The sequence below is a fragment of the Nonomuraea sp. NPDC049714 genome, assembly GCF_044465295.1.
In the GTDB taxonomy this organism is placed as follows: Bacteria; Actinomycetota; Actinomycetes; order Streptosporangiales; family Streptosporangiaceae; genus Nonomuraea.
In genome coordinates this window covers 166,654-281,996 of record NZ_JBITLM010000011.1, presented here as the reverse complement: position 1 = coordinate 281,996, position 115,343 = coordinate 166,654, and the positions used below count along the sequence as shown (strand labels likewise).

The following is a 115,343-nucleotide window of genomic DNA, read 5'->3' as shown; positions in this document are numbered from 1 at the left end:
CGTCGGCGGCGGGACCGCCGGGTGGATGACCGCGACCTATCTCAAGGCCGCTTTCGGCGATCGCCTCGACGTGACGCTCGTGGAGTCGGCGCGCGTGGCCACGATCGGCGTCGGCGAGGCGACCTTCAGCACCGTACGTCACTTCTTCGACTACCTCGGGCTCGACGAGCGGGACTGGATGCCGCCCTGCTCAGGTTCGTACAAGCTGGGCATCAGGTTCCAGGACTGGCGGGCGCCCGGCCACCACTTCTACCACCCGTTCGAGCGCATGCGGGTGGCCGACGGGTTCAACCTGGCCGAGTGGTGGCTCAAGGAGGGCGACCACAGCCGGACGTTCGACCTCGGCTGCTTCGTCACCCCCTACCTGTGCGAGGCGCGCCGCTCGCCCAGGACCATGGACGGGTCACTGTTCGCGGCCTCCCTCGACGACTCGCTCGGCCGCTCCACCCTGGATGAGCAGCGGGCGCAGTTCCCGTACGCCTATCACTTCGACGCCGCCCTGCTGGCTTCCTTCCTGACCGAGTACGGCGTGGCCCGCGGCGTCAAGCACGTCGTGGACGACGTGGTCGACGTCGGCCAGGACGAGCGGGGCTGGATCAGCCACGTCACCACGCAGGGGCAGGGCAGGGTGGCGGGCGACCTGTTCGTGGACTGCACCGGGTTCCGCGGGCTGCTGATCAACAAGACGCTGGGGGAGCCGTTCGACTCCTTCGAGGACGTGCTGCCCAACAACCGGGCCGTCGCGTTGCGCGTGCCACGCGATCCCGCGCGGAACGAGATCGCCCCGTACACGACCGCGCACGCGATGGACGCGGGCTGGATCTGGACCATCCCCCTGTACGGCCGCAACGGCAACGGCTACGTGTACTCCGACGCCTACTGCACGCCGGAGCAGGCCGAGCGCACGCTCAGGCAGCACGTGGCGCCCGGCATGGACGATCTGGAGGCCAACCACATCCGGATGCGGATCGGCCGCAACCGCCGCTCCTGGGTGAACAACTGCGTGGCCGTCGGCCTGTCCAGCGCGTTCGTCGAGCCGCTGGAGTCCACCGGGATCTTCTTCATCCAGCAGGCGATCGAGCAGCTCGTCAAGTACTTCCCGGACGCCAGGTGGGACCCGGCGCTCGCCGAAAGCTACAACCGGCGCGTCGCGCATGTCGTGGACGGGGTCAAGGAGTTCCTGGTCCTGCATTATCGGGCGGCGGCGCGGAACGACACCCTCTACTGGCAGGACGCCAAGACCCGCGCGCTGCCCGAGGGGCTCGCCGAGCGACTGCGGCTGGCCTCCTCGGTGCTGCCGGACGACCACGGCATCTACCCGCACTACCACGGGTTCGAGACGTACTCGTGGATCACGATGCTGCTCGGGCTCGGCCGGCAGCCGGCGCGGCCCAGGCCCGCGCTGGAGCATCTGGACCCGGCCAGAGCCCGCGCCGAGCTGGCGATGGTGCAGAGCGACGCCCGGCAGCTCGTCGCCGGGCTGCCCTCAGCCCGGGAGTACTTGGTGTCGATCAACGAGAAGGGCCGGTGACATGGGAATCGCCGGCACCCGGCCGGTGACGGGGGCCGAGTACCGAGCGCTGATGAGCGCGTTCCCGACCGGAGTGGCGGTGATCACCGCCGTGGACGCGGGCGGCCGGCCCCACGGCATGACCTGTACCTCGCTGACCAGCGTGACCGTGTCCCCACCCGTCCTGCTGACCTGCCTGGACGTGCGGAGCGGCACGCTGGGCGCAGTGCTCGACGGCGGCGCGTTCGCGGTGAACCTGCTGCGCGCCGGCAGCCGCCACACGGCCGAGTTGTTCGCCTCGGTCGCCTCCGACCGGTTCGACCGGGCGGCGTGGCGGCCGTCGCGGCTGCTCGGTGTGCCGTGGCTGCATGCCGACTCCTTCGCCAGGGCCGAGTGCGCCGTGAAGGAGACGGTGGTCGTGGGCGACCATGTGATCGTGCTGGGCGACGTCGTGAGCGTCGACCAGGAGCGGGACGTGCCGCTGCTGTACGGGCTGCGCGGGTTCGCGCACTGGCCGGGAGAGATGGCTCCCTAGCGTGGCCAGGCGAGTCCGGCCCGCCTGGCCACAGCGTGTCCTCGTCGATACCGGGATCCTGCGCGACGCGCCTACCGGTCTCCCCGGCGGTCCGTGCGGACACGCCCGCTGAGCGGAGGCCGCGCCTGGCCGGTCGGCGCCGTCATGGACTGACCTCCAAAGCGGCGCCGACCGCGGTCGCGACCGCCGTGCGGTTGTCGTGGAGGAAGAAGTGGCCGCCGTCGAACAGGCGCACCTCGACCTCCGCGACGGAGTGGGACCGCCAGCCGTACAGCTGGGCCTGCGGAGTGACGGAATCGCTTCGCCCGCCGAACACCGAGATCGGGCAGTCCAGGGGCGCACCGGCGACGAAGCGATAACCCTCCGCCGCGTCGATGTCGGCGCGCAGGGCGGGCAGCACCATGGCGAGCAGGTCCGGGGAGTCAAGGACCTCCTGCGGCATGCCTCCGTACCGGATGACCTTGTCGAGGAAATCCCTGTCGGACAGATCTCGGATCGGCGGAGTGCCGACGTCCGCGTCGGGCGCCCGGTGGGCTGATACGAACAGGCGGCGAGGGGCGGGCAGCTCTCGGGCGCGCATCTCGCGGGCCAGCTCGAAGGCGACCAACGCCCCGAAACTGTGGCCGAAGAGCGCGTACGGCTGTCCGGTCGCCGCGGTGGCGGCCAGGTCGGCCGCGACCGCGGCGACCATCTGCCCGATATCGGCGAGCGGTGGCTCGCTGATCCGTGATTCTCGTCCCGGCAGCCGGATCGCGCTCATCGCCACGGTCGGTGGAAGGAGGGCGGGCCAGTGGCGGAAGACGGCTGCTCCGCCACCGGCGTACGGGACGCAGAATAGCCGCACGGTCGCCGACGACAGGGGGGAGAGCGGCCCTCCCCAGCTTTGCTCGGTGGTGCTCATGCCTGTGCGGGGCGGGCGTCCGCGGCGGCTGCCATGTTCAGCACCAGGCTCTTGGGCCGCATGTCGGTCCAGGTCTCCTCGATGTAGTCCAGGCAGTCCTGGCGGCTGCTGTTCTCGATCACCGCCGACCATCCGGCCGGGATCTCGGCGAAGGCCGGCCAGAGGGAGTACTGCTCTTCGGCGTTGATCAGCACGTGGTAGCGGGCGTCTTCGTCCTCGAACGGGTTCGACATCAGGTTCTCCTTCGGGATGGTGGACGGTCAGGGGTTGCTGAGAAGGCCTTCCAGTTCGCCGAACTCGTCCGGCTCCAGAGAGACCAGCGACCGGGCGCGGCCGGCCAGCGCGGTCAGGGTCCGTGACAGGGCGGCACCGATGGCGGCCACCTCGGCCCGGTCCAGCAGCGCCTGGGGCCAGTGCAGTGAGACGTGCAGCACGGCGCCGTCGGGGCCGTTCAGGACGAAGGCGAGGACGTCCAGGACATGCGATACCGCCATCTCCCCCTGCGGTCCGCTGCCCGGGACCGGCTCCTCCCATGAGGCGGACCATGGCTCCGCCCCTGGGAGGGGGAGCCGGCCGAGATAGTTGAACCGCACCTGCGCGGACGGCAGTCCGGCGAGGATCGGCGAGGTCTCGGGATTGAGATAGCGGAGCAGCCCGTAACCGATCCCATCGTCCGGCAGGGCCCGCAGGCCGCTCATGACAAGGGAAACCACCCCGTCGGCGTCCGCTCCGGCGGCGCCGCCGAGCGGCTCGAGGTCGATGCGGAGCGGGAAGGACGCGGTGAACCAGCCGACCGTGCGGGACAGATCCCCCGAAGCGATGCGATCGCTGCGGCCGTGCCCCTCGATCTCGATGGTCACCGTCGGCTCGCCTCCACCACCGCGCTCGGCTACGGCCAGGGCGAGAGCGGCCAGAAGGACCTCGTGCAGGCCCGCGCCGTACGTGGCGGACGCGGCAGCCGTCAGGTTCCTCGTCTCCTCGGCGGAGAGCCGGACCGTGAGCGAGCGCTGGCTCGCCACCGTGTCACGGGCCGGGTCCACCGGCCCGGCGCCGAGTGGCGGGCTCGGAAGGGACATGCGTTCCCAGAGCGCCAGCTCCGCGGCTCGCTCCGGCCGGGTGGCCTCGTGGAGCAGGCGGTCGGCCCAGGTCCGGAACGAGGTCGGGACCGGTTCGAGGACGGGCGGCCGGTCGGTCCCGGCGGCCTGCCAGGCCGCCTGCAGGTCCTCGATGAGGATCCGCAGGGACACCGCGTCCACCACCAGGTGGTGCACCATCAGCAACAGCCGGCCGGGACGGCCGGGACCGGGGTCGAACCAGATGATCCGCACCATCCGTCCGGCTTCCGGCGCGAGCCGAGCCTTGGCGGCATGGGCGTGCGCTTCGACGCGCGCCGTGATCTCCTCCGGGGCCAGATCCGTCACGTCACAGCGCGTGATGGACGACGCCGCGCCGGCCGCTCCTGGCTCGTCGACCCACACGTGGTCGATGCGGCCGTCCGCGCCACGGACCGTGCGGGCACGCAGGAGATCGTGGTGATCGAGTACGGCCTGGACGGCCTGTCGCAGCCGGTCCTGGCCGAGGTCAGCGGGCACGTGGAGCAGTACTGCCTGGTCGTATCCGCCGGTCGGGCCGTGCTGCTCGTCGAGCCACCGCATGGCCGGCGTGGGTGTCACCCGGCCGCTACCGGAGTCGTGCTCGAAGGTGGACGCCCCCTCGGGCGGGACGGCCAGTGCGGCCAGTTCCGCGATGTCGCGGGCCTGGTAGACCTGCTGGGGGGAGAGCCGCAGTCCCGCCTTGCGGGCTCGGCTGACGAACTGGATGGAGGCGATGCTGTCGCCCCCGAGCCCGAAGAAGTTGTCGTCGACTCCCACCACCGAGAGGTCGAGGACTTCGGCGATGAGCTCGCAGAGCATCTCTTCGGTCTCGGTGCCGGGCGGGCGGCGTAGGACCGCGCTGTGCTCCTTGATCGCGGGCAGGGCCTTCCGATCCACCTTGCCGTCCCGTGTCAGCGGCATCCGGTCCAGGACCATCCAGAAGTTCGGCACCATGTGGTCGGGCAGCTGAGCCGTCATGTGGCCGCGCAGGCTCTCCGCGGCCGGTCGGGCGCCGTCGGCGCCCACCACGTACGCGGCCAGGTGCGTGCGGCCTGACGAGTCCCTCCGGGCGACGACCACTGCCTCGCTGACGTCGTGATGGAGCAGCAGCCGAGCCTCGATCTCACCGAGTTCGACCCGGTAGCCGCGGATCTTCACCTGGTGGTCGGTCCGGCCGAGGAAGTCGATGTCGCCGCCGGGCCGGAAGCGGGCCAGGTCGCCGGTGCGGTACATCCGGCTGCCTGGTGCGCCGAAGGGATCGGCGACGAACCGCTCGGCCGTCAGCGCGAACCGCCGCAGATAGCCGCGCGCGACCCCGCGGCCGGCGATGTAGAGCTCGCCGGCGACGCCGGGCGGCACCGGGTTCAGCCGCTCGTCGAGGACGTACATGCGGGTGTTGGCGATCGGCCGGCCGATGGAGACCGGCATCGACGGGTCGAGATCCGGCCCGATCGGGTGTACCGAACAGCCGACGACCGTTTCGGTCGGGCCGTATTCGTTGATGAGTCGGGCTTGTGGTGCGATGTGTCGCCAGGCGGTGGCGGTTTCGGCGCGGAGTTCGTCGGCTCCGATGACGTAGGTGCGTACGGAGGTGAGTGTGGTGTTGGTGGGGAGTAGTTCGCGGAGCATGTCGAGGTGGCCGGGGGTGATTTTGAGGAGGCTGTAGTCGGTGGGTTGGCGCAGGAGGTGGGCGAGGTGTTGGAGGTGGGGGTCGGGTGGGAGGAGGGTGATGTTCTTGCCGGTGATGAGGGGGAGGAAGAAGTTGGGGATGGAGAGGTCGACGGCGATGGAGCCGAGCATGGGGGCGCCGTGGTGGGCGTCGGTGTGGTAGCCGTCGGTGGCCCAGTGGAGGTAGTTGATGAGGGCGCGGTGGGTGATGAGGACGCCTTTGGGTTGTCCGGTGGAGCCGCTGGTGTAGATGGTGTAGACGAGGTTGTCGGGGCTGTGGGTGGGTGGTGGGTTGGTGTTGGGGTGGGTGGTGTTGGGGGGTTGGTTGTCGAGGGTGTGGATGGTGCCGGGGTAGTCGGTGGGGAGGCGGTGGGTGAGGGTGGTGTGGGTGAGCAGGGTGGTGGCGGTGGTGTCGTGGAGGACGTGGGCGAGTCGGTCTGCTGGGTGGTGGGGGTCGAGGGGGACGTAGGCGGCGCCGGCTTTGAGGATGGCGAGGAGGGCGACGAACGTGTGGGGGCTGTGTTCGAGGCATACGGCTACGAAGGTTTCGGTGGTGACGCCTGTGGCGCGTAGGTGCCAGGCGAGTTGGTTGGCTTGTTTGTTGAGGGTGTCGTAGGTGATCTCGGTGCCGTCGGTGTCGACGATGGCTACCGCGTCGGGTCGCTGGGCCACTTGTTCCTCGAACAGCTCGGACAGGGTCGTGTCCGGGATCTCCAGCTCCGTGGCGTTCCACTCCTGGAGGATCTGGTGCCGCTCCTCCTCGGACAGGAGGGCGATGTCGCCGACGGGTCGTGACGGGTCGGCCGCGATCTGTTCCAGCACGCGCCGGAACCATTCGGACAGGCGCTCCGCCATCGCACGATCGAACAGGTCGGTGGCGTATTCGAGCCCGAATTCCAGTCCGGCTGGAGCCCCGTCATGCGAGTACGTCTCGCGCAGCGTGAACGACAGGTCGACTTTCGCGGCCGCGTAGGTCAGCGGGTACGCCGCGGACCGGACGCCGGGCAGTTCCGGGGTGGGTTCGGCCCCGTGGTGGAGTTCGAGCATGACCTGGAACAGCGGGTTGTAGCTCGGTGAGCGTTGCGGGTTGAGCCATTCCACCAGACGTTCGAACGGCGTGTCCTGATGGGCGTAGGCAGCGAGGTCGGTGGTGCGGATCCGGGCCAGCAGGTCACTGACGGTGGGGTCGCCGGACATGTCGGTGCGGAGGACGAGGGTGTTGAGGAACACGCCGACCAGGTCGTCCAGCACGGGGTCCGGCCGCCCGCCGACCGAGGTGCCGATGGAGAGATCCGGGCCCGCCCCCGCGCGGGACAGGACGGTGGCCAGGGCCGCCTGCAGCACCATGAACAGGCTCACCCGGTGAGCCTTCGCCAGGCTCACCAGATCGGCGTGCAGCGCGGCCGGCAGCCACCCGTCGACCACGTCGCCCCTATGGCTGGCCACCGCCGGACGCGGACGCGCCATCGGGAGATTCTGCTGTTCCGGGAGGCCTTCCAGCGCCTGCTGCCAGAACGCGAGCCGTGCGGACAGCGGGCTGTCCGGATCGTCATCCTGGCCGAGCACCTCGCGTTGCCACAGGGCGTAGTCGCTGTACTGCACCGGTAGCGGTGCCCACCGCGGCTCGTCCCCGGCGAGGCGCGCGGTGTAGGCGGTCGCCAGGTCGCGCAGGAGCGGCTCGGCCGACAGCCCGTCCACGGCGATGTGGTGGATCACGATCGAGAGCACTGACTCCGTCGGCGTGAGCGTGAACAGAGCCACCCGCAGCGGCAACTCCTCGGTCAGGTCGAACTCCCGGCGCGCGTGCTCGGCCACCCGGTCGGCGAGCCGAGCCTCCGTGACCGGGACGATCGTCACCGGGGGGAGCCCGGCAGGGGCGTCGCGGACGACCTGCCGGGGCACGCCGTCCACCTCAGGGAACACGGTGCGCAGGCTTTCGTGCCGGACGGCCACATCGCCGACCGCCGCTGTCAGGGCACCGGTGTCGAGGGACCCGCTGAGCCGGAAAGCGAGCGGGACGTTGTAGACGCCGTGCTCGTCCCCGATCCGGTTGAGGAACCACAGACCCTGCTGTGCGAACGACAGGGGCAGCACCTCGGGGCGATCGCCGGCGATCATGGCGAGCGGCGGCGAGGCCCCGTTGGACAGGGCCGGAAGCAGGCCTGCCACGGTCGGCGCGTGGAAGACGTCGGCGACGGTGAGTTCGACCCCGAACGTGCTGCGGATCCGCGCGGCCAGCTTCAGCGCGAGCAGCGAGTGCCCGCCCCGGTCGAAGAAGTGGTCGTCGGGCCCGACCGTCCGCACGCCCAGGGCTTCGGCGAACAGGCCGGTCAGGATCTCTTCCTGGGCGCTCGGCCGGGGAAGGCGTGGCAGGGCGGCGGCACCGGGAGGCTCGCCGCGCCCGTTGTCCGCGGGCGTGCCGTTGGAGGCCTGAACCAGGGGGACGGGCAGGCCCGGGTTCGCGCCCAACCGGCTGATCGGCACGTCGGGTGACGAAATCGCGGCCGCGAGGAACTGGGCCACCTTGCCGCGGAGTTCCTCAGCCGTCTCGCGTTCGAACAGGTCGGTCCGGAACTCGACCGTGCCGTCGAGACCGCCTTCCGGCAATTCCCGGAACGTCACGGTCAGATCGAACTTCGCCGCGCCCGCCATGCCCAGCCGCTCCACGGTGACCTCGGCGCCTTCCAGGGCGAACACCGGGTCGGCGTTGTTCTGCAGCACCAGCATGACCTGGAACATCGGGTGTCGGCCTAGGGACCGCGGCGGGTTCACAACCTCGACCATCCGGTCGAAAGGGATGTCCTGGTTGGCGAATGCGGCGAGGTCGATCTCGCGGACCCGGCGCAGCACATCGCGGAACGTCGGATCGCCGGCGGTGCTGGTACGCAGTACCAGGGTGTTGACGAAGAACCCGACCAAGTCGTCCAGCGCGTCGTCGGCCCGGCCGGCCACCACCGTGCCCAGGGGAATGTCGGTGCCGGCGCCGAGGCCGGTGAGCGCGGCGGCCAGCGCCGCCTGGATCGTCATGAACAGCGTCGCCTGCTCGCCGCGGGCCAGCCGGACGAGAGCCGCGTGCTGGTCCGCCGGTACGGCCAGGCGAACGACATCGGCCTGAGCGCCGGGGACGGCCGGCCGGTCGATCCGGGTCGGCAGCCTCAGCTCCACCGGCAGATCGGCCAGAGTATGCCGCCAGAACTCCGATTGGCGGGCCAGCCGGGAACGCGGGTCGTCTTCGCGACCGATGATCCGGTCCTGCCAAAGCACGTAGTCGGCGTACTGCACGGACAGGGCGGCCGCCTCGGCCTGGCCCCGCCGGCGGGCCGCGTAGGCGGCGGACAGGTCGCGGGCCAGCGGCTCGGCCGACCATCCATCGCAGGCGATGTGATGCACGATCAGCACCAGGACGGCTTCGTCCGGGCCTTCGACCAGGAGCCGTGCGATCAGGGGCAGGTCCGTCGACAGGTCGAAACGGTGTGCCACCGCCTCGGCCAGCATCGCGTCAAGCTCGCCCGGCTCGATGCCGATCACATCCAGCGCGACATGAGCGCGCTCCGGCGCGTGGACGATCTGGTACGGCTCGCCGTCCACGTCGGAGAAGGTGGTGCGCAGCGGTTCGTGCCTGGCCAGCAGGTCACCGAGAGCGGCCTGGAGGGCGGCCCGGTCGAGCTCGCCGGTTATCCGCAACACGAACGGCACGTTGTATGTGGCGTTCGGACCCTCCACGCAGTGCAGGAACCAGAGCCGCTGCTGGGCGTAGGACAGGGGAAGGTGGGCCGGGCGGGTTTCACGGCCCAGCTCCGGCCGTGCGTCCGGGGCCTCGTCGAGCAGCATGACGAGCGCGGCCGGCGTGGTGGCCTCGAACAGCGTGCGGATCGACAGCTCGCGTTTGAACGCGGCGCGGATGCGGTTGACCAATCTGGTGGCGAGCAGCGAGTGGCCGCCGAGCTCGAAGAAGCCGTCATCGGGGCCGACCGTGCGCAGGCCGAGCACGTCGGCGAACAGGCCGCACAGGATCTCCTCCTGCAGGCTGCGCGGTTCGCGGTGCCTGGCAGCCGGGGCATAGTCAGGCGCTGGAAGGCCCTTGCGGTCGAGTTTTCCGCTCACTGTCAGGGGAAGCTCGTCCAGCACCACGACCGCGGCGGGCACCATGTAGTCGGGTACCGACCCGGCCATGGCGGCGCGGATCCGCGGTGGGTCCACGGTCATGCCGCGCTGGGCGACCACATAGGCGACGAGCCGCCGATCGCCGGGACGGTCCTCCCTGACCACGGCGAGCGCGGCGGCGACGCCTTCCTGGACGGCCAGCACCGCTTCGACCTCGGCCGGCTCGATGCGGAAGCCGCGCAGTTTCACCTGGGCGTCGGCTCGGCCGACGAACTCCACCTGCCCGTCCGCGCGCCGGCGCACGAGATCGCCGGTCCGGTACATCCGGGAGCCGTCCGCTGCGAAAGGGTCGGCGACGAACTTCTCGGCGGTCAGCCCGGGGCGCCGGAGGTAACCGCGGGCGAGGCCGGCGCCGGCGATGTACAGCTCGCCGGTCACGCCTGGCGGGACGGGCCGGAGAGCGGCGTCGAGGACATGGACCCGCGTGTCGTCGAGCGGACGGCCGATGGGGACGGTGGCGGGCAGGTGATCCCGGTCGACCGGCCCGTTCGTGGCGAAGGTGGTGGTCTCCGTGGGGCCGTAGCCGTTGACGATCTCGACGTCCGGGCAGGCGTCGAGGACTCGGCGCACCGCGGCGGCCGGCACGACGTCACCGCCCGTCCAGACCTGACGCACCCCGCGAAAGCACGGGGCCGCCTCTTCGGCCAGGACGGTGAACAGCCCGGCGGTGAGCCACAGACAGGTGATGCCCGCGCCGGCGATCAGGCGCTGGTATTCGAGCACGTCCAGGTGGCCGGGTGGGGCGACCACGAGCCGGCCGCCGTTCAGCAACGGCGCCCAGACTTCGTAGGTCGAGGCGTCGAACTCCTGGGGAGAGTGCACCAGGACTCCGGACTGCTCCTCGGCCCGGAAACACCGGTCGGTCGCCAGGTCGACGATATTGCGGTGGGTGACGACCACGCCTTTGGGGCGGCCGGTGGATCCCGAGGTGTACATGACGTAGGCCGCGCCGTCCGGGTGGACGGAGACCTTTCCCGGTGTCGGCGCGCTCGCGGCGGTATCGGCGAGGCAGGCGACGACGTCGGGATCGTCCACGATGACACGCTCGATGCCGACCGGCAGGGTCGCCGCCAGAGCTTTCACGGTGACGACGACCTCGGGCGCCACATCTCCGATCAGGAACGCCAGCCGTTCGGCCGGATGCCCCGGGTCGAGCGGCGCATAGGCGGCACCGGTCTTCAGCACTGCCAGTAAGGTCTCGACCAGGGCCAGCGAGCGCGGCACCATCAACCCGATCACCCGTTCGGGGCCGGCTCCATGCCGGGCGAGCAGCGCGGCCAGCCGGTCGGTCCGGGCGTCCAGCTCCGCGTAGGTCGCGGAACCGTCGTCGGCGGTCACCGCCACAGCGTCGGGGGTCAGCCGTGCCTGTGCCCGGAAGCGCTCGTGGACGAGGCCGGGCACACGATCGGTCCCGGTGTCGTTGTACGTCCTGAGAACGAGGTCCAGCTCCTGTCCGGACAGAGCCTCGACGCTGCCCACGTTCAGATCGGGCGTCTCGGCGAGGGCGGTCAGGACACGAGTGACACGGTCGGCCATGACCGAGGCCGCGTCGCGGTCGACCATGTCGACCCGGTGCAGCAGCGAGATCGCGATGCGCCGGCCGGGACGCACGTCCAGGGCCAGGGGATAGTGCGTGCTCTCACGTACGCGTAGGTCGGTGGCCGTGAAGTCGGCGGTGGACAGGTCGGCCGTACCGCCGGGCTGATTCTCGAAGGAGAGGACGGTGTCGAAGAGGGGCCCGGTGATGCCGGTGAGCCGCTGGATGGGGGACAACCCGAGGTGGCCGTACCGCACGGACTCCGACCAGCCGTCGCCCAGCTCACGCAGCATCTGCCGCAGGGAGATGTCCGGGGGCAGGGGCACTCGTACCGGAACCGTGTTGATCAGCAGGCCGATCATCCTGTCGGCGTTGGCGAGGTCGGCGGGCCGGCAGGAGACGGGGGTGCCGAACACCACGTCGTCGCTGCCCAGCGACCGCCCGAGGACGAGGGCCCAGGCGCCCTGGAAGACCGTGTTCAGTGTCACGCCCACCTCGCGCGCCCGGTTGACGAGCGCCTGGCTGAGATCCTCGGAAAGGTCCCAGCGCAGCTCTTCCGCCTCGGCCGATCCGGCGTTTCCGGCGTGTCCGCCGAGGGCGCCGGCGATCGAGGTCCCCTGCTCCAGACCGTCCAGGGCACGCCGCCACGCCGCCTCGGCCCGCTGCTGATCGGCCTGGTCCAGCCAGGCCAGGTAGTCGCGGTACGGGGCGATCGGCTCGGCCGCGTCGGTCGAGCCGTAGGCCGTGAAGATCTCGCCCAGCAGGAGTCTGCCGGACCACGCGTCCAGGATGGCGTGGTGCGCGGTCAGGACGAACCGGTGATGCCCCGCTCCGAGCCGGATCAGAGCGAAACGTAGCAGTGGCGGTTTTTCGATGGCGAACCCTAGAGACCAGTCGTCGTCCAGAAACCTCGCCAGGCGGGCGTCACGGGCGGCACCTTCGACGCCGCCGAGATCGGACAGGTCGAGGTCCTGCCACTCCAGGGAAAAACCCCGCGGAACCACCTGGACGGGTTCGCCCGAGCCTCGGTGGCGGAACCCCGCGCGCAGGTTCGGGTGCCGGCTGAGCACGGCGGCAGAGGCCGACCGCAGAGCCGTCGGGTCCACGTCCCCGTGAAGCTCCATCGACAGCTGCGCCACGTACAGACGCGTGGCTTCGCGTTCGTACAGCGAGTGGAACAGGAGTCCTTCCTGAAGCGGCGACAGAGGGAGAACGTCCTCGATCGCTGAACGTCGCACCTTGCCCATGACGATCACACCTCTCCGAGCAGGTCGGCTTCGAGTTCTTCGATCTCGCGCTGGCTCAGCGAGCTGAGAGACAGGTCCGAGGGCGTCAGGGCGGTGCTGCCGGGCTGCGCCGCGTGATCGATGATCGTCTCCAGCGCGGCGAACCACTCCTCGCACACCGCGGCGACCAGGCCGGGCTCGGCCGCGGCCGGCAGCCATCGCCAGGTGGCGCTGAACCGGGGACCGTCGGGCAGGTCCTGCGTGACCGCGTTGATCTCCACCGGGTGCACGACCGGCGCGGCCGGGTCGACGTGATCGTTGAAGGCGTCGCGGCCGGGGAGCAGCGCCCAGGCGCGCTCGTGGCCCGCGGCGAAGCGGCCCATGTAGTTGAAGCGGATCAGCGGTTTGGGGCGTTTCGCGAGGATGGGCGCGGTCTGCGGGTTCAGGTAGCGCAGCAGGCCGAAACCCAGGCCCTTCCCCGGGACCTGTCGCAGCTGCTCCTTGATCCGCTTGAGAGCGCGGCCGGGATCGGCTGTGCCGGGCACCAGGCGCACCGGGTAGGCGCTGGTGAACCAGCCCACGTTGCGGGACAGGTCGACGCCGTCGGCGATGGCCTCACGCCCGTGGCTCTCCAGCTCCAGCAGCACCGCCTTGTCCGAGCCGGCTTCCGAGCCGGCCTCCGGGTCGGGTGCGCGGCCTGCCAGAGCCAGGGCCAGGCCGGTCAGCAGGACGTCATTGAGTTCGCAGCCCAGTGCCTCCGGCACCGCGTACAACTTCTTCGTCAGCTCGGGAGGCAGGTCGAAGGTGGCCGACACCATCGCCCCCATGCGGTCTTTCGCCGGATCCGTGACGCCGCGCACGAAGCCGGCGGCGGGCTGGTCCAGCGTGTCGAGCCAGAAGGGCAGCTCGGCTCGGCGATCCGCGTGACCGGCCGTCGTCTGAAGCAGGTGGGCCCAGCGGCGGAACGAGGTGAAGGGGCCGATCAGCTTCGGTTCGCGGCCCTGCCGGATCGCCTGCCAGGCCGTGGCCAGATCGTCGGTCAGGATGTGCCAGGACAACGCGTCGGCGGCCAGATGCTGGACGACCAGGGCGAGCCGCCCGGTCGCCGACGGGCCGCGGTCGAACCACACCGCCTGCAGCAGGCGGCCCTGACGCGGGGCGAGGCGGCTCCTCGCCCTGGCCAGTTCATCGTCGATCGTCCTTGCCAGCTCGGTATCGGTCAACGTCCGGGCATCGACTCGCGTGAGGCACTCCGCCGCCGGCACGCTCCCGGCCGGGAGCACCTCCAGGGGGTGCTCCTGTTCTCCGTTGGTGGCGACCATCGACAGGCGTAGTCCGTCGTGGGTGTCCAGCAGGGCCTGCAAGACGCGCTCCAGCGCCTCAACGTGCAGGTCGGAGGGGGTTCGCAGCACCACCGACTGGCTGAAGTCGTCGATCGGCGCGCCCCACTCGACCGACCATCGCACGATCGGGGTGGCGGGAAGGGCGCCGACCTCGATGTCGTCGTCGGCCGGCTGATCGGTCTGTGCCGTTCGTGCCGCGGCTGCCAGCTTCGCTACCGTGCGCAGCCGCAGTACCTCGTCGGGCTCGATCAACAGGCCATTCTGGCGTGCCACGCCGCACACCCGGATCGCCGTGATGCTGTCGCCGCCGAGGGAGATGAACTGGTCGCTGACGCTCACCGACGCCAAGCCCAGCACCTCGGCGAACGCCTCGGCCAGGATCCGCTCCCGCGGCGAGCCCGGGGACCGGCCGGCTTCGCGCTCCTCCGATTCCGGCTCGGGCAGGGCGGACCGGTCGAGCTTGCCGTTGGGCGTGGTCGGCAGGCGATCGAGGAGCACGATGTCGGTCGGCACCATGTGCTTCGGCAGCGTGCGTACCGCCTGCGCGCGGATCTCGTGGATCAGGCCGGTACGGCGAGCGGGCGGCACCGGTTCGTTGGCCGGTACGGAGCGCGGGCGAGGGACCACGTCGATCGGGCCGATGGGGGCGAGCTTGTCGACCAGCACCACGTCGAAAGCGTCGGTGGCCTCCTCCGACCACGTCAGGTGGGTCTCGTAGCCGTGGCCGATCCCCAGTTTCTGTAGCGCCCGCGGATCGGTGCCGGTCCGGGGGCCGGCGATCGCTTGCCGAGCACCCGCGAGGTCACCGGCGTCGAGCGACCGGGCCGCGGCGACGTCCGCTGTGAGCCGTGCGTTGGGGATGCCGTGCAGCCGCACCGTGCTCGGTCGCCGCAGGCTCAGCTGCTGGTCCAGGGCGGTCAGGCTCGCCACGTCGTCGCCCCAGCGCAGGGCCGCCGGCGCGGGGGCCGGGTGTTCGGGCCCCTTCCGGATGATGACGTCGTAACGGTACCCGGTCAGTTCGTTGTGGCCGCCGTCCGGCTTCAGCAGGACCTGGACACTGGCGACGTCGGCCAGATGGTTCCTGACCGTGGCGAAGAACCCGGGGTCGATCAGCAGCTCCCGCTCGTTCGCCATCCCGCGCTCGACCAAGGCGGCCACCGTGGCCGGATCGGTGTCCGGCTGGGCCCGCCGCACCTGGATGCCGGTGTGCAGGGCCCGTGCCAGGCGTAGGTTACGCAGGTCGCCCAGGAACAGATGACCGCCGTCGGGCAGTAGGTTCCAGGCTCCTGCCAGGACTTGGATGACGTAATCGATGTTCGGGAAATACTGGACCACGGAGTTGAGGATCAGGGTGTCGAAGAAACCGTCCGGCAGGCCGGTGAAGTCATCGGCCGGCTGCGCCATGACCCGTACCTTGCCGGTCCATTCGGGCCGGGCGCTGATCGAGCGTCGCAGGTAGGCGATCGCCTGGGCCGACAGATCGGTGCCCCAGTAGCTCTCGCACACACTCGCGAGCTGGGAAAGGATCAATCCGTTGCCCACGCCGATGTCCAGGATGCGGCGTGGTTCCAAGGCGGTGATCCGGTCCACCGCCACCTGCCGCCACAGACGCATCTCGTCGACAGGGAGCGGCCTGCCGGTGTAGCTGCTGTTCCAGCCCTCGAAGTCGTCGCCGAGGGGGCGCTGTGAGCGCTGGCCGTACAGGGACTCGTTCACCTGCCGCCACGCGTCGACGACCTCCTTGTCAGCGCGGCCGCCGTCGGCGGCCGCGCTGGGCACGGCGTACGCGATCAACCGCTTGATGCCTGGACGGTCCTCGCGCACCACGACCGCGACGTGCCGCACCGCGGGGCACGCCGCGATCGCCGCCTCGACCTCGCCCGGTTCGATGCGGAAGCCGCGGATCTTCAGCTGCTCGTCGGCCCGGCCGAGAAAGTCCAGTTGGCCATCGGGGCGACGGGCGGCCAGGTCACCCGTGCGGTACATCCGCGATCCGGGGATGCCGGACGGATCGGCGACGAAGCGCTGCGCGGTCAGGCCGGGCCGGCGGAGATAGCCCCGTGCCAGCCCGATGCCGGCGATGTAGATCTCACCGGTCCGGCCAGGATCGACCGGGTTCAGGTTCTCGTCGAGCACGTGGACGGCGACGTCGGAGATGGGGCGCCCGATCGACGGCTTGACGCCGGCGGGCAGCGGGGCGGACATCGTGGCCATGACCGTGGTCTCGGCCGGGCCGTAGCTGTTGAACATCCGGCGGCCCGGCGCCCAGAGCGCGGTGAGCTCGGCTGAGCACGGCTCACCGCCGACGATCACCGTTCGCACGGTCGGCAGGTCCGACGGTGACATCGCGCCCAGGAGGGTGGGCGGGAGCGAGACGTGCGTAAGGTCCAGACTGGCCAGCTCGGCGGCGGAGACCAGCCCCCGGGTGCCCGCCACGACCAGGGTCGCGCCGCTCAGCAGCGCCAGGCACAACTCCCAGAACGCCGCGTCGAAGCTCGGGGAGGCACAGTGCAGGACCCGGCAGCCACGGCCGACGTCGAGCGTCCGCACCTGCTCGCGACTGAAGTTCGCGATACCGACGTGCGGAACGAGGACAGCCTTGGGCCGCCCGGTGGACCCTGAGGTGTAGATGACGTAGGCCGGGTGATCGACGGCCAGCGGGATGGTTCGTTCAGCGTCGGTGAGATCTTCCGCCGGCGCTTCCGCGCCGGCGAGGAAGGGCGGTGCGCCGACCTCCCAGACCGGGCAGGTGGTCTCGGGCAGTCGAGGCGCGGTCGCACGGTTCGTGAGCACTCCGGCGGGCTGGGCGTCCTGCAGCATGAAACCGATGCGGTCGGCGGGGTAGTCAGGGTCGACGGGCAGGTAGGCGGCGCCCGCTTTCAGCACGGCGATGACCGCGACGACATGCTCGGTTGAGCGCGGCAGCGCGAGCGCCACCACCTGCTCGGGCCCGATGCCGAGCTTGACCAGCACGCGCGCGAGCCGATTCGCGCGGGAATCGAGTTCCGCGTAGGTGAGCGTCTCGGTCCCTGAGATGACCGCGGGAGCGTCAGGGGCCTGGCGCACCTGACGTTCGAACAACGCCGGGAACGGCTCCGGGGGCACGGTGGGGTGCAGGACTGGCAAGGCGAGCTCGGCAGGACCTTCGCGAAGCTGCTGCACGCTGGGAAGCTGCTGCATGATAGGCAGACTGGCAAATCGGGCCGGGCCGGTTGAAGGTCTGACAGCGAACCTGCAGCGAACCTGCCGACGTCCTGCCTGTTCTCCATGCGCCTGGAAGGTCCTTCCTGGTTCGGGCACCCTGATCACATGATCGCGAAGAGGTGAGCCTGATCGGCCCTTGACAGCGGAACGTCGTGGATCTCCGCGCATGCGTGCCGAACGATGTTGAGCATCGAGATCAAGTAGTCGCCGTGCCGCTCGACGCGACGCAGCAGGCCACGGATGAACAGAACGTGCAGCGACCGCGTCAGCTCCGGCCGTGACAGGCCGGTCGCTCCGGCCGCCTCGTCGACCGTCCAGCAGCCGTCGATCTGCAGCAGCCGATCGAGCAGTCTCCGATGGGGCTGTGGCAGCGTCTCGACGCTGCTCATCACCGCGGCGTAGAGCATCGGCTCAGGATGATGGCAGATGAGGGCATGCAGATTACGCGGGTCGTCGACCAGCTGCCCGTACAGGTGGGGGAGCGGCTCCATGAGGCACTGGGAGGCTGCCAGGCCAAGAGCGGCCGGCAACCCGTCGAGCATCCGGCAGAGCCCCGCGATCATCGACGCGTTGGCCGGATTCAGGCGGAAGTCCGGCTGGACGGGAGCGAGCTGCCGCAGCAGCAGGCTGACCGCCGGGACCTGGATCAGGAAGTCGAGGTCCCGTTCCTGACCTGGTTCGGGTACCGCCAGCGGAGCCAGCGGGAGGACGCATTCTCCTCGGATGCCCAGGGGCACGCGGGCGGTGGTCACCACGGTCACATGCGGGCAGTCCGCCAGCAGGCGGAGCAGTGCCCGGGCGTGGACGGGGACGTCATCGAGGCCGTCCAGGAAGACGATCATCGGCGTGGTGCCGATGATCGCGGCGAGTTCGCCGCTCGTGTCCGCCTGGCCGGTGATGAGTTCGACCATGGCTTCCAGCAGGGGCGGCGTGCCCGCGTTCGGGATCCAGTCGTGGCGAGCCTCGGCGACGGGCACCCACAGCAGGGGAATGTCGAGCTCGGCGAGCACGCGCTGGCCGACCTCCAGAGCCAGCCGGGTCTTGCCGACACCGCTGATGCCGGTGATGGTCAGCAGCCGCTGGCGCGGCTCCGCTGCCAGCAGTCCTGTGATGGCGTCCAGCTCGTGGTCTCGCCCCACCAGACCGTCCGTGGTCCACACGGACGCATCGGATCGCATACTCTCCGTGACCATCTTGTCGAGATAGGAGCTCTCGACCTGGGCGGCCCGGCAGAAGGCGGTCCGGGCCTGCCCGGTCAAGCGCAGCGCCCCGGCCAGAAGGGCCACGGTCGCCCGGCGCGGGGAGGCGACACGGCCGCTCTCCATGTCGCGGATCGCCCGCACGCTGATCGTGGACAGGGCCGCCAGTTGTAACTGGGTCAGGCCGCAGCGAAGCCTTTGCTGGCGGAGGACCTGAGAAAAGCTGCCTTCCGAGCGTGCTCGTACCATGGCTCACCCCGGGATCATGACGAAGAGACTGTGATCATTCATGTGTCAGCACCGCGATACGCCAGGAGGGACTGAGGCGAGGTCAGCAACGGCAGATGGAGGTCGGTCGTCGGGCCGCAGACGCGGAAGACGAAGGACGCGCGGAGAAAGAGCGGCAGACAGCCCTGGAGCGTGTAGTAGCTGTCCAGCTCCACCTCGACCTGATAGGTGGCCGCTTCCAGGCCGGGGCCTTCGGCCAGCACCAGCCGGCCGTCACACCCCGTACGACCCGACGCCAGCTTGATCAAGCCGGTCGCCGTCTCACAGGCCAGGCCGACGTCGACCTCCGCGCAGGGCCGGCCGGTCACACCGTCGACGAGCTGAATGGAGATCTTCATGCGCCCACCCGGCCTTCCAGCCGGCGACAGGCGATACTCGCCAGATCCTCCCTGGTCTTTTCGAGATCTGACTCCGGTGAGCCACCGCCCAGGAGCGCGGCCAGCGCCGTGACGAGCACGTCGGCCCCGGCGACCAGAGCCCGCACGTCGGAGTCCTCACCGGGTGCGTGGCTGACTCCATCCTTACTGGGCACGAAGATCATGCCGACGGGGGCCAGGGCCGCGATGACCTGCGCGTCGTGGCCGGCGCCACTGGGCATGGCCTGCCAGGACAGGCCCAGGGACTCAGCCGCGTTCGCGATGACGCCGCGCAGCCCGGGGTCGGTGAGCACGGGAGCCGACCGGTCACAGACCCGCAGGTCGACATCGACGTGGGACACCTGGGCCACCTGTTCGGCCATCGAGGCCAGCAGCCGCTCGCTGCGCTGGATCCGGGTGGTATCCGTATCGCGGATCTCGGCATTGAGGCGAACGACGCCGGGAATGGTGTTGACGGTGTTCGGGGACACGTCCATGAATCCGACGGTCGCCGTCGAGCACGCACCGAGCGCGGTGGCGAGGCTTTCCACCTTGGCGACCAGGTGTGCGGCGCCCACCAGGGCGTCCCGGCGGTCACGCATGGGAGTGGTACCCGCATGCTGTTGTTCGCCGCTGACCTCGCACGCGAATATGGTGCGGCCGACGATGCCGTCCACCACGCCGATGTCCAGACCGAGTCGCTCCAGCACCGGCCCCTGCTCGATGTGCAGCTCGAGAAAGGCGGCGATGCGGCCGGCCGGCCAGGCGGCTTCGGCCAAGCGCTCCGGGTCGCCCCCCGCGGCGGGCAGGTAGTCCTTCGCCGGGCGGCCCGCCCGGTCGACGGCCTTCTCCGCGTCGGCGTCCAGCAAGCCGGCCATCGCACGCGATCCCCAGAAGGGATGCTGAACGAGCGCGCCTTCCTCGTTGGCGAATCCCACGGCCACAGGCTCGAATCCGTCGATCGTGACCCCGGTCTCGAGCAGCACCGTCAACGCCTCCAGAGCGGCGACCACGCCGTAGGCACCGTCGAGCCAGCCGCCCTGCCGGACGGTGTCGATGTGCGAACCGAACATCAGGACCGGCAGGCGCGGGTCGGCGTCCGCGCGCCGAATCAGCAGATTGCCGGCCGGGTCGATGTCAGTGGCCAGCCCGGCTTTCGCGGCCAGGTCTTCGAGGAATTCCCGCGCTCGGCTCTCCTCCGCGCTCAGCCCGAGCCGGGTGATTCCCCCCTGCGGATCGCATCCGATCTGGGCGAGGCCGCGCAGCGCGGTGAGGAAGCGGTCGGCATCGACGCGGAGTGGGCCGGCGGCGAAGGTCGGCGCGGCGGTGTGGGCGTCAAGAGATGCATCGGTCGGCCTCATCCGGATTCCCATCGAATTGGTTGCGAACCCTGTCAGCGGCCAGCCTGGGAAGTGCGCCTTTCAATCGGCTATCACCGGCGCATCAAAGGCGATGGTCTTCAGCGGACTCCGGCCCGGAAACTGATCGACAGCGGATGGCAGGCGGCGGAAAGCGATTCAACAGGTTGCCCTCCTACCCTCGGCTCAGTAAGTAAAGAAAAAGCGAAAATCGCCAGCCACCAGAAAGGACAGAGATGAGCGCGACCAAGGTGATCCGGCGCACCGCGAATACCGCTTGGGACTGACTACTCGACCTGCCCCGGACCGATCAGCGTCCACTCGCCAGACCGGCCAGCAGGCGCTCGATTTCCTTCCGGGCCTTCACCACGTGCTGTGGCCGTGTTCCCGACAGCAAGCGGGAGGCCATCCGCCAGGCCGTCTCCGCCGCCTTGGGCGCTTCGGCGGCGGCGAGCACCCGCCCCTTGACCATGAGGGCTCGTGCCTCGAACAACACCATGCCCAGTTCCGCGAAACCGGACACCGACTGATCGGCCCTGGCCAGCGCGGTGTCCAGATCGGCGCGGACCAGTGACCACTCCGCGAGAGCCAGCTCGACACGGTTCCTGACCACGCTGTCCCCGACCGTGTTCACCAGGGTCAGGGCCCGCTCCAGGAGGGGGCCGGCCTGCTGGTGCGCCCCTCTCCGAAGATCGGCCTCCGCCAGGCCCAGCAGGGCGTGGCACTCGCCGAGCCGATCCCCGGACCCGCGGGTGGTCGCCAGGACCGCCGTGAACAACTCCGCGGCCTCGACGAACTCGCCGCGCGTCAGGTGCAGCATTCCGAGACGGTGCTGCACCTGGGCGCCGACCCTGCGGTTGCCGATCTGGTCGGAGATGTGGGTGGCGCGGCCGAGCAGGCTCTGGGCCGCCTCGTCGTCGCCGAGGTCGATGTTCGCCTGCGCCATGTTGTGCAGCACGTAGGCCTCGGCGACACGATCGCCGACCTGCTGGAATGTGCGCAGCGCCGCCTCCCACTGAGACAACGCCGTCTCCAGGTCCCCGTTCTGACGATTGAGGAACGCCATGTAGCGCAGCACCAGGGCGGCGCCGTGCTCGTCATCGAGTTGCTCGTACAACGCCATGGCCTGCTCGAACTGCTGTGTCGCCGGGCCGGGTCGCCGTTGGATCATGTCCAAGGAGCCGAGCGAGTATCGCATGGCGGCCTCGCCGCGCTGGTTCCCGTGCCGGCAGGCCGCCTTGAGCGCCATGGCATGGCTTTCGCGCCAGTCGGAGAAATAGGACTGCGACTCCAACAGGGGGACGATGCTCAGCGCCAGGTTCCAGGAGTGCTCGACCAGCCCGGCGGCCGCAGCCTGCCGGACGCCGGCGAGGAGGAACTGCCGCTCTTGCTCGTACCAGGCCAAGGGCTCGGTGAGTACACGATCGAGGAACGAGGCAGGGAGCGCCCATCGGGAGGCGCGGCCGGCTGGGAGGAGGTAGTCACCGGAATACTCGCGACGGTATGCCTCGCCGGCCAAGAACAGCAGGCACCCGACAAGGCGTTCCAGCGCGGAACGTCGCTCTGCCGGGCTCTCCTCCTCCAGCAGCCGCTCGCGTGCGAATGACCGCATCATGGCGGGGAACCGATAACGGTCCGGGCCCGGACCGGATTCCACGTCGAAGAGATACGCCTCGGCCAGTTCCCCGATGGCGTCTTCGGCCTGGAGCAGGCCGGTCTCCAGCAGAGGCGCGCCCACCCAGGCGGGGAAGCTGCTCGCCTCGGAGAGCGCCAGAAGCCGGAAAAGCCTGCGGGCTTCGGGGGACAGGGAGTTGTAGGACAAGGAGATGCTGGCACGCACTCCCATTTTGCCGTGGTTCAGTTCGTCGAGCCGGCGGGTCTCGTCGGTGAGCCGTTCCACGAGACCCGCCACCTTCCAGTGCGGTCGCGCGGCGAGGCGGGCGGCCACGATGCGCAACGCGAGCGGCAGGCCGTCGCACAGATCGCACAGGTCTTCCACCGCTTCGGGTTCCGCCTGGGCTCGCTCGCCGCCGATGGCGTGGTCCAGCAAGGTCACGGCGCTGGACCGGCTCATCGTCGGGATCTCGATCCGCTCGGCCGGCAAGCCGGTCAGCCGGCGGCGGCTGGTGACCAGCACCGAGCACTGCCCGCTCCCCGGAAGCAGCGGCATGACCTGCTCCTCGGACTCCGCATCGTCGAGGACGATCAGCATGCGGCGTTTGCCGAGGAGATTCCGGTAGACCTCCCCGCGTTCCTCGACATCGTGCGGCAGCGAGGAGCCGCTGACACCGAGGGCGCGCAAGAACCGGCCGAGGACATCGGCGGGATCGGCCGCCCGGGAGTCGGCATGCAGGTGAGCGAACAGCTGGCCGTCTGGGAAGTCAGCCGCCATCAGGTGCGCCAGGTGGACCACGAATGCCGTCTTGCCCGCACCGCCTCGGCCGTGGAAGACCACGACGGGAAGTGCTCGGCCCGCCCTCGCGGTCCCGATGACGTCAGTCAGAACCGTATGGATCAGGTCGGTGCGCCCGGTGAAGTCCGAGATGGCCGGCGGCAGCAGCGTGGGGACGCCCGGGTGGACCGGTGGTGCGGAGATCGGCTCGGCCAGCCTTTTCTGTGCCGGATCGATGCTGTTGCCGAAGGGCACGGACCCCACCCGTAAGGGGGCCTGCCCGAAGATGTGTTCACCGGCCAGCATCTCCCGGTGCAGTGATCGAAGATCCGCGCTCGGCTCGATCCCCAGTTCAGCCGTGAGAACGCGGTGGATGTTCCGATAGACGTCCAGCGCTTCGGCCTGACGCCCGTGGCGGTACAGCGCCATCATGAACAGAGCATGGAACCGCTCACGTAAGGGGTGCTGCCGGGTGAGGGTCGCGAGCTCGGCCGCCAGATCCTGATCCAGTCCCGCGGCCAGCTCGATCTCGATGCTCTGCTCCAGGGCGCTCAGGCGGCGCTCCTCCAAGTGCACCACACAATGCTGGACCAACGGGGCTGATATGTCCGACAACGCCGCTCCCCGCCACAGCGCCAGCGCTCCCCGCATGCCGGCAACGAATCGGGCGGGATCGCCATTGCGCAGGGCGCGCTGGCCTTCGGCGACGCGGGCGTCGAACAACCGGGTGTCGAGGGTGCAGCCGTCCAACCGCAGCAGATAGCCAGGCTTTCGAGTTTCGATCAAGTGGGCGCCGTGCGCCCTGCCCATCGCTCGTCGTAGACGGGACACGCAGAAGTGGATCTGTTCGCGGGCCGTAGGCGGGGGATCATCGTCCCACACCGCCTCGATCAGCCGGTCTGTTGAGATGACTTTCTCTGGCTCCAGGAGCAGCATGGCGAGTACGATCTTCTGGCGCATCCCTTCGATATCCATGGGGCCGTTTTCTGATCCTGCTTCGAGTGGCCCCAGTACTGAGAAGTACATATGTGCTCCCGGATCACTGTTCGCCTGATGTTGTCCCACGGGAAAGCGGTTATAGTCGCCCATTGATGACGCACCCGAGAATAAGATCGGCGTTGTCCGGCGTCGGGCGGCAGGCGAAACGCGTTGAGTTCCGTGAAGCCGCTCCGCGTTTTTCGGTGGGTATGCGGTCACCGAGTCGGCCGGCGTCCGGGCGGTGATTGTGCATCGCGTTCCTTCCCGACTCGACGTCCCACGTCCTGGGACGCTACTCGAACACGATTTCAATTCGCTTTTGCCCGTACATAGCGGCCCGCGTGCGGGCATCGCCCGAGGGCGAGGCGGTGGTCAAAACTTCACCGACAGCCCGCATCCCTCCAGTGGGCGGGGGAACGCCACCGTGGCCACGCAGTGCAAGAGCGGGTCAACGCCCACCTGGCCGGTGGTTCCCGCCCGCATCGCTCGGTGCGGACGCGGCCGCATCGCTCTGCGCCTGCCCGCGAGAACGGGCCTGGTCGAGGAGCCGGACCCGTAGCCGATCAACCGAATTCACGCCGTGGATCCAGGCTGAGGGGTTCTCGCAAATCCTGCCCAAAGCCCTCGGGTGGCTTCGGCCGACGGTGAATGTCCTTTGACGGGGCGGTGAACGTGAGAGCCGGTCGTGACGGTCCCGGCCTCATTCCCGGCAGGGGTGATGGCTGGAGGCGGGCGAGACGTCGGCCGAAAGGAACGGGCGGATGGAGCTGCCGCGGCAATTCGTGAAGAGGGTGGCAGGAATGAGATCATTTTTGGCGACTTATACCATTTTCTGCGGCATTACAGCGCTGTCATGATTGACCCCGGCTGCGGCGCCCGGTGCCTTCCATCAAGGGCTGGTTCATGACCGGACGGCTGCTCCGGCGGCTACCGGAAGGCGATCATCGCGGACCGTGGAAACGGGATTCATGCTCAGACTCCGCCAAAATGGGAGGTATTGTGCGATGCGGCCTGTCCAGGGATGATCTTTTGCGGAGGAGGATCATGCGTTTCAGGATTCTCGGACCGCTGGAGGTCGAACGGGGCGGCGAACAGCTGCACCTCGGAGGCGGGCTCCAGCGCGTCGCCATGGCGATCATGCTACTCGACGCCAATCGAATTGTGCCCGTCAACAGAATGATCGAGGCCATTTGGGGTGAGGCGCCCCCGGAGACCGCCCGGAATCAGATCCAGATCCGGATCTCCCAGCTGCGCCGCCTGCTCGGCGATACCGCTCAGCCGCACCGTCTCCTCATCACCAAGCCTCCCGGCTACCGGCTGAGAGTCGAACGCGGGCAACTCGACCTCACCGATTTCGACGAGCTGACCGAGCAGGCCCGACTGGAGAATCCCGCCCAAGCGGCCAGGACCCTGCGCGCGGCACTGGCCTTATGGCGGGGCCCCATGCTGTCCAACGTCAGAAGCGACCTGGTCCAGAGGATCGTGCACGGCGTACAGGAACGCCGCCTGCTCGCTCACGAGCAGTGCATCGAACTCGAACTCGGCGAGGGCCGCCATCAGCAACTGGTCGCCGAGCTACGCGGCCTCGTCCGCGACAACCCGCTACGCGAGCGGTTACACGGCCTCCTCATGCTCGCGCTCTACCGTTCGGGACGACAGGCCGAAGCACTCGACGTCTTCCGCGCTTATCGGGTGATGCTGCAGGACACGCTCGGTCTGGTGCCGGGGGATGAACTACGCCGGCTTGAGCTCGCCATACTCAACCAGAACGCGGAGCTCGACAGCGGGCCGGCGATCGTGAGCCAGACGCCCGTCCCGAGGCAGCTCCCTCCGATGATCTCGCGGCTGTCCGGGCGCGAGGTCGAGATGCGTCGGATCAGCTCGCTGCTCGACGAAACAGGCGCGGGTACCGGGTTACCCATCGCCGCCATCGTCGGCAGGGCCGGGGTGGGCAAGACCGAGCTGGCACTCCAGACGGCGCACCGGTTGTCGCCCAGCTACCCGGACGGGCAGCTCTACATCGACCTGCGCGAAGGCGAGCTGCAGCCGACCAACGTGCTGAGCCAGTTCCTCCGCGCGCTGGGGGTCACGGTGATACCCCGGCTGCTGGAGGAGCGAGGCGCTCTGTTCCGCTCCACCGTGGCCGGCAGCCGCGTGCTTGTGCTCCTCGACAACGCGGGGTCGTTCGAACAGATCCGGCCCCTGCTTCCCGGCGGTTCTCCCAGCGCCGTCCTGATCACCGGCCGGCACCACCCGATCGGGCTGCCGGAGCACCGGGTGGTCCGCCTCGACGTTCTCGGCAACGAGGGCGCCGTCGAACTGCTCACCCACGACATCGGCGCCCATCGCGCCGCGCTGGAGCCCGACGCCGTCAGGACGCTGGCCGAGCAGTGCGGCGGCCTGCCGCTCGCGCTGCGCATCGCGGGCGCGCGGCTCGCCGTTCGCCCGCAGTGGACCGTCCGGACCCTGGTGGACCTGCTCAGCGACTCCCGCACCATGCTGGACGTTCTCAGTCATGGTGATCTTGAGATACGGGCCAGCCTCGACGTCAGCTACCAAGGGTTGTCACGCAAGGCCCAGAGGCTGTTCCGGCGGATCGGGCTGCTCGGCAGCCCGCAGATCGCCCACTGGCTCGGCGAGGCGCTGCTCGGCGACGACGCGGCCCAGGACGCGTTCGATGAGCTGGTCGACGCCTCGCTGCTGGTCCGCAGAGGCCAGAGATACGTCATGCACGACCTCGTGCGTGCGTACGCGGGCGAAAGCGCCCTCACCGGCGACGGCGAGGAGCAGCGCCGGACGGCGGTCGAGCGTGCCTGCAAGCGCTTCCTCTTTCTGGCCGACCGCGCGCACCAGCGTTCCTACGGCGGGCATTTCACCCTCCTGCGGGGCAAGGACACGGGTGATTCCCAGGACGACGGTCTGGCCGACGCGCTGTTCGGGAACGACCCTCTCGGGTGGCTGGAGGACGAGCGCACCACGCTCCTGGCGAGCGTACGGCAGGCGGCGGCGCACGACCTCGACGAGCTGTGCTGGAACATCGCGATGACCGCCATCACCCTCTTCGAGGTCCGGGCGTACTACGACGAGTGGCGCACCGTCGCCGAGATCGCGCTCGAGTCCTGCCGAAGGGCCGCCAACACGCGCGGAGAGGGGGCCATGCTGTACTCACTGAGCACACTGGCCATCTTCCAGCAGCGGTACAACGAGGCACAACCTCTGCTGGTCCAGGCGATCGACATCTTCGAGCTGATCGGAGAGGTGCACGGCATGGCGCTGGCCCTGCGTAACCTGGCGCTCTCGATGCGGGTCAGGGGCGAGGTCGACGTGGCGCTCGACAGATACAGGCAGGCACTGCCGCTGCTGGAGGCAGTGGGTGACCCGGCGGCCGAAGGCCACGTCCTGGTGAGCATCGCGGCCATCCATCTCGAAGAGGGCCGCCTGGGTGAGGCGGAGCCGCTGCTCGACCGCGCACTGGCGATCTTCAGGGACGAGGGTGTTCCCCGCGGCGAGGCCCAGGCGTTGAAGCGCATCGCCGACCTCGCCCTGCTGCGCGGCGACGCCCCGCGCGCGCTGGAGGAGTTCGAAGGAGCCCTGGCCATCGTCCGCAGCATCCGGGACCGGATCGGTGAGACGTACGTCCTGCACGGGACAGGCGAGGCGCAGGCCGCCCTCGGCCGGGTCGACCAGGCCGAACGTGTCCTGTCACATGCTCTGGCCATGGCCCAGGAGCTAGGAGAACGGCACATCGAGGGCCGAACGAGGCTGTCGCTCGGCCTGCTGCTCAGCCAGCAGGGAGACCCCGGCGGGGTGGCTCACCTGGAGAAGGCACACGCGCTGTTCACCGACATGGAGGCGGAACGCTGGCGGGCGAAGGCGGCGGAGGCCCTGGCCCGATCACGCTGAGCCAGGGGCGCAGTGGCGGGTTCCGAAACGGTGGCGGGGACGGCGTTCGCGCACTGGGAAGCGAGATCGGCAGCCGCCGCCAGGCTCAAGCCGATAGCGGCTTGCCCATGGTCTCCTCAGTCCAGGACATGTCACAGAGCCCGTCCATCTTGTAGTTCTTGCAGGCCAGGTCCCAATTCTCTGCTTCCGCTGTGGCGGTGGCGCCCGTCGCGACCGCCACGGTGATGCCCAGGCTGATCAGGATCTTCCGCACGTTGCCCCTCCCTTCAGGTCACGGAGGCGACTCTAGTGAAGGCGGCTTTTGTTTCGCTTTCGATCGCTTACCGTCACCCGCTTCGGGGGTACTGGGCGCGGCTTGGCCGGGGCAGATCTCTCCCTGCATGACCGTCCGGTAGTCCGGCACCGGGGTTCGCCAGGCCCTCGGCCGGATGGTAGTCCTGGGTATACCGTCGATTGTCGCGCCAGCACGTGTGTGCCTGGGCCGTGCCGTCGTTTCAATGGTCGGCATGACGATGACACGGACGATTCCCGGCCGTTGGGTCGAGGGTGCCGGGGCGGTGCTGGGGCCGCTGCTCCTCCTCGCCGGGGTGCTCACCCGGATCGGCGAGGATGACTTCTTCCCCGGCCAGCTCGCCGCCTATGCCACCGATCCAGGGCGGATGGCCGTGTCCTACGGGTTGTTCGCCGCCGGCGTCGTGCTGCTGTGGCCGGCGACCACCGCGCTGGCCCGGTCGATCAGCGTGACCCACCCGGGCTGGGCCCGGTGGGGCGTCACGCTGGTCGTGCTCGGGCTGTTCGGGCGGATCTTCCACGCGGGGGTGAGCCATCTGGCCTTCCAGTTGGTGGACGAGCTCGGGCTGAAAGAGGCGCAACGGGCGGTCACGGACACCTACGGCGCGTTCCACGCCTTCAAAGCCGTCAACATCTGCATCATGGCCGGCTGGATCGTGCTCGCCATCGGCGCCTACCGGTCCCGGGCGTTCGGCCCCCATGCGCTCGGCGTGGTCAGGTGCGTGGCACTGGCGCTGGGGCACGCGCTGCCGCTGGGCGTGCTGAAGGGCAGCAGCGACCCGATCTCACTGGTCGCCCTGGCCGGCCTCGCCGCCGCCCTGGTGCCCCTCGGCGTGGGGATGCTGAAGGACGGCCCGGCCCCCCGCTGGTGGGCCGCCGCCCTCACCATCGCGCTGATACCGGGCGCCTACGTCCTGGGGATGTACGGCTGAGCCCGCGCACGCGCGACGGGTCTCGGGCTTCCGCCAGAACGCAGAAACATGGTTACCTTCCGCAGCGATGCACAACTGAGAGCCATGAGGGGCCTGGGGCCTGAACCCTGCGGAGGGTGCACTGTGGGAGAGATGCCGCTTGCCGCGACCATCGCCGCGCTGCGCGAAGAACTGACCGAGGCGATGCGCGCCGCACGGGATGCCGACGTCCGGTTCGAGGTGGGGCAGGTGCAGGTCGAGTTCAACATCGGCGTCACGCGCGAGACCGGCGGCCAGGGCAAGGCCAAGTTCTGGGTCCTGGAGCTGGGCGGCGAGAGCTCGTACCAAAAGGAGGAGATCCAGCGGGTGACGCTGACGCTGGAGGCTCCGGTCGACCGGGCCGGGCGTCCCGTGCGCGTGACCCGCGAGTTCACCGAGAAGCCCTGACGCCGGTGGACATCACCGGACGCGCTGTCGAGGTGCTCTGGTGGCGTGAGGACGGCACCTGGACGGTCGGTTCGGGTTTCCTCGCCGCCGACCGGCGGGTCCTCACGGCCGCGCACAACGTGTGCGACGGCGGCGTCGTGGCCGGGGAGATCTCGGTACGGCTGCTGAACCACGCCGAGGTGCCCGCCGAGGTCCTCTACGCCGACGCCGGGCACGATCTCGCCCTGCTCGGGACGGCCGAGATCCCCGGACTGGCCGGTCTCACCCCGATCCGGTTCGCTCGCGTCGATCGTTCCCTGGCCCATGCCATCGAGGAGTGCTGGGCGATCGGATTCCCGCGCTGGAGAGAGACCGAGCAGCTGGGGCGAACCGTCCCGCTGCGCGACACCTCCCACATCGGCGGGGTGATCCCGACCGGCTCTCACCTGCGCAGCGAGCTGCTCGAACTGCGGAGCACCTCGACTCCGGAGCAGGTCAAGGGCCGGGGCGAATCGGCGTGGGAGGGCATGTCGGGCGCGGTGGTGTTCGGCAGGGACGTGCTCGGCGACCCGGTGGCCGTCGGGGTCGTCATCGAACACCGCCTGAGCGAGGGCTCCTCGACCTTGACCCTGTCACCGCTCACCCGCCTGGCCGACGTCGCGGGGGACGTCGGCCCGTGGTGGCACTCCGATCCGCAGACCTGGGCCGTTCTGCCGGGGCGGGCCGTTCCCCGTGCCGTCTCCAGGCATCAGGATCTGCGCCGTCCGCTCGCCGACTTCACCGGCCGCGAACGGCTCATCGCGGAGGCCGGTGAGCGGGTGACCCGCCGGCTCGCGGACACCGTGCCGGTGCTCGTGCTGTACGGCATGGCCGGGATCGGGAAGACCGAGTTGGCCATTCAGCTCGCACACCGGCTGGGGCCGGTGTTCCCGCACGCCCGCATCATGGTGGAACTCGGGCGGAGCGAGGCCTGGGAGGTCTCGGCGGACGCCGCGATGATCCGGATACTCCGCGGATTCGGGATGGACGTCGGCGATCTGCCCCCTGACCGCGAGGGACGGAAGAAGACTCTTCAGGAGTTCCTGCGCGACGGCCCCAGCCTTCTGGTTCTGGACAACGTGACGAACGAGAAGCAGATTCTCCCGCTGCTCCCTCAGTCCCCGGGCAGCGCGGCGATCCTGACCAGCAGGTCGGCGTTGTCGATCGACGGGGCGTCCCGGCTGGCGGTCGATCAACTGCCGGCCGCGACCGGGCTGCGGATGTTCGAGCAGATCGTCGGCGCCGGCCGGGTCGCCCGCGAATCCGACACGGCGCGGACCATTCTCTCCATGCTCGACGGCCTTCCGCTGGCCATCCGCATGGCGGGGGAGAAGGTGTCCTCTCCCGCGCTGGAGAAACGCCCCTTGTCCTCCTATGTCGCTCTCCTGGCCGACGAACGTACACGTATTTCCCAATTGGCCGGGAAGGATCGGGGGGTGCGCAACAGCTTCGCGGTCAGCTACAACGGTCTGCCGGAGGACACGCGGCGGCTGTTTCGCCTCCTCGGCCTGCTCCCCGGTGTCGGCTTCGGCGCCGAACTGGTGGCCAGGGCCGCCGGCCTGGACGTGGCCGACGCCGAGCGCCTGCTGGGCGAGCTGGTCGACCTGCAGTTGCTCCAGAGCGCCGGACGCGACGGCGACCGTTACCGGCTGCACGACCTGCTCAGGCTGTACGCCAGGGAGAACGCCGAGCAGACGGACTCCCCGGCCGACCGCCATGCCGTGCTGCGCCGTTCCGTCGAGTGGCACGCCGACCGGCTGCACGGCTGGATGTCGCTCCCCGGAGCCCATGAGCGCCCGCCCGACGAGGCGATCGCCTGGTTCGCCGAGGAGGACGCGAACGTGCACGCCGCCGTTCGCGCCGCGTACGACGCGGGGGACTGGGATCTGGTGCTGCGCGTCGCCGGGTCGCTCTACGGCCTGCTGTTCCACCGAAGTCACTGGGAGGGGATGGAGGAGGTGAAGGACATGGCGGTGACCGCCGCCCGGCAGGCGGAGGACGAGCGCGCCGAGCTCGGCTCGCTCGTCCACCTGGCCGAGGCCCGCCGCATCCTCGGTCGCGGCGCGGACACGCCGCGACTGTACGACCGCGCCCTGGAGATCGCCCGGGCGCTGGGCGACGACGGCGTGGCAGGCTGGGTCCTGACCCATTACGGGGACCTTCAGCTGGACCTCGGGCGACCCGAGGACGCCCTCGGCCGCTACGCCGAGGCCGGTGACATCTACCGGCGCCAGGGTGACGAGAGCGCCCTGATCTGGCTGTCGGCGCACGTCGCGGACGCTTATGTGCAGGCGGGGCGGCCCGCGGACGCGGTACGCGTGCTGGAGGAAGCGCTTGGGATGAGCAGGCGGCGGCATGATGACCGGGCCGGGGTGGTGTGGTGCGAGTGGCACCTGGCGCTGGCCTACGACCAGGCGGGCCGTCACCACGACGCCGAGGAGATCATGACCGGGCCGCTCGCGTTCCATCGTGAGGTCGGCGACCGGGCCGGGCTGGCGACCATGCTGACCATTCTCGGCGACATCCACGTCCACAGCGGCAGCCCGGCGGAGGCCCGCGAGGCGCTCACCGAGGCTCTGGACCTGGTCCGCGCGATCGGCATTCCCCGGCGGGAGGAGGAGATTCAGGCAGCCCTCGACCGGATCCCCTCCTGAGCCGCGCCCCGGTCCCTTGACGGTCACCGTCCAGGGGCCGGGCGTCGCGGCCGGCGCCCGCGACAACAGTGACACGCCCTACTTCCGGGGCCGGCCCGGCGTCTTCAAAGTGACGCGCCTCTCCAACGGCCGGCCCACCCCGCCCTGGACAATCCTCCGCTCGGCGTGATCACAATATGGCGCTGTTCGCTGTCTTCTTCGCATGAAAGGGTGTACGTGATCAAGCGAGGTATCACCGGATTGTCGGCGCTGGTCGTCCTGATCCTCGGCACCGGCGTGCCGAACGCGGCGGCGGACGACCGCTCCGCCGTCCCCACACACCCCGGGCCGGTCTACGCGACGGTCACCGACAAGAGCGGGAAACTGTCCCTCCAGACGTTCGGGCGTCCGGACGGGAAGGACATGGTGTTCCGGATCTCCGGATCGGTGTACGCGAACATCGAGGGCAACAGCCTGGACCCGGCGCTGCGGCACGGCCAGAAACTCTTCAACATCGAGGGTTACAACATCCGGCGGCTGTACCGGGTACCTGGCACGAACCAGCTCTATCAGCTCTCCCGGGAGATCGTCTTCTACACCGACCCGGCGGATCCGCAGCGCGTCGTGCGCGAGTGGAAGAACCCGATCGACGGCAAGACGTACCCGGTCGTCCCCATCAACAATGACACGGTCAACTTCGGCCCGTTCCCGATCACCTCGTCCTTCGCGGGTCCGCCGTTGCGCGAGCTGCACGACGAGACCGTCTGGACCAGCGACATCGGCGTACGCGCGGACTTCGGCGCCACGCTCGGCGAGCGGTTCGGCCTGACCGGCGGCGTGTACGCGGCGCAGGAGATGTTCGACTTCTCCGTCGACGAGCACGAGGTGGCGGCGCGCACCAGCGCCGGCGTCCCGTCCGGCGCGATGGAGACGAAGATCAGCTGGGCGCGGACCAGCCCGTGGGCGCCGTTCATGTGCCTGCCGGAGACCGACGTGCGCGGTCAGCTCACCTACCATGCCCGCAGCTGGTCGCTGGACTCCTACGGCGACATCGAGCCGTGGCTGCGAGCCGAGGTCGACCAGAACCATCCGCTGTTCAAGGCCGCCCCCGGCGAGCCGGGGCCGAGCGAGAACTCCTGGACGTCCTTCTACAACAAGCAGCTCGGCAAGGGCGCCACCACCTGGGCAGGCTGGTGCGCCGCCAACGGCCGCCCCTGATCGTCCGCGATCCTCCGCGATCGCCCGCGACCGCACGGCCAGGTCAGGCCACGGGGTGCGGTGTGCCACGGGACTGGGCGGCCATCAAATGGTCGACGAGCACCAGCAGCACATCGCGCCCTGCCGTCCGGTCGCGGGCGTCACAGAGCACCAGCGGCACCTCCGGATCGAGGTCGAGTGCGCGCCGGATCTCTTCCTGCGTCCGGTCAAGCACGCCGTGGAAGCAGTTGACGCCGACGACGAAGGGGATGCCGCGGCTCTCGAAGAAGTCGATCGACGCGAAGCTCACGTCCAGCCGGCGGGTGTCGACCAGGACGATCGCGCCCATCGCGCCGTTGACCAGGTCGTTCCACAGGAACCAGAAGCGTTCCTGTCCCGGCGTGCCGAACAGGTAGAGCACGAGCTCGCTGTTGAGGGTGATGCGGCCGAAGTCCAGCGCGACGGTGGTGGTGGACTTGCCGCCCACGCCGTTCAGATCGTCGACGCCGACGCCGGCATGGGTCAGGTACTCCTCCGTACGCAGCGGGGCGACCTCGCTGACCGCGCCGACCAGCGTGGTCTTCCCGACGCCGAAACCACCGGCGATCAGGACCTTCACCGCCAGAGGAGCAACGTCGCCGTGGTCAGAGTCTGCGTAACCCATCTCTCACCGCCTCAAGGATCGCCATCTCGGGAATGCCGCCTGCCTGTGTGAACGCCAGCGGTGGCCGGCTCAGTAGCTGACCCGACTCGATCAGATCGCCGATGAGGATCTTCGTCACGGACACCGGGAGATTCAGCGCGGCGGCGACTTCGGCCACCGCCAGGGGCCGCTCGCACAGAGCGAGGATGGCGCGGTGCTCCGGCTGCATCCTCTTCAGGCCGCGTCCACTCCCCGGCGAGACCGCAGGCATCGTCGCCACCAGAGTGATCAGCGTCAGGTCGTCCCGCTCGGGAGCGGTTCGCCCGCCGGTGATCGTGTAGGGACGGACAAGGGGCTCGTCGGCGTCATCGTCCTCGAAGCCCTCTGTCCAGTGCTTCATCCGTGTCTCTCCCCATCACTCGGGGTGCGCACGCCGGTCCCCAGCTTCTGGCCGACCTGCTGGATCAGGGTGTGCATCGCGACGCTCATCAGCTCGGCGTCGACCTCCTGGGACGCGACCACCGCCAGATGGGTTCCCCGGCCCGCGGCGGTGATGAACAACCACAGATCGGCCATCTCGATGATGACCTGGTGGACCGGCCCGCCGTTGAAGAGCTGGCCGACACCGCGCGCCAGACTCTGCTGGCCGGTGGCGATCGCGGCCAGGCGTTCGGCGTCCGCGCGTTCGATGGTCCGGGACCGGCTGACCACCAGGCCGTCGTCGGACAGCACGACGGCGTGCCGGGAGCCCGCGACCTGATCGACCAAGCCGTCCAGAAGCCAGTCCAGGTCCGTGTCGGTGGCGGTGGTGCGCTGCGTCATCATCGATCTTCCGTCGTAGGGGAACCGGGCTCGGGGGATCCGTTCGCCCGGGGCTGAGAGGCGTCGTCGCCGGTGCGGCGGAGGCGTGACTGCCTCTGGAAGGCACCGATCGCGGCACCGGATCGGCGGGGCTGGTCGGGTACGGTCCAGGACTCCTGCCCGGCCGGTTCGGCCCGGTCCGCCGGGACCTTGAGCTCGGCCGCCAGGCTGGCCTGGCGCACCCGCTGGGGCAGCGGCCGGCTGTCGGGTGACGCTGCGGCGTCGTCCTGGTCCGGCGATCCTTCCGGTGTCGTCACGGACGCCATCGCACGTCCTCGGGAGCGGGCCGGCAGCGGACCTTTCTCGTGGGGCGGGGTTTCCTCCCGAGGGCGGGGCGGTGCGCCGTTGGCGGCCCTGGGGGCCTTGCCGGGGAGCGTGGCCGGCCCGGGTGCCGTACGCGGGCGGTCCACCACCAGCGATTCGGGAAGCAGCACGATGGCCCGGCTGCCGCCGAAGGCCGACGGCCGCAGTTCCACCTGGAGGCCCAGGTTCGCGGAGAGCCGAGCGACCACGTACAGGCCGAGACGCACGTCGTCGGCGTGGGTGAGCACGTCGAGCCGCGGCGGCGACCGCAGCAGGGCGTTGGCGGCGGTGTACTGCTCGGGTTCCATGCCCAGGCCGCGGTCCTCGATCTCCACCACGACGCCCCGGCTGACCGGCGCGGCGCGCACCTCGACGGGGGTCAGCGGCTTGGAGAAGGTGGTGGCGTTCTCCATGAGCTCCGCCAGGACGTGGACCAGCGGCTGCACCGCGCGCTCCCCGATCCAGGGTTCGCCCTCGACGTCGATCGAGATCCGGCTGTAGTCCTGGACCTCGCCCTGCGCGGCGCGCAGGACATCGAGCAGGTGGACCGGCTTGCGCCAGCGGCGTTGCGGCTGCCCGCCGCCGAGGATCACCAGGTTCTCCTCGTAGCGGCGCAGCCGGGCGGCGAGGTGGTCCAGGTCGAACAGGCCCTCCAGCACCTCAGGGTCCTCGTGCTTGCGCTCCAGTTCGTCCAGCTTCTTCAGCTGCAGGCCGATGAGGATCTGGGTGCGGCGCGCGATGCGCTGCAGCATGCGCTGGAAGCCACGGTGCTGTTCGGCCTGCCGCACGGCGGTGAGGACGGCGCTGCGGCTGGCCAGGTTGAGGGCCTGCCCGAGCTCGCCGAGCTCGTCCGGGGTGGGCCGGAGCGTGCGTACTTCCGCGTCCACGTCGACGTCCTCACCCCGCTCCAACCGGGCGACCACGTCGGGCAGCCGCTCCTGGAGCTCCTGGGCGTCCTCGCGCAGGTGGAGGATGCGCCGGCGAAGAATGGCGGTGAGCCGCCAGCTCGTGTAGAACACCAGCCCCAGGGCGAGCAGGCCCACGGTGGAGATGCTGATGAAGATCATGAAGATCATGTCGGCGTGATCGTAGCCCATCCGGCCGACATTCTCGGATCGCAGGCTCAGGAGCTGCCGCAGTTGCACGCTGACCGCGTCCACCGCGGCACGCCATCTGGCGCCGTCGTCGCGGAGCGTCACCTCATCGCCCTCGGCGGCGCTCCCGGCGGCGATCAGCCGCCCTTCCAGGGCGGACATGGCCTCCCACGCCCTGCCGTCCGTCACCTTCGCGTACGGGGTCTCGTTGCCCGTGAGAGCCGGAAGCACCCGGGACCGCATGAGGTGCTTCCTGGCGCCGATGGCGTCGGTGACGAGGCCGTACTCGCTCCTCGTCAGGGTGCCCGTCTCCCAGCCGCCGGCCAGCAAGGCGTCTTCGCTGCCGAGCGTGTAGACGACCCAGAAGAGGTCGGTCAGCGTCTGCGCCTTGCTGTTCACCTGGCCCTCGCCGGTATTGCCGAGGGCGGTCAGCACGCTGAGGTCTGATTCGAGGACACTGCTGTAGTAGTCGAACGCGCGCTCCGTGCTGGACCGGCCGGCGTCGATCGCCCGGCGCTGCTGATCGAGGAGGGCGAGGCCGCGTTCGGTGCGGGTGACGGCGTCGGCGAGCCCTTCCTGCGCGTCGGAGTCGTCCAGGGCGGTCAGGGGACGGAACGCCCGCACGGCCCGGTCGGTCGCCGCACGCTGCTCGGCGAGCTTGCCGCGGGCGGCACCGCTCGGGCCGCCCAGCACCTCCGCGGTGAGCCGTCGCTCCTGATCAAGGCTGAAGAACAGGTCGGACGCGGGTCTGCCGGCGCCGGTGGTGGCCAGCTCCATCTGGGTCTGCTCCGCCTGCCACTGTGTGGCCAGCTGGTACATGCCCGAGGCCAGGAGCGGGGTGAAGGTCAGGCTCGGCACGAAGACGACGATGAGCAGTACGGTACGCAACGGCAGCCGGCGGACACCGGTCAGTCGCCGCGGACCGCCGCCGGCTGACCCCGCAGGCCCGGTCCCGTCGCCCATGGCGCCCGTCCGTCGTCGCCCGGCCCTGCCCAATTCAGCCACGTGCGGGACACTCTCCTCGCCGATCTGTAAGTCCATGACGAAAGTCGCCATGTAGGCGATTGGTGCCTGATAGTAGCTATACGGCAGGTTGGGCCGGAAGTCCCGGGTATCGCCGTCTCACGCGCGATCGGGCCCGGATCGCGTCGCCGGCTCGCCGAGCCCGACCGTACGGTGCCCTCGTTGTAGGACGTTCACCGGACACCGGCGCGCCCTCTGCCTTCCTAGAGTGGTGATCAGTCGTGGCGAGCCCGGGGGGATCCCTGCGACGCGGGGGCGGTGTCGATGACGACCGCGCCGCCTGGCGATGACGCCGTTCCAGGCGAGTCGTCCGCGCCGCCTGGCGATGACGCCGTTCCAGGCGAGTCGTCCGCGCTCTGGCCGTCCGCCCCCACGGGCAGGCCTCTCCGTCCGCTCGCGTCGGCTGTCCACGATGACAAGGAGAGCCTGATGGGACTGGAAATCAAGATCTTGGGGCCGTGGGAGACCACGGCGGACGATGAGCCGGTGCGACTGACCGGTGAGCGGCGAGTCGGGGTCCTGACCAGGCTGGCGCTGAGCGCCGGGCAGCCGGTCTCCGCGGACGAACTCCTCGCCCAGGTGTGGGGCCAGGGCACGGCGACGACGGCGGGCAAGCAACTGCACATCGTGGTCTCGAAGCTGCGCGGCCTGCTCTCGCCGTACCAGGACGACGACGTCATCGCGACCGTCTCCGGCGGCTACCAGCTGAACCTCGCGTGCGAGCGCGTCGACGCCCACCTGTTCTCGCTCCTGGGCCGTCAGGCCCGTGCCGCACGGGCGCACGGTGAGATCACCAAGGCCGACGTGCTGTTCCGACGGGCCTTGGCGTTGTGGCGAGGTGACGCGCTGGCCGGCCTGACCGCCTCATGGGCCCAGGTCGAGTCCGCCCGGCTGGAAGAGGAGCGCCTGGCCACGCTGGAGGACCACATCGACCTGCGCCTGGCAGCCGGCGATCACCACGCGGCGGTGCCGGTGCTCACCGCCCACGTCGAGGCCCACCCGCTGCGGGAGAGATCCCGCGCCCAGCTGATGCTGGCGCTGTATCGGGCCGCCCGGACGTCCGAAGCCCTCGCGGTGTACCAGGAGACGCGCCGGGTCATGGTCGATGAGCTGGGCATCGAACCGGGAGCGGCGTTGCGCCGGCTGCGGCAGGCGGTGCTCCGGCGCGATCCCGCGCTCGACCTCACCTCTCCCGCGCAGCGGGCCACGGTCGTCGAGCCTGCCGTTCCGGTCGAACTCCCCGCCGACACCCGGTTCTTCACCGCCCGTGCCACGGAATCCGCCTGGCTGCACCGGACGCTCACCGACATCGTGCCCGGCTCGCCGGCCGTCGCCGCGATCAACGGTCCCGGCGGGGTCGGCAAGTCCGCGCTGGCCGTTCACGCCGCGCACACCATCGCCGATCGCTTCGCCGACGGCGTGCTCCATGTCGACCTGCGCGCCGCCACCGCCGGGCTTCAGCCGTTGTCGCCGTACGAGGCCCTGAGCCGGTTGCTGCGCTCGCTCGGGCTTGACCGCGCCGCCCTGCCGGCCACCCTGGACGAGGCCGCCGCCCGCTACCGATCCCTTACCTCGACGCGCAAACTCCTCGTCATCCTCGACGACGCGCTCGACGCGAGCCAGGTCCGGCCGCTCATCCCCGCCGGGCCCTCGTGCGCGGTCATCGTCACCAGCCGCCAGATCCTGGCCTCGCTCGACAGCACGAGCCATCTGCGCCTGACCGGGCTCGACCCCGCCGACGCCGCCGCGCTGTTCGCCCGCATCGTGGATGCCGGCCGGGTCCGTGCCGAACCGGACGCGGCGCAGCGGATCGCCCGGCAGTGCGGCGGTCTTCCTCTCGCGCTGCGCATCGCGGCGGCGCGCCTGGCCGCGCAGCCCGACCGGACGCTGACCCAGCTGGCCGATCAGCTCGCCGACCCCAGCAGCCGCCTTGACGCGCTCGAACATGCCGACCTGGCGATCCGCGACAGTATCGCGGTCAGCCTGCAGCACCTTCCAGGGCGACCTGTGGGCCGCGACGCCGCCCACACGTTCCTCCTGCTCGGCTCGATGGAGACCGCCACTCACACGGTGCCTGCCACGTCCGCCCTCACCGACTGGCCGGAACATCGCGCCGAGACCGCACTCCATCACCTCCTGGACGCCCGCCTCCTCGAACCCGCCGGGCCCGGCCGCTATCGGATGCACGACCTGATCCGCCTCTATGCCCGCGAGCAGGCCGCTCTCCATCTGCCCGAACCCGTGCGCGTCACGGCCTCACCGCCGCGATTCGACCGAGCCTGAACGGCGGCCGCCTGATCTCAGCCGCGGCGGTAGGTGACGATCGACTCGGAGTCGCCGTCCACGATCGAGGTCGCCAGCCACAGCTGAGAGGTGCCCGGGATGCGCTCGATCACCGCCCGGGTCACCTCGCCGGGCGACGGCGAGCGCTCGCGCGTCCACGTCCGGCCGTCCCAGTGCAGCAGCACGACAGAGCGCGGAGTGGTTCCGATGCGCAGGCTCGCGATCCACACGTCGCGGGGGCCGAAGGCCGTCACGCTGGTCAGCCCGCCTCGCCAGTCCGGCGGCAGCTCGACCCGCTTCCAGGAGACGCCGTTCCACCGCAGGATGAGGGGGCTCTCCCCGGCATGTCCCACCGCCCACACATCGGACGGGCTGTTCTGCCAGACGGCGCCCAGCGTGCCGCCACCCGGCACCACGGGCATCTCGGCCTCCTCGAACCCGCGGGCCGAGCCGTGCCAGACCATCGGCTGCCCCCTGCGCTCTCCGGCGATCCAGGTGTGCCCCGCGCCCGCGCTCACCGCGCGCAGCTCGGCGGCCGGCCGGCTGACGACGAGCTTCCGGACGAAGCGGGCGCCGTTCCCCTGCACCGCCTGCGAGGACGAGATGAGGACGACGCGACCGCCGTCCACCGCGACGTCCCGCGCCTTCAACGGCGACCGATGGCGTCGCCAGGAGCGGCCGTCCCACTGCAGGGCGACGGGCTTGTCGTAGGCGCCGCCGCCCACCGCCCAGGCGTTGGCCGGCCCGTCGGCGTCGACCGCCGACAAGCTGCCGCTATGGCCCGCCGGCGATCGCCGCCAGCGGGCGCCGTCCCAGTGGCGCAGGGTCATCTCCACGCCGTCCTCCCAGCCCTGGTAGCCGGCGGCCCAGGCGCGGTCCGGGGAGGCGGCGCTCACGTCGTACAGGCCTCGCTCCCAGTTGTGGTCGTCGGGCAGGCCGGGGACGAGCTTCCACCGCGCCGACAGCGGGACCTTCTCGTCGGCCGGCGTCGGCGCGGACGCGAGCTCGGCGGCAGGCTCGGAGACGGAAGCGAGCGCGGAGGCGGAGGCGAGCGCGGAGGCGGGCGGCGGCTCGGATCTGGCCGCCGACGTGGGCCCGGCGGCGCAGCCCTGGACGACCAGGCAGGCCACGACGGCCAGTAACCGTGTTCTCATCGACGCCTCCGCGACGGACTGTACAGCGCGCCTGCGAGACCGATGCCCCCGCCGATGGCCCGCGACCTGTCCGGCCCGATCCTGGCGTACACCGTCACCGACCTGCGCATCCTCATCTGACCCCCTCAGGCCCGGGTGTAGGCGCCGTCCGTGACGGCACCTACAGCGCCGGTGCGAGTCTCGATGCGCGAGAGCCGCACCGGCGCGGAGCCGGCTGTGCTGATCAGCCCATGCAGTCCTGGTTCACGCGGATCAGGGCCAGCTCCACGATCTTGCCCTTCGCCGAGGCGCCGAAGAGGTAGCGGGCCTTGGGGTTGCCGGGCACCACGACGGACGACATTCCGCTCTCCGACGTCCGCATCGCCGGGTAGGCCTTCTTGGCCTGCCGCATCGTGGAGCCGAGGCCGATGCCCTTGGCAGTCTTGACCCCCTTCGCGGCGAAAATCGCGGCCACTCCGAGCTTCTTGGAGATGTACAGCCCCACGCTGTCACGGCCGGTGGGGTGGGCCTTGAGGTCCCAGCCGGAGCACGCGCCGTCACCGGCGCGGCTCTTGAGCACGACCGCGCCGGTCGCTGCGGCCTGCTTCGCGCTCATCCCGAGCCGGACCTTGCCATAGCCGTGCGGACCCAGCGTCGGTGCGGCGAGCGCAGGCGTCCCGGTGAGCACGAGCGCCCCAGCCGCGACGACCGCTACGAGAACTTTCTTCATGGCGACCTCCTTTAGTGAACCGTCCTCAGCTTGGACGCGCCCTCCCGGCCGGAAGTTCGCCGCTTCAGCGCGCGAATCAGGGGAAGTGCGCACAGCCGGATGCCGAGAATGCATTGAGCCGAAAGAGTCCACCCGCTTGTTCGACATATGATCTTTTATCTGATATCTGCCTGATTGTCGGAAAGGCCTCCATGACCCATCCCCTCAGTCGGCGGTCCGCCCTGCTGGGCGCCGCAGCCGTGGCCGGCCTAGCGCTACGGGACACACCGGCCGAGGCGGTCGGTACCGCCGCGTTCGACGCCGCGCGTGAGCGGTGGGTGAGCCTCCTGGCCGGTGGGTCGTACAACTCCGCCTACACCGCCAAGACGCAGGCGGTCGAGGGCTCGGCCAACGCGGTGCTGCGCAAGATGAAGCCCACCTCCGGCCGCCCGAGCCTGTGGCCGGACCTGCCGCTGGAGGACCCCCGGACGGGCAATTTCAACCGTGCCTACAACCGCATGCGCACACTGGCGTTGGGCTGGGCCACACCGGGCACCGCCATGCACCGGGACGGGCAGGTCGCCGAGACCGCGGTCAGGGCGCTGGACTTCCTGCACGAGCACGCCTACCACGAAAGGCTCGATCGGCGCGGCAGCAACTGGTACTGGTGGGAGATCGGCGTCCCCCGCGCGCTGACCGACACCTGCGCCCTGCTGTACGACGGCCTGCCGAAGGACCACCTCCAGCGCTGGCTGCGCCCGTTGCGCCGCTGGTGCCCCGACCCGGAGCGCCGCGTCAGCCACCCCGGCGTCGTCGAGACCGGCGCCAACCGGGCGGGCAAGGCCATGGCGGTGGCGATGCGCGGATTGCTCACCCACGACGCACGCCTGGTCAAGCGGGCCAGGGACGCGGTCTCCGACCTGCTGCGGCCGACCAGGGGCCCAGGCGACGGCTTCTACCGTGACGGCTCGTTCATCCAGCACGACGTTTACCCCTACACCGGCAGCTACGGCGTGGACTACCTGGAGAGCGTGGCCAAGCTGATCGCCATGCTCACGCGGTCACCGTGGGAGATCACCGGAATCGGGAACATCTACGACATCGTGGATCGCTCGTTCACGCCGTTCATCGTCGACGGGCTCATGATGGACTGCGTACGCGGCCGGCAGATCTCGGTGCAGGGCCACCGTGACTACCACTCGGGGCAGAAGGCGGTCGAGGCCATCCTCACGTTGCTGGAAGCGGCGCCCGAGCGCTATGCCCAGCGCTGGCGGCCGCTGGTGAAGGGCTGGCTCACGCGCAACCAGGCCATCCCCTACGACACGCTCGCGCCACTGGCGAGCATCGCACGGGCCAAGGTCCTGCTGGAGGACCCGTCGGTGCCGGTCGGCCCGCCCATGACGGGCACGTACGTCTTCGCAGACATGGACCGGGTCGTGCACCGCCGTCCCACCTGGGCGTACGCGATCGCGATGAGCTCGGAGCGCATCGGCGCGGCCGAGGCCATGAACCGGGAAAACCTACACGGTTGGTACACAGGCGACGGCATGACCTACCTCTACACCGGCGACCACACCCACTGGAACGACGACCTGTGGCCCACGATCGACCCGTACCGGCTGCCGGGCACGACCGTCGACACCCGCAGACGCGCCGATCTCCGGCACGGCAAGCGTCGCCTGCCGCCCACCCCGTGGGCGGGCGGCGTCGCACTCGACGGCGAGTACGGCGTGGCCGCCATGAAGCTGATCGCCGACGGCTCCTCGCTGCGGGCCAAGAAGGCGTGGTTCCTCCTCGACGACGCGGTGATCGCCCTCGGCACCGGCATCGGCGCCTCCGACGGCCGCCGCATCGAGACCATCGTGGAGAACCGCAACACCCACGACCGGCATCCGCCCATGGCCTGGGGCGACGGCTGGCTCCACCTGTCGGGTGTGGCCGGCTACGCGCTGCTCGACGGCGTCGACGCGAAGGTGATCCGCAAGAAGCGCACCGGCCGCTGGCAGGACATCGACAAGGGCGCCACCACCGGAGGCGACGACACCCCCGTCACCAGGTTCTACACGACGATCCTCATCGACCACGGCGTCGATCCGCGTAAGGAACGCTACGCCTACGCCGTACTGCCCGACGCCTCCATCGCGCAGACCGTGGCCTACGGGGGGAGGGTCGAGATTCTCGCCAACTCCGGAGCGGTGCAGGCCATCTCCCGCGACAACGTGCTCGCCGCCGTCTTCTGGCGCGCGGGAACCGTCGACACCGCGGACGGGCCGCTCGCCGCCGACGGCCCGTGCACGCTCATGATCCGCCGCGATGACAGGCGAGTACGGCTCGCGGTCTCCGACCCGTCCAGGGCCGCCGACGAGGTGAAGATCACGCTGCCCTGGCCGGTGAAATCGGTCAAGGAAAGCGACCGTAGCGTGCGTAAGGCCAAGAGCTCGGTCAAGGTGGAGGTCGGTGGCAGCCGCGGGCACGCGCACACCGCGCTGGTGTACGTCTGAGAACCCGCCGGCCCCGATCGCGATGTAGCCGCTCAGCAGGGAAGATGAGTCAGGCCCTGCCCGCGCTGCGGATCCGGGATCGGTCGGTGGTCCCGCTCACCCGCTGCCGATGAGTTCGGTGGTCGGCGGGATGCCTGCGGAGGTGGAAGAGGGGCCGCCACGACATCGCCGTGGCGGCCCCGTTCGACGAGGCGCTAGCCGGCGACCTGCACGCTGGTGAAGTCGTAGTCGCCGAGCACCGGCACCTGCCAGCCGGTCACGCCCTTGCGGAACGCGGCCACGTAGTTCATGTTGCAGATCGGGATCACCGGCGGGCCGTCCTTGATCACCGTGTTGAAGGCCTCCCGCATCGCGGCCCCGCGCTCGGTGTCGTCCGCGCTGGCCCGCACCTTCGCCAGCAGTTCCTTACCGCCCGGCAGCTCGTAGCCGCCGGAGTTGTACGACCCGCCCGGCAGGTAGAAGTCGGCGATGAACTGACTCGGGTCCGGGCGCCCGGCCTGGATCCCGGAGACGACGGAGGTGTACTTGCCGGTCCGGCGCGCGTTGATCATCTGCTGGAACTCGTAGACCTTGACCGACGCGTTGATCCCGACCTGCTTCACCTGGGCCTGCACCACCTGCGCCAACGTCTGGTAAGAGGTGGTGGTGCCGGACGCGATCTCCATGTCGAAGCCGTTGGGGTAGCCGGCCTCGGCCAGGAGCTGTTTGGCCTTCGCCACGTCGTAGTAGGGCTTGGTGTCCTTCAGGTCGGGCGTGGCCGCCCAGTGGCTCTGCGGGAACGGCTGCACCGTGGGGACGCAGGTGCCGCCTTCCAGGTTGGTGTTGATCGCCTCACGGTCGATCGCGTACAGCAGCGCTTCCCGGACCTTGGGGTTGGACAGGGCCTTGTCCTTGGTGTTCAGCAGGAGGCCCATGAACCGTGTGTTCGGTCCGCTGACGATCGAGAGACCGGCCGCCTCGGCCTCCTTGATCTGCTCGCCGGTGATGCTGCTGCCGTCGACCTGCCCCGACTTCACCGACCGCAGCCGGGTCGATTCGTCGTTGAAGACGAGCATCTCCATGCCGCCGATGCCGACCGCCTGGACGTTCCAGTAGCCGTCGAACTTCGTGAAGCTGACCTTGCCCTGCTGCAGGCCGGTGACCGTGAACGGGCCGGTGCCGACCGGCTTGGTGGCGAGGTCGGGGGCGTCCAGCGCCTTCGGCGAGACCGCGATGCCCGCCTCACCGGCCAGCGCGTTGAGCATGTACCCGGCGGGCTCCTTGAAGGTCAGCTTCAGCTCCAGCGGCCCGGTCACCTCGACCTTGTCCAGGATCGCCAACTGCCCGACCAGGGTGCCGCTCTTCTTGAACGCCTCGATGGACGTCTTGGCCGCCTCGGCGTCGTACGCCTCACCGTCGTGGAACTTCACCCCGTCGCGCAGGGTGAAGGTGAGCACCTTGTTGTCGTCGCTGAACTCCCACTTGGTGGCGAGGCCCGGGCCGAGTTCACCGGCCGGGGTCCGGTTGATCAGGCTCTCGTAGACCGCGTCCAGGAAGATCGGGTCCAGCGGCGCCGACTTGCGGGGGTCGAAGGAGGTGGGCATGCCCGGCACCGCCCAGGTGAAGACGGCGTCGCTCGCAGGCGCCGCCGAGCTTCGCGTGGACGTGCCTGTGCCGGCACCACAGCCGGCGAGGACGAGACCTGTGGCGAGAGCGAGGACCCCGACGGATTTGACCGATGCTCGTTTCACGGCGTTCTCTCCGTACTTCAGATGCGAATGGGCTCGATTGGTCGATGCGTCACGGCGTTGTCCGCGGACGGTGCCGCGTCCGCGCTCATCGGCACCACCGAACGGCTGTCGAACAGGGAGAGTCCTGTTGTGCGTTGGGAATCAAGCGCTGGTTGTCCAATTATCGGACAAAGCGTTTGATAGTTGTTGCACATGCTCTACTGCGGGTAACGTGGCGTCAAGGGCCACCCCGCGTAAATCCCGAGCCCTACGACGGCCGCGGTAGGCGGTCCGTGCGGGGATCTTCATGGTCCGGCTACCGGCGTCGACGGCACCCCCGGGGTGGTCGTGGCGTGCGCGAAACGGTCGTCGCCTCGTGGTGCGCCTCCCTGGACCAGCGCTTTTCTGGGCGCTGTGCGAGTTCGCCGCGGTCATCCATCGGCCGGTGGCTGCGACTCGGGGGTTCCGTCATAGCGGGTGTAGGTGGCGGCCATCGTTCCCGACGGATCCAGCCTGGCCAGGATGGCGTCGCTGATGGCGGCCAGCTGCTCGACCTGCTCGCCGGTGAGAGCGTCGATGACATGGTGGTGGACGGTCGCCACGTGACCCGGTGCGGTCCGCCGTACCTTTTCCCAGCCGTCGTCCGTGAGCCGGACATTGGTCGCGCGGCGGTTCTCCGGGCAGGAGAGGCGCTCCACCAGGCCCCGTCCCTGCAGGCGCGTCACCACGTGGGAGAGTCGAGGCAGCGTGGCGTTGGTCTGCCAGGACAGCTCGGTCATGCGCAGCGTCCGGCCGGGCGTCTCGGAGAGCGTCGCCATCACGTAGTACTCGAACTCCGTCATGTCGGCGTCGTGGCGCAGCTGGGCATCGAGCACGCCCGGGAGAAGCGCGAGCACCGCGCGGAGGCGGATCCAGGCGCGTAGCTGCGGCGGGTCGAGCCAGGGAGTATCCACGGTCACGTCCTCATCGGGAATGGTTGTCGCGACAAGTTTGCTGTGCACAGTATTACTTGTCGCGACAACCAATCTTCCCCTACGCAAGCAGCACCGCCGTCATGGCACACCGAAGCATCACCGGCACCAAGGAGCCAGCATGACCTCGCCTGACGCCTCGCCGACCGCCGTCGCCGACGCCCGCATCCCGGCCGCGCACCCCTTCGCCGCGCACCTGCGGCGGACCGCCGCTCTCGAGGTCGCCGACCCGCACCGGTCGTGGACGCCACAGGACGGGCCGCTGCCCAGCCTCTACCTGTCCCATGGCGGCGGCCCCCTGCCCTTCCAGAGCCCCGAATGGCTCACCCCGCTGCACGACTGGGCCCGCGCCCTGCCCAAGCCGAAGGCGATCCTGGTCGTCTCCGCGCACTGGGAGTCCGCGCCGCTGTCGGTGAGCGCCGATCGGCCCGACGAGCTGGTGTACGACTTCGGTGGCTTCGACCCGCTCTACCACACCTTCCGTTACGACACCCCTGACGCCGGTGAGCTGGCGCGGCAGGTGGTGGGGCTCATGCCGGACTCCGAGCACGTGCACCGGCACGCCGGCCGTGGCCTCGATCACGGCGCCTGGGTGCCCCTGAAGATCATGTACCCGGCGGCCGACGTTCCGGTGCTGCAGCTGAGCCTGCCCACCGAGGATCCCGACCGGCTGCTGGCCATCGGCGAGCGGTTGCGGCCGCTGCGGGCGGCCGGCGTGCTGGTGGTGGGGTCCGGTCACATGACCCACGGCCTGCCGTTCCTGACCAGGGAGATGTTCGAGGAGAACAAGGTGCCCGGCTGGTCGGCCGACTTCGACGCCTGGGCCGCCGACGCGCTGGCCCGCGGCGACGTGGCCGAGCTCGCCCGCTTCCGCACCGCCGCCCCGGGGATGCCCTACGCGCATCCGACCGTGGAACACTTCACCCCGCTGTTCGTGACGCTCGGCGCGGCCACCGACCCCACCGCGCCGGTGCTGACCACGCTCGACGGCTACGGCGTTGGTCTCTCCCGGCGTTCCTTCCAGGCGGCTTGAGCACGAACCCCGTCCGGCCGGACGGGGTTCGACACGAGGAGAGGTCGCCCGTACCGCTTCGTGATCAAGGAGATCCGGGAGCCGATGGCGTTTCTGGCGCGGTACGGGTGGACGCGGCGAGGTCGAGGGCGATGTCGGTGATCATGTCTTCCTGGCCGCCGACCATGCCGCGCCGGCCGACCTCGACGAGGATCGCGCGGGTGTCCAGGCCGTAGCGCGTCGCGGCGGCCTCGGCGTGACGGAGGAAGCTCGAGTAAACGCCCGCGTAGCCGAGGCTCAGGGTCTCGCGGTCGACCCGGACCTCGCGGTCCCGCAGCGGGCGCACGAGGTCGTCGGCGGCGTCCATCAGGGGGAACAACTCGCAGCCGTGGTCCCAGCCCATCAGGTCGGCCACGGCGATGAAGGCCTCAAGGGGGCAGTTGCCGGCTCCGGCACCCTGCCCGGCCAGGGAGGCGTCGACCCGGACCACGCCGTTCTCCACCGCGACCACGCTGTTGGCGACGCCCAGCCCGAGGTTGTGGTGGGCGTGGATGCCGATCTGGGTCTCCGGTCGCAGGACGTCCCGGTAGGCGCGGATCCGGTCACGAACGCCGTCCATGGTGAGCCGTCCGCCGGAGTCGGTCACGTAGACGCATCGGGCGCCGTAGGACTCCATGAGCTTGGCCTGTCCGGCGAGTTCGGCCGGCTCGGCCAGGTGGGACATCATCAGGAACCCGGCGACGTCCATGCCCAGCTCGCGTGCCGCGCCGATGTGCTGTGCGGAGATGTCGGCCTCGGTGCAGTGCGTGGCGACGCGGACCGAGCGGATGCCGAGCCGGTGCGCCTCCCGCAGATCGCGTAGCGTGCCGATGCCGGGCAGGAGCAGGGTGGTCGGGATGGCGCGCCGGGTGACGTCGCAGACCGCCTCGATCCACTCCCAGTCGGTGTGCGCGCCGACCCCGTAGTTGATGCTGGAGCCGGACAGCCCGTCTCCGTGGGCGATCTCGATCGCGGACACCCCTGCCTCGTCCAGCGCACCGGCGATCGACCGCGCTTGCTCGACGGTGTAGCGGTGCCGGATGGCGTGCATGCCGTCCCGCAGGGTGACGTCCTGGACGTACAGATCGGTCATCGGCCGGCCTCCTGGCGGTGGGCGGCGATGCGTTCGGCGGTCCGCAATGCCGCTGAGGTCATGATGTCGAGATTTCCGGCGTACGCGGGCAGGTAGTGGGCGGCCCCTTCGACCTCCAGGAACACCGACACCTTGACCGCGTCGCCGGGTGCGTCCGCCGGGATCAGCCCGTGCAGGGGGTCGTCGACGGCGACGGTTTCGTACTGCACCTTCTGCTTGAGCCGGTAGCCGGGGACATAGGCCTGCACGCGACCGACCATCGACTCGATCGAGTCGGTGATGGACTCGGTGTCGGCGCCGGACACGAGGCAGTGGACGGTGTCGCGCATGATCAGCGGGGGCTCGGCGGGATTGAGGACGATGATGGCCTTGCCGCGCGCGGCGCCGCCGACCTTCTCGATGGCGGATGCCGTGGTCTCGGTGAACTCGTCGATGTTGGCCCGGGTGCCCGGGCCCGCCGAGCGCGAGGAGATCGACGCGATGATCTCGCCGTAGTGCACCGGGGTCACCGCGCCCACCGCGGCCACGATCGGGATGGTGGCCTGCCCGCCGCAGGTGACCATGTTGACGTTGGGGGCGTCGAGGTGTTCATCGAGGTTGACCGGCGGAACGACGTACGGCCCGAGCGCAGCGGGCGTGAGATCGACGACCGTGCGGCCCTGGGCGCGCAGGACCTCGTCGTGACGCCGGTGCGCGCCCGCCGAGGTCGCGTCGAAGACATACTGGACGTCGGCGAACTCGTCCAGCCCCACGAGGCCGTCGACGCCCTCGTGCGTCGTGGCGACCTTGAGCCGACGGGCCCGGGCGAGCCCGTCGGAGCCGGGGTCGATGCCGGCCATGGCGGCGACTTCGAGCCGATCCGACAGGCGCAGAAGCTTGATCATCAGGTCGGTGCCGATGTTGCCCGAGCCGATGATCGCCACTCTGGTACGGCCGCTCATCACGTGTCCCCTTCTGGCGCGAAGCTGATCCGAACGGATCCCAGATCCGAGATCCGGGCGGAGAAGACGTCGCCGGGCGAGGCGGGAACCATCGGGCCCAGCGCCCCGGTCAGGACGATGTCGCCGGCGCGCAGCGGATCCCCCCGGCGCGCGAGCGTCGAGGCGAGCCAGGCCGCGGCGTTGAGCGGGTCGCCGAGGCAGTCGCGGCCGCTGCCTTCCGAGACGAGTTCGCCGCCCCGGTACAGCCGCATCCCGACGTCGGCGGGCTCGAGGTCGTCGATGGGCACCCGGGTGTCGCCGAGGACGAACAGGCCCGATGACGCGTTGTCGGCGACGGTGTCGACGATCGTGATGTCCCAATCGGCGATCCGGCTGTCCACGATCTCCAGGGCGGGGCACACGTACGCCGTCGCCGCGCGCACGTCCGCCGTGGTGCAGTCGGGACTGGTCAGGTCGGTGCCCAGAATGAGGGCGATCTCCGCTTCGACCTTCGGCTGCAGGAGCCGCCCGGCCGGCACCGTTTCCCCGTTGCCCAGGGCCATGTCGGAGAGCAGCGCCCCGAAGTCGGGCTGGTCGACGCCCAGTTGCCGCTGCACGGCTGCCGACGTCAGGCCGATCTTCCGCCCGATGAGGCGGCGCCCCGCGGCGAGCATTCGCTCGGTGTTGAGCCGTTGGACCTCGTAAGCGGCGTCGAGGTCGCCGTCGGCGAAGAGATCGCGGATCGGCGGGCACGGTGTGGCGGTGCCGGCGGCGGCCGCGAGCAGCTCCGCGGCCTTCTGGACGTCGGTGCTCATCGTGACTCCCCACGAAGGCGGATCGAGGGCATCTGTGGACCTCCGGAGCTGGGACTGTGGCCCCAGGTATAGGCGGGTAGTGCGAGGTATGCCAAAGTCTGTTCCGTGCAGCAGAACAGCCAGGGTGGGAACATGCTCGACAAAGTGGTGCTCATCCTCGATTCCTACCGGCCGGACGGCGGATCGTTCCGGCTGACGGAACTCGCGTCCAGAGCCGGACTGAGCAAGACCACGACCTTCCGGCTCGTCGGTGACCTCGTCCGCCTCGGCCTGCTGGAGCGCGAAGGGGACCGATACCGGCTGGGCGGCACCCTGTTCGAGCTGGGATCGCTGGTGCCCCGCCGCCAGGACCTGCGCGAGGCCGCCCTGCCCTTCCTGCAGGATCTGTTCGAAAGCACCCGTCACACGGTCCACCTCGGCATCCGCGACGATCGCGACGTCGTGTACCTGGAGCGCATCCATGGCCATGACGCCGTGCTCCTGCCGTCCCGGATCGGGGGCAGGCTGCCGCTCACCTGCACGGCGATCGGGAAGGCACTTCTCGCGTTCTCGGCGCCCGAGCTGGCGGACGAGATCCTCGCCGATCCGCTGCCGCGGCTCACCAGGTTCTCGATCACCGACCCGCTGCGCCTGCGAACGGCGCTGGAACAGGCTCAAGTATCCGGGCTCGCCTACGAAGAACAGGAAGCGGCGCTTGGCGCGAGCTGCATCGCCGCACCGGTGTTCGCCGGTGGGACCGCCGTCGCGGCGCTGTCCGTGGCGGTACCTCGCGAGCAGTTCCGGCCGGCTCATCTCGCCCCGGCCGTGCGAACGGCGGCGCTCGGCCTGTCACGGACGCTGCGTCAGCCCGCTGAGCCGAGACGCTGATCAGGCTCTCATCATGGGATAGAACGTTCGGTCTTGACAAGGGTACGGCCAAGGGCCACGATGGAGGTAGAACGTTCTGTCTAATTGAGCGCCACGAAAGGAAAACGCGTCATCATGAGCAAACCGCTTTATATCGGCATTGCCACCTCCACCGGCGACGGCAGGGCGGGAGGGCAGGCGCGAACCGACGACGGCGTGCTCGACATCTCCCTGGCGATCCCGAAAGAGATGGGTGGTCCCGGCGGTGCGACCAACCCGGAGCAGCTGTTCGCGGCGGGATGGGCGTCGTGCTTCCACTCGGCGCTCAAGGCCGTCGCGGCACAGCGGAAAACCCCGATCGCCGACTCCGCGGTCGTCGCCGAGGTGCAGGTGTACTCGACGCCGGAAGGCGGGTTCAGCCTCGGCGCCGCACTGCATGTCGAACTGTCCGGCGTGGAGCAGGCGGTGGCCGACGAGCTCGTCGAAGCGGCCCACGCGATCTGCCCGTACTCCAACGCCACCCGCGGCAACGTTCCGGTGACCGTTGACGCGACCGTCGCCTGATGCCGGTGATCGGGCTGATGTGAACCATCGGCCCGACCGCCGCGACAGGATCATGCGGCGCCGGGACTGACCTATCATGGCCGCATGGTGAGGGATTCCGGCTCCACGCCGACAGCTGCCGGCTTGACCAGCCGTGAGGTCATCCTGAACGTGGCTCGCACCCTCATCGGCGAAAAAGGGTACGACGGCATGGCCATCTCGGACCTGTGCACGCAGTCCGGGCTGCCGCCCAGCTCGATCTACTACCATTTCGGAAACAAGCTCGGCATCCTGGCGGCGCTCCTTGAGCGCACCTTCGAGGAGCTGCACGCCTTGTTCCCCAATCCGTCCTCGTTCGACGACCTGGCGCCGCTCGAGCGGCTTGAGGCGTGGTTCTCGGCGGCGTGCAGCGCCCTCGACCGGCGGCCCGACTATCTTCGCCTTCTGGTCGCCATCAGTGTCGGCCCGCAGAAGGATTCCGAGGCGGTCCGGCAGACCGTGCGTCGCATCCGCGACTACGCCCACGCGTCCTGGGTGGACGCGCTCACCCCGATCTTCGCGCCGGACGGCGGCGAGGACGACAAAGCTCTCGTCGAGCGGCTGGCCGTCCTCGGGCGAGCTTTGACCGACGGCCTTTCGGTGGCCGAGAGCTTCGACGACATGTCCTACAGCTCGCAGGTCCGCCCGTTCGTCTCCATGATCTGTGGCCTGGCGGAGCACCGCGGCATCGTGGGAGAGCCGAAACGCTGAAGGCGGGTCGCCGCTTCGCAGTCCGCATCTTGGCTGTAGCCAACACGTCTCGACATCTATAGAGTGAACGCTACATACAAAGCATGGAGCGCCCAGTACTCGGCGCGCGCCCCGCGCCGGTTCGGGGCTCTCTCGGGGGCCTGACCGATCGTCGCAACGAAGCGAGGTTTCCCTTGAATGTTCTCGAGCAGGTCAAGAACTCACCCATGAGTCGCGCCCAGATCAGGGCGGTCGCCCTGTGCCTTCTGATCAACCTGATCGACGGGTTCGACCTCCTGGTCACCTCGTTCGTCGGGCCGGCGATCACCCGCGAATGGAGCCTGTCCCCGTCCGGGGTGGGAGTGCTGCTCAGCGGCGGACTGGCCGGCATGGCCATCGGCGCGCTCTTCCTGGCTCCACTCGCCGACCGCGTCGGGCGCCGCCGGCTCAGTCTCGGCTGTCTCGCCCTGGCCGCGCTGGGCATGCTCGCCGCGGCCGTTTCGCAGGACTTCGGCCAGCTTCTCGCCTGCCGGCTGGTGACGGGCGCGGCGGTGGGGGCGATGGCGGCCAGCTTGCCGGTGCTCACCTCCGAGTACGCGAACAACCGGCGCCGGGGGCTCGTCGTCGCGCTGATCACCACCGGTTACGGCCTGGGCTCTGTCATCGCCGGCATCGCCTCCAGCCTCCTGCTGGGCTCGTTCGGCTGGCGGTCGGTCTTCGTGTTCGGCTGCATCGCCACGGCGATCCTGTTCGCCGTCGGACTGCGCTTCCTGCCCGAATCGATGGACTACCTCGTCGCCCGCCGCCCCCCTCAGGCGCTGGACAGGTTCAACCGGATTCTCGTCTCGATGGGCCGCGCCCCCGTCGAGGACCTGCCCGCGTCGGCGTCGACGTCGCGCAAGGTGGCATTCGATTCGATACTCCGCGGGAGCAACGCCGTCCGGACGGTGCTGGTCTGGGTGGCGTTCACCGCGGCGCAGCTGATGTTCTACTTCGCGAGTTCGTGGACGCCCAGCCTGCTGCTGCAGGCGGGCATGTCCAACCAGCAGGGCATCAGCGGTGGGGTTCTGCTGAGCCTCGGCGGTGTCACGGGCGCGGCCTTGCTGGGTGTCCTGGCGTCGCGGATCGAACCGCGGCGGCTGACCGCGGCCTATTTCTTCCTCGGCGCCCTCATGCTCATCCTCTTCTCCGTGTCGCTCGGCATGCTGGCCGGCGCACTGGTCGTGGCGGTGCTCGTCGGACTGTTCCTCAACGGCACGGTAGCCGGGATCAACGTCATCGTGCCGAGCATGTATCCGGCCGAAGCCCGCGCGACGGCTCTCGGCCTGGCTGTGGCCGTGAGCAGGCTCGGTGCCGTGCTGGCACCGCTGCTCGCCGGCTTCCTGCTGCAAGCCGGCTGGGCCCCGGGGTCGATGTTCCTGGTCTTCGCGATACCGGGCGTGATCGGCGGTGCCGCGTTGATCCTCCTCGTCCGGTTCGGGCGGGCGTCCCGGAGCTCTTCGACCGAGCCCAGAGCCGTCGAAGGCGCGGCGGCCGAAGCATGAAGCCCGCTCTCGTGCTGCTTCACGGTGGCGGGCCGGGCGTGGACGCCGCGAGCAACTGGGCGGCGGTGCGCTCCGGACTCGCGGCTGAGTTCCGCTGCCTCGCTCCTGACCTGCTCGGCTTCGGCACGCGGATCACCGGCGCGGGGACGGCCGGCCTCACGGGGCCGCTAGCCTGGGCGCACGCCCGTGCCCGGCAGATCCTCACCGTGCTCGATCGCCACGGCCTGGGACGCGCGCACCTCGTCGGAAACTCGGCCGCGGGCGGTGCCGCGGCGCTGGCGCTCCTGGCCATGGCACCTGACCGGATCGGGCGCGCCGTTCTCATGGGCGGCGCGGGCACCGGACCGCCGCCTGGTGCCGTTCCCTTCTACGACGAGCCGACGGAGGAGTCGATGCGCGCCACTCTGGGTCGTCTGGTCGCCGACGAGAGCGTCCACCGTGAGCTCCTCGACGACCTGGCCGGTGTCCGGCTGGAGCGGGCCCTGCGGCCCGGCGCCGAGGAGGCCTTCCGATCGATGTTCGCCCACGTCGTCGACGGGCCGCCCCCCGTCGATCCGACCGAGATCGTCAATCCGGTCCTCGCCCTGCACGGGGAGCGCGATCGGGTCTCACCGGTCGAGGTCTCCGAGCGGCTCGCCGAGGCCCTGCCCCACGGCCGCCTGCAGGTGGTGGCGGGGGCCGGGCACTGGATCCACGTCGATCGGCCGGACGAGTTCCGCCGCCTGGTAGGGGAGTTCCTGAACGCATGACACAGCAAACCAGCGAGGACCGAGTCGGCGTCCTGGTCGTCGGCGCCGGCCCCACCGGCCTGACCCTCGCCATCGACCTCGCCCGGCGGGGGGTGGCGTGCCATGTCGTGGAGGCGACCGAAGAGCGAGGCGTCAATCCCCGGTGCAACACCACCTCCGCCCGGTCGATGGAGATCTTCCGACGGCTCGGGCTCGCCGACGACATCCGGCGGGCCGGCCTGCCCGAGGACCACCCCACCTCGATCCAGTACCGGACGACCCTGCGGGGCGAGGAGATCTTCCGCATCGACCTGCCCTCGGCGGGCGACGTGCTGGCCGGTGTCGGCAGGGACGGCTGGCCCACGCCGGAGCCGCAGCACCGGATCTCGCAGCTGTTCCTGGAACCCATCCTGGAGCGGCACGCGAACAGGCTCCCCGGGCTGACCCTCGAACGCGGCACCCGGCTGGTGGAGTTGCGGCAGCACGAGGACCATGTCGAGGCGGTCGTGGAGACCGAGGGCGCCCGTCGCACCCTTCACTGCGCCTACGTCGTCGGTTGCGACGGGGCCCACAGCGCCGTCCGCCGGCAGCTGGGCATCCGCTACGAAGGCGTCGACGCGATCCAGCGGTTCGTGTCGACCTTCGTCCGCTCACCCGAGCTCGGGCGGCTGGCCGCACGGGACCGGGCCTGGACGTACTGGACCTACGGCCGCCGGCTCGCCTCGTTGATCGCCATCGACGGGGACTCGTTGTGGCTCAACCACGTCGCCTTCGCGCCCGGCCACGACACCGAGGGCGAGGATCCCGAACAGCTCCTGCGCGAAGCCGTGGGCGGCCCCGTCGAGCACGAGGTGCTCGGCGTGGTGCGCTGGACCGGCCGCCGGCTGGTCGCCCAGCGCTACCACGACGGCCGGGTGTTCCTGGCCGGAGACGCCGCCCACATCTGGATCCCCGTCGGGGGGTTCGGCATGAACGCCGGCATCCAGGACGCGGCGACGCTGGCCTGGATGCTCGCGGCGGTCTGCCACGGCTGGGCGCCACCGGACCTGCTGACCGCGTACGAACGGGAGCGCAAGCCGGTGGGGGAGCAGTTCGCCCAGGCGGTGGGATCGGCCGCGGGCAAGTCCCTCGCGGACGTCTCGCCGGACATCCACCTGTCCGGCCCGGCCGGTGAGCGGGCTCGCGCCGAGCTCGCCGGGCGGCTCGCGGTCACGGAGCCGCACCGGTACTCACCCGACGGCTTCAGCTTCGGCTACCACTACGCGGGCTCCCCCCTCGTCGTCGGCGGAGAGGACCAGGCCGCCATCACCATGGGCGGTTACCGGGACCGGGCGCAGGCCGGTTTCCGGCTGCCCCACGTCTGGCTGGCGGACGGCCGCTCGGTGTTCGACGTGCTCGGACCCGACTTCACCCTGGTGCGGACCGACCCGGACGTCAGCGTGACGCCCTGGGGCGTGGCGGCTCGTGAGCTCGGGATCCCCCTCGTCGTGGTCGACCTGCCGGCGAACCACACCGACCGCTATCCGGCGGCGCTCCTGCTCGTACGCCCGGACCAGCACGTCGCCTGGATGGGCGGATCGGACGCTCGCCCCCACGAGCTCCTGCACACAGTCACCGGGCGCGTCCCCGCCCGCCAGCGGTAAAGAACACCAGGAGAACCACATGCCATACGCACTGGGCATCGATGTGGGCGGCACGTTCACCGACGCCGTCGCCTCCGACGGGGCCGGCCGCATCGTGTCGGCCAAGACGCCGACGACCCCGCCGAACCGCGAGGTCGGCGTCATGCGCGCGATCGAGGAGCTCGCGGAGGCGCTGGGCATCGGCGTCGGCGAGCTGCTCTCGCAGACCGACTACATCGCTCACGGCACGACCGCGTCGATCAACGCCCTGGTCCAGGGGGAGGTGGCCGATGTCGGGCTGATCGCCACCAAGGGTCACCGGGACTCGATCTACATCATGAACGCCGAGGGCCGCACCCTCGGCCGGTCGGCCCACGAGATCCAGGACACGCTCCGGCAACGCAAGCCCGCGCCGCTGATCCCGAAGTACCGGGCGCTCGAAGTGACCGAGCGCGTCGACTACGCCGGGAAGGTTCTGGTCCCCCTGGACGAGGACGAGGTCCGCCGAGTCACGCGGTCCCTCGTGGAGCAGGGGGTCGAGGCCATCGCCGTCTGCCTGCTGTGGTCGTTCAAGAACGGGGCCCACGAGCGGCGCGTCCGCGAGCTCATCCACGAGATCGCGCCGGACATGTACGTCACGCTCTCCTCGGAGGTCAGCCCGCGCATCCGCGAGTTCGCCCGGACCTCCACGACGATCATGAACGCCCAGATAGGGCCGCGGCTGCGCACCTACCTGCTCCCGCTGCAGAAACAGCTGGAAGAGGGCGGGCTCAAGGGGCCCCTGCTGGTCATGCAGAGCGAGGGCGGCACCATCACGGCCGACCGGGCTCCGGAGCACGCCATCACCACGGTCGGGTCCGTCCTGTCCGGCGGCGTCATCGGCGGGATGCGCCTGGCCGAGCAGCTCGGGCACCGCAACGTCATCACCACCGACGTCGGCGGCACGACGTTCCTGGCGGGGCTGGTCGTCGACGGGGAGCCGGTCATGGCGGCGGGTTCCATCGTGAACCAGTTCCCGATCAACGCCGCGACGATCCGCGTGCACACCATCGGTTCCGGCGGTGGGGCTCTCGCGTCGGTGGACGCCGGCGGCAACCTGCGGCTCGGCCCGCAGAGCGCCGAGGCCGTCCCCGGCCCTGCCTGCTACGGCAACGGCGGCACGCGGCCCACGAACACCGACGCCAACCTGGTCCTCGGCATCCTGAGCGAGCGCGGACTGCTCGGCGGCCGCAAGCCGCTGCGCCTGGACCTGGCGAGGGAAGCCATCCGCGAGCACGTGGCCGAGCCGCTCGGCCTCACCGTCGAGGAAGCCGCGATCGCCATCCACGAGGTGCAGAACGCGCAGGCGGGAGACCTTCTCCGTCGCGCTGTCGTGCAGGCCGGCTACGACTCCCGCGACTTCGTCGCCTACGCGTTCGGCGGTGCCGGACCGGCCCACTGCGCCGGCTACTGCCAGGACCTGGGCGTGAGCGAGGTCGTCGTGCCGCTCGGTCCCGTCGCGTCCGCCTTCTCGGCCTACGGGCTCGCGGCTTCGGACGTCGTGCTGAGCGCGGAGCTCTCCGATCCGTCCGCGTTCCCGGTCGACCACACGGTGCTCGAGTCCCACTTCGCCCGGCTCGAAGCCGACCTGCAGCGTGCGCTCGACCGGCAGAAGGTGAAGTTCCACGACGTGACGCTGCAGCGCGAGGTGGACCTGCGCTATTCGATGCAGGTCACCGAGCTCGCGACGGCCGTGCCGGACGAGAAGTTCACCGAGCGCACCGGTGACGAGATCCTCGAACGCTTCGAGGAGCAGTACGAGCGCATCAACGGCAGCGGTGCCGGATACCGCGAGGCCGGCGTGCAGGCGATCACCTACCGGGTGCGGGTCAAGGCGGGCCTCGGCTTCCCGGTCGTGCTGCCGGACATCCCGAAGGCCGCCGGGTCGGACCCCGCGGCGGCCCTCCTCGGCGAACGCTCCGTCTGCCTCGACTCGCAGATCGGCTTCGTGCCGACCCCCGTCTACGACTACGCCCGGCTGCGCGCGGGCCACGAGCTCGCCGGACCGGCGATCGTCGAGGTGCCGACCACGGTCGTCGTGGTCCCCGCCGGGGTCACCGGCCGCGTCGACCGCCTCGGCAACCTCGTGCTGAGCTACCAGTGAGGACAGTTCCCATGACATCCAGGATTCCCGGGGCGGACGAGTTCACCAGCCGTCCCCTTCCCCGCGAGGAGCTGCTGCGGCAGATCTCGCCGGCCCTGCCGCTGCACCAGGTCGACGACGAGCAGGCGGAACAGGTCGACGCCCTGACCTACGAGGTCGTCCGGCACCGGCTCTGGGCGATCACCCAGGAGATGGGGGAGACGCTGCGGCGGATGTCGGGCTCGCACGTCGTCACCGAGTCCAACGACTTCAACTTCTCCATCTGCGACGAGCTCGGTGAGCAGGTCCAGGTCGGCACCTACAACGTGGGCCTCATCGGCTCGATGGACCTGGCCATCGTCTGGACGCTGCGCAACCGCAGCGACAATCCCGGCATCACCGAGGGCGACATGTTCCTGTGCAACGACCCGTGGATCGGCGGCGGGCTGCACCAGAACGACGCCGCGATCCTGGCGCCGATCTTCCACGAGGGCAAGCTGTTCGGCTGGACGACGGCCATCGCCCACCAGATCGACCTGGGCGGGCCGCGGCCGGGCTCCTTCAGCCCGTCGGCGCAGGACGTGTTCGGCGAGGCGGTCCCGACCCCGCCGATGAAGGTCGTTCGCGGGGGAGTCCTGCAGCGCGACGTCGCCGACGCCTGGGTCCGGCGCTCGCGGCTCCCGCACCTGGTGGGGCTCGACCTCCGGGCCAAGATCGCCGCCAACAAGAACGCGGCGGAGCAGATCCTCCGGCTCATCGCCAAGTACGGCGCCGACACCGTCAAGGTCGTGATGCGCCGGATGATGGACGACGCCGAACGCCGGCTGCGAGCCAAGCTCATGAACCTGCCCGACGGCACCTGGACCGCCGTCGGCTACCAGGAGCAGTCGCAGACCGGCGACCGCGGCCTGCACGCGATCAAGGTCGCGATGACCAAGGAGGCCGACCGGCTCGTCTTCGACTTCCGCGGGACCGCCGAGCAGACCGGCATCATCAACTGCCCCTACCCGGGGCTGCGGGCCGGGATCGTCTTCACGATGCTGCCCCTGCTGGCCGGGGATATCCCGTGGGCGGCGGGCGGGCTGATGCGCTGCTTCGAGATCATCACCGACGAGGACACCATCACCAACGCGTCGTTCCCGGCCGCGGTCGGCAAGGGACCGTTCGGGCCGGCGTGGGGATCGGGCAACCTGGTCGCCGAGGTGCTCGCCAAGATGCTGGACGCCGAACCCAGCCACCGCGGCGACGTGCAGTCGATCTGCAACGGCACCACCGACCTTTGCGTGGTGTCCGGTGTCGATGTGCGCGGCGGCGGCAGCAAGGGCTTCGTGTCACCGGTGTTCGACGTCATGGCCGGTGGCTACGGGGCTCAGGTGTACCACGACGGCGTCGACACCGGCGGCCGGCTCATCATCCCCTCCGCGCGGGCACCGGATGTCGAGATGACCGAGTACCTCTACCCTCTCGTCGCCCTGTGGCGCCGCGAGCAGATCGACTCCGGCGGGCCCGGCCGGCAGCGGGGCGGGATGAGCGGCTCGGTCTGCTACGTCCAGCACCCGGACCAGAAGGGAACGATGTCCCTGATCGTCTCCGGGACCGGCAAGGTCGCGAACCAGAACGTCGGACTGGCCGGCGGTCATCCGGGCAACTCCCAGCTCGACCTGGTGGTGCGCGGCGTCAACGATCCCCAGCTCGCCCAGGCGACCGCCATCCCCGGCGACCTGGGCGAACTCGGCGGGGACATCGAGGTCCTGCCCTGCGAGGGTGAGTCGGATCTCGGCCCCGGTGACGCCCTCTACCTGCACTGGCAGGCGGGCGGCGGGTACGGCGACCCCCTGCTGCGTACCGCCGGGAGCGTGCGCGAAGACGTCCGGCAGGCCCGCGTGTCGGCGGCGGCCGCGAGGGACGTCTACGGCGTCGTGCTCCGCGAGGACGGTGACGTGGACGCGACCGCGACCGGCGAGACCCGCGAGAAGCTGCGGCGCCGGCGCGCTGCCGGGGCCGGCCTGCCCGAGGCGTCGCTCAAGCCGATCGGCACGCTGGATCCCGACGCGCTGGATCTCGGCACGCTGGATCCCGACGCGCTGGATCCCGACGCGCTGGATCCCGACGCGCTGGATCTCGATGGGGCGCGCCGTCTCGACGACAACCTCGCCGTCCTGGAATCGCCGGATGGCGGGACCGTCGTGTGTCTTCATTGCGGCACCCGGATCGGGCCGCTCGCCGGCAGTGCGTTCGTCGCGGCGCTGGCGCGTCGCGACGGAGCCCCGACGGAAGCGGGACCGCACATCTGGCACGACCCGTCCGAGTACGTCGACGCGGAGATCGTCTTCCGGCAGCTGTACTGCCCCGGCTGCCTGACCGCGGTCCACTCCCGCGTCGTCCCCGTCGACCACCCTCTCCCTGCCGACGACTACCGGAGCTGACGCCGACGCGATAGGTAGAACGTTCTGTCTTGACGGTTCGGTTGAACGTTGCCATACTTGCTCAAGATAGAACGTTCGGTCTCGTCTGATCGAGGAAACCGACGTCCCGTACACCTCACTTCTGAGAGGATCATCGTGACCACCGTTGACTCACCCGCCGCCGGCGGGATCGCGCCGGCTCTGCGTCGGCTGTACTTCGTGCGGTTCGCGTTCGCCATCGTCTGGGCGGCCTTGCTGGTCGTCACCATGTCGCGGCTCGGGCCGCTCGGTATCGCCCTGGTCGTCCTTTACCCCTTGTTCGACGTCGCCGCGGCGGTCGTGGACGCTCGCTCGTCCCGTGCCACCGGATCGGCTCTCGGGCTGTATGTGAACATCGCGGTCAGTCTTCTCGCCGCCGTCGGCCTGGCCATCGCCGGCGCCTCCGGTGTGCCGGCGATCCTGCGGGTGTGGGGCGTATGGGCGGTCGTTTCCGGGATCGTCCAGCTGATCGTGGGTGTCGGCCGTCGCAAGATGGGCGGCCAGTGGCCGATGATCCTCAGTGGCGGCATCTCCGTGCTGGCCGGGGGGTCGTTCTTCCTGGGGGCCGCCGCGCCGAATCCCATGCTGACCAACATCGCCGGCTACGCCGTCCTCGGCGGCGTCTTCTTCCTCGTCTCGGCGCTGCGCCTCGGCCGCGCCGCCAAGGGGAACTGACATGGACACCACGACGTACGACGTCATCGTCATCGGCGCGGGCCCAGTCGGGGAGAATGTCGCCGACAGGGTGGTACAGGGCGGTTTGACCGCCGCCATCATCGAGCGGGAGCTGGTCGGAGGCGAGTGCTCCTACTGGGCCTGCATGCCGACCAAGGCGTTGCTGCGGAGCGCGGCGGCGCTCCGGGCGGCCCGCCAGGTGCCCGGCGCGCGTGAGGCCGTGACCGGCGACCTGGACGTGGCCGCCGTCCTCAGCCGTCGCGACTCCTTCGCCTCGCACTGGAAGGACGACGGGCAGGTCGCCTGGCTGGAGCAGGTGGGGATCCCGCTGTTCCGCGGACAAGGGCGGATCACGTCCGCCCGGACCGTCGAGGTGACCGGTGAGAACGCCGTCAGGACGTCGCTGACCGCGCGGCACGCGGTCGTCATCGCGACCGGAAGCGGCGCGCTGGTCCCGGACCTCCCCGGACTGCGCGAGGCGGCCCCGTGGACGAGCCGTGAGGCGGTCGCCGCGAACGTGGTTCCCCGCAGGCTCGCCATCATCGGCGGTGGCGTGGTGGCGTCGGAGATGGCCACCGCGTTCGCCGCTCTCGGCGCCTCGGTGACGATGCTGGCTCGTGACGGTGTGCTGCCACTCGCGGAGCCGTTCGCCGGCGAGCGGGTCATCGAGTCGTTACGCGACGCCGGTGTCTCCGTCCGTCTCGGCGCGGAGGCCGGATCGGTGAAGCGCGACGACGACGGAACCGTACACGTCACACTCACCGACGGCGGGCAGATCGAAGCCGACGAACTCCTCGTCGCGATCGGCCGCACACCCAACACCCAGGACATCGGCCTGGACCACGTCGGCTTGACGCCGGGCGCCTGGCTCACGGTCGACGACACGATGCGGGTCGTCGGGGAGGACGGCGCGCCGATCGGCGACGGGTGGCTCTATGCCGCCGGGGACGTGAACCGGCGCGTGCTGCTCACTCACCAGGGCAAGTACCAGGCTCGTGCCGTGGGGGACGTCATCGTGGCGCGCGCGAAGGGCGAAGCGGTCGAGGACGGCCGGTGGGGCCGGCACGCGGCGACGGCCGACGAGCGCGCGGTGCCACAGGTGGTCTTCACCGAGCCGGAGATCGCCTCGGTGGGACTGACCGCCGCGGCCGCCGAGGCCGCCGGACTGCGGATCCGGGTCGTCGACCACGACCTGGGCGCCATCGCCGGCGCCGTCCTGCATGCCGAGGGATACCGGGGCGACGCCCGGATGGTCGTCGACGAGGACCGGAAGGTGATCGTCGGCTTCACGCTGGCGGGCCCGGACGTCGCGGAGCTGCTGCACGCGGCGACGATCGCCGTGGTCGGCGAGATTCCGCTGGACCGGCTGTGGCACGCGGTCCCGGCTTATCCAACCGTCAGCGAGGTCTGGCTACGGCTGCTTGAAGCCTACGGCCGCTGACGCGTCCGGCGGGCGTCCGCGTTCGCGCCCCTGGCCTGATCCGAAGACCTTGATAACGCCGCCGACCACTGTATAGTGAGCGTTACATACACAGAATGGGGCGTCAGAGTGATGAGCACGTTGGATGTCGGGGACGGGCAGGTGGCCTACACCGACGTCGGTTCGGGCAGCCCGGTCGTGTGGCTGCACGGCTCGGGGCCGGGGGCCACGGGCATGAGCAACTTCGGCGGCAACCTGCCGGCCTTCGAGGACTACCGCAACATCGTGGTGGACCTCCCCGGCTGGGGAAGCTCCCCGCGGCCCGCGACGGACGAGCCGCTGATCTTCCACGCGGCGGAACGCGTGCGCCGCGCGATGACGGCTCTCGGGATCGAACGCGCCCACCTGGTGGGGAACTCCTACGGGGGCGCCGTCGCGATGCGCATGGCGATGCGTCATCCCGACCGCGTGGACCGGCTCGTTCTCATGGCCCCTGGTGGAGTCCTCCCGGCGGACGCGCCGCCGTGGCCGATCGGGCTTGACCGGCTCTTCGCCTATATGGCGGCTGAGAAGCCCTCGCGCGAGGCGATGGCCGAGTTCGTGCGGCTGATGGTGTACGACGAGACGCTGGCGACCGAGGCCCTCATCGACGAGCGGTACGAGTCGAGCCTCAGGGCCCACCCCGAACTGCCGATTCCGCCGAACTTCGGTGACCTGACCCCCGACCTGGCTCTCATCGCCGCCCCCACGCTGCTCGTCTGGGGGCGGGAGGACCAGACCGTGCCGCTGACCTGGGCGTCCAAGATCCTTGAGGGCATCCCCGACGCGGAGCTCCGCGTGCTGCCTCGCTGCCGGCACTGGGTGCAGTACGAGCGTGCACCTGAGTTCAACCACATTGTTCGCGAGTTTCTGCAGGGCGGAGCAGCCGCCGCATCGAAGGGATGACACCGTGGGTATCCGCAAGCTGGGTTACGTCGGACTCAACGTCACAGACGTCGATGCTTGGACAGACCTGCTCGAACGAACACTGGGAATCGGTGTCACCACGGCGAAATTCGGCACGGACGAAGTCGCCCTGGCCGCACTTGACGAGTATAAGTATCGCGTGGCCCTTTACCCGTCCACCCAGGACAGCCCGCACGAGCTGGGCTGGATCGTCGATTCACCGCACGAGCTCGACAGGCTCAGCCGGCGGCTGACGGACGCCGGATTCACCGTCGAGGACGGCACCCCGGAAGAGCTGGAACTGCGCGGCGCCACCCGGCTCCGCTGGTTCACCGACCCGGTCGGTTACCGCGTGGAGCTGGCGATCGGCGAAGCCAAGGCGCGCCCCGGTGACAGGCCTCCGCATGGTTCCCCTCACGGTGCCACCGGCCTCGGCCACTTCGTCCTGGCCGGCCCGAAGCTCGACGAACTCCGCGACCTGTACGAGTCCGTGCTGGAGTTCAAACTGACCGATTACCGTGCGCCCGGCCTGTTCTTCTTCCGCTGCAATGCGACCCACCACAGCATCGCGCTCGCGAAAGCGGAAACGCCGTCGATCCACCACCTTGAATTCGAGCACGGCTCGATCGACGACGTCGGGCGAGCCTACGACCGGGCCAAGTCCAACGGCGTGCCGATCTCGATCAGCCTCGGCCGGCACATGAACGACAAGGCGATCTCGTTCTACGTACGGAATCCCAGCGGGTTCCACCTGGAGATCGGCTGCGGGGGGATCGACGTGGGCGAGGACTGGACGCCGCACGACTTCGGCGTCTCGGACGTCTGGGGACACCACCACGCCGACGCCAATCCGTTCGCTTCGCCGACGTCATGACGACCACGCTCTCGGGCCCTGACCTCTCCGGCCGCCGCGCCGTCGTGACCGGCGCGGCGAGTGGCATCGGCGCGGCCGTGGCGACAAGGCTGGCGGGGCTGGGCGCTCATGTCGTGGTGTGCGACATCGATGCCGAGGGTGCGGCACGGACGGCTGAGCGGATCGGTGGTGAGCCTCTGGTGCTCGACCTGAGCCGGACCGCCGGCCTGGCTGACTTGACGCTGGAAGCGGACATCCTGGTGAACAATGCCGGTGTCCAGCACGTCGCACCCATCGACGAGTTCGATCCTGATCAGTTCGCGTTCATGCTGCGGCTGATGTTGGAGGCGCCGTTCCTGCTCAGTCGTGCCGTGCTTCCCCGCATGTACGAGCGCGGCTGGGGACGGATCGTCCACATCGCCAGCGTCCATGGTCTGCGGGCCAGCGCTTACAAGTCCGCGTACGTCAGTGCCAAGCATGGTCTTCTGGGACTCTCGAAGGTCATCGCGCTGGAGGGCGCGGCCAAGGGCGTCACCAGCAACTGCGTCTGCCCCGGGTATGTACGGACCCCGTTGGTCGAGAAGCAACTGGCGGACCAGGCGGTGGTTCACGGGCTGAGCGCCGACCGGGTGATCTCGGACGTACTGCTGGCGCGATCGGCGGTGAAACGCCTGATAGAGCCCGACGAGGTCGCCGGCGTGGTGGGCTTCCTGTGCTCGCCGGAGGCGATGTCCATCACCGGCACCGAGCTGACGGTCGACGGCGGATGGAGCGCTTCCTGACAGCAGCTCCGGTCAGGTCGTCCGACCTCTCAAAGAGGCGGTGCACACAGAGTGCACCGCCTCTTTGAGTTCGCGGAGCAAGCCCGCCGTCAACCGGTCGAGCTGAGTGGTGCGGAGATGTCGCCGTGGCTGCGTTACGCGCCGGGTGCGCGGTCCGGGGAGCGTCTGACATCGTTGGCGATACCAACCAATATGGAGATTGTTGGTATTGCAAATCATTCCGGCCGGAGCCGACTCCGCAGCGATGGTGATCATTGCGGCTGCGCGGTCGGTGCCGGTGGGTGAGCGACGGTCTCGTCAGGGATCCCGGGCCTGGTCGATCCCACGGTCGACCTGGGACGGCACACGCCCGGGCCCGAGCCGACCTGGTTCGACTCGATCTACTTCACCAGCACGGTGAAGGCGAACGGTCAGGAGTTCGGCCTTCAGGTCCACACGCGCATCCTCCCGGCCAGGGGCGAGGCCGCGTACCGCTCTGGACGTTCGCGGTGATCAACAAGACCACCGGGTGGTACAAGGACTACGACGCGATGGTCAAGCTGGCGGACTATTGGTGGAGTGAGGGCAAGCTCGACATCAAGGCGCCAGGGCTGACCTGGACGGGTGACCTCCCCCGCCAGTCGGTGCAGGTCGAGACGCCTTGGGGCGCCCTCGACGTCCGGCTGGCGCCCACCGGCCCGGCCATGAACTACGCGTCGACCGGCGTTTTCAACCTGGCCGACGGTGTGCCGAACTACGAGTTCGCGCTCCCGGAGATGCGGACGTCCGGAACACTCGTCGTCGACGTCTGCACTCCGACCTCGACGTGCGGGTCACCGGGGATCCGGACCAGGAGATCGGCACTCCCGACGGGAGCGGCTACCTGGAGGCCGCGGCGACCTTCACCGGTAAGCCGTTGGGGGGCGGCGGCCTCAGCCGGGGGAGTGCGTGACGGCGTGCAGCAGTTGGACGAGTCGGTCGCGGTCCTGCGGGTTGAGCCGATCCGTCGCGGGCGCGAGTGCGTGTCGGACCTCGACGTACACCTGCTCCGCCAGCTCCTGGCCGGCGCGGGTGAGGAACACGTCGACGACGCGGCGGTCTTGGGGGTCTTTGCCCCTGGCCACCAGCCCTCGGCGTTCGGCACGGTCGATGAGGCCCGACAGGGTTGATTTGTCCAGGCCGAGGAACGCGGCGAGCTCGGTCATGCGCGGGCGGCGGTCGCGGAGGATGCCGAGAACCCGCAGCTGGGTGAGTGAGAGGTCGCGCTGGGCTCCGATGCATGCTTTGTAGTACAAACAACTGGGTTCGGGAAGCCCGGCTCGCTCAGCGCGTCCCGCGTTCCTGCGCAGACCGCGCTGTTCGAGGTGGAGCGGTAGGAGCCAGGAGTCCGGCCCATGGTGCGGGCGAAGACGTCGACGAAGGCGCTGGTCGTGGCCCATCCGCAGAGGTGCGCTGTCTCGGTGACGGTGGCGCCCTCGGCGAGGCGGATCATCGCGTGGATGACGCGCACGTTCGTGCGCCACTGCGGGTAGGTGGTTCCGAATTCGGTGCGGAACAGGCGCGCCAGGGTGCGTTCGCCGGCGTTGACCTGCCGTGCCAGCCAGGCGATGGTCCGGGGCAGGCTGAGGTCGTCGGTGACGAGGCGGCAGGCGTGCGCGAGGCGCGGATCGCGTGCGGTCGGCAGGGTGAGGGCGCGGACGTCGGCCCGGCGCAACCGGTCGCCGAGCACGGCGCGAATGCGATGGGTCTCCCCAGCCGTGAGCTCCGGATCGGTGCAGGCGATGAGGAGCTCACGCAGCAGGGCCGAGACGGCGACGACGGTCGGCGAATCTCCGGCGAGCGGGGGGTTCTCGGCCGGGAACATCAGCGTGTGCACGATGGTGTCTCCGTAGGCCTGGTGCTCATGCCAGGCGGAGGCGGGGACCCATATCGCGCGATCCGCGCAAGCCACCCACGCCCCGTGTTCGGTCCGCACGGCGAGAACCCCGCGGGCGACGTAGATGAGCTGGTGGTCGTCATGCCGATGCCCGCGGATCACCTCCCCGGGCGCATGATGATGGCGGCTTTGCAACATATCTAGTCAGATTATCGAAAGCGCAGCTCTGCCCGCAGGCAAGAACGTCAATACATGAACCGTTTCCGGCGCCTTCGGCATGCGATCGTCGACACGCGCCCTCTGGCCTTCCCGGCTTACCGACGCACCTTCCTCGGGCAGGCGGCGGCCCTGGTCGGAACGACGGTGACGCGGGTCGCCGTCCCCGTCCAGGTCTATTCGATCTCGGGTTCGTCCCTGGACGTCGGCCTCGTGGGGTTGGCGACGCTCGTCCCGATGGTCGTCTTCGGTCTCTACGGCGGCGCTCTCGCCGACCTGGCCGACAGGCGGCTTCTCTACCTCGTCTCGTCCGTCCTGACCTGGGCCGGCACACTCGCCCTCCTGACGCAGGCCGCTCTCGGCGCGCGGTCCGTGGGTACGATCCTCGTGCTGGTCGCCGGCCAATCCGCCGGTTTCGCGGTCTCCGCGGCCGTTCGCGGCGCCATCATCCCCGCGCTCGTGCCCGTCGAGCTGATCCCGGCGGCCAACGCGCTCACCTACACCGCCGGCAACGTCGGGCAAATCCTCGGCCCGCTCGTCTCCGGTGCGCTGATCACGCTTCCGAACGGCTTCGTGTACGCCTACGGCATCGACGCGCTGCTGTTCACCGCAGCGCTCTACGCCGTCTTCCGGCTGCCACCGCTACCACCAGCCGCGCCCGCGGGGCGAGCCGGCATCCGCGCCGTCATGGACGGTCTGCGCTTCCTCGGCGGCAGGCCCGTCCTGCTGATGGCGTTGATGGCCGACGTCATCGCCATGCTGTTCGCCATGCCGGAGGCGCTCTTCCCCGAGGCAGCCGCCACGCGATTCCATGGCGGCGTCGGCCTCCTGTACGCGTCGATCGCCGCCGGCTCTGTACTCGCCGGGCTCGTCAGCGGATGGATCGGCCGAGTGCGCCGCCAGGGCGTCGCCCTCACCATCGCCGTGGCCATGTGGTCCGCCGCCATCGCCGTCGCCGGAATCAGCCACACCCTCTGGCTCACCGTCCCGCTGCTCGTCCTCGCCGGCGGAGCCGACCTCGTCAGTGCCGTCTACCGGCAGACCATCCTGCAGACGTACGTGCCCGACCACATGCGCGGGCGTATGCAGGGCGTCTACACCGTCGTCGTCGCGGGCGGCCCCGGCCTGGGCGACCTCCGAGCCGGGATCATGGCCACGACCATGGGCCTGACCATCGCATGGTCGGGAGCGGCGATCCTCGGCCTCGTGATCGTCCTCGTCTCGGCCATCGCCGTCCGGCCCTTCTGGCGCTACGAAGAAGCAGGCCGGCAAGGCACGATCTAGCCGTGGTTCGCCGCGCCGTAGCGCAACCCGTCATACAGGATCGTGGCGATCCGTACCGCATCGCCCTTCCAGCCTTTGGCGCGCATCCCGCAGATGCCGCCGAGGGCGCGCAGCACGACGCGCCCGCTGATGCCGCTGCGGACGAGGCCGGCCGCGGCACCTGCGGTGAGAAGCTCGTCGAGGGCGCGGGCCATCTCGTCGCGTGCGTCGTCGAAGACCGGCGAATCGGTCGCCATGATGCTCTCCAGGGCCTCACCCATCCCTCTGCCCACTGCCGCGTGCTCCACGAGCAGCAGCAGGAAGGTGCGCAGCGCCTCGTCCGGAGGATGTCGCGCGAGCAGCCGGGCGGGGGTCGCGCAGAGCTCGGCGACCTCCTGGCGGTACACCTCCGCGACGAGCGCCTCGCGCGTTTCGAAGTGGCGGTACAGCGTGCCGACGGCCACATCGGCTCGGCGGGCGATCTCCTCCACATGGGCGTGGTCGTCGGCGAGGAACGCCTCACGCGCCGCTCTCAGGAGAGCTTCGCGGTTGCGTCGGGCATCGGCGCGGAGCGGACGTGATGACGGCAACGGTCCTCCATAAGGTGAGTCCAATTCCGTTTGTGTGTACAGTTTCCGGAGTCGGGTTCACTTTACTGGAGGAGTACACCCATGACGATCGAGTACGAAACGCTCGCCGGCCTGCGAGTGCTGGTGACCGGTGGCAGCCGAGGGCTCGGGGAGGCGACGGCCCGTCGCTTCGCCGCAGCCGGCGCCACCGTGCTGACAGCCTCGCGAACCGCGCCCCCGGAAGACCTGCCCGCCACCTTCATTCCCGCCGACCTGCGCTCCGAGGAGGGGGCGACGGAACTCGGCCGACGAGTGGTGGACAGCGTCGGAGGCGTCGACGTCCTGGTCAACAACGCCGGAGCCGCGACCGGGCCGATGCCGACCCTGAAGCGGCCGGACGCGTCCTGGTTCGCCGACCTGGAGATGAACCTGCTCAGCGCGGTCCGGCTCGACCGGGCCCTGGTTCCCGGGATGGTCGAGCGTGGCTCCGGCGTCGTGGTGCACGTCTCCTCCATCGCCAGCCACCTGCCCCAGCCCGCCGAAGCGTCGTACGCGGCGTCGAAGGCGGCGCTCAACGCCTACAGCCGCGAGTTGGCGACGGCGGTGGGCGAGCACGGCGTACGTGTGGTGTGCGTTCTGCCGGGCTTCGTCGTCACCGAGGGAGCGGTCGAGCATCTTCAGCAGATGGCCGACAGTCAGGGTGTGGGTGTCGACGAGGTCAAGCAGCAGATCGTGGACCGCCTGAAGGTGCCGATGGGCCGCCCCGGCGAGCCCGAGGACGTCGCGGAGATGATCGCGTTCCTCGCTTCCGGCCGCGCCAAATGGCTCACCGGTGCTCAGTTCCGGGTCGACGGCGGCATCATCCCCGTCGTCTGAGCAGCCCCCTGTACGCGATTCGAGGAGAGAACACCATGACCTTCAGCCTGACGTCATTGATCGTGGACGCCGCGGACCTGGAGAGCGAGAGCTCGTTCTGGCACCGGCTGCTCGGCGGCTCGATCACGAGGACGGCGACGCACCACTTCCTGCGGATCGACGGCTTCCCCGTGATCGTGATCCAGCACGCTCCGGGGCATGTGCCGCCGCAGTGGCCCGACGGCGTCTCCCAGCAGATGCACGTCGACCTCGCCACGGACGACGCGACGACCGCGGCCGAGCGGGTGCTCGACGCCGGCGGTCGACGGCTGCGACCGGCTGAAGACGATGTCGTCGCCTCCACGCGGCCCGGCTCCCGGGTGTACGCCAGCCCGGCCGGCCACCCCTTCTGCGTTTCCTCGGGCTGACCCCTGAGCCTCGCCCCGGCGTTGACTTTGTGACGCTCGATCTCGTGTCTGGCAGGGCCGCACGTGCGAAGCTCGCCACCGCGGCCCGAGGCCTGATGAACAACACCGCCGGCGCCGGTGGATCCGTCGCCTGGTCGCTCATCGCGACAGCTGCCATCGCCGCGGTGTGCGCGCCGCTCATCCTCCACCTCTACGGCAAGCGGGGCTGACGGGCGCCGGTCACGTCTCCCTTGCACAGCAGCAGCGGATGACCGGCCCACAGGAGATCGGGCGGATCAGCGCTGAACGTCAGGTGACGGATCGCGCCACCAGGGCCATGGCCTGCCGCATGGCGTTGCGTACCTCGTTGGGTGCGTCGCCGCGACGCAGCGCGGTCAGTGCGGATGCGCTGATCGCGCCCACCATCGCGCCGACCAGGGCGGCGGCGGTGATCGTGTCGAGTCTGTCGGGGAATGCCCGCTGCAGCGCCTGGGCCAGTTCGGCCTGCGCGGTGAGGTAACGCTGCAGCAGCCGGGCCTGCAGCGCCGGCACCGAGGCCGCCAGCCGTGCGCGAAGTTCCGCGAGCCCGCTGGGGAGGTCGCTGTCCCAGGCGTCGGCGATCATCAGGTCCATCGCCCGCACCAGCACTTCGGGCAGCCGTTCCCCGGCGCGGCGCTCGGCGATCGCCTGCAGCGCCAGGTCGACGCGCACGTCGGCATTGGCCAGGAGCACATCCTCCTTGGCCTGGAAGTGGAGGAAGAAGGTGCGGGGGGACACCTCCGCGGCGTCGGCGATCTCGGCCACGGTCACGTGGTCGTACCCCTTGTCCTCGAACAGGCGCACCGCCGCCTCGATCAGTGCCTGCCGGGTGCGCTGCTTCTTGAGCTCCCGCAGTCCGCGTTTCTCCTCCACGCAGGGCAGCTTAGTTCATCCGCCGAATTGATGCATACTGTGTATCGCTACATAGACTGCAGTCATTGAAGAAGGGTGATCATTCATGGGAAGTCTGGATCGACGCGTCGTCCTCATCACCGGAGCAGGGCGCGGCATCGGGCGGGAAGAGGCGCTGTTCTTCGCCGCAGAAGGCGCCAAGGTCGTCGTCAACGACCCCGGCGTCGCCATCGACGGCACGAGCGGCGACGCCGGCGTGGCCGCGAAGGTCGTCGAAGAGATCACTGCCCGCGGCGGACAGGCCGTGGCCAACACCGACAGCGTCGCCGACTGGGACGGCGCCCGCCGCATGGTGGAGACGGCCCTGGAGTCCTTCGGCGACCTCCACGTCGTGGTCAACAACGCGACCATCGAACGGAACGCGGGCCTGACCGACCTGTCGGAGGAGGACTTCGACGACGTCGTGGCCGTCAAGCTGAAGGGCACCTTCGCGGTAACGCGCTGGGCGGCCCGCCACTGGCGCGACCGGTACCAGGCAGGGGTCCACGCCGACCGCGCCGTGGTCAACACCTCCTCCGGCTCCGGGCTGCTCAACCCGCTGCCCGCGCAGGTCTCCTACGCGGCAGGCAACGCCGGGGTCGCGGCGCTGACCACCGTGGCAGCCCTCGAACTCGGCCGCTACGGCGTGCGGGTCAACTGCATCTCGCCCTCGATGGCCCGCACCCGCCTCACTCACGCCGTTCCCGGCATGAGCCAGGAACCGTCGGCGGGCGGGTTCGACCCGCTGCACCCGGCGGTCAACGCGCCTGTTGCCGCCTACCTGGCCGGCGCGACCTGCCCGCTCACCGGCCAGGTGCTGTCGGTGCGGGGCGGAACGGTCACGGTCAACCACGGCTGGTCACCCGGCGGCCACATCCACAAGGACGGGCTGTGGAGCGTGGCGGAGCTGGTCGAGAAGGTGAAGGAATTGCCGATGGACGACCTGTTCGACAAGCTCGCCCAGGCCCTGACCGGCGCGCTCGGCACCGTCGGACGCGCCCGGCTCCAGGAGATGATCAACGCCCTGCTGGATCAGGGAGCCCACTCCGACGCGGCCTCCGCATGACGCGATGAGCCACGTCCCGGACCGGCAGGAGCAGGCGAACGATCGACGACAGGCCGGAAGAGTCGCGAGCTGATCCCCTGCCCTTCCCGATGTGCCTGTCAGGTCTCAGCCGGGGGGCTCCCCGGTGGGTGACGGCGTAACGGATTCGCGGCTGCGGACGGGCATCGGAACCCGGTGCACCTCGCCGGCCCGTCCGGTGTCCGCGCGGTCGCGGTCGATCTCGGCGAACAGCACGTCGACGGCCTTACGGCCCAGCTCGTAGTGGGGTAGCGCCACGGTGGTCAGCTTGGGGCGCATCCATGAGGCGATGGGGTGGTCGTCGAAGGAAACGACGGAGACGTCCGCGGGCACCTTGAGCCCGAAGTCGTCGAGTGCCTGGTAGGCGCCCATGGCGATCCGGTCGTTGAAGCAGATCAACGCACGCGGCCGGGCGGTGGCGAGGAGGTCTCGGGTCGCGGCGAGGCCATGCTCCGGCTGCCAGTCGGGGCACCTGCGACCGCCCGCCACCTTGACTCCCGCCTCGCTGAGCGCCTCGCGGATGCCGACGAGCCGTTCCACCGCCGCGACGCTCCCCGAGGGCACGTTACGCAGGCCCGGACCGGCGCCGATCAGGTAGATGCCGTCGCGGTGGCCGGCGTCGAGCAGGACGCGGGCGGCGAGGCGACCGGCCTCGACCTCGTCGGGCAGGACGGCGGGCAGAGGGGTGGGCTCCTTGGGCAGCGCGTTGAGCAGGACGGCGGGTGAGGCCGTCATGCCTTGGGGAACCTTGATGGTCCTGGTGAACATCGAGGCCAGGATGAGCCCGTCCACCTGGCGATCGTGCATGGCCTGCAGCAGGAGGAGTTCGAGCTCGGCGTCGCCTTCTGTCTCACCGATGAACAACATGAAGCCGCGGTCACGGGCGGCTTCGAGTGCTCCCTTGATCATGTCGCCGGCGAGCCGCGAGGTGGCGACGGTGTCGGAGATGAAGCCGATCGTCCGGGAGGTGCCCGTACGCAGGCCCACGGAGACGATGTTGGGCCGGTACTGCAACTCGTCGGCCGCTTTCAGCACTCGCTGCTCGACGTCCTGAGAGATGCGCAGCTCACGGCCGCGGCCGGACAGCACCAGCGAGGCGGTCGGGCGGGAGACACCTGCGGCCTTGGCCACATCGGCCAGCGTGACCCGTCGTGGGCTCACCCAGAACCTCCGATCGTCAAGAGTGTGTTACGGGGGGTTGACATCTTGCGCGGCGCATGGTGAGACTATCGGCGCTAACCCGATTTAGCAAAGAAGGCGGACATCAGCCGGGTGCCGATTGTCCCCAGCAGCAGAGGAGATGCACATGGCTCGTCGAGGTCGCCCCGGCAGGTCCGGGGCCGCGCTTGTGATCGCCATGGGGACGCTGGCCGCCGCCTGCGCGGCTCCCGGCGGCAACAGCGTTCAACCTCAGGCCACCAGCGCGTCGCCGGCGTCCGCGACACCCACCTGCGGCACGGCGCCGACCCAGCTCGACGGCTACTTCGAGACCGGCTTCCCGCTGCCCAAGGCGCTGACCAACGAGTTCACCAAGCAGCACCCGAACGTCACGTGGGACATCCGTGAGGACCAGTTCGCGGTGATCACACAGAACGCGCCGCGTGTGCTGGCGGACAATCCGCCCGACCTGATGCGCCTGCCCCAGGTCTCCGAGCTGGTCAAGGACAACCTGCTGAAGAACCTGGACGGCTACGCGACGGCGTTCGGCTGGGACAAGTGGCCGGCCTCTCAGCTCGAGCAGCTGCGCCTGGGCTCGGGCGGGCGGCCGCGCGGCGAGGGCTCGCTCTACGCCCTGGGGCTGAACTTCAGCATGACCGGTGTCTTCTACAACAAGAAGCTCGCCGCGCAGATCGGGATGTCCGCGCCGCCCACCACGCTGGCGGAGCTCGACGAAGTGCTGGACAAGGCCAAGAAGGCGGGCATCACGCCCATCCTGCAGTTCAACGGCGGCGCCACCGGTGGCCTGGCATTCCCCTTGCAAAACCTCATGGCCTCCTACGGCCCGACCGGGCCCATCAACGACTGGATCTTCCAGAAGCCCGGTGCCACCATCGACACCCCGTCGAACCTGCAGGCCGCCCAACACCTGGAGCGGTGGACCAAGGCAGGATACTTCCAGAAGGACGTCAACGCGGTCGACTACGCGACCATGATGAGCCGCTTCATCGACGGCCAGGGCCTGTTCATGTTCAACGGCGACTGGGAGTCGGGCAACCTCGACAAGCAGATGCCGGGCAACGTCGGCTTCTATCTGATGCCGTCAGCGCAGCAGGGCGGCAAACTGGCCGCGATGTCGGCCCCCCTCACCTTCGGCATCGCCGCGAACGCCAAGAACGCCGACTGCGCCGCCTTCTTCCTCGACTGGGTGGCCACCGACAAGCGGGCCCGCGAGATCGGCGTCGAGATCGGCGGATCGCGTCCGATGGGCCCGGCCGACGCGTACATGCCGACGGTGGCGCCGGACAAGGTCACCGCGAGCACGCTGGCAGCCGGGGCGGACATCGCGAGGGACGACGGCGCGATGGATTTCATCGCCAACGCCACCGGCGCCATCTACGCCAAGAGCTGGACGCCGCAGTTGCAGAAGCTGGTCGCCGGACAGCAGACGCCGCAAGAGCTGCTGAAGACGGTCCAGGAGGACTACGCCGGCCAGCTCGAAGGGAACTGAGAAGGTGATGACCCGCCCTGCCGGCGCCCGATCCTCGCCCCGGCGGCCGGTGGTGACCAAGCTGCGCGGCACGCGTGGCTTGGTCGGCTGGCTGTTCGTCGCCCCGGCGCTCGCCTTCTACGCGGTGTTCGTCCTGCGCCCGATCACCCTGACGCTTCAGTACTCGCTGTACGACTGGAACGGCATCGGCGCCTCCACCTGGGTGGGGCTGGCCAACTACGGCAAGGTCTTCACCGATCCGGACCTGTTCGACTCGCTGGTCAACGCCTTCCAGCTGATCGTGTTCTTCAGCGCGATCCCGGTCGTGCTCGGGCTGGCGATCGCGGCGACGATCAGGCGTATCGCCGCGACCAGGCTCGCCGTCGTGGCGCGGACCGTGCTCTTCCTGCCGCAGGTCATCCCGCTGGTGGCCGCCGGCATCGCGTGGAGCTGGTTGCTGTCGTCCACCGGAGTGGTCAACCAGTTGCTCACGCTCATCGGCCTCGGCGGGGTGACCCGGGCCTGGCTGGGCGATTTCGCCACCGCCCTTCCGGCGGTCGGCATGATCGGCGCGTGGGTGCTGCTCGGCCTGTGCACGCTGCTGCTCCTGGCGGGCATGAGCAAGATCGACCCGGCGTTGTACGAGGCCGCCCGCCTCGACGGCGCCGGGCCGTGGCGGGAGTTCATCTCCATCACGGTCCCGAGCCTGCGCCAGGAGATCGCGGTCTGCGTCACCGTGACCGTGATCGCGGCACTGGCGAGCTTCGACATCATCTACATCTCCACCCAGGGCGGCCCCGGCAACACGACCATGGTTCCCGGCCTGCAGATCTTCTACCTGGCCTTCTCCGAACGCGAGGTCGGCATGGCCTCGGCGCTGGCCGTGGTGCTCATGGTCCTCGTGATCGCCTGGGCCCTGCCCATCCAGTGGTTCGCGAAGGACGGCGACCGATGATCCTCGGGTGGCGGGAGGCCTGGACCGGGCGGCTCCTGCTCATCCTCATGATGGCGGTCACGCTCCTGCCGTTCCTCAGCCTGTTCGTCACCGCCCTGCACCCCTCGGGCAGCTATCCGGCCGGACTGGCCTGGCCGGACGACCCCCAGTGGGGCAACTTCCTGCGGGCCTTCGAGGCGGCGAACATGAGCGAGCTGCTGAAGTCGAGCGCCCTCATCGTGCTGGGTGTGGTTCCGATCTCGATCCTGCTGGGCACGATGGCCGGCTTCGCCATCGGCCACCTGCGCGTGTACGGCGGACGGGCGATCTTCCTGCTGTTCGTGCTCGGCCTGACCCTCCCGTTCGAGGGCATCATCACGCCGTTGTACTACCAGATCCGCGACATGGGACTCCTCAACACGCGGTGGGCCATCATCCTGCCGCTCATCGGGCTGTTCATGCCGTTCAGCGTCTTCTGGATGCGCGCCCACTTCGTCAACATGCCCGGGGAGCTGTCCGAGAGCGCGCGCATGGACGGAGCCGATGTGTGGCAGTTGTTCCGCCGCATCCACGTCCCCCTGGCCATGCCGGCGATCTCGTCGCTGGGCATCCTGCTGTTCCTGTGGACCTGGAACCAGTTCCTGCTGGCCATCGTCCTGGTCGACGACCCGACTAAGCGAACGATGTCCGGCGCCCTGGGCGCCTTCCAGGGCCAGTGGGGCACCGACATCCCGCTGCTCTGCGCCGGATCGCTGCTGATCCTGACCCCCACGCTCGTGATCTTCCTCATCTTCCAGCGTCACTTCGTCAAGGCCCTGCTCCAGGGCTCCCTGAAGGGGTGACGGCGATGAGCGCGCCGCGCTGGGGGAGTCGACCGGCGTACTGGACCCGCCGGCACCTCGATCTGCTCGCCGGGACCGGCGCGGTCACGGCGCCTGTCATCGATCCGCCGGCCCTGCCACGGATCCTGCCGGACCACGATCTGTGGGACCTGTGGCCGATCCAGGAGGAGGACGGCTCAACGAGCGTGATCGGCGGCAAGGAGCTGTGGATGGGCCTGTCGGCTCCCGCCCTCGGCCATCCCGAAGAGCGCCATGACCAGGCCCGGATCCGGCTGCTCGGTAAGATCGGCGATCAGTGGGAGGACCTGGGGAACGCCTTCGCCGACGGCGCCTCGCCCGGCAGCCGTGAATGGTCAGGGTCAGCGATCCGCCGGCCCGACGGCAGCGTCTCCGTGTTCTACACGGCCGCCGGGCGGCGCGGCGAAGCACGGCCGACGTACCGGCAGAGCGTCATCGAGACCCGCCCCGCCCTGATCGCCGACGGCGGTCGCATCCTGCTGCGGCAGGACGCCGAGCACCGGGAGGTCCTGCGCTCCGACGGCCGGGTGTATCTGCCGGCCGACGAGTCCGACGGGGCGGCGGGCCGGATCAGGGCCTTCCGCGATCCCGGCTGGTTCCGCGATCCGGCCGACGGGCGCGGCCATCTGCTCGTCGCCGCGTCCACCGCCTGGGAGGACGGCTTCACCGGCGCGATCGCCCTGGCCACCGCACAGGCCGGCGCCTGGTCCCTGCTACCGCCCCTGCTCGTCGCCGAAGGCGTCAACCACGAGCTCGAACGGCCGCACGTCATCGTCCACGATTCCTGGTACTACCTCTTCTTCTCCACCCAGCGTCACAACTTTCACCCGGCCGACCGTGCACCCACCGGGCTGTACGGCTTCGCCGCGCCCAGCCTGACCGGACCGTACGAACCGCTCAACGGATCCGGACTCGTCCTGCAGAACCCTTCCACCGAACCTGACCAGGCCTACGCCTGGTTGGTGCTGCCGGACCTCCGCGTGGTCAGCTTCGCCAATTACCGCTCCCAGCACGGCACGGATCCCCGTTCAGGGGGAGCCGCGCAGGCACGGACCGGTTTCGGCGGCACCATCGCCCCGATGCTCAGGCTCGCCATGAATGGTATGACCACCTCTGTCACCCCGATCGCGATCGGGGTGCAGAACACCGCGTCGACACCCTGACGCGGTGCCGGGCAGCGGCCCATGCGGCCCATGCGGCCCATGCGGCTCAGCCGGGATAGGGGCGGTTGAAGCGGGGCGGGGTGAACGGGACGTACCGGGGCGCGGGGTCGGCTGCCAGTCCCGCCGCGCGGGCGTTCATCGCCGGGGCGGACGTCGCGGGCCAGTGACCGGTCCGCAGCCGGTGGAGCACCGTCATCAGAGCCGCCTCCTGCTCCGCTGGTGAGAATTCGCAGTGGCCGACGGTCCTGGTGTACGTCTGGCGCAGCAGGGAGCCTGCTCCCGCCCGGTGCGCCTTGTCTCCGTACGACTGCTGCTGGGCGACGGTGGAGATCTGGTCGCCGATTCCGGACACGGTCAGCACGGGGATCCGCAGGTCGCCGTCCAGGACGATGCCCCGGGAGAACCGCTCGACGGCGTCGGGGTCTGCGGCGATGCGGGGCGCGGCGGCCAGGTTCTTCAGGTCCGCACGGAGGTCCAGGCTTGCCGCCTTGTACAGGGCGTCGACGGCACGCCGGAGGGCGGGATCGGCCTGGCGCAGCTGCTTCGCGTAGTCCACGCCGGTGTTCCAGGACGGGTTCCCGCCGACCACCGCCATGATCTGGCGCCGGCTGCTCATGGCCTGCCCGACGTAGGGCAGGGGACCACCGGCGAGCGCTAGGTAAGCGCCCTGTTCCAGCGCGCTGGCGTCCCTGCTGTCCGGTGGCGGCGGCGCGGACCCGTCGGAGTTACGGCCCCAGGCCGGCAGCTGGCCGATCGCGGCGGCCAGTGCGATCCGGGCTCGGCCCTCGGGAGTCCGCTGCGCCGCGGCCAGGGCGTCGATCCATGATTTCCGGGCCGATTCGACGTTCTCCGGGATGTCGATGACCGGCAGCCCCGGGGCGACCAGGCGCTCGAGCACGAAGAGCGTGTCGAGCTTCTGATTCCACTGGCCGACGGACCCGCCGAGGCCGCCGCACATCGGGACGGCGGCATCGAAGGCGTCGGGGTGGATCTGGGCGACGCCGGCGGCGACGAAACCGCCCATCGAGGTCCCGGAATCGATCGCGTAACGTGCCCGGCCGTAGGCGTGCTCGAAGCGGGCGAGCGCTTCGGCCTGGTTGTCGATGGCGGACCGGATGTCCCAGCCGGTGATCGCCCGGCTGGTGCCGCCGCGGGCCACGCCATTGGCCAGCAATCGCGCGGTCAGGGAGTCGTTCAGGCCCGAGCCGGCGAAGTCGAGGGCGACCACCACGGTGCCGTTCCAGCCGGCCGGGACGACGAACTCGTAGGGTGTGCCGTCGTCGAGGGTGCCGCTGATGCAGGTGGGGTCGGCGGGGGAGCCCGCCAGGCACGGTGCCCCGCCGGGAGGCCGGGGCGGGGCAGCGGCGGCGGTTCCGCCGCCGACGACGGTCGCCAGCGCGATGGCCAGGAACATGCTCACTCCACGGCGGATCACAGCGACAGCCCCTTCGACTCGATCTTCCAGCCGGCCTCGGCGCACAGTCCGCAGTCGGGGCCGACAAAGCGTGCCCCGGCGGCCCGGTCGCCGCGCAGGACGTAGTCGAACCAGTCCGCGGCCACCTGCCAGCCCGTGGTGGCCCTGGTGCCGGAGATCAGATTGCTGTGGCCGGCCGTCGTGTCACCGGCCAGGACGGCGGGGACGTCGAGCAGGGCGTAGTTGTCGATGCTGTTCTGGTGGGCGACGTCATCCGGACCCCCGTTGACCAGCAGCGTCGGACTGTGCAGGCCGGCGAGACGGTCGCGCCCGTAGCCGCCGAAGCTCGGCTCCGGGAAGTAGCCGGTGTTGAACCCGGCGACCGCGTCGACCAAGGGGTCGGTCCCGGCGGCGAGAGCCTCGATGCCGCCGCAGCTGTGGCCGAGCACGCCGATCCGCGTCCTGTCCTCCCGCCCGCCGAACTGCTTCCGGGCCGCCTTCGACTCGGTGGCCCAGTGGGCGGCCGCGAGGAGCGCCTCGGGGTGGGCCGTCGTGTTCCCGGGGCTGTTGGGGACGGGGAACTCATCCACCGCGCCGTTGGCCACGACGACGTATCCCTGGGAGGCCAGGCCGGTGAGGAACGTGATCGCTTCGAGGTTGCTCGTCGCGCAGGCGCCGTTGCCGTAGACGATCACCGGCAGGCTGCCCTTCGGCAGTGCCTTGAGATCGGCTGGGCGGTAGACGGTGTGCCCGGGCAGCCCGTCGGCGGCCTCCCGGACCGTGGGCAGCACGGTCTGCGTCGAGGCGTCCGAGGGTGTTCTCGATGGTGGCGGATCCTGGGTGGGCGCCGCTACGGCGGCACCGGAGCCGGCGAGGACGACCGCGCCCACGGTCGCCGCCAGCAGGGTCCGCGCGGTCATGGAGCGGGCAGACATGTCGCGTTTCCTCCACGGTAGATGGGCAAGGCAGGGGGTGTTGGCTAGGCCCCGACGAGGTCCGCGAATGGCCAGCGGGACGCTTGGTCAGCTGCTGTAACGTCTATCTTCGACGTTGGTAGTGACGATCGTTCAGCTTTCTGTCGTCAATGTCAATCCCTGTGACTGCTTCTCGTTGTTCTGGTGACGCGCGGAGCGAGGGCGCCGTTCGCGCCAAGGGCAGATGGCATCAGGAAAGAAAGCCTGGAAGAGTCCTGTTCACGTGATCGGTCCTGCCATCATAAATAACAGTTATCTTGACGATCAATACAAGTACCCCCGACTATCAGGAGTGCTCAACACCCAACACATGGAGGTGCATCGTGCTCGCATCGGTCAGATCAGCCGCCACAGCCCTGTTGGCCACCGTCGCCATCGCGCTCGCCGGTCAGCCCGCCTGCGCCTCCGCCCCGCCGGTCTCCCGCGTCGAGGGCCTCCTGCCCAGCGGAGGCCGCTATCTCATCGAGGTCCCCGAGAACTGGCGGGGAGCCCTCCTGGTGTGGAGCCCCGGCTACGTCTCCACCGCCGGCCGGCCCGCCGCGAACGCCCCCGACGCCGTCACCCGGGAGTGGCTCCTGTCCCACGGCTACGCCCTGGCGGGCACTCAACCCGCGGGCAGCGGCTGGGCGGTGGCCGAGATCATGCCGGATGCCGTTGCGGTGCTGGACGAGGTACGCGCCCGGTTCGGGCGGCCCGCCCGCACGATGGCCTGGGGCTCGTCCATGGGCGGGCAGGTCGCCGCCGGCCTCGTACAGAATCACCCTGAACGCTTCGACGGCGCGCTTCCCCTGTGCGGGTCCGTCGCCGGCCCGGTCGCCATGCTGAACGCCGGCCTGGACGCCACCTGGGCGCTCAAGCAGCTCACCGCCCCCGGCTCGGACCTGGAACTCGTCCGGGTCACCGACGAGGCGGCCCGCCAGCGTAAGGGCAAGGAGATCCTGGACGCCGCCCAGGCCACCTCGCAGGGACGCGCGCGCATCGCTCTGGCCGCGTCGTTCGCTCAGCTGTCCACCTGGTCGGTGGCCGGTACGCCCAAGCCGGCCCCTGGAGATCACGCCGCCCAGCAGGAGCAGCAATACCAGGCGTTCATGTGGGCCGCCTTCTCACCTCGCCAGCCCCTGGAGCAACGCGCGGGCGGCAACTTCTCCTGGAACGACGGGGTCGACTACCGCTCGCTCCTGGCCCGCTCCGGCACCGCACGGCAGGTCAAGGCCCTGTACCGGGAGGCCGGGCTGAGCCTGGCCGACGACCTGGCGACGCTGGCCGGCGCGCCACGGATCACCGCCGACCCCGCCGCCGTGGCCTACATGGCCGCCAACGTCACCCCCACAGGCGAGCTGCGTGACCCGGTCTTCACGCTCCACGAGACCGGCGACAACGCGCCCACCGTCGTGCAGGCCGAGGCGTACGCCGACGCCGTGCGCGGCATGGGCGGCGGGAGGCTCCTGCGGCAGGCGTTCGTCGACCGCCCCGGGCACTGCGGCTACCGGCCGTCGGAGATCATCGTTTCGGCGCTGACGCTGGAACGCCGGATCACCGGCCGGGCCTGGCCCGAGACCCGGGCCGCCACGCTCAACCGCCTCGGCGCGGCCCTGGACGCCGCCTCGCCGCTCGACCTCGGCACGCCCGGCTTCGCCGAACACCGGCCCGGGAACATGCTCCGTCCTTACGCCCCCGATCGGCGATGATCCCACCGAGCCCGGGCAGCCCGCCGATCCTCCGGGGGGACCGGTCACCACGGGCTCATCCCGGTGCGGAGGGAGTAGGTGACGACGTTCAGGATGCGCTCCCGCTCGCGGTCGCCGTTCTCTTCGCGAAGGTGGGTCTCTCCGGCGGCCTCGACCGTCCCCCGCGCGATGCCGGCGAGGACGGCACCGGGCCGCAGAGCGTAGATCAGCGCCTGCACGGCCCGTTCCTTCAGCAGCAGGCGACCGTGCTCGGTGTCGTGTCCCGGGCATGCCCCGCGCGTTGAAGAGCTCCATGACAACCGTCCACGCTCCGTGCCGACCGGCCAGCATGATGCCGTCGGCCCCCTCGGCCAGGTCGTCATAAGCTTCGCCTTCGGCGTCCGCCCAGGTGGCCGGGTGGGCGGTGGCCGCGTCGCCGCCGAAACCGCGGATCAGGTCGGCGAGGGCGCGCGCCCTCCGGTGAGCATCACCGGTCACTGCGGGCCGGCGGCCACACCCAAGGGATACGTTCGCCGTCCGCCTTGTACGGCTGAATCTGGTCGGCATGGTAGAGCGCGGCCCACCAGCGCAGGGCCGGCTCCGGCCTCGACAATGCCGCCGAATCGTTCGACTCCACCCTCAAGGTCGAATACATCCACCGGCACTCACGGACTGCCACGCCGCTCCCGGCCGGCTGGGCCGCTGGCAGGAAAGACATCTTTATCGGCAGCTTTTCCGGTGTCGGGAAGCGGCGGCCGAATGTCACCATCGGAATATGTGGCGCACGATATCCGCGCTGGCGGTTCTGCTGGCAATCAGTGCCTGCTCGGACGGTGCCACCGTCCGAGAACCGCCCGATTCGTTCACCCAAACCAAAACCCAAACCGAAAGGGACATGCTCGACAGGGCCGAGCAGCTGCTTTTACGCGACTGCATGAGGAAACACGGCTTCAAGGTCTGGATGACACCACCGGATAATACGATGCCGCAGAGTTTGCAATTCCCCTACGTGCTCACGGACATTGACTGGGCAAAGAAGCACGGATACGGCGGCGACCTTCAGGAGCGGGCCGCCGCGCTGGCGGAGGCGGACCCCAACAAACGCTATTTCCAGGGGCTGTCGAAGCAGGCCCGCGCCGCCGCCCGCACCGCGCTCAACGGCCCGGCGCCGGTCGGCCTGGAGGCGAAGGTGCCTCTGGGCGGCACCATGCGGAGAAGCGACCGCGGTTGCGTCTCCGAGGCCGAGCGGCTGCTCTACGGCGACCTGCGCACGTGGTACCGGGTGACGAAGGTCACCGAGCAGCTGAGGCCGCTCCGGGCCGGAAAGGTGCTGGAAGACGCAGGGTACAAGGCGGGTCTGGCCGAGTGGTCCGCGTGCATGCGCGGCCGTGGCCACGACTATGGCCGCCCGGCGGCCGCGCGCGGGGCGATGCTGGGCGGCGCTGACAGGCATGACCGTGCTGAAGAGATCCGCACCGCGGTGGCCGAGGCGACCTGCGCGAGAGACACCGGCCTGACCAACACGGTACGGCGGCTGGACGCCCGGTACGAGCGGGACCTCGTCGCGCGGTACCGCTCCGACATCAAGGCGAAACGCGACCTGGAACTCGCCGCCCTGCCCCGGGCGGCCGCAATCATCGCTGAGCGCGATATTCGAAAGGAAGGGAAAGAATGAACACCATTCGTGCCGTGCTCCTGAGCATGGCGACCGTCGGCGCACTTCTCATCGGGATGCCCGCCGCCTCCGCGGACACCCCCGACCGCAAAACGGCGCAAGAGGCCCCGGTGGCGGCCTACAACGCCGAGCCCAGAGAGGTGGGCACCGCGGGCGTGGTCGACGGCAGATTCTGGATCTACGAGGACGCCTACGAGCAGGGCCGCGGCTGTGGATACGGCGGCGACTGGAATAACTATCAGTATTCCGGCCTTGATTGCGGGAACATGGACAACATCGCGACGTCGGTTTACAACCGCGGCTACGTCCATCAGTACGACGACGTGGTGATGTGGAGAGACCCTGGTTTCGTGGGTCCGTGGATGTGCCTGGGGCACGGCGACTATTGGCAGGATTTCACCCTGGGACGGGAAGTCTTCCACACAGGTGAAAGCGCCGACAACAAGATCAGCTCCCACGCCTGGGTCACCACCTGCGGCTGATCAGGGTCCCGGAAACGCGTAGCCCTCGTCGGGAAGGTCGGCGAGGGCTGTGCCGGCCGGGCCGGACCAGCTACGAGAGTTCGCGCTTGAGGATCTTGCCGGTGGCGGTCATGGGGAGGGCGTCGGCGATCTCGAAGACGCGGGGATACTTGTAGGCGGCCATCTGCTCCTTCGACCACTCCACCAGCTCGCCGGGCGTGGCGGTGGCGCCGGGCTTGAGCACGACCACGGCCTTGATCTCCTCGCCGTGGGACTCGTGCGGCACGCCGATGACGGCGGCCAGCGAGATCGCCGGGTGAGTGAGCAGCACCTCTTCGATCTCGCGCGGGTAGACGTTGAAGCCGCCGCGGATGATCATCTCCTTGGCCCGGTCGACGATGTAGTACCAGCCGTCACCGTCACGCTTGGCCAGGTCGCCGGAGCGGAACCAGCCGTCCTCGGTGAGCACCTCGGCGGTGGCCTCGGGGCGGTCGTAGTAGCCCTTGAAGACGTTGTGGCCCCGGATCGCGATCTCGCCGATGGCGTCGGGCGTCCAGCCGATCTCCTCCCAGCTCGACGGCTTGATGAGCTTGAGCTCGACGCCCGGGATCGCGGTGCCGATGGAGCCGGCCCGGGCGGGCGCGCCGCGCGGCTTGAAGGCCGCCACCGGCGAGGTCTCCGAGAGGCCGTAGCCCTCGGCGATGACGACGCCGAACCGCTTCTCGAACTCGTGGTGGATCTCCACCGGCAGCGCCGAGCCGCCGGCCACGGCGGTGCGCAGGTTCCTGGCGATGGCGGCCACGTCGACGCTCTCGTCGAGCGCGCCCAGCAGGCCCCAGTACATGGTCGGCACGCCCGCGAAGAAGGTGACCTGCTCCTTGAGCAGCAGCCCGAGCGCGGCCTGCGGGTCGAACCGCGGCAGCATCACCACGGTGCCGCCGAAGGCGGCCGCGCCGTTCTGGATGACGGTCTGGCCGAAGGAGTGGAACAGCGGCAGCACGCACAGGTAGGTGTCCGGGCTGGTCCCGTCGGCGCCGAAGAGCTGGTCGGAGACCAGCGCGTTGTCGCGCATGTTGCGGTGGCGCAGCTCGGCGCCCTTGGGCCGGCCGGTGGTGCCGGAGGTGTAGAGGATGACGGCGGTGTCGTCCTCGTCGGTGGCGACCGTGTCGAACGTGGCCGGCTGCGCGGCGATGGCGGCGCCGAAGGTCTCGGTGCCCTCGATCGGGCTCGGCGCGGCCGGGTCGACGGTCACCACGAAGAAGTCCTTGGTGCTCTCGGTGGCCTGGAAGCCGGCGTACGCGTCTCGGCCGATGGGCAGCTCGGGGGTGCCCTGGAAGGCGAACAGCGCGACGGCGTCCGAGTCGCCGAGATGGTAGGCGACCTCGCGGCCCTTGAGCAGCACGTTGAGCGGTACGACGGTGGCGCCGGCCTTGAGGATGCCGTTGTAGACGATGGTGAAGAACGGCAGGTTGGGGATCATCAGGGCGATCTTGTCGCCCGGCTTCACGCCGCGGGAGACCAGCAGGTTGGCGACCTGGTTGGCCGCACCGTTGACCTGGGCGTAGTTCAGACGAGTCTCGCCGAGAACGATCGCAGCACGGTCGGGATACTTGGCTGCGCTTGATTCGAGCAGCGAGGACAGGTTGTACGACGGCACGGGCCCTCCATCACAAGACCGGGTTTTCGCCAACCTATAGAGTTCGACGCGTGGCGATCGTCACACCATTCGGGGAGGCATGCCCCCTGATCGGGGGATTCAACCGTCGGCGTACCAGTGGTAGATGGTTGCAGATGGCCGATGTGGAGGATGCCCGTACCCCCGTAGCGCGCTTGTCCGCGCGACGAAGGGAAGTGCCCGATGTGATGCAGTCGCTCGCCCGGCAGGCTCGGCTCATCGCCCTTGCTTGCCTGCTGGTCGACGTCGTGATGTTCGCCGTGGCGACGCCCGACCTGCCCGGCGCGCTCCGGATCGGCGGGTTGATCACCATTGTGTGTGTGGATGCCGCACTTGCGCTCCCTCCCCGATACTCGGGGCAAGTGGCCGTCGCGCACGCGGCCACTGCTGTCGGCTTGGCCCTTCTGCTCCAGGCGACGCCCGGCGCGGATTGGGATCTGATCGGCAGCGTGATCGCGGCGTACCGCACCGGCGCCTGGCTGCGTGACAGGTCGAGCATCGGCGCCGTCATCGTGCTGGCGGCCGGCATCGCGATCGCGGAGTCGGTGGCCGGTCCCGGCGACATGCTCGCGGCCGTCACAGGAGTGGTGAAGGATGCGTTCATTCCTTGGCTGGTCGGCCGGTATACCTCAGCGCGCCGTGGCTACATCGCGGAGCTGCACCACAACCGTGAGATGGAGGTGCGCGACGCCACCGCCGAGATGGAGAGGGCTGCGGAGAGATTGAGGACGTCGATCGCGCGTGACCTGCACGATGTCATCTCCCACCACGTGAGCGCGATCGGTGTGCACGCGGGTGCGGCACGTCTCAAGCTCGCCGCTCGGCCCGAGTGCGCTGATCCGGACATCATCGACTCGCTCACAGCCGTCGAGGCGTCCAGCCGATCGGCGATGCTCGACCTCCGCCGGGTGCTCGACATCTTGCACAGGACCTCCGATTCGACCAGCCAGATCGGCCTCGGCAATCTGGACGAACTGTTCGACGGTGTCCGGCGCTCGGGCTTGGCCATCCGGTTCCAGGTGACGGGCATGCCGCGCGAGCTGCCCGGTTCGGTCGACATCGCGCTGTACCGGATCGCCCAGGAAATGCTGACCAACGCACTGCGCTACGGAGACGGGACCACGGTGGACGTCGATCTCGACTTCGGCGAGAACCACGTGGTGCTGAGCGTGCGCAACGGCATCGGCCCACGCCAGGAGCGAGCCGACCGTCCCTCGACCGGGCGTGGGCTGGTGGGCATCCGGAGCCGGGTGGCCCTGTTCGGCGGCACCGTCTCACACGGACCCGACGGCAGCGGAAAGACTTGGGAGACCAGGGTGAGCGTATGCTCTGACGCGTCATCGTCAGGAGAAGCACTGTGACATCTCGCATCCTCATCGCCGATGACCACGCGACCTTCCGCTCCGGGTTGCGCGCCATCCTCAGTACTCAGCCGGACCTGGAGTGCGTGGCCGAGGTCGCGGACGGGCGCGCCGCGGTCTCGGAAACGCTCCGACTGCGGCCGGACCTGGCGATCCTCGACGTCCGAATGCCCAAGTTCGACGGCCTCGCAGCAGCAGCCGAGATCAGGGCGTCGGGACTGACCAGCGTCCGCATTCTCATGCTCACCACCTACGACAGCGACGAATACCTCCATAGTGCCCTGACCGCGGGAGTGCAGGGCTTCGTGCTCAAGAGCCTGCCCGCCGAGGAGCTCATCGCCGCGGTCAAAGCCGCGGCTCGCGGCGACGCCTACGTCGACCCGTCCGTCGTTCGGCGGCTCACCTCACGCATCGCCGACGCGATCGCTCCGGTCGAGCAGTCGGTCCAGACGCTGCCACCAGGGATGGCCCAGCTGACCGCGCGCGAACACGAGGTGTTTCTGCTGCTCGCTGAGGGGTTGACCAATCAAGAGATCGCCGCGACCCTCTACATCGGCGACGAGACGGTCAAAACGCACGTCTCACGGATCCTCACGAAACTGAAGCTGCGCGATCGGGTGCACGCGGTGCGTTACGCCTACCGGTATGGCATCGTCCGCGTCGCCGACGAACTGGACGGCTGACGTCATCGACCTGCCAGGTTCTGCTCGCGGAGAACCTGGCAGGTGTCGCACGCGTCCACGGCGCAGGGCGCTGGGGTCACCACCCCGGCGACTCATCGACCGCGGCACCGCGGAATGTTGCCGTCATGGTCCCGGGCAGGAGCGTGGCCATGTGGACGGGGGTCGCCGCACCGTCGGCCAGTGTGCGTTCACCGCGCCGGTCGGTGGACGCGTTGATGTCGGTCGGTACCCGGCCGGGAGTGACCGCGTTGACCTGGATACCGTCTGCTCGCAAGGCCTCGGCGTACAGGAGCGTGAGCACGTTGAGCGCGGCCTTGGAGGAGCTGTAGGTGAGTGCTCCGGTCGTGCGCTGCGGGCTGTCCGGGGCGCTCAAGGCGGTCAGCGACCCGAGGCGACTGGACATGTTGACGATCCGCCCGTTCGCCGACTTTCGCAGCAGCGGGATGCAGGCCGAGGTCACGGTGACGACGCCGAAAACGTTGACCTCGAAGGTGGCGCGCATCTGGTCCGCGGTGATGTCGGGGACCGCGGTGCCGATCTCGCTTGAGATGCCCGCGTTGTTGACCAGGACGTCAAGGCGGCCGGACTCAGCGTCGATCGTCGCGACCGCGGCCGCGACGGAGCCCACGTCGGTGACATCGAGCTGGACGAATCGAACATCGCCGCCGCCGGCAGCCAGCTCATCGGCCGCCTCCCGGCCACGGGTCTCGTCCCGGGCGCCGAGATAGACCCGCATACCTCGGCCCGCCAGTTGCCGCGCGATCTCGCGGCCCAGGCCCTTGTTCGCGCCCGTGACCAGGGCGATGTCGGTGGTGGTCATGCCCGTCCGGCCAGCGCGCGCTGGACGTTCGCCCGCACTTCGGCGAGATTCGGGTATCCGTTCACGGCCATCAGCAGGTCCGCCTCGGCCAGGAACATCCGGAGCAGATGAATCAGGCCGGGCACGCCACCGAGCGCGAGTCCGTAGACGTAAGGGCGACCTATGCCCACCATGGTCGCGCCGAGGGCGAGCGCCTTGACCACATCGGTCCCGCTGCGCACGCCGGAGTCGAACAGCACCGGGACCCGGCCCTCGCACGCCGCGGCGACCGCCGGCAGGAGCTCCAGGGCGCTGAGGCCGCCGTTGGCCTGGCGGCCACCGTGGTTGGAGCAGTAGATGCCGTCCACGCCGGCGTCGATGGCGCGACGAGCGTCGTCCGGGTGCGCGATGCCCTTGAGGATGAGCGGCAGATCGGTCAGGGAGCGCAGCCACGCGAGGTCGGCCCAGGTCAGCGGGTTGCCGAAGATCTGTGCCCAGGTGCTCACGATCACCTGCGGATCCTCGCTGAAACCGACGAGCCGGCGGAAGACCGGATCGCTGGTGTAGTTCTTCAGTACGTGTCCGCGCAGCTGCGGGAAGTTGCCCGAAGCCAGGTCCCTTGGCCGCCAGCCCGGGAGCCACGTATCAAGGGTCACCGTGATCCCGCGATAGCCGGCCTGGACCGCGCGCTCGATCAGGCTGGCCGCGAGATCACGATCCTTGGGCGTGTAGAGCTGGAAGAAGCTCGGGGTTTCGCCGGCATGCGGGATGACGTCCTCCAGCGGATCCTCCATGAGCGTGGAGAACATCGCCGGCACACCGGTGGCGGCCGCCGCCTGGGCGATGGCGATGTCACCGTGCCGATCAGGGGTCACCAGACCGGCGACCCCGACCGGCGCCATGAAGACCGGGGTGGGGAAGGTATGTCCCCAGGCGGTCACCGACAGGTCCCGGTCGCTCGCACCGACCAGCATCCGGGGCACAAGTCCCCACTGCGCGAAAGCGTCGACATTGCGACGTTGGGTCGCCTCGTCCCCCGCACCGCCGGCGATGTAGGACAGCAACGACGGGTCGAGCGCGGCGACCGCTCGACGTTCGAGCGTCGCGTAGTCCATCGGGAAATCAGAGACGCGCCCGTTCAGAGCGTTGAAGTAGATTTCCAGCTGATAGTCACCGAACGCCTGACTCATGTCATTCGCCCCTCACCCGGTCGTCGACACATCACGTGAGCTCGACATCGAGGAGGTAGGCGTACTGCTGCCCGGAGTGCAGGTCCCGCTCCTCGATGCCACCCTGAGGAGATCGCCTGGGGTAGGAGATCTTCAAGACCTTCATCTGCGGAACCGGGTAGAGAGAGATCGTGTCCGCCTCGACCCCATAGATTGCCGCGATCGACTCGGCGCTCAGCGAGGGGCTCTGGGCATAGCGATCGTAGTTCTCCTGGCCGTCGAACATCAGGTCGATGGTGACCCAGAACGGGCCCGCCACCTTCGACCTGACGTGATGACAGACTTCACGGACCTTAGGCATTGGCTGCCACCTTCACTTTCAGATCATCAAGCATCTGGATGCGAACCAGTTCCAGGGGGTCATCGACGCTGACCACGTGGTTGAGCACGAACTGGAAGACGCGGCCGCGATCGATGTCGCCCGGCGTGAACGGCCAGCCGTAGCTGGGCAACTCCATGCCCAGGCGAAGCGGCATGTGGAAGAAGTACGGGTTGCAGGCTTTGGCGATGTGGCTTGCCAGCTCCTGGGTCTGGGCGGTGATGACGCACATCATGCCGATCTCGAGCGGGACCGAACCGGGAGGCGGCGCCATTCCGCTCACCCCGTTCCAGCCGTACATGCGCAGCGAGATGTCGAAGTCATCCCGGCTCAGGCCCGTGGCCGAGATGGCACGCTTGGTCAGCGTCGTCAGCATCATGTCGTGGAACACCGCAGGCTCGGCGAGCACGTCGGGGTCGACGATCCCGACGATCATGATCGTCTGGAACAGGTCCCCGGAGGCGCCTTCCAGTTTCATCGTGTACGGCCGCGGAACCCACTTCGATCCCGTCACCCGCACCTTCGACTCGGTCAGCTGGACATACTCACACTCGGTGACATCGAGCTCGCCACCCGGCTCGGTCAGCCGCCACGGGTTCTTGTTCTCGTACAGCAGGTGCCCCGCGATGCCCTCGACCAGCGCCCTGAACTGCGGATCGACCGGCTCGACCGCGAACCCGTCGGCATCGATCTCGAGGAGCACACCACGCTGTCCGGTGTTGGCCGTGGTTGCCTGGCCGCCACACTCGGCGATCTTGCCCGCGTGCCAGCTCGGCCCGGCCGGTGCGCCCTTCCACAGTGCGAACGCCCCGATCACCGCCGGATCGGAGGTCCGGCCGCCGATGATGATGTCGGCGCCCGCCTCCAGCGCCGCGAAGTAGGGCTCCGGCCCCATCAGCGCGACGATGTGCAGGCACTGATCGATGGTGGCCTCATCGAGGTCGTCCAGCGGGGGCAGGTTGGAGATCTTGCCCTCGGCGAGCTTCTGCTTGATCAGCTGCGGTCGCTGCTCGGAGTAGAGCAGCGCGATCCTCGGCGTGTATCCCTTCTCGCGGGCGATCTCCAGGACGATGTCGCGGGTCCAGTCGACGTTCAGATCGCCTCCGGCCTGGCCGGACGTGCCGATGAGAATGGGAATGTCCGCCTGCTGCTGGGCACCCATCAACAGCTGGAGGTCCTTCTTGACCGAGCCCCGGTCGTTCTTGGACATCCCGGTGGCCAGATAGGCCGCACCGGCGTCGGTCGAGCCGGCGTCCAGAGCGATCGCATGGGGGTTGCGTGCCAGCGCGTAGCCGATCTCCTCCGGGAAGATCCCGACACCGAGGGAGCCCTGGGGCACGTAGATCCTGATCGATTCCAATGCTGATCCTTTCTTACCGCCGCAGCGGGTCAGTGCTGGTTGGGTGGGACGTCGCTGCCGGTCTTGCCGACCAGGAAGTCGAGGTCGCAGCCGTCGTGGGCCTGGTTGACGGTGTCGATGTAGAGCTTCGCGTAGCCCCGCGTCGCCTTCGGTTCAGGCGCCGGCCGTTCCCCCGAGCGCCGCGTCAGTTCCTCGCCGGAGACCAGGAGTTCGAGCCGGCGACCGGCGACATCGAGTTCGATGACGTCACCGTCACGCACGACGCCCAGCAGACCGCCGACCGCCGCTTCTGGCGAGACGTGGAGGACGACCGCACCGAAGGCGGTGCCACTCATGCGCGCGTCGGAGATCCGGACCATGTCCTTGACCCCCTGAGCCAGGAGCTTGGCCGGAATCGGGATCATGCCCAGCTCGGGCATGCCGGGAAAACCCCTGGGCCCGCAGTTCTTGAGGACCAGGATCGAGTCGGCATCGACCTCGAGATCAGGGTGGTCGATGCGGGCGTTGAGATCGTCCTGGTTCTCGAACACGACGGCCTTACCGCGGTGCTTGAGCAGGCGCGGTTCTGCCGCGGACGGCTTGATGACCGCGCCCTCGGGGCAGAGGTTTCCGCGAAGGACCGCAATCCCGGAATGTGCCTTGAAAGGGTCATCGAGCCTGAAGATGACGTCGCGGTTATGGCACTTCGCCTGGTCGTTGTTCTCCGCGAGACTCTTGCCGGTCACGGTCAAGGCGTCACCGTTGAGCAGCCCGCCTTCGCACATCTCCCGGATGACTGCCGGCAGCCCCCCGGCCTCATGGAAGTCCTGCATCAGGTACGTGCCGGATGGCTGGATATCGACCAGCGTCGGGATGTCCTGTCCGATCGCGTGCCAGTCCTCGATGTCCAGCGGGACGTCCATGCGCCGGGCGATCGCGGTCAGATGGATCACGGCATTGGTGGATCCTCCGATCGCCGCGTTGACCTTGATCGCGTTCTCGAAGGCCTCCCGGGTCAGCACCTTGTCCAGCGTGAGGTCCTCGCGCACCATGTCGACGATGCGGCGTCCCACCATCCGGGCGAGTACCCGGCGGCGCGCATCGACGGCGGGGATCGCCGCGTTGTCGGGAAGCCCGACGCCCAACGCCTCCACCATCGCTGCCATGGTCGAGCCCGTGCCCATCACGTTGCACACGCCGACGGTGCGGTTGAGGCAGGACTCCGCTTCTTCCACGTCGTCGATGCTCGCGCGGCCGGCCCGCAGGTCGGCCCCCAGGTTCCAGGCGTCCTTGATGCCGAAGGGCCTGCCGCGGAAACTACCGTTGAGCATCGGCCCGGCCGACAGGCCGATCGTCGGGAGGTTCACGCTGGCGGCGCCCATCAGCAGCCCCGGCGTGGTCTTGTCGCAGCCCATCATCAGCACGACGCCGTCAAGCGGATTGGCTCGCAACGTCTCCTCGACATCCATGCTGGCGAGGTTGCGCAGCAACATGGCGGTGGGACGGGTCAGCGTCTCTCCCGTCGAGATGACGGGGAATTCCATGGGGACGCCGCCGGCCTCCAAGATGCCCTCGCGAACGTGTTGAGCCAGCTCGCGGAAGTGCGAGTTGCACGAGGTGAGGTCGGACCAGGTGTTGCAGATGCCGATGACCGGGCGACCGTCGAAATGGTCTTTCGGCACGCCACGGCTCCGCACCCAGCTCCTGTGGGTGAAACCCTTGGCCCCTTCGCCGCCGAACCAATCCTGTGATCGGAGATCAGCCACGGTTTCCCCTCTGCTGTCCATCACGGAATCGCTCGAGTTCGGGCAGGTAGCCGATCGAGTTCTCCTCCAGGGTCGTCCCGAAGTTGCGCGCCAGGCAGGACTGGAGAACGTAGAGTCCGTACACCAGCATCAGGTCGGTGATTGCCTCCGAGCCGAACTGGTCGAACGCGTTCCAGTTCGCATCCGAGATGCGGTTCTGGTGGTACATCTCGTCCACGGCGCTGACGACGACCCGGTCGAAGTCCTTCAGCGACGCGCTCTGCGGGCCCTCGGCCACACCAGCGAGGTCGTCGTCGGTCACGCCCAGCGCCAAGCAGGCCTTACGGTGCTGTGACCACAGATACTCGCTGTCGCACAGCCAGACCGTGCGCATGGCCGCGAGCTGCCACACCCGAGGGGGCAGGCACGTGTCGTCGATCGCGCGCTTGCCGAACGGTGCGATCGACCTGAGGAACTCGGGGTAGTTGATCATGGCCTTCTGGAGCTTCGAGGTGGTCGGCTTGCCGCGCCGTCCCATCCGGTTCGCCTGCTCGATCTGCTGGGGGCTCAGCAGCGCGTAGTCGGCTTCGAAGACCCGCTTGGGCACCTGACGCGGAGCCGTCAGATCCGTGCCGGCCGTGGTGCTCGCTCTGGGCATTCCCCACCCGGCGAGGCCGTCCTCCACCTCGACACCCATGCTGTTGACCGCAGCCGAGAGCGTGACGAAGAAGCCGTAAGTCGTCATGATGTCCATGACCGCATTCGGTCCGAGCCGGCCTACCCGGTACCATTTTTCGTCGCTCAGATAATGCGTGTCATGCATCTCGTCCACCGCCTCGACGACATGTTTTTCGATGCTGTTCAGAGCGTCCTGATATTCACCCGTGGCAATCGCGCGGACTTCGGAGTCGGTGATCCCGATCGCGACGCCCTCCTCGCGAACATGCGCCCAGAGATATTCGCAACCGCACAGCCAGGCCGTGCGCAGTGACGCCATGAGGGCCAGACGCTTCGGAAGGTCGCTGGTCAACGTGACCCTGGTGCCGATCCTGCCGATGGAGCGGGCGAATTCGGGGTAGTTGAGGAAGGTCTTCATCATGGCGGAGGCGCTCTCCTGCGCCTCCTCGCCATACGGACCCATCTTGATCCGGACCGCTTCCTGTCTTTCGGAGAGGCTGCCGAAATCCACCGGGCGCACACGCGTGGGGTATTGCATGGTCTGTCGATCTCCTAGGTTGAATCATCTCGGTCGAGCCGGCCTTACATCAGGGGCGGCACGATCGCATCGATCAGGTGGGGGCCGGGCTCGGCCAGTGCGAGCCGGAACTGTTCTGCCAGCTCCTCGGCGGTCGTCGCCCGGGTCGCGGGCACGCCCATTCCCTCGGCGATCTTGACGAAGTCGATGTCGGGCCGGGAGAGGTCGAGCAGCTCGCCGGCCTTGGGGCCAGGACCCTGGACGCCGACGCGCTGCAGCTCCAGGCGCAGGATCGCGTAGGCACGGTTGTTCAGCAGCACCGTGGTGACGTCGAGGTTCTCGCGAGCTTGCGTCCACAGCGCCGAGATCGTGTACAGCGCGCTGCCGTCGGACTGGAGGTTGATGACCGGCCGGTCCGGTGCGGCGACGGCGGCACCGGTGGCGACCGGCATGCCGTAGCCGATCGCACCGCCGGTCAGGGTCAGCAGATCGTGCCGTGGGGCGCCGGCGGTGGCGGGCGGCAGCAGCAGACCGGAAGTGTTCGACTCGTCCGCGATGATCGCGCGGTCGGGCAGCAGCGCGCCGATCACGTCGGCCCAGCTCCGCAGGGTCAGTGGCCCGGCCGGTAGCTCGGGCCGGATGGCCTCTTGGAGCACGGGCCGGGTCTCCGCCGCGACCAGGTCCGCCAGGTCTTCCAGCGCTCGCGGGACGTCGTGCCCACCGTCGGCCAGGAAGTGGACCTGGGCGCCCTCAGGAACCAGGTCGCTCGGCCTGTCCGGGTAGGCGAAGAACGACACCGGCGGTCTCGTTCCGGCAAGGATCAGGTGCCTGATCCCGTCGAGCTGCTGGACGACCGATTCGGTGAGGTAGGCGAGCCGTTCCACGGCCGGCAGGCCGGCACCGCGCTCCAGGCGCGCGGGGAACGTCTCGACGAACGTCTTCGCCCCGGTCGCGGCGGCGATCCGGCTGGTCGCGCGTAGACCGGCCTCGCGGCAGGCGCTGCCCCCGATGAGCAGGGCCACCGGCTCGCCGCTGGTCAGCACCTCGGCGAGCTGCCGAAGGGTGGCCGCGTCGACGGGCTGCGGCTCCCTGGGCGGGACGGGAGCGGCGATCACGCCGCCTTCGCCCCAGGAGACGTCGGCCGGCAGGATCAGCGTCGCGATCCGGCCGGGTGGGTCCTGGGAGGCCGCGACCGCGCCGGCGGCGTCGGCGCCGATGCCCTCGGTGTGCTCGGATCGCCGGACCCAGCCGTTGAGGGTCCCGGCGACGGCTTCGATGTCCGACTCGAGCGGGGCGTCGTACCGCTTGTGGTAGGTCGCGTGGTCGCCGATCACGTTGACGATCGCCGAGTGCGCGCGACGCGCGTTGTGCAGGTTGGCCAGCCCGTTCCCGAGACCCGGTCCGAGGTGCAGGAGCGTCGCGGCCGGCCTGCCCGCGATCCTGGCGTAGCCGTCCGCGGCGCCGGTGGCGACGCCTTCGAACAGTCCGAGCACGGCCCGCATCTCGGGAACGCCGTCGAGCGCGGCCACGAAGTGCATCTCCGACGTGCCCGGGTTGGCGAAGCAGACGTCCACCCCGGCCTCGACGAGCGTGCGGATCAGCGACTGCGCACCATTGATCTTCATCAGCGCTCACACCTCCGCAGCAGGGAGAATGCCGGGGTTGAGGATTCCGGCGGGGTCGAAGCTCGCCTTGATCCGGCGCATCAGCGCGATCTTCGCCGGGTCCTCAAGCTCGAGGAAGTACCCGGACCTGGTCTGTCCGATGCCGTGCTCACCGGAGATCGCGCCGCCCAGTTCCATGCCCAGCGCGAAGATCTCGGTCAGGAGCTTCTTCCGCTTGTCGGCGTCCGGGCAGAAGAGGCCGAGGTGGACGTTGCCGTCACCGGCGTGGCCGCACCCTGCCACGGCGGCGTCGCGCGAGAGCACGAGTTCCTCGGTCCGGCGCAGGAACTCCGGCATCGCAGCCCGCGGCACCACGACATCGATGATGTCGTCGACACCGATCGTCTTGGCCGTCCAGAAGGACTTCTCACGTGCCTCGACGAGCTTGCCGGCAGCGGCGCCTTCGAGCACGTACGCGTCCATCGCGCCGCGATCGAGCAGCAGGCCACCGAGCTCCATGACGTCGGCCTGCAAGCGGTCCTTGTCGCGGCTCTCCAGCGCCACCATCAGGTAGGCCGCCGCGGAATCCCGGACGGCGTCCTGAACGCCGAGGTCGAGGTTCAGATGGTCGCTGATCGCGCCAAGGGTCCGGTCGTCGATGTACTCGAGGATGTGCGGGGCGAGTCCGCTGGCGATGATCTTGATAACGCTCTTCAAGACCTCGTCCACGGTCCTGAAGGGGGCCAGCACCGTCGCTCCGTGCGGCAGTCGCGGGTAGAGCTTCACGGTGACCTCGGTGACGACGGCGAGGCTGCCCTCGGAGCCGACGATCAACTGGGTCAGGTCGTACCCGGACGAGACCTTCGCGATCTTGCCACCGGTCCGGATGATCTCGCCGGTCGGCAGCACCGCCTGCAGTCCCACGACGTTGTGCCGCGTCACCCCGTACTTGACGGCCCGCATCCCGCCCGCGTTCGTCCCGACGTTCCCGCCGACGGTCGCGCTCAACTCGCCCGGATACACGGTGTAGCCGAGTCCGGCCGCGGCAGTCCGCTCGTCCAGGTCGGCGAGGGTGATGCCCGGCTGCACCACCGCGACGTGGTTCTCGGTGTCGATCTCCAGTACGGCGTTCATGCGCTCGAAGGAGATCACCAACCCGCCCGGCCTTGGCCGGGCCGCGCCCGAAAGGCCCGTGGCCGAGCCCCGCGGGGTGACCGGAACGCCGTGCTCGCCCGCGCTCAGGAGTAAAGCCGCGACCTCCTCCGCGGTCTTCGGCCGCGCTACGAAGGCGGGCTTCTGCGGGGCGGCGGTCAGGGCTTCGTCATGCGCGTAATCCTCCGAGATCCTCTCGCCTGTGAGGAGATTCGCGTCCCCCACGATCTCCGCGAACCGCTCGGCAACGTCGCTCACCAACGACCCTTCCTCTCTGTCGCCATCGGATCTGTGGTCATCGGAGCCGGAGCGGCTCCTGGGCGCTCTGGTGGTGTCGCCTGCTGCGGGGCTCGGCCTCACTGCGTCGGCTCCTGGACGACCGGATTGGTCAGGGTGCCGATCCGCTCGATCTCGATCGTGCATTCGTCGCCCGGCTGCAACCAGACCTGCGGGTTCCGGAAGGCACCGATGCCGTTGGGGGTGCCGGTGACGATGACGTCACCCGGCGCCAATGTCATCGCCTCGGAAAGGATGGCGATCAACCGGGGCACGTCGAAGATCATGTCTTCGGTGTTGGCATCCTGCAGGACCTCGCCGTTGAGGATGGTCCGGATGCGCAGCCCGCTGCAGCCGTCGGGCAGTTCGTCGCCTGTCACCAGCTCGGGCCCGAACGCGCCGGTGGCGTCGAAGGCCTTCCCCATCGTCCATTGCTGCGACTTCATCTGGAAGTCTCGGACCGATCCGTCGTTGAAGAGGGAATAGCCGGCGATGTGGTCGAGTGCCTCGTGCTCGGCGATATGACGTCCGCCCTTCCCGATCACCACGGCGAGTTCGCACTCATAGTCGAGTAGGCCGGATGCGTTGGGTCGAACCAACGGGGCTCCATGCGCGACGAGGCCGTTCGCGAACCTGGCGAACACCGCCGGATAATCTGGAACGTCGAACCCGCTCTCCTCTGAGTGCGATCGGTAGTTCAGTCCGATGCACAAGATCTTTTCGGGCCGCGGGATCGGCGGCAGCAGGGTCACGTCCGACAGTGCGAATTCAGGTGCACCCTGGAGAAGCTCCGCCAGGTCCGTGAGACCGGATTCGCCGCCGAGGAACGACTGAAGATCGCCACCGAGCTCAGAGACCGGGAGTCCGCGATACCCTCCTGCGGACTTGATCCCGACGCCCTGCGCGTCTCCGATGGCGTAACTGATGAAGCGCACTGTCTACTCCTGGAATTCGACTGGTTGATGGCATCGGTGGGCGCAGGCTCAGGTGGCGTAGATCGCGCCGGTGATCGTGGCTGCGGCGATCGCCGTCAGGGTGATGCCGATGGCCCATCGGAGGGAGAAGCGCTGCAAGGTACCGAAGTCTGTGCGCAGGAGCGAGGCAACGAGGTAGATCGGCGCACTCAGCGGGCTCAGCGTGTGAAGGTAGATTCCGGGCAGCACGGAGTGAGCGATCACCTCAGGCGGAATGCCGTACGCCGACCCCGTCTCCGCGAGGACCGGGACCACGCCGAAGTAGAAGCTGTCGTTGGACAGAATGAACAGCAGCGGCCCCGAGATCAGAGCGGTGACGAAGGCGAAGCCGCCGCCCCAAGCCTCCGGCAGATGGGTGACGAGGGCGTCGGACATCGCCTTGACCATCCCGCTGTCATTGAGGATGCCGGAGAAAGCGCCTGCCGCGAGGATGAGCGAGATCACCATGACCACAGTCCCGGCGTGCGGCTTCAGCTTCTCGTTCTGCGTGCGCAGGTTGGGCCAGTTGACCGTGACGGCGATGGAGAACGCGATCATGGCCAGCGCCGGCAGGGGCAACAGTTCGATGCCCATGCTGACGATGAAGGCGATCGTCAGCGCGAAGTTGAACCAGACGTTCTTCGTCGGGATCGGCGTGCGAGGCTCACCGATGCTCGCTTCCCCGTCTTCTTCCACGAGGGCCGCCTGGGCCTTCCGCGCGCCGAGCTTGCTCCTTTCGCCGCGTCCCACGAAATACGCGAAGACGAGGGCGGCCGCGAGGGTGAGGACGAGCGCCGGCAACATCGGGAGAACCACGTCAGCGACATCGATCTCGAGCGAGACGGCCATCCGCGCGGCCGGGCCACCCCACGGCATCCAGTTGACAGTCGGACAGATGATGGCGAGCAGCATCGCGATGATCAGCGGATTGATCCCGACCTGACGATAGATCGGATACATCGACGTGATGACGACGAAGGCTGCCGTGGAGCCGTCTCCATCAAGGCCGATGCACATGATGAGGATGGCGGTGCCCACCACGATCCTGACGGGATCTTCGCCGACGATCGAAAGGATCTTGCGAATGAGCGGCTCGAACAGGCCGCACTCGGTCATCACGAGGAAGTAGAGGAGAGCGAAGGTCAACAGCACCGCCGTGGGCGCGGTATCGACGACTCCGGACACCATCATGTTCCCCAGGTCCGCGCCGAAACCCCCGAGCAGGCCGAACACCGTGGGGATGAGGATCAGGCCGGCGACAGCCGATATCCTCTTGGTCATCACCAGTAAGGTGAAAACGCTGATGGACCCAAAGCCCAATGCAGCCAGCATGTACGCTTCCTCTCAGCTTTGACGGAACCGCTCGGCTTCGCGACCGGTCAACCGATGCCCGAGAGAATTCCGGGAATAGTTCTATGAGCACGGTTGAGTACGAATTCCATTCGGCGAACTCCGCTCGGGCCCTACCTGCCCTGAATGTCGCCGAGTCGATGTCTTGAACGGACCTCGGTGGGCTTTCGCCTTGTCTCAGGCTAGGGCTCAGATGAGTGGCGCTCATCACGCCGACCGGGGAGGCTCCTCCCCTGATCGGGGGACTCGTATTCGGCCGCAGTGGTGATAAGTGATATGGCTCAGGTTCGGCGCTGAGGAGGAACGGCTGCTCGGTCAGGCCGTTACTCGACGACCTCCGGGGCCTGGAGCCGTTCCGCGATCGCGGTTCCGAGTTGGACGGTGGTGGCGATGCCGCCGAGGTCCGGTGTCTTCGCCGCCGACGCGTCTACGAGAACGTCCTCGATCGCGGCGACGATGGCTTCGCCGGCGGCGCGCTCCCCGAGGTGGTCGAGCATCATCGCGGCGCTCCAGATCTGACCGATCGGATTCGCGATGCCGCGACCTGCGATGTCAGGCGCCGAGCCGTGTACGGGTTCGAAGAGGCTCGGGAAGGTCCTCTCGGGGTTGATGTTGGCACTGGGCGCGATGCCGATCGTGCCGGCACAGGCCGGGCCGAGGTCGGAGAGGATGTCGCCGAACAGATTGCTGGCCACGACGACGTCGAACAGGTCGGGGTGGAGGACGAAGTTCGCCGTGAGGATGTCGATGTGGTATTTGTCTGCACGAATTTCCGGGTACTGCCTGGCCATCGCCTCGGCGCGTTCGTCCCAGTAGGGCATCGAGATCGAGATCCCGTTGCTCTTCGTCGCCCAGGTGAGATGCTTCTTTTCTCGCCGTTGTGCGAGCTCGAAGGCGTATCGAAGGACGCGATCCACGCCTACTCGCGTCATCACGGTCTCCTGGAGCACGGTCTCACGGTCGGTTCCTTCGAAGATCCGTCCTCCGATGCTGGAGTATTCGCCCTCGGTGTTCTCCCGCACGACGTAGAAGTCGACGTCCTCCGGCGTTCGATCTCGCAACGGACTGACCACCCCGTCAAGCAGGCGTACAGGTCGGAGATTGACGTATTGGTCGAACTCACGCCGGAACTTCAGCAGGCTTCCCCACAGCGAGACGTGATCCGGCACCACCTCGGGCCAGCCGACCGCGCCGAAGAAGAGCGCGTCGAATCCCATGAGAATCTCGTGCCAATCCGGCGGAAGCATCTCGCCGTACGCCTGGTAATACGCGGCGCTGGCGAAGTCGAACTGCTCGGCCTCGACGGTGAAGCCGTAGAGCTCCGCTGTCCGGCGCAGGACACGCAGGCCCTCCGGCACGACTTCGACTCCGATCCCGTCGCCCGGGATGACAGCGATGCGATAACTGTGAGACATGGATCCGTACCTTCTTCGCTAACTGGGCCACCGCCGGTTGTCCGACCGGCCGGAATCATCAACGTACGCAGGTCGTCACCTGGGACCTAGCGTCATTCGAGCAAGGTAGGCTTTCGCGGTGGGAAAGCTGCGTGGCGGAGGTCGGCTGTGCCGGAGTCTGTCGACGACCTGAGGTTCTTCACGGTCGTCGCTGCGAGTGAGACGCTGACGGCTGCTGCACGCGGACTGGGATGTTCCCTTCCTGTGGTGAGCAAGCGTCTCGCAGCGATGGAGCAGCGCCTCGGTGTGCAACTGGTTCGTCGCGGGACCCGGAAACTGGTGCTCACGTCCGAGGGAGCCGTTCTCGCGAAGGGGATCGGCCCGATCCTCACTGACGTCCAGCGGCTGGAGGAGGAGATCTCCGGCGGCTCCGGGGACCTCCGGGGGTCGTTGGTCGTGGAGTCGACTCTCGGGATCGGGCGGGCGCATGTCGGCCCGCTGCTGGGCGAGTTCGGGGCGCATCATCCACATCTCGACGTTCAGCTGACCACGACGCCCCTTCCTGTCAGTCCTCATCGACGGGAGTTCGACGTAGCGATTCACGTGGGTCCGATGCACGACTCGACACTGCGGATGAGGCGGCTCGCGGAGAATCGGCGGGTGGTGTGCGCGTCCCCGGCCTATGTGCATGAGCACGGAGAGCCCAGAACGGTGGACGAACTCGCCGGCCGCAACTGCATTCTGCTTCGCGAGAACTACGGTGACTACGCACTGTGGCGCTTCGGTCAGGGTCCGGATGAGTTCCGCGTTCGGGTCGACGGCACGTTGTCCAGCAACGACGGCGACATCGTGACCGGATGGGCACTCGAGGGCCGCGGGCTCATCATGCGCTCCACCTGGCAGGTTGCCCCCTTGCTGAAGGACGGGCGGCTCGTGCAGGTGCTGGCGGACGTGCCCACACCTGCTGCGGACGTGTACGCACTCCACGCCGACACCGATCATGTCCCCGCACGGGTGACGGCGGTCCTGGACTTCATGAGTGAGCGACTGCCTGAGCGACTGCTCGATCGGTGAAAGGTGACCTTTCGCCGGCGGGGGTTACCCCGTCGAGGTCCCGCCATTACGTTGCTACGAATGCCGCCGAAAGTGAGTGCTCGACCGATGTCCCGCATCCTCATCACCACCGACTACCTCAAGCCGGGCGATCCGGTCGACGTGTACTTGAGAGAACATGGTCATGAGACGGTGCACGCGCCGCTGCATGGGCGTCGTGATCGCGACGAGCTGGTCGGACTGCTCGACGGCGTCGACGGCGCGCTCATCGCCAACGAGCCGATGACTGCTGACGTCCTCGCCTCGGCACCGGCCTTGAAGGCCGTCGTGCGGTCGGGTGTGGGCTACGACTCCGTCGACGTTGCTGCCGCCTCGGAGCTGGGGATCCTGGTCAGCAACCTGCCGGGCATCAACGCGAACGCCGTCGCGGAATTCACGATGGGTGCGATCCTGGCGGCGTCGAGGCGTCTGGTCGAGCTGGCCGTGGGCGTCGCCGAAGGCAGGTGGCCGCGTACGGACGGACACGAGCTGCGGGGATCCACACTCGGCCTGGTCGGGTTCGGCGCAGCGGCACGCGCCGTGGTGCCGCTGGCACGCGCATTCGGGATGACCGTGCTGTGCCGCACCGCGATCGAACCGGACCACAGCTCACCAGCACCTGAAGTGGAGTTCGTCGACCTCGACACCCTGCTCTCCCGCTCGGACATCGTGTCCATCCACACCACCCTGACTCCCGCCACTCGCCACCTGATCGATGCCCGAGCACTGAGCCTGATGAAGCCGACCGCGGTGCTGGTCAACACCGCACGCGGTGCGATCGTCGACGAGAACGCCCTGGCCGCAGCCGTCCGCAGCGGGACCATCGCCGGTGCCGCCCTCGACGTGTGCGAGGTCGAGCCGCTCCCGGGGGACAGCGTGCTGCGCGGCATCGAGGGCATCACGGTGTACTCACACATGGCCGGCCAGACGGTGGAGGCGCGCGAGGCCGCTGGACGAGAGGCCGCCGTCGAGCTCGTCCACGCTCTCTCCGGCAGGCCGGCATTCCGCGTCAACGACCCCTCGGTGCACCGGTTCCGCGTGACCCTGCAGAGGTAATGGGTGATCGGCGTCGACACGTTCTGTGGCACCGTGACTCAGACCGACCTGCGGGCCGCCATCGCGGGGCGCGGTGGGCCGCTTGCCGGGCCCAAAAGGAAAGCACATCGATAGCGCAAGAAAAGCGCCTGTGCCTAACCTGAGCCTGCCATCTACTGGAAAATAGGGGTTGCCATGTGTCGGACCGTTCCCGGCTCCTGTTTATCGGCACGCCCAGTTATCGAGCGTATCTTTTACGCTCGGTCAGGTCGGCTTGCGACGTTCGCCTCGGCACGACGGCCGAGCCGGTCCGGGAACGGCGACATATCGCCGGTCGGTCGGTTCTGAATTCCGTCGTGGACACTGCCGTGCCGAGCAGAAGGCCGCGGCGGATCGAATACGTGACGGCATGTGCACAACCAACCGGACGGCGAATGCCACTGAATTCATTCCGCCCCAGCATTGAGAGCGCCGATCGGAATTCGTGGCGCCGGTGCGGCCGCGCTGCGCATCGGTGTCCCGGTGATCTACCGTAGCGCCCCCGGCTGTGGCCGATGAGGACGTGGGTCCTCGTTTTCCGCTGCCCACTCTCGGAGCATCTGGGCCTCGTTTCTGTTCATTGAGAGGGTTGTCCGCATGTCCAATCCGTTCGAGGACGTTGGCCGGGACTGTCTGGCGCTGTGCAATGACGCGGAGCAGCGTTCGCTGCGGGAGGCAATGGCCACGAACGAGGGCGTGCCGGCGTCATGATCTCCGTGCCGCGCCGGGCCGCGACGGCGATCGGGGTGACCGCGGGGCTGGTACTGCTGGCGGGCATGGTGCCCTTGTGGGTGGCGTCTGGGTCGCAGGCCGTGGATTCGCTCACTCACTTCCTGATCGCGGTTGCGGTGATTCTGGCGGTGTGCCAGGCGCTGGCTGCGCTGGCGCGCCGGTTCGGTCAGCCGCCGGTGCTGGGGGAGATGGTCGGCGGGCTGGTGCTGGGGCCGTCCATGCTCGGCGCGATATGGCCGGAGGCGGAGGCGTTCCTGTTCCCGCAGTCGGTGATCGAAGGGCTGGACAAGACGGCGCAGCTCGGCCTGGTGGTCTTCGTCTTCCTGCTGGGGTGTGAGTTACGCACGGACCGGATCGAGCGCAAGGGCATGGTGGTCGCGACGGTGGTCGGGGGCATGGCCCTGCCCTGTCTGGCGGGCATGGCGATCGTGCTGGCCAGCGGCGGGCTGTTCGCGGGCACGAGTGCGACGCCGGTGGAGACGATGATGTTCGTCGGGCTGGCCATGGCGGTGACGGCGCTGCCCGTGCTGGCGCGGATCCTCGCCGACTTGGGGCTGGAGAGGACGAGTGTCGGCGCGTTGTCGATGTCGGCGGCGGCGATCGGTGACGGGCTGGCCTGGATGACCTTGGCGTTCCTGCTGGCCGGTCAGGACGCGGGCGGTCAGGGGCTGCGGAATCTGCTCCTCGCCACCGCACTGGTGCTGGTGACGGCGTTGTGCGTGCGTCCGTTGCTGGCGACGCTGGTGCGCCGGCTGGGGTCGAGCCAGTCGTTGACGGTGGTGCTGATCTCAGGGGCGATCGGTTATGCGGTGCTGACCCATTCGATCCAGTTGCACCCGGTCGTGGGTGCCTTCCTGTTCGGGGTCGCGGTGCCGCGTGACGCGCCGGCGGTGGCACGCGTCAGCCGGCAGTTGGAGGGCTTCACGCTGACCGTGTTGCTGCCGCTGTTCTTCGCCGGGGTCGGTCTGAAGATGGCGGTGGGGCTGCTGGGCGCGGATCCGCTTGCTTGGCTGGTGCTGGTCGGACTGTCCGTGGCGGCCGTGGTGACCAAGGTGGTCGGCGCGGGCGGGGCCGTCCGGCTGGCCGGGATGCCGTCTGCGGAGGCGTGGCGGCTCGGGTTCTTGATGAACTGCCGTGGCGTGACCGAGCTGGTGGTGCTGACCATCGGCTACCAGGCCAACCTGATCAACCAGCTGGCGTACACGATTCTGGTCCTCGTCGGGGTGATCACGACGGCGGTCACCGCGCCCCTGGTGCGCTGGTCGCTGAGACGTACGCAGGACGACGACGGCGTGACGGCCGGCGGCGGGGGGACGAGAGCGGATTCTCGCGTGCTGCCGTGAGACGCCCACGTCTCGATTGCGATGGATCAAGGCTCCCGCTCGGTTCCCCGCCGCGCCGCACCGCCAGGCCACCACGCCGTACCGGACCATGCTGCTCGGCCGCGCCCAGGTCGCCGGCCCGGAGCGTGAGGAGCAGCCCGCCGCGTACGAGATTGCGCCTGATGTGGCGACCGCCGTGCTCAAGGTCGGTTCACTAGACGACTCGGGTGACCTGGCCGGTGTCGAGGGAGTAGTAGCCGCCCACGATCTTGAGTTGCTTGCGGGCGATGCGTTTGGCGAGCAGTTTGTCGGACTTCAGCTTGGACACGACGTCGGCGGTGTTGATTCTGATCATCTTGTCCACGTTCCCGTGGGCGCGCCGGTAGGCGGGGCGGAGGGCCTCGACGATGTCCTGCAGATTGCCGGGGAGCGTGGTCCCCTCGTGCAACGCGTGCGCGGCGGCCGCCACCGCTCCGCAGCGCTGATGGCCCAGCACCACGATCAAGGGGGTGTCCAGCTCGGCGGGACCGTACTCGATGGCTCCGGACACGAGCGGGTCGATCGTCTGGGCGGCGCTGCGCACACTGAGCAGATCACCGACTCCCGTGTCGAAGACGAGCTCCGGAGCCACCCGGGAGTCGATGCACGAGACGACGACAGCGTAGGGCTCCTGTTTGCGGGCGGCCTCAACCCGGCGGGCGCGGTCCTGATGGGGATGGATCGCGGTGTCGGAGACCCAGCGCCGGTTGCCCGTCCTCATCCTGGCCCAGGCCTCGTCAGGGGAGGGCAGCCGCGAGGCCGGCTCGGCGGACCCGGGGCGCGCGTACGCCGGTCCGGCGTCTAACAGCATTCCGCCTGCCACCAGACTGGCGATACTCAGAACGGTGCGACGGTCAACGATCTTCTGGTTCATGCATTCAGTATGCAGTCTTCCGCTTTCGGCCGAGAAGCGGCCCCTTGAGCCTGGCGGAACGCGACCTCCGACGGGAGACGCGGTGTCATCGGACGAGGTCACCCGCTGGGTGTGGGCGTGCGCTGGTCCGGGATCCGATCGGGGCGTTGCCTCAGGCCTCTTCGCGTGCGAAGCGCTCGCCGCGTCGACACGGCCACGGCCAGGACGACGAGACCGAGGATCGCCATCGTGACGGGCCGTCCGAGGACGTACCCGGGATTTCCGTCGGAGAAGGCCAGGGTCTGGCGCAGCGAGACTTCGAGCGTCGGCTGGAGGACCACTGCCAGCACGAAGGGGGCCATGCTGAACCCGGCCCGGCGCAGCACGAATCCGAGCAGTCCCGCGACCAGCATGACCACGACGTCGAACATCGAGTTGTTCTCGGCGTACACGCCCACGATGCACAGGCCGATCACGAACGGCATCAACGCCTGCGGCGGGATGGACAGCAGGCGGGTGAAGAGTCCGACCAGCGGAAGGTTGAGCACCAGCAGCATCAGGTTGGCGATGTACATCGCGGCGATCACGGTCCAGAACAGCTCGGGCTGGTCCTCGACGAAGGTCGGGCCGGGAACGATGCCGTTGAGCAGCAGCGCGGCGAGCACGAGTGCCATGGTGGGCGCGAACGGGATCCCGAGCGCCAGCAACGGGACGAACGCCGCGCCTGCCGCCGCGTTGTTGGCCGCCTCCGGGCCGGCCACCCCCTCGACGGCGCCCTTGCCGAAGCTGCCGGGGTTCTTGGAGATCTTCCGCTCGACGACATAGGAGGCGAACGTGGACAGCACGGCGGCGGGGCCGGGCACCAGCCCCAGCAGGAAGCCGATCACCGAGCCACGCACCGCCGCCGGAGCCGCCTGGCGGGACTCCTGCCGGCTGGGCAGGAGCTCCCTGAGCCTGGGGGCCTTGACGGGCTCCGGGCGCCAGCGCCGGCCGACCATCGTGAGCGCCTCCGCCACGCCGAAGACCCCCATGACCAGGGCGATGAAGCTGAAGCCCTCAGCCAGGGCGTCGGATCCCATGGCGAACCTCAGCTGACCGCCGGCCGGGTCGATCCCGACCGTGCCGATCGCCAGGCCGGCGCAGATCATGACGACCGCTTTCGCGGCGGAGCCGTCGGCGAGCGCCGCCAGCAGCAGCAGCCCGGCGACGCACAGCGCCAGGTACTCGGGCGGACCGAGCTTGACCGCCATCCCGCTCAGCCACGGCGCCGACATCATGAGACCGAAGATGGCGATGGTGCCCGCCAGGAATGACGAGACCGCCGCGATGGTCAGTGCGGGCCCCGCTCTGCCCCGTTTCGTCATCTCGTGGCCATCGAGCGCGGTGACCACCGACGACGCTTCACCGGGCACGTTGAGCAGGATCGAGGTCGTCGACCCGCCGTACGTCGAGCCGAAATAGATGCCGGCGAACAGGATCAGCGATCCCGTCGGGCCCAGTTGTGTGGTCATCCCGAGCAGGACCGACATCGCGCCGATCGGCCCGATGCCGGGCAGCACGCCGACCACCGTGCCGAGAACCACGCCGACCAGCGCGAGGATGACGTAGGTCGGATCGGCGAAGGTGGCGAAGCCCGCGCCGAGGTTGTCGATCGTGTCACCCACGGGGCGTCCTTCCGTTCAGAACAGGCCGAGCGTGCCGCCCGGCAGGGGGACCGACAGCCAGCGCACGAAGATCAACCAGGTGGCCGCGCCGAAGGCGAAGCCGAAGATCACGGCGTTGATCCACCGGGAGACCCCCATGATCTTGGCCATCAGGACCAAGGAGATCGCCAACGTCACGACCATCCCCACGGTGTCGCCTACCGCCGGCACCAGCAGGGCGGCGGCCAGCACGCCGGCGATCCGCCACCAGCGCACATCGCCCTCGCCCTCGCCGCCCGCGTCGCTGTCCGCGTCGCTGTCCGCGTCGTCTGCCGGTGGGGTGACGCCGCCCGGCGTCCGTCGACGGCTCTGCAGAAGAACGGTGACACTGGCGGCGACCAGCACGAGCGCGACGACGAAGGGGAAGAAGCCCGCCCCACTGTCCGCCATCGTCCCCAGGCCCTCACCGAGGGCCAGCGCGCCGTACAGCAGGCCCAGCACCAACAGCGACCCGGCGGCGATCACATCCGGCTTGGCGCTCACTCGCACGAGACCCGTTCGTCTCATTTCGGCGCGATCAGGTTCGCCGCCTCCGCGGTCTTCTTGGCCAGCCGCGCCTTGGCCGTCTCACCGTCGGCCCCGCTGACGACCAGCCCCAGCTTCCGCGCCGCCTCGGCGAACTTCGGACTCTTGACGGCCGAGCCGAACACCTCGCTCAGCTTCCGCTGGACGTCGCCGGGCAGCCCCTGCGGCGCGATCACCACGTTGTAGGCCTCCCACTCCAGAGCGACGTCCTGCTGGGCGAAGGTCTGGATCTCGGGGGCGAGCTCGATGGGCTCGGCGGAGGCGATCGCCAGCGCGCGCAGCTTGCCGGCCTTCAGCTGGGCCATCCCGCCGGCCAGTTGCATGACGCCCACCTCGACGTTGTCGCCGAGCAGGGCCGTGACGGTCGCCTGGTCGCCGTTGAACTTGACGTGCTTGAAGCGCGTGCCCGTCAGCTGCTCGAACTTCCCGGCCGGGATGGCGTAATTGAGCGGACCCTCGGCGATCGTGATGGCTCCGGGGCGGGCCTTGGCGGCTGCGACCAGATCACCGATGCTCTTGTACGGTGAATCGCCGGGAACCACGAACAGCACCGGCGACGTGGTGACCTCGCTGATCACCGAGATCGCCGCCGGGTCGTAGGAGACCTTCTCGGTGCGCGGGAGCAAGGTCAGCGGGCCGTCCGGCACGAGGCCGATCGTGTGCCCGTCCGGTTCGGCGCCGAGCGTCGCCGTGGTGCCGACCGAACCCGCGCCGCCCTCCCTGTTCACCACCTGGACGCGCCGGCCGAGCTTGCCCTCGTCGTTGACGATCTCGACCAGCGCACGGGACGTGGCGTCGATGGCGCTGCCGGCCGGATAGGGCACGATGAGCTGGACGTTCCGTGTTGGATAGCCGCCCTGGGAAGCGGGCGCACCGCATGCCGCGGTGAGGAGTACGACGGCCGCGAGGATCGTGGGCAACGCGGCACGGCCGCGCCTGCCGGCCGAAAGAACACTCATGGGGCACCTCCTGGGAGGGACAGGGGAGGATGGGTTCCCGGTCCGATGGCGGCCGTGGCGATGATCGGATCGTGCCAGCCGTCGTCGCCGAAGTCGTAGGCGTCTCGGTGGAGCCGTTTGAAGAACAGGTGCGCGCTGTGCTCCCAGGTGAAGCCGATCGCGCCGTGGAACTGCACCATCGCGGCGGACATCCGCCGGGCCAGGTCGGCGGCGCGGCTCTTGACCACCGACGTCATCAGCACCGCGTCGTCGCGCCCGGTGTCGTGGGCGTGGGCGGTGTACCACAACGCCTGGGTGATCGTCGTCCAGGCGACGTACAGCTCGGCCAGCTCGTGCTGGATCGCCTGGAAGCCGCCGATCGCCCGGCCGAACTGCCGCCGCCCGCGAAGGTGGTCAAGAGTGATCCGCATCGCCGTGCCTGCGGCGCCGACGAGGTCCGCGCTGACCAGCACGGTCAACCGCGCGACGATGTGCTCGAAGACGTCGTCGCGCGCCCAGCTCAGCGGCTCGGCGGGCACGTCGGCCAAGGTCACCCGGGCCGCACGCATGGTCCGGTCGACGGGCTCGACCGCGCGGATCGACACCCCGGGATGTCCGGCCGCCACGACGAACACGGCGGGGCCGGTCGCCGACGTGGCGGCGACCAGCACGACGTCGGCGTCCTCGACATGGCCGACGATTCCGGCGTCGCCGTTGAGCAGGCCGTCACCGGTGGCGGTGACGGCGATGCCGTCGCGGTCCCACGAGCCGCCCGGGGCGCGCAGCGCGGTCGCGCCGACGAGCTCGCCCGCGACCATCGGCGCGAGCCAGCGGCGCCGCTGCTCCGGGTCGATCGAGGTCGCTAGGACGTCGCAGGCGGCCATGGCCGTGCCGACGCCCGCCGGCGCGAGGCCGGCCCCCAGCGCCTCGGCCACCACGGCAAGGTCGAGCAGCCCGAGCCCGAGCCCGCCGTCCGACGGCGCGGCCGTCACCCCGAGCCAGTTGAGGTCCGCCGCCGCGCGCCGCAGGCCGGCGTCGAGTCCCGCCGAGGGTGTGTCGGCGTACGTCGCCACGCGCGCCAGGTCCAGGTGGCGATCGAGCCAGCGCCGTACGGCGCCGCCCATCGCCACCTGCTCCTCACTGAGCCCAAAGTCCATGTCACCGGTCCACTTTCGGGAATGGCACACAGTTCACATCGCCTGTGTGAAGTACGTCAAAGACGTGAACTCACCCCGACTCATTGCGTTACGCAATGAGTCGGTCATGGGTTTTGCTCTTTGACGCTCCAGGACGACGGTGCTCAGGATGGGCGTGCGCGCAGGGCCGAATCGGACAAGGAGTGGTGCACGGCATGGATCTTCGATACTCGTCGTCGGCGGAGAGGTTCCGGCGGGAGATCCGTCGATGGCTGGAGGAGTCCGTGCCGGCGCAGTGGCGCCAGCCGCGTTTCTGGATCGACCGGGACGGAAGCGAGGAGTCCCTGGAACTGCGGCGCCGCTGGGAGAAGGACCGGTTCGACAACGGCTTCGCCGGTGTCGACTGGCCCGCCGCGTTCGGCGGGCGCGGGGCCGATCACGAGATCCGGGCGGTGCACGACGAGGAGATGGCACGGGCCCGGGCGCCGATCGGTCCCTTCCTCGGCCTGACCTACCTCGGCACGGCACTGCTCGGCCCCACGCTGCTGCGCTACGGCAGCGACGTGCAGAAACGCACGATCCTGCCGCGGATCCTGTCCGGCGACACGATCTGGTGCCAGGGGTTCTCCGAGCCGGAGAGCGGCAGCGACCTCGCCGGCCTCTCGACCACCGCCCGGCGCGACGGCGACGTCCTGGTGGTCTCCGGCCAGAAGACCTGGACCTCGCTGGCGCGCCACGCCGACGCGATGTTCGCCCTGGTCCGCACCGATCCGGCGGCGGCACGACGGCGCGGCATCACCTTCCTGCTGATCGACCTGACGCTGCCGGGGGTGCACGTGCGCCCGATCCGGCAGATGTCCGGCTCGCACGAGTTCGGGGAGGAGTTCTTCGACGAGGTACGCGTGCCCGTCGACGGCAACGTGGTCGGCCGGATCGACGACGGCTGGGCCGTGGCCCGGTACCTGCTCTCCGTCGAGCGGAACGCCTCGCCGATCAGCCAGTACGTGGAGTTCGGCCACGAGCTCGACGACGTGATCGCCGCGGCCCGGCACATCCGGAAGGACGGCCGTCCGGCCATCGAACACCCTCAGATCCGGACACGGATCGCACGCTGCCGGGCCGACCTGGAGCTGCTCCGCGTTCGCGGCTACGACGCGATGACCCGCCTGGCCCAGGGACAGGACCTGGGCGCCGACGCCTCGGTCACCAAGCTGCTGTGGTCACGGACCAGGTTGGCGATCGCCGATCTGGGCGCCGACATCCTCGGTGTGGACGGCCAGCTGGGCGCCGATCCTGGCGGCGGGCATCTCGGCCATCTCCGCTGGCGCCACCTGCACGTACGCGGCCAGCGGATCGCCGGCGGCACCGCGCAGATCCAGCGTACGATCATCGCCCGCGACCTGCTGGGCCTTCCCCGGTGAGCGGGACGGCGATCGGCTCGGGAACCGTGCTGTTCCAGCTTCGCGACGGGATCGGCACGGTGACACTCAACCGGCCCGAGCGCCGCAACGCGATCTCCTGGCAGCTCGTGCAGGATCTGCTCGCCGCCATCGAGCGGGCCGGCTCCGAACAGGACCTGCGCGTCCTCGTCGTCACGGGCGCCGGTGACGACTTCTGCGTCGGCGCCGACCTCGCGCGGGTCGGGTCCGACAGTGCTCAGGACCAGGAGACGCGTACACTGCGCGGCCGTTCGGTGGCCGACGACCGCGAACGGCTGAGCCGGGCCTCGGCCATCGTGGAGACGCTCGTGCACTTCCCGTCGCCGACGATCGCCGCCATCAACGGCGCCTGCGCCGGCGCAGGGCTCTGCCTCGCGCTGGCCGCCGACTTCCGGCTCGCGGCGCGGGAGGCGGTGTTCAACACCGCGTTCGTCAGCGCCGGGGTGTCCGGTGATCTGGGCAGCGCCTGGCTGCTGACCCGCGCGGTGGGTGGCGCCCGCGCGCGGGCGCTGCTGCTCGACCCGGCCAAGCTCACCGCCGCCGAGGCGGCCGACCTGGGGCTCGTGACCGAGACCACGACCGATCTGGCGGCACGGGTCGGCTCGCTGGCCGGCAAGCTCGCCGCACAGGCGCCCAAGGCGATGCGGTACGCCAAGCAGAACCTGGCCGACGCCGGATCGGCAACGCTGCCCGATTACCTGCGGCGGGAGGTGCCCCGTATGGTCGACTGTGCCCGCAGCGGCGATGCGCGGCGGGCCGCCCAAGCCTTCCTGGAAAAGCGCAAACCGGTGTTCACCGGAGAGTAGGAGCGGCATGATCCCCCCTCTCGCGGGAATACGCGTCGTCGAGTTCGGCCACTACATCGCCGCGCCCGCGGCGACCCAGATGCTGTCCGACCTCGGCGCCGACGTCATCAAGATCGAGCCGCCCACCGGCGACCAGGCACGCGGCATCGGCGCCTACGGCGAGGGCATCGTCCTGGCCTACAACCGCGGCAAGCGCTCGATCGTGCTCGACCTCAAGCAGGCCGGCGACAGGGAGACCGCCCTGAGCCTGATCGCGGAGGCGGACGTCGTCGTGCAGAACCTGCGGGCCGACGCGCTGGCCCGCCTCGGTCTCGGGCCCGACGACCTGCGGCCGGCCAACCCCAGGCTCGTTCACGTCTCGATCCGCGGGTTCAGCTCCCGAGGCCCCTCGGCGAACCGGGCCGGCCTCGACATCGCCGCGCAGGCCGAGAGCGGCCTGATGTCGATCACCGGCGAGCTCGACGGTGATCCGCTCCGGGTCGGCTTCCCCGTCGCCGACGTCGCCGCCAGCTACGCGGTCGTCCAGGTCGTGCTCGCCGCGCTCCTGCGCAGAGAGCGCACCGGCGAGGGCGGGGTCGCCGAGGTCTCGCTGCTGGATGCCGCGATCCACCTTCAGTCGGCGATGTGGGGCGAATGGCACGTCTCCGGCCAGGAGCCGCGGCGCAAGGGAAACGGCCAGGCGACCGTGGCTCCCGCCGCAGACCTCGTCCGCACCGCCGACGGGACCATCGTCCTGTCGGCCTACACCGCCGACCACTTCGCGCGGCTGTGCCGGCTCATCGACAGGAAGTGGATGCTCGACGACCCCCGCTTCGCCGACAACCCCGCCCGGGTCGCCAACCGGGAGGCGCTCCTGGCGGAGATCTCGGGGGCCATCGGCGTCCTGCGGACCGAGGAGTGCCTCGCGATGCTGGCCGAGCACGGCATCGTCGCGGCGGAGGTGCGCACCTACCACGACGTGGCCGAGGCGCCGGACGTGCTCGCCAGCGGAGTCCTGACCACCGGGCTGGGGCCGGACGGTGACCGCTACACCGTTCCATCGCTGCCCTTCACCCTCGACGGCGTCACCGTCGAGGCGGACCAGGCGGTGCCCCGCGCCGGGGCCGACTCAGGTGCGCCCGGCTGGCGTGGCGCTTGACCTGGTGAGCAGGGCCTACATTGGATCGCACCATGAACGTCCGCGAGCTCGAATGCTTCCTCGCCGTCGTCGACCAGGGCAGCATCACCCGGGCCGCTTCCGCGCTCTACCTGGCGCAGCCGTCCCTGTCACAGATCATCCGCCGCCTGGAAGGCGACCTCGGCGTGGAACTGTTCCGCCGGGTCGGGCGCGGCCTGGTGCTCGCCCCGGCCGGTGAGGCGCTCGTCGGGCCGGCCCGCCAGGTCGTCCGTGACCTGCACCACGTCCGCCAGGTCGCCGAGGGCTACCGGGGGCTCGAGCGCGGACGGGTCGACCTGGCGATCTCCACCTCCCTCACGTCCAACTTCCTGGCCGCCTGGGTAGGCCACTTCCGCCGCGAGCATCCTGGTTTCACGGTCCGGCTCAAGCAGCACGACGGCGACACCGACGAGCTCGTCCACCTGATCAGGTCGGGCGAGGCCGAGCTCGCCTATGCGGTCGCGCCCGTGTCCCGGCAGGGAATCGACTGCTTCCGTATCGGCGAGGGCGAGGTCGTGCTGGCTCTGCCGCCCAGTTGGCGGGCCGAGTTCCCCGACCCGATCCCGGCCGCCCTGCTCGACGGCCTGCCCATGATCGTCGATCGGGGATTCGGGCGTGCGTACCTCGACTCCATCGGCGTCGAACCCACCGTCGTCGTCGATGTCAGCGAACCCGCCGGACTGGTGCCGCTGATCGTCGCCGGGGCTGGAGCCGCTGTCCTGCCGATGCGCCAGGCCCTGGACGCTCGACGCAGGGGAGCGAGCCTGCGCATGATCGAACCGCTGGCCGTACGGGCGATCTACGCCATCACCTCGACCTCTCCGCTGTCGATACCTGCCCGCAGATTCCTCGAACTCAGCAGGGAGAATCTCGATCGCTGGCGGCGAGCCGTGACCAGACGCACCGACCGGGGCATGACGCTGCTGGAGGCGTCCATCGACGCCGACAGCGTGATCGAAGCCGCA

Annotated in this window: 90 protein-coding genes (2 of these 90 only partly in view); 44 read left to right on the top strand and 46 right to left on the bottom strand. The window is 69.4% G+C overall.

Features of this window, described 5'->3' with window-relative positions; translation table 11 throughout:
* Together ACIBQX_RS36410 and ACIBQX_RS36405 are read left to right on the top strand one after the other, a co-directional pair.
* Window positions 1–1,531: the 3' portion of a tryptophan halogenase family protein gene (locus ACIBQX_RS36410; RefSeq protein ID WP_397012721.1), read on the top strand. Its footprint begins 20 nt before the window's first position; 1,531 of the gene's 1,551 nt are visible here — the last part of the coding sequence; the start codon falls outside the window, past its left edge; the stop codon is at window positions 1,529–1,531.
* A 1-nt stretch (window position 1,532) separates the two neighbouring features.
* Entirely contained in the window at window positions 1,533–2,045 is a 513-nt protein-coding gene (locus ACIBQX_RS36405) for a flavin reductase family protein (protein WP_397012719.1), read from the top strand.
* A gap of 142 nt (window positions 2,046–2,187) precedes the next feature.
* On the opposite strand, the gene ACIBQX_RS36400 is transcribed toward ACIBQX_RS36405, so the two are convergent.
* From ACIBQX_RS36400 to ACIBQX_RS36365, 8 genes are all read right to left on the bottom strand, one after another.
* The gene (locus ACIBQX_RS36400) at window positions 2,188–2,946 is read right to left on the bottom strand and encodes a thioesterase II family protein (protein ID WP_397012718.1); all 759 of its coding nucleotides are present in this window, start codon (window positions 2,944–2,946) and stop codon (window positions 2,188–2,190) included.
* Complete coding sequence (locus ACIBQX_RS36395) at window positions 2,943–3,179, bottom strand: MbtH family protein (RefSeq protein WP_397012717.1); 237 nt, start codon at window positions 3,177–3,179, stop codon at window positions 2,943–2,945. Before ACIBQX_RS36395 ends, ACIBQX_RS36400 begins: the two co-directional genes overlap by 4 nt.
* Before the next feature lie 27 nt (window positions 3,180–3,206).
* Entirely contained in the window at window positions 3,207–12,656 is a 9,450-nt protein-coding gene (locus ACIBQX_RS36390) for an amino acid adenylation domain-containing protein (RefSeq protein WP_397012716.1), read from the bottom strand.
* A gap of 5 nt (window positions 12,657–12,661) precedes the next feature.
* Complete coding sequence (locus tag ACIBQX_RS36385; RefSeq protein WP_397012715.1) at window positions 12,662–17,158, bottom strand: amino acid adenylation domain-containing protein; 4,497 nt, start codon at window positions 17,156–17,158, stop codon at window positions 12,662–12,664.
* A 125-nt stretch (window positions 17,159–17,283) separates the two neighbouring features.
* A complete protein-coding gene (locus ACIBQX_RS36380; protein ID WP_397012713.1) occupies window positions 17,284–18,630 on the bottom strand; it encodes a helix-turn-helix domain-containing protein in 1,347 nt (448 codons plus the stop codon).
* Between the two features lie 38 nt (window positions 18,631–18,668).
* Window positions 18,669–19,007, bottom strand: coding sequence for a hydroxyisourate hydrolase (locus ACIBQX_RS36375; RefSeq protein WP_397012711.1), 339 nt, complete (start codon window positions 19,005–19,007; stop codon window positions 18,669–18,671).
* A complete protein-coding gene (locus ACIBQX_RS36370) occupies window positions 19,004–20,386 on the bottom strand; it encodes a Zn-dependent hydrolase (protein ID WP_397012709.1) in 1,383 nt (460 codons plus the stop codon). Before ACIBQX_RS36370 ends, ACIBQX_RS36375 begins: the two co-directional genes overlap by 4 nt.
* 307 nt (window positions 20,387–20,693) lie before the next feature.
* The gene (locus ACIBQX_RS36365; RefSeq protein ID WP_397012707.1) at window positions 20,694–23,972 is read right to left on the bottom strand and encodes an AfsR/SARP family transcriptional regulator; all 3,279 of its coding nucleotides are present in this window, start codon (window positions 23,970–23,972) and stop codon (window positions 20,694–20,696) included.
* Window positions 23,973–24,797: 825 nt separating this feature from the next.
* Here ACIBQX_RS36365 and ACIBQX_RS36360 point away from each other — a divergent pair.
* Window positions 24,798–27,656: a BTAD domain-containing putative transcriptional regulator gene (locus ACIBQX_RS36360; RefSeq protein WP_397012705.1), complete on the top strand. Its 2,859-nt coding sequence runs from the start codon at window positions 24,798–24,800 to the stop codon at window positions 27,654–27,656.
* 85 nt (window positions 27,657–27,741) lie between these two features.
* On the opposite strand, the gene ACIBQX_RS36355 is transcribed toward ACIBQX_RS36360, so the two are convergent.
* Window positions 27,742–27,909 (bottom strand): hypothetical protein, encoded by a 168-nt coding sequence (locus tag ACIBQX_RS36355; RefSeq protein WP_397012703.1) that lies wholly within the window; start codon window positions 27,907–27,909, stop codon window positions 27,742–27,744.
* Window positions 27,910–28,162: 253 nt separating this feature from the next.
* On the opposite strand from ACIBQX_RS36355, the gene ACIBQX_RS36350 reads away from it, so the two are divergent.
* From ACIBQX_RS36350 to ACIBQX_RS36335, 4 genes are all read left to right on the top strand, one after another.
* Window positions 28,163–28,879, top strand: a complete 717-nt coding sequence (locus ACIBQX_RS36350) for a hypothetical protein (RefSeq protein WP_397012701.1) — start codon at window positions 28,163–28,165, stop codon at window positions 28,877–28,879.
* Window positions 28,880–29,011: 132 nt separating this feature from the next.
* Window positions 29,012–29,305, top strand: coding sequence for a trypco2 family protein (locus ACIBQX_RS36345; RefSeq protein WP_397012699.1), 294 nt, complete (start codon window positions 29,012–29,014; stop codon window positions 29,303–29,305).
* A gap of 5 nt (window positions 29,306–29,310) precedes the next feature.
* Window positions 29,311–31,977: a tetratricopeptide repeat protein gene (locus ACIBQX_RS36340; protein ID WP_397012697.1), complete on the top strand. Its 2,667-nt coding sequence runs from the start codon at window positions 29,311–29,313 to the stop codon at window positions 31,975–31,977.
* A 216-nt stretch (window positions 31,978–32,193) separates the two neighbouring features.
* The gene (locus ACIBQX_RS36335) at window positions 32,194–33,174 is read left to right on the top strand and encodes a DUF1838 family protein (RefSeq protein WP_397012695.1); all 981 of its coding nucleotides are present in this window, start codon (window positions 32,194–32,196) and stop codon (window positions 33,172–33,174) included.
* Between the two features lie 43 nt (window positions 33,175–33,217).
* On the opposite strand, the gene ACIBQX_RS36330 is transcribed toward ACIBQX_RS36335, so the two are convergent.
* Genes ACIBQX_RS36330 through ACIBQX_RS36315 form a run of 4 tightly spaced genes read right to left on the bottom strand, consistent with a single transcriptional unit; the run spans window position 33,218 to window position 37,095 of the window.
* A complete protein-coding gene (locus tag ACIBQX_RS36330) occupies window positions 33,218–33,817 on the bottom strand; it encodes a GTP-binding protein (protein WP_397012693.1) in 600 nt (199 codons plus the stop codon).
* Window positions 33,798–34,196 carry a DUF742 domain-containing protein gene (locus ACIBQX_RS36325; protein WP_397012691.1) on the bottom strand — a complete coding sequence of 133 codons (399 nt, stop codon included), beginning with the start codon at window positions 34,194–34,196 and terminating at the stop codon, window positions 33,798–33,800. Before ACIBQX_RS36325 ends, ACIBQX_RS36330 begins: the two co-directional genes overlap by 20 nt.
* Entirely contained in the window at window positions 34,193–34,621 is a 429-nt protein-coding gene (locus tag ACIBQX_RS36320; protein WP_397012689.1) for a roadblock/LC7 domain-containing protein, read from the bottom strand. The genes ACIBQX_RS36325 and ACIBQX_RS36320 overlap by 4 nt, the downstream gene beginning before the upstream one ends.
* The gene (locus ACIBQX_RS36315) at window positions 34,618–37,095 is read right to left on the bottom strand and encodes a nitrate- and nitrite sensing domain-containing protein (RefSeq protein WP_397012687.1); all 2,478 of its coding nucleotides are present in this window, start codon (window positions 37,093–37,095) and stop codon (window positions 34,618–34,620) included. Before ACIBQX_RS36315 ends, ACIBQX_RS36320 begins: the two co-directional genes overlap by 4 nt.
* A 411-nt stretch (window positions 37,096–37,506) precedes the next feature.
* Between ACIBQX_RS36315 and ACIBQX_RS36310 the strand changes: the two genes are divergently transcribed.
* Window positions 37,507–39,360, top strand: coding sequence for a BTAD domain-containing putative transcriptional regulator (locus ACIBQX_RS36310; protein WP_397012685.1), 1,854 nt, complete (start codon window positions 37,507–37,509; stop codon window positions 39,358–39,360).
* A gap of 17 nt (window positions 39,361–39,377) precedes the next feature.
* Here the strand turns inward: ACIBQX_RS36310 and ACIBQX_RS36305 are convergent, their stop codons facing one another.
* A complete protein-coding gene (locus ACIBQX_RS36305) occupies window positions 39,378–40,514 on the bottom strand; it encodes a hypothetical protein (protein ID WP_397012683.1) in 1,137 nt (378 codons plus the stop codon).
* Window positions 40,515–40,737: 223 nt separating this feature from the next.
* Entirely contained in the window at window positions 40,738–41,223 is a 486-nt protein-coding gene (locus ACIBQX_RS36300) for a hypothetical protein (protein WP_397012681.1), read from the bottom strand.
* 191 nt (window positions 41,224–41,414) lie between these two features.
* Here ACIBQX_RS36300 and ACIBQX_RS36295 point away from each other — a divergent pair, with 191 nt between their 5' ends.
* Window positions 41,415–43,703, top strand: coding sequence for a polysaccharide lyase 8 family protein (locus ACIBQX_RS36295; RefSeq protein ID WP_397012679.1), 2,289 nt, complete (start codon window positions 41,415–41,417; stop codon window positions 43,701–43,703).
* A 194-nt stretch (window positions 43,704–43,897) separates the two neighbouring features.
* Here the strand turns inward: ACIBQX_RS36295 and ACIBQX_RS36290 are convergent, their stop codons facing one another.
* Both ACIBQX_RS36290 and ACIBQX_RS36285 read right to left on the bottom strand, forming a co-directional pair.
* Entirely contained in the window at window positions 43,898–45,433 is a 1,536-nt protein-coding gene (locus ACIBQX_RS36290; RefSeq protein ID WP_397012677.1) for an ABC transporter substrate-binding protein, read from the bottom strand.
* A 410-nt stretch (window positions 45,434–45,843) separates the two neighbouring features.
* Window positions 45,844–46,365 (bottom strand): MarR family winged helix-turn-helix transcriptional regulator, encoded by a 522-nt coding sequence (locus ACIBQX_RS36285; RefSeq protein WP_397012675.1) that lies wholly within the window; start codon window positions 46,363–46,365, stop codon window positions 45,844–45,846.
* 139 nt (window positions 46,366–46,504) lie between these two features.
* Between ACIBQX_RS36285 and ACIBQX_RS36280 the strand changes: the two genes are divergently transcribed.
* On the top strand, window positions 46,505–47,416 hold the full coding sequence (locus ACIBQX_RS36280) for a dioxygenase (RefSeq protein WP_397012673.1): 912 nt from the start codon (window positions 46,505–46,507) through the stop codon (window positions 47,414–47,416).
* Between the two features lie 64 nt (window positions 47,417–47,480).
* On the opposite strand, the gene dmpG is transcribed toward ACIBQX_RS36280, so the two are convergent.
* From dmpG to ACIBQX_RS36265, 3 genes are read right to left on the bottom strand one after another with little or no spacing between them, the layout of a single operon-like run.
* A complete protein-coding gene (dmpG, locus tag ACIBQX_RS36275) occupies window positions 47,481–48,527 on the bottom strand; it encodes a 4-hydroxy-2-oxovalerate aldolase (protein WP_397012671.1) in 1,047 nt (348 codons plus the stop codon).
* On the bottom strand, window positions 48,524–49,468 hold the full coding sequence (locus ACIBQX_RS36270; RefSeq protein ID WP_397012670.1) for an acetaldehyde dehydrogenase (acetylating): 945 nt from the start codon (window positions 49,466–49,468) through the stop codon (window positions 48,524–48,526). Before ACIBQX_RS36270 ends, dmpG begins: the two co-directional genes overlap by 4 nt.
* The gene (locus ACIBQX_RS36265) at window positions 49,468–50,262 is read right to left on the bottom strand and encodes a 2-keto-4-pentenoate hydratase (protein ID WP_397012668.1); all 795 of its coding nucleotides are present in this window, start codon (window positions 50,260–50,262) and stop codon (window positions 49,468–49,470) included. Before ACIBQX_RS36265 ends, ACIBQX_RS36270 begins: the two co-directional genes overlap by 1 nt.
* 132 nt (window positions 50,263–50,394) lie before the next feature.
* Between ACIBQX_RS36265 and ACIBQX_RS36260 the strand changes: the two genes are divergently transcribed.
* The 13 genes from ACIBQX_RS36260 to ACIBQX_RS36200 all read left to right on the top strand — a co-directional run bounded on the left by ACIBQX_RS36260 (window position 50,395) and on the right by ACIBQX_RS36200 (window position 65,515).
* Window positions 50,395–51,129: an IclR family transcriptional regulator gene (locus ACIBQX_RS36260; protein WP_397012666.1), complete on the top strand. Its 735-nt coding sequence runs from the start codon at window positions 50,395–50,397 to the stop codon at window positions 51,127–51,129.
* Between the two features lie 114 nt (window positions 51,130–51,243).
* A complete protein-coding gene (locus ACIBQX_RS36255; protein ID WP_397012664.1) occupies window positions 51,244–51,672 on the top strand; it encodes an organic hydroperoxide resistance protein in 429 nt (142 codons plus the stop codon).
* Between the two features lie 84 nt (window positions 51,673–51,756).
* Window positions 51,757–52,401, top strand: coding sequence for a TetR/AcrR family transcriptional regulator (locus ACIBQX_RS36250; protein WP_397012662.1), 645 nt, complete (start codon window positions 51,757–51,759; stop codon window positions 52,399–52,401).
* Window positions 52,402–52,607: 206 nt separating this feature from the next.
* Window positions 52,608–53,924 carry an MFS transporter gene (locus ACIBQX_RS36245; RefSeq protein WP_397012660.1) on the top strand — a complete coding sequence of 439 codons (1,317 nt, stop codon included), beginning with the start codon at window positions 52,608–52,610 and terminating at the stop codon, window positions 53,922–53,924.
* Between the two features lie 11 nt (window positions 53,925–53,935).
* Entirely contained in the window at window positions 53,936–54,673 is a 738-nt protein-coding gene (locus tag ACIBQX_RS36240; RefSeq protein ID WP_397012659.1) for an alpha/beta fold hydrolase, read from the top strand.
* Complete coding sequence (locus tag ACIBQX_RS36235) at window positions 54,670–56,295, top strand: FAD-dependent monooxygenase (protein ID WP_397012657.1); 1,626 nt, start codon at window positions 54,670–54,672, stop codon at window positions 56,293–56,295. The genes ACIBQX_RS36240 and ACIBQX_RS36235 overlap by 4 nt, the downstream gene beginning before the upstream one ends.
* A gap of 19 nt (window positions 56,296–56,314) precedes the next feature.
* Complete coding sequence (locus tag ACIBQX_RS36230; RefSeq protein ID WP_397012655.1) at window positions 56,315–58,417, top strand: hydantoinase/oxoprolinase family protein; 2,103 nt, start codon at window positions 56,315–56,317, stop codon at window positions 58,415–58,417.
* A gap of 11 nt (window positions 58,418–58,428) precedes the next feature.
* Complete coding sequence (locus ACIBQX_RS36225; RefSeq protein ID WP_397012653.1) at window positions 58,429–60,822, top strand: hydantoinase B/oxoprolinase family protein; 2,394 nt, start codon at window positions 58,429–58,431, stop codon at window positions 60,820–60,822.
* A gap of 135 nt (window positions 60,823–60,957) precedes the next feature.
* Window positions 60,958–61,515, top strand: a complete 558-nt coding sequence (locus tag ACIBQX_RS36220; protein WP_397012651.1) for a hypothetical protein — start codon at window positions 60,958–60,960, stop codon at window positions 61,513–61,515.
* A 1-nt stretch (window position 61,516) separates the two neighbouring features.
* Complete coding sequence (locus ACIBQX_RS36215) at window positions 61,517–62,956, top strand: dihydrolipoyl dehydrogenase family protein (protein ID WP_397012649.1); 1,440 nt, start codon at window positions 61,517–61,519, stop codon at window positions 62,954–62,956.
* A gap of 111 nt (window positions 62,957–63,067) precedes the next feature.
* Window positions 63,068–63,880, top strand: a complete 813-nt coding sequence (locus tag ACIBQX_RS36210) for an alpha/beta fold hydrolase (RefSeq protein WP_397012647.1) — start codon at window positions 63,068–63,070, stop codon at window positions 63,878–63,880.
* Window positions 63,810–64,754, top strand: coding sequence for a VOC family protein (locus ACIBQX_RS36205; RefSeq protein WP_397012645.1), 945 nt, complete (start codon window positions 63,810–63,812; stop codon window positions 64,752–64,754). Before ACIBQX_RS36210 ends, ACIBQX_RS36205 begins: the two co-directional genes overlap by 71 nt.
* A complete protein-coding gene (locus ACIBQX_RS36200; RefSeq protein ID WP_397012643.1) occupies window positions 64,751–65,515 on the top strand; it encodes a 3-hydroxybutyrate dehydrogenase in 765 nt (254 codons plus the stop codon). The genes ACIBQX_RS36205 and ACIBQX_RS36200 overlap by 4 nt, the downstream gene beginning before the upstream one ends.
* Window positions 65,516–66,426: 911 nt before the next feature.
* On the opposite strand, the gene ACIBQX_RS36195 is transcribed toward ACIBQX_RS36200, so the two are convergent.
* Both ACIBQX_RS36195 and ACIBQX_RS36190 read right to left on the bottom strand, forming a co-directional pair.
* On the bottom strand, window positions 66,427–66,699 hold the full coding sequence (locus tag ACIBQX_RS36195; RefSeq protein WP_397012641.1) for a MarR family winged helix-turn-helix transcriptional regulator: 273 nt from the start codon (window positions 66,697–66,699) through the stop codon (window positions 66,427–66,429).
* Window positions 66,696–67,568: an AraC family transcriptional regulator gene (locus ACIBQX_RS36190; RefSeq protein WP_397012639.1), complete on the bottom strand. Its 873-nt coding sequence runs from the start codon at window positions 67,566–67,568 to the stop codon at window positions 66,696–66,698. The genes ACIBQX_RS36195 and ACIBQX_RS36190 overlap by 4 nt, the downstream gene beginning before the upstream one ends.
* Window positions 67,569–67,622: 54 nt before the next feature.
* Here ACIBQX_RS36190 and ACIBQX_RS36185 point away from each other — a divergent pair, with 54 nt between their 5' ends.
* Complete coding sequence (locus ACIBQX_RS36185) at window positions 67,623–68,870, top strand: MFS transporter (RefSeq protein WP_397012637.1); 1,248 nt, start codon at window positions 67,623–67,625, stop codon at window positions 68,868–68,870.
* On the opposite strand, the gene ACIBQX_RS36180 is transcribed toward ACIBQX_RS36185, so the two are convergent.
* Complete coding sequence (locus ACIBQX_RS36180) at window positions 68,867–69,439, bottom strand: TetR/AcrR family transcriptional regulator (RefSeq protein WP_397012635.1); 573 nt, start codon at window positions 69,437–69,439, stop codon at window positions 68,867–68,869. The two genes, ACIBQX_RS36185 and ACIBQX_RS36180, sit on opposite strands and share 4 nt — an antisense overlap.
* A gap of 81 nt (window positions 69,440–69,520) precedes the next feature.
* Here ACIBQX_RS36180 and ACIBQX_RS36175 point away from each other — a divergent pair, with 81 nt between their 5' ends.
* From ACIBQX_RS36175 to ACIBQX_RS36165, 3 genes are read left to right on the top strand one after another with little or no spacing between them, the layout of a single operon-like run.
* Window positions 69,521–70,294 (top strand): oxidoreductase, encoded by a 774-nt coding sequence (locus ACIBQX_RS36175; protein ID WP_397012633.1) that lies wholly within the window; start codon window positions 69,521–69,523, stop codon window positions 70,292–70,294.
* 35 nt (window positions 70,295–70,329) lie between these two features.
* Window positions 70,330–70,701 carry a VOC family protein gene (locus tag ACIBQX_RS36170; RefSeq protein ID WP_397012631.1) on the top strand — a complete coding sequence of 124 codons (372 nt, stop codon included), beginning with the start codon at window positions 70,330–70,332 and terminating at the stop codon, window positions 70,699–70,701.
* Between the two features lie 44 nt (window positions 70,702–70,745).
* The gene (locus ACIBQX_RS36165) at window positions 70,746–70,910 is read left to right on the top strand and encodes a hypothetical protein (RefSeq protein ID WP_397012629.1); all 165 of its coding nucleotides are present in this window, start codon (window positions 70,746–70,748) and stop codon (window positions 70,908–70,910) included.
* Window positions 70,911–70,989: 79 nt separating this feature from the next.
* Here the strand turns inward: ACIBQX_RS36165 and ACIBQX_RS36160 are convergent, their stop codons facing one another.
* Window positions 70,990–71,592, bottom strand: a complete 603-nt coding sequence (locus tag ACIBQX_RS36160; protein WP_397012627.1) for a TetR/AcrR family transcriptional regulator — start codon at window positions 71,590–71,592, stop codon at window positions 70,990–70,992.
* Window positions 71,593–71,677: 85 nt separating this feature from the next.
* Between ACIBQX_RS36160 and ACIBQX_RS36155 the strand changes: the two genes are divergently transcribed.
* Window positions 71,678–72,676 (top strand): SDR family NAD(P)-dependent oxidoreductase, encoded by a 999-nt coding sequence (locus tag ACIBQX_RS36155; protein ID WP_397012625.1) that lies wholly within the window; start codon window positions 71,678–71,680, stop codon window positions 72,674–72,676.
* Window positions 72,677–72,781: 105 nt separating this feature from the next.
* On the opposite strand, the gene ACIBQX_RS36150 is transcribed toward ACIBQX_RS36155, so the two are convergent.
* On the bottom strand, window positions 72,782–73,855 hold the full coding sequence (locus ACIBQX_RS36150; RefSeq protein ID WP_397012623.1) for a LacI family DNA-binding transcriptional regulator: 1,074 nt from the start codon (window positions 73,853–73,855) through the stop codon (window positions 72,782–72,784).
* Window positions 73,856–74,000: 145 nt separating this feature from the next.
* On the opposite strand from ACIBQX_RS36150, the gene ACIBQX_RS36145 reads away from it, so the two are divergent.
* The 4 genes from ACIBQX_RS36145 to ACIBQX_RS36130 are packed head-to-tail and all read left to right on the top strand — an operon-like array spanning window position 74,001 to window position 78,298.
* The gene (locus tag ACIBQX_RS36145) at window positions 74,001–75,362 is read left to right on the top strand and encodes an ABC transporter substrate-binding protein (protein WP_397012621.1); all 1,362 of its coding nucleotides are present in this window, start codon (window positions 74,001–74,003) and stop codon (window positions 75,360–75,362) included.
* Between the two features lie 7 nt (window positions 75,363–75,369).
* Window positions 75,370–76,296, top strand: a complete 927-nt coding sequence (locus ACIBQX_RS36140) for a carbohydrate ABC transporter permease (protein ID WP_397012619.1) — start codon at window positions 75,370–75,372, stop codon at window positions 76,294–76,296.
* Window positions 76,293–77,117 (top strand): carbohydrate ABC transporter permease, encoded by an 825-nt coding sequence (locus ACIBQX_RS36135; RefSeq protein WP_397012617.1) that lies wholly within the window; start codon window positions 76,293–76,295, stop codon window positions 77,115–77,117. The genes ACIBQX_RS36140 and ACIBQX_RS36135 overlap by 4 nt, the downstream gene beginning before the upstream one ends.
* A gap of 5 nt (window positions 77,118–77,122) precedes the next feature.
* Window positions 77,123–78,298: a glycoside hydrolase family 68 protein gene (locus tag ACIBQX_RS36130; RefSeq protein ID WP_397012615.1), complete on the top strand. Its 1,176-nt coding sequence runs from the start codon at window positions 77,123–77,125 to the stop codon at window positions 78,296–78,298.
* Between the two features lie 46 nt (window positions 78,299–78,344).
* On the opposite strand, the gene ACIBQX_RS36125 is transcribed toward ACIBQX_RS36130, so the two are convergent.
* Both ACIBQX_RS36125 and ACIBQX_RS36120 read right to left on the bottom strand, forming a co-directional pair.
* Complete coding sequence (locus ACIBQX_RS36125; RefSeq protein WP_397012613.1) at window positions 78,345–79,712, bottom strand: hypothetical protein; 1,368 nt, start codon at window positions 79,710–79,712, stop codon at window positions 78,345–78,347.
* 17 nt (window positions 79,713–79,729) lie between these two features.
* Window positions 79,730–80,647 carry an alpha/beta hydrolase family protein gene (locus ACIBQX_RS36120; RefSeq protein WP_397012611.1) on the bottom strand — a complete coding sequence of 306 codons (918 nt, stop codon included), beginning with the start codon at window positions 80,645–80,647 and terminating at the stop codon, window positions 79,730–79,732.
* 362 nt (window positions 80,648–81,009) lie between these two features.
* Between ACIBQX_RS36120 and ACIBQX_RS36115 the strand changes: the two genes are divergently transcribed.
* Window positions 81,010–82,374: a hypothetical protein gene (locus ACIBQX_RS36115; protein WP_397012609.1), complete on the top strand. Its 1,365-nt coding sequence runs from the start codon at window positions 81,010–81,012 to the stop codon at window positions 82,372–82,374.
* Between the two features lie 44 nt (window positions 82,375–82,418).
* Here ACIBQX_RS36115 and ACIBQX_RS36110 read toward each other — a convergent pair whose 3' ends face one another.
* The gene (locus ACIBQX_RS36110; RefSeq protein WP_397012607.1) at window positions 82,419–82,592 is read right to left on the bottom strand and encodes a hypothetical protein; all 174 of its coding nucleotides are present in this window, start codon (window positions 82,590–82,592) and stop codon (window positions 82,419–82,421) included.
* Window positions 82,593–82,840: 248 nt separating this feature from the next.
* Entirely contained in the window at window positions 82,841–83,122 is a 282-nt protein-coding gene (locus ACIBQX_RS36105) for a hypothetical protein (RefSeq protein WP_397012605.1), read from the bottom strand.
* A 6-nt stretch (window positions 83,123–83,128) separates the two neighbouring features.
* Between ACIBQX_RS36105 and ACIBQX_RS36100 the strand changes: the two genes are divergently transcribed.
* Together ACIBQX_RS36100 and ACIBQX_RS36095 are read left to right on the top strand one after the other, a co-directional pair.
* The gene (locus ACIBQX_RS36100; protein ID WP_397012603.1) at window positions 83,129–84,028 is read left to right on the top strand and encodes a hypothetical protein; all 900 of its coding nucleotides are present in this window, start codon (window positions 83,129–83,131) and stop codon (window positions 84,026–84,028) included.
* Window positions 84,025–84,510 carry a hypothetical protein gene (locus tag ACIBQX_RS36095; protein ID WP_397012601.1) on the top strand — a complete coding sequence of 162 codons (486 nt, stop codon included), beginning with the start codon at window positions 84,025–84,027 and terminating at the stop codon, window positions 84,508–84,510. The genes ACIBQX_RS36100 and ACIBQX_RS36095 overlap by 4 nt, the downstream gene beginning before the upstream one ends.
* Before the next feature lie 70 nt (window positions 84,511–84,580).
* Here ACIBQX_RS36095 and ACIBQX_RS36090 read toward each other — a convergent pair whose 3' ends face one another.
* Window positions 84,581–86,146 carry a long-chain fatty acid--CoA ligase gene (locus tag ACIBQX_RS36090; RefSeq protein WP_397012599.1) on the bottom strand — a complete coding sequence of 522 codons (1,566 nt, stop codon included), beginning with the start codon at window positions 86,144–86,146 and terminating at the stop codon, window positions 84,581–84,583.
* A gap of 50 nt (window positions 86,147–86,196) precedes the next feature.
* Between ACIBQX_RS36090 and ACIBQX_RS36085 the strand changes: the two genes are divergently transcribed.
* Window positions 86,197–87,525, top strand: a complete 1,329-nt coding sequence (locus ACIBQX_RS36085; RefSeq protein ID WP_397012597.1) for a sensor histidine kinase — start codon at window positions 86,197–86,199, stop codon at window positions 87,523–87,525.
* On the top strand, window positions 87,522–88,208 hold the full coding sequence (locus ACIBQX_RS36080; protein WP_397012595.1) for a response regulator: 687 nt from the start codon (window positions 87,522–87,524) through the stop codon (window positions 88,206–88,208). Before ACIBQX_RS36085 ends, ACIBQX_RS36080 begins: the two co-directional genes overlap by 4 nt.
* 76 nt (window positions 88,209–88,284) lie before the next feature.
* Here the strand turns inward: ACIBQX_RS36080 and ACIBQX_RS36075 are convergent, their stop codons facing one another.
* The 11 genes from ACIBQX_RS36075 to ACIBQX_RS36025 all read right to left on the bottom strand — a co-directional run bounded on the left by ACIBQX_RS36075 (window position 88,285) and on the right by ACIBQX_RS36025 (window position 101,584).
* Window positions 88,285–89,028: an SDR family oxidoreductase gene (locus tag ACIBQX_RS36075; protein WP_397012593.1), complete on the bottom strand. Its 744-nt coding sequence runs from the start codon at window positions 89,026–89,028 to the stop codon at window positions 88,285–88,287.
* A complete protein-coding gene (locus ACIBQX_RS36070) occupies window positions 89,025–90,197 on the bottom strand; it encodes an alpha-hydroxy-acid oxidizing protein (protein ID WP_397012591.1) in 1,173 nt (390 codons plus the stop codon). Before ACIBQX_RS36070 ends, ACIBQX_RS36075 begins: the two co-directional genes overlap by 4 nt.
* 31 nt (window positions 90,198–90,228) lie before the next feature.
* The gene (locus ACIBQX_RS36065; RefSeq protein WP_397012589.1) at window positions 90,229–90,537 is read right to left on the bottom strand and encodes a DUF4387 domain-containing protein; all 309 of its coding nucleotides are present in this window, start codon (window positions 90,535–90,537) and stop codon (window positions 90,229–90,231) included.
* Window positions 90,530–91,915 (bottom strand): acyclic terpene utilization AtuA family protein, encoded by a 1,386-nt coding sequence (locus ACIBQX_RS36060; protein WP_397012587.1) that lies wholly within the window; start codon window positions 91,913–91,915, stop codon window positions 90,530–90,532. Before ACIBQX_RS36060 ends, ACIBQX_RS36065 begins: the two co-directional genes overlap by 8 nt.
* Before the next feature lie 29 nt (window positions 91,916–91,944).
* Window positions 91,945–93,681, bottom strand: a complete 1,737-nt coding sequence (locus ACIBQX_RS36055) for an IlvD/Edd family dehydratase (RefSeq protein ID WP_397012585.1) — start codon at window positions 93,679–93,681, stop codon at window positions 91,945–91,947.
* Window positions 93,653–94,855 (bottom strand): carboxymuconolactone decarboxylase family protein, encoded by a 1,203-nt coding sequence (locus ACIBQX_RS36050; protein ID WP_397012583.1) that lies wholly within the window; start codon window positions 94,853–94,855, stop codon window positions 93,653–93,655. Before ACIBQX_RS36050 ends, ACIBQX_RS36055 begins: the two co-directional genes overlap by 29 nt.
* Before the next feature lie 44 nt (window positions 94,856–94,899).
* Window positions 94,900–96,459, bottom strand: coding sequence for an acetolactate synthase large subunit (locus ACIBQX_RS36045; RefSeq protein WP_397012581.1), 1,560 nt, complete (start codon window positions 96,457–96,459; stop codon window positions 94,900–94,902).
* 6 nt (window positions 96,460–96,465) lie between these two features.
* On the bottom strand, window positions 96,466–97,848 hold the full coding sequence (locus ACIBQX_RS36040; RefSeq protein ID WP_397012579.1) for an FAD-binding oxidoreductase: 1,383 nt from the start codon (window positions 97,846–97,848) through the stop codon (window positions 96,466–96,468).
* A 98-nt stretch (window positions 97,849–97,946) separates the two neighbouring features.
* Window positions 97,947–98,801, bottom strand: coding sequence for a fumarylacetoacetate hydrolase family protein (locus ACIBQX_RS36035; protein ID WP_397012577.1), 855 nt, complete (start codon window positions 98,799–98,801; stop codon window positions 97,947–97,949).
* A gap of 48 nt (window positions 98,802–98,849) precedes the next feature.
* A complete protein-coding gene (locus tag ACIBQX_RS36030; RefSeq protein ID WP_397012575.1) occupies window positions 98,850–100,151 on the bottom strand; it encodes a CitMHS family transporter in 1,302 nt (433 codons plus the stop codon).
* A gap of 341 nt (window positions 100,152–100,492) precedes the next feature.
* Window positions 100,493–101,584, bottom strand: a complete 1,092-nt coding sequence (locus tag ACIBQX_RS36025; RefSeq protein ID WP_397012573.1) for a tartrate dehydrogenase — start codon at window positions 101,582–101,584, stop codon at window positions 100,493–100,495.
* 147 nt (window positions 101,585–101,731) lie between these two features.
* Here ACIBQX_RS36025 and ACIBQX_RS36020 point away from each other — a divergent pair, with 147 nt between their 5' ends.
* The 3 genes from ACIBQX_RS36020 to ACIBQX_RS36010 all read left to right on the top strand — a co-directional run bounded on the left by ACIBQX_RS36020 (window position 101,732) and on the right by ACIBQX_RS36010 (window position 105,804).
* On the top strand, window positions 101,732–102,637 hold the full coding sequence (locus ACIBQX_RS36020; protein WP_397012571.1) for a LysR family transcriptional regulator: 906 nt from the start codon (window positions 101,732–101,734) through the stop codon (window positions 102,635–102,637).
* Window positions 102,638–102,724: 87 nt separating this feature from the next.
* Window positions 102,725–103,711, top strand: a complete 987-nt coding sequence (locus ACIBQX_RS36015; protein ID WP_397012569.1) for a phosphoglycerate dehydrogenase — start codon at window positions 102,725–102,727, stop codon at window positions 103,709–103,711.
* Window positions 103,712–104,436: 725 nt separating this feature from the next.
* Complete coding sequence (locus ACIBQX_RS36010) at window positions 104,437–105,804, top strand: cation:proton antiporter (protein ID WP_397012567.1); 1,368 nt, start codon at window positions 104,437–104,439, stop codon at window positions 105,802–105,804.
* A gap of 193 nt (window positions 105,805–105,997) precedes the next feature.
* On the opposite strand, the gene ACIBQX_RS36005 is transcribed toward ACIBQX_RS36010, so the two are convergent.
* The 5 genes from ACIBQX_RS36005 to ACIBQX_RS35985 form a co-directional block, all read right to left on the bottom strand.
* Window positions 105,998–106,696, bottom strand: coding sequence for a carbonic anhydrase (locus ACIBQX_RS36005; RefSeq protein WP_397012565.1), 699 nt, complete (start codon window positions 106,694–106,696; stop codon window positions 105,998–106,000).
* A gap of 98 nt (window positions 106,697–106,794) precedes the next feature.
* Entirely contained in the window at window positions 106,795–108,339 is a 1,545-nt protein-coding gene (locus ACIBQX_RS36000) for a tripartite tricarboxylate transporter permease (protein ID WP_397012563.1), read from the bottom strand.
* Window positions 108,340–108,354: 15 nt separating this feature from the next.
* Complete coding sequence (locus tag ACIBQX_RS35995) at window positions 108,355–108,885, bottom strand: tripartite tricarboxylate transporter TctB family protein (RefSeq protein ID WP_397012561.1); 531 nt, start codon at window positions 108,883–108,885, stop codon at window positions 108,355–108,357.
* Window positions 108,882–109,862, bottom strand: coding sequence for a tripartite tricarboxylate transporter substrate binding protein (locus ACIBQX_RS35990; protein WP_397012559.1), 981 nt, complete (start codon window positions 109,860–109,862; stop codon window positions 108,882–108,884). Before ACIBQX_RS35990 ends, ACIBQX_RS35995 begins: the two co-directional genes overlap by 4 nt.
* On the bottom strand, window positions 109,859–110,998 hold the full coding sequence (locus tag ACIBQX_RS35985; RefSeq protein WP_397012557.1) for an acyl-CoA dehydrogenase family protein: 1,140 nt from the start codon (window positions 110,996–110,998) through the stop codon (window positions 109,859–109,861). The genes ACIBQX_RS35990 and ACIBQX_RS35985 overlap by 4 nt, the downstream gene beginning before the upstream one ends.
* A gap of 194 nt (window positions 110,999–111,192) precedes the next feature.
* Between ACIBQX_RS35985 and ACIBQX_RS35980 the strand changes: the two genes are divergently transcribed.
* The 4 genes in view from ACIBQX_RS35980 to ACIBQX_RS35965 are tightly spaced (at most 32 nt apart) and all read left to right on the top strand, a layout consistent with a single transcriptional unit that may run on beyond the window.
* The gene (locus ACIBQX_RS35980) at window positions 111,193–112,398 is read left to right on the top strand and encodes an acyl-CoA dehydrogenase family protein (RefSeq protein ID WP_397012555.1); all 1,206 of its coding nucleotides are present in this window, start codon (window positions 111,193–111,195) and stop codon (window positions 112,396–112,398) included.
* Entirely contained in the window at window positions 112,395–113,222 is an 828-nt protein-coding gene (locus ACIBQX_RS35975) for an enoyl-CoA hydratase/isomerase family protein (protein WP_397012553.1), read from the top strand. The genes ACIBQX_RS35980 and ACIBQX_RS35975 overlap by 4 nt, the downstream gene beginning before the upstream one ends.
* Before the next feature lie 7 nt (window positions 113,223–113,229).
* Window positions 113,230–114,360, top strand: coding sequence for a CaiB/BaiF CoA transferase family protein (locus ACIBQX_RS35970; RefSeq protein WP_397012551.1), 1,131 nt, complete (start codon window positions 113,230–113,232; stop codon window positions 114,358–114,360).
* 32 nt (window positions 114,361–114,392) lie between these two features.
* Window positions 114,393–115,343, top strand: the 5' portion of a protein-coding gene (locus ACIBQX_RS35965) for a LysR family transcriptional regulator (RefSeq protein WP_397012549.1). The gene runs 96 nt beyond the window's last position; the window shows 951 of its 1,047 coding nt (coding positions 1–951); it begins with the start codon at window positions 114,393–114,395; the stop codon falls past the right edge of the window.

What these genes read in the sequence shown, in the direction of transcription:
- ACIBQX_RS36405 (WP_397012719.1), top strand. Translation starts at nt 1,533, where the DNA reads ATGGGAATCGCCGGCACCCGGCCGGTGACGGGGGCCGAGTACCGAGCG.
- ACIBQX_RS36400 (WP_397012718.1), bottom strand. Translation starts at nt 2,946, where the DNA reads ATGAGCACCACCGAGCAAAGCTGGGGAGGGCCGCTCTCCCCCCTGTCG.
- ACIBQX_RS36395 (WP_397012717.1), bottom strand. Translation starts at nt 3,179, where the DNA reads ATGTCGAACCCGTTCGAGGACGAAGACGCCCGCTACCACGTGCTGATC.
- ACIBQX_RS36390 (WP_397012716.1), bottom strand. Translation starts at nt 12,656, where the DNA reads ATGGGCAAGGTGCGACGTTCAGCGATCGAGGACGTTCTCCCTCTGTCG.
- ACIBQX_RS36385 (WP_397012715.1), bottom strand. Translation starts at nt 17,158, where the DNA reads ATGCAGCAGCTTCCCAGCGTGCAGCAGCTTCGCGAAGGTCCTGCCGAG.
- ACIBQX_RS36380 (WP_397012713.1), bottom strand. Translation starts at nt 18,630, where the DNA reads ATGGTACGAGCACGCTCGGAAGGCAGCTTTTCTCAGGTCCTCCGCCAG.
- ACIBQX_RS36375 (WP_397012711.1), bottom strand. Translation starts at nt 19,007, where the DNA reads ATGAAGATCTCCATTCAGCTCGTCGACGGTGTGACCGGCCGGCCCTGC.
- ACIBQX_RS36370 (WP_397012709.1), bottom strand. Translation starts at nt 20,386, where the DNA reads ATGAGGCCGACCGATGCATCTCTTGACGCCCACACCGCCGCGCCGACC.
- ACIBQX_RS36360 (WP_397012705.1), top strand. Translation starts at nt 24,798, where the DNA reads ATGCGTTTCAGGATTCTCGGACCGCTGGAGGTCGAACGGGGCGGCGAA.
- ACIBQX_RS36350 (WP_397012701.1), top strand. Translation starts at nt 28,163, where the DNA reads ATGACGATGACACGGACGATTCCCGGCCGTTGGGTCGAGGGTGCCGGG.
- ACIBQX_RS36345 (WP_397012699.1), top strand. Translation starts at nt 29,012, where the DNA reads ATGCCGCTTGCCGCGACCATCGCCGCGCTGCGCGAAGAACTGACCGAG.
- ACIBQX_RS36330 (WP_397012693.1), bottom strand. Translation starts at nt 33,817, where the DNA reads ATGGGTTACGCAGACTCTGACCACGGCGACGTTGCTCCTCTGGCGGTG.
- ACIBQX_RS36325 (WP_397012691.1), bottom strand. Translation starts at nt 34,196, where the DNA reads ATGAAGCACTGGACAGAGGGCTTCGAGGACGATGACGCCGACGAGCCC.
- ACIBQX_RS36320 (WP_397012689.1), bottom strand. Translation starts at nt 34,621, where the DNA reads ATGATGACGCAGCGCACCACCGCCACCGACACGGACCTGGACTGGCTT.
- ACIBQX_RS36315 (WP_397012687.1), bottom strand. Translation starts at nt 37,095, where the DNA reads ATGGACTTACAGATCGGCGAGGAGAGTGTCCCGCACGTGGCTGAATTG.
- ACIBQX_RS36310 (WP_397012685.1), top strand. Translation starts at nt 37,507, where the DNA reads ATGGGACTGGAAATCAAGATCTTGGGGCCGTGGGAGACCACGGCGGAC.
- ACIBQX_RS36305 (WP_397012683.1), bottom strand. Translation starts at nt 40,514, where the DNA reads ATGAGAACACGGTTACTGGCCGTCGTGGCCTGCCTGGTCGTCCAGGGC.
- ACIBQX_RS36300 (WP_397012681.1), bottom strand. Translation starts at nt 41,223, where the DNA reads ATGAAGAAAGTTCTCGTAGCGGTCGTCGCGGCTGGGGCGCTCGTGCTC.
- ACIBQX_RS36295 (WP_397012679.1), top strand. Translation starts at nt 41,415, where the DNA reads ATGACCCATCCCCTCAGTCGGCGGTCCGCCCTGCTGGGCGCCGCAGCC.
- ACIBQX_RS36280 (WP_397012673.1), top strand. Translation starts at nt 46,505, where the DNA reads ATGACCTCGCCTGACGCCTCGCCGACCGCCGTCGCCGACGCCCGCATC.
- dmpG (WP_397012671.1), bottom strand. Translation starts at nt 48,527, where the DNA reads ATGACCGATCTGTACGTCCAGGACGTCACCCTGCGGGACGGCATGCAC.
- ACIBQX_RS36270 (WP_397012670.1), bottom strand. Translation starts at nt 49,468, where the DNA reads ATGAGCGGCCGTACCAGAGTGGCGATCATCGGCTCGGGCAACATCGGC.
- ACIBQX_RS36265 (WP_397012668.1), bottom strand. Translation starts at nt 50,262, where the DNA reads ATGAGCACCGACGTCCAGAAGGCCGCGGAGCTGCTCGCGGCCGCCGCC.
- ACIBQX_RS36260 (WP_397012666.1), top strand. Translation starts at nt 50,395, where the DNA reads ATGCTCGACAAAGTGGTGCTCATCCTCGATTCCTACCGGCCGGACGGC.
- ACIBQX_RS36255 (WP_397012664.1), top strand. Translation starts at nt 51,244, where the DNA reads ATGAGCAAACCGCTTTATATCGGCATTGCCACCTCCACCGGCGACGGC.
- ACIBQX_RS36250 (WP_397012662.1), top strand. Translation starts at nt 51,757, where the DNA reads ATGGTGAGGGATTCCGGCTCCACGCCGACAGCTGCCGGCTTGACCAGC.
- ACIBQX_RS36245 (WP_397012660.1), top strand. Translation starts at nt 52,608, where the DNA reads ATGAGTCGCGCCCAGATCAGGGCGGTCGCCCTGTGCCTTCTGATCAAC.
- ACIBQX_RS36235 (WP_397012657.1), top strand. Translation starts at nt 54,670, where the DNA reads ATGACACAGCAAACCAGCGAGGACCGAGTCGGCGTCCTGGTCGTCGGC.
- ACIBQX_RS36230 (WP_397012655.1), top strand. Translation starts at nt 56,315, where the DNA reads ATGCCATACGCACTGGGCATCGATGTGGGCGGCACGTTCACCGACGCC.
- ACIBQX_RS36225 (WP_397012653.1), top strand. Translation starts at nt 58,429, where the DNA reads ATGACATCCAGGATTCCCGGGGCGGACGAGTTCACCAGCCGTCCCCTT.
- ACIBQX_RS36215 (WP_397012649.1), top strand. Translation starts at nt 61,517, where the DNA reads ATGGACACCACGACGTACGACGTCATCGTCATCGGCGCGGGCCCAGTC.
- ACIBQX_RS36210 (WP_397012647.1), top strand. Translation starts at nt 63,068, where the DNA reads ATGAGCACGTTGGATGTCGGGGACGGGCAGGTGGCCTACACCGACGTC.
- ACIBQX_RS36200 (WP_397012643.1), top strand. Translation starts at nt 64,751, where the DNA reads ATGACGACCACGCTCTCGGGCCCTGACCTCTCCGGCCGCCGCGCCGTC.
- ACIBQX_RS36195 (WP_397012641.1), bottom strand. Translation starts at nt 66,699, where the DNA reads ATGACCGAGCTCGCCGCGTTCCTCGGCCTGGACAAATCAACCCTGTCG.
- ACIBQX_RS36190 (WP_397012639.1), bottom strand. Translation starts at nt 67,568, where the DNA reads ATGTTGCAAAGCCGCCATCATCATGCGCCCGGGGAGGTGATCCGCGGG.
- ACIBQX_RS36185 (WP_397012637.1), top strand. Translation starts at nt 67,623, where the DNA reads ATGAACCGTTTCCGGCGCCTTCGGCATGCGATCGTCGACACGCGCCCT.
- ACIBQX_RS36175 (WP_397012633.1), top strand. Translation starts at nt 69,521, where the DNA reads ATGACGATCGAGTACGAAACGCTCGCCGGCCTGCGAGTGCTGGTGACC.
- ACIBQX_RS36170 (WP_397012631.1), top strand. Translation starts at nt 70,330, where the DNA reads ATGACCTTCAGCCTGACGTCATTGATCGTGGACGCCGCGGACCTGGAG.
- ACIBQX_RS36155 (WP_397012625.1), top strand. Translation starts at nt 71,678, where the DNA reads ATGGGAAGTCTGGATCGACGCGTCGTCCTCATCACCGGAGCAGGGCGC.
- ACIBQX_RS36145 (WP_397012621.1), top strand. Translation starts at nt 74,001, where the DNA reads ATGGCTCGTCGAGGTCGCCCCGGCAGGTCCGGGGCCGCGCTTGTGATC.
- ACIBQX_RS36140 (WP_397012619.1), top strand. Translation starts at nt 75,370, where the DNA reads ATGACCCGCCCTGCCGGCGCCCGATCCTCGCCCCGGCGGCCGGTGGTG.
- ACIBQX_RS36135 (WP_397012617.1), top strand. Translation starts at nt 76,293, where the DNA reads ATGATCCTCGGGTGGCGGGAGGCCTGGACCGGGCGGCTCCTGCTCATC.
- ACIBQX_RS36130 (WP_397012615.1), top strand. Translation starts at nt 77,123, where the DNA reads ATGAGCGCGCCGCGCTGGGGGAGTCGACCGGCGTACTGGACCCGCCGG.
- ACIBQX_RS36125 (WP_397012613.1), bottom strand. Translation starts at nt 79,712, where the DNA reads ATGTTCCTGGCCATCGCGCTGGCGACCGTCGTCGGCGGCGGAACCGCC.
- ACIBQX_RS36120 (WP_397012611.1), bottom strand. Translation starts at nt 80,647, where the DNA reads ATGTCTGCCCGCTCCATGACCGCGCGGACCCTGCTGGCGGCGACCGTG.
- ACIBQX_RS36105 (WP_397012605.1), bottom strand. Translation starts at nt 83,122, where the DNA reads ATGGTGACATTCGGCCGCCGCTTCCCGACACCGGAAAAGCTGCCGATA.
- ACIBQX_RS36100 (WP_397012603.1), top strand. Translation starts at nt 83,129, where the DNA reads ATGTGGCGCACGATATCCGCGCTGGCGGTTCTGCTGGCAATCAGTGCC.
- ACIBQX_RS36095 (WP_397012601.1), top strand. Translation starts at nt 84,025, where the DNA reads ATGAACACCATTCGTGCCGTGCTCCTGAGCATGGCGACCGTCGGCGCA.
- ACIBQX_RS36075 (WP_397012593.1), bottom strand. Translation starts at nt 89,028, where the DNA reads ATGACCACCACCGACATCGCCCTGGTCACGGGCGCGAACAAGGGCCTG.
- ACIBQX_RS36070 (WP_397012591.1), bottom strand. Translation starts at nt 90,197, where the DNA reads ATGAGTCAGGCGTTCGGTGACTATCAGCTGGAAATCTACTTCAACGCT.
- ACIBQX_RS36065 (WP_397012589.1), bottom strand. Translation starts at nt 90,537, where the DNA reads ATGCCTAAGGTCCGTGAAGTCTGTCATCACGTCAGGTCGAAGGTGGCG.
- ACIBQX_RS36055 (WP_397012585.1), bottom strand. Translation starts at nt 93,681, where the DNA reads ATGGACAGCAGAGGGGAAACCGTGGCTGATCTCCGATCACAGGATTGG.
- ACIBQX_RS36050 (WP_397012583.1), bottom strand. Translation starts at nt 94,855, where the DNA reads ATGCAATACCCCACGCGTGTGCGCCCGGTGGATTTCGGCAGCCTCTCC.
- ACIBQX_RS36045 (WP_397012581.1), bottom strand. Translation starts at nt 96,459, where the DNA reads ATGAAGATCAATGGTGCGCAGTCGCTGATCCGCACGCTCGTCGAGGCC.
- ACIBQX_RS36030 (WP_397012575.1), bottom strand. Translation starts at nt 100,151, where the DNA reads ATGCTGGCTGCATTGGGCTTTGGGTCCATCAGCGTTTTCACCTTACTG.
- ACIBQX_RS36025 (WP_397012573.1), bottom strand. Translation starts at nt 101,584, where the DNA reads ATGTCTCACAGTTATCGCATCGCTGTCATCCCGGGCGACGGGATCGGA.
- ACIBQX_RS36015 (WP_397012569.1), top strand. Translation starts at nt 102,725, where the DNA reads ATGTCCCGCATCCTCATCACCACCGACTACCTCAAGCCGGGCGATCCG.
- ACIBQX_RS36010 (WP_397012567.1), top strand. Translation starts at nt 104,437, where the DNA reads ATGATCTCCGTGCCGCGCCGGGCCGCGACGGCGATCGGGGTGACCGCG.
- ACIBQX_RS36005 (WP_397012565.1), bottom strand. Translation starts at nt 106,696, where the DNA reads ATGAACCAGAAGATCGTTGACCGTCGCACCGTTCTGAGTATCGCCAGT.
- ACIBQX_RS35995 (WP_397012561.1), bottom strand. Translation starts at nt 108,885, where the DNA reads ATGAGACGAACGGGTCTCGTGCGAGTGAGCGCCAAGCCGGATGTGATC.
- ACIBQX_RS35990 (WP_397012559.1), bottom strand. Translation starts at nt 109,862, where the DNA reads ATGAGTGTTCTTTCGGCCGGCAGGCGCGGCCGTGCCGCGTTGCCCACG.
- ACIBQX_RS35985 (WP_397012557.1), bottom strand. Translation starts at nt 110,998, where the DNA reads ATGGACTTTGGGCTCAGTGAGGAGCAGGTGGCGATGGGCGGCGCCGTA.
- ACIBQX_RS35980 (WP_397012555.1), top strand. Translation starts at nt 111,193, where the DNA reads ATGGATCTTCGATACTCGTCGTCGGCGGAGAGGTTCCGGCGGGAGATC.
- ACIBQX_RS35970 (WP_397012551.1), top strand. Translation starts at nt 113,230, where the DNA reads ATGATCCCCCCTCTCGCGGGAATACGCGTCGTCGAGTTCGGCCACTAC.